Below are 84734 nucleotides of genomic sequence, written 5' to 3'. Positions count from 1 at the left end.
TTTGTTTTCCCTCCTTAGAGGATATAATTCGACATGTGACGATAAAAGCCTGCCCCTTGTAAAAATTTAAAGGCCACCGGTAATTTAACCGGTGGCCGGCATTTAGACCAGGGCTATGGCCCGTAAATCACAGGCCGTTAAACAACGGCCGCAGCCCAGGCAGGTAGGGCCAATAAACCAGGGTTCTTTCTCATCCTCACGCATGAAGGATTTTGTAGGGCAGGCGTTCATGGCCTGGCAGTCGGCCCGGCCATCGCACAGGCCTGCATCAATAAAAGCCCGGCGGGCCAAGTTACAATCGTCCCCCTTCTCCCCGGCAGGCTCATTTAATGTATGGCCGCATCTAGCTGTTCCTTTAACTTTTCTTTGGGCATATAACCAATGACGCGCCCCACTTCCTGGCCATCTTTAAAAATAACCAGGGTGGGTATACTCATAATACCATAACGTGATGCCAGTTCCTGGTTCTCATCAACATTTACTTTGGCAAATTTAACATTACCATTGTAATCTGCCGCCAGTTGATCCAGCACCGGGGCCATCATCCGGCAGGGGCCACACCAGACGGCCCAGAAATCAACCACCACCGGCAGCGGGGCCGACAGCACTTCTGCTTCAAAGGCACCACTATCTACATTAATGGGTTTGCTCATATTTTCAGCCTCCTAATTTAATAATTTTGTACACCGTCTACAACAAGTTGTTTAAAGGGGCCAAAGCCTACCAGGTCTACATCCAGGCCGCGTGAAGCTTTAATCCCTTTCTGCAAGTAAACCTTCAAATCGTTTATCTGCTTGACAATGAAGTTTTTTACGTCGGCCGGAGCGCCTGCATACACGGCAGGACGAATGGTGATACCGGCTCAACCGCCACACATCTCCAGTTTTATAGTGATGGTATCGGATTTTTCTTTGATATATTGTTCTGCTTTCGGGCTGATACGAATTTCCACTTTTCTTCCTCCTCTCTTTTATGATTATACTATGTCTATTTTTCGCTGTCAATATGTTATCTATAAGGGTTTTTCCGGTTTTTGCGTCTGCATAGCCTGATAGCGCAGCCGGGCGCGGCAGATTTCGCAGGTATAGACGGCGTTTTTGTCCCTGGCCAATTTGCGATAATCCTTATGTACTTTGGTGAGCTCCTCTTTGCGACCGCAGAAGGCACATTTTACTTCCATCAGTCTCACCTTCCTTCAGGGCAAATATTCAACATGTAAATAGGGATTTCCTTTTCCATGTATATTTTTTTTCATTTAGGAAAACCTGAAACCAGGGTTAAATAAGGAGGAAATTACCTTGGAGCGCGCTGACTTTTACCGGCTTGCAGGAGTTATCCTGGACCTGGCGGTAGAAGCCCATGCCCTCTTACGCGGGGCTACCCGGCAGGAAGTACCCGGGGTAAGGGAAGATAAAGAACAATATCCCAACGCAACCGTTACCACTATTACCATCATGAATGCTATGGGCGAACAGGCTATGGGCAAACCCCAGGGAACCTACATAACCATTGATGCCCCCGCCCTCCGCTCCGAAAACCCTCCCGTTCATGAAGAAATAGCGGCGCTCCTGGCCCAGAAGCTAAACCTACTTTTAGAAAAATGGCATATAGGGCCGGCAGATCCGGTGCTGGTTGTAGGCCTGGGGAATTGGGAAGCCACGCCGGATTCCCTGGGGCCAAAAGTAATCAACCAGTTTACAGTTACCAGGCATTTATTAAAGTTTGCCCCTCAGAACATGCCCCCGGGAACGCGACCCGTCAGTGCCCTGGCACCGGGTGTGCTCGGGACTACCGGTATTGAAACAGCAGAAATCCTCAGAGGGGTAATAGAAAAAACCCGGCCGCGGGTGTTGATTGCCATAGATGCCCTTGCTGCCGGCGACCTGCAGCGAATCGGCAGCAGTATTCAAATTAGCGATACCGGCATCAATCCCGGCTCCGGGGTCGGTAACCAGCGTACAGGTATCAATCAACAAACGATGGGTATTCCCGTCATTGCTATCGGTATTCCTACTGTAGTCCATGCCGGTGTAATTATTTATGAAGCCCTTTCCCAGATGCAGCAGGCTTTTCCCCAGGTCAACCTGCAGCTTAACCAGGCCGTGGCCCAGAACCTGACCCGCAACGTCCTGGCTCCCTTTGGCGGCACCCTTACCGTCACCCCTAAAGAAATTGACGACCTGGTGCACAACCTGGCCTGGGTTATCGGCAATGCCCTGAACAGATCCCTGCACAGCGCCTTACTCCAGGCAAAGGGAACTGTACCTTTACATTAAAATTATTAAAGATGGCGGGTTAAACCCGCCATCTTGAAACCTTCGCCTGGTTACTGGGTTAAGCCACCCAGCCCACCGGGGTTGTACTGCTGGGCGTTGATGTTAACTTTCTGGCCACCGGCGTTAAAGGCGGGATTGGGCCCGCTGATACGGCCGGTAACGTTCTGGGCGGCACCCAGTTCGACATCAGCACCACCAAGGCCGCCGGCTGCTTGATTGCTCAGGCTCTGCTCATAGGCAGCAATCATCTTTTTGACCATGAGCCCCCCTACAGAACCGTTAACCTTGGAGGGCAGGTCACCCAGGTAACCGTCGAAATTGGAGATCCCCAGCTCGCTGGCCACTTCCTGCTTGAACCTTTCCATCTGGGCGCGGGCCTGGGGGATCAGGAGACGGTTGGTCCTTCCTCCACGCGGCATTCAGTTTCACCTCCTTTTACGTTGTGCAGTTTTAGTATGAGCCGGCGGCCTGTTTTTATGCTTAGTATTATTTGGCTAGCGTAATTTTTTGTTAATATTACCAAAAAACGCCCTTCCGGGCGTTTTTTAAATTCGACCACCATGGGTTTCAAGGATTTCCCGGGCCTCGTTCACCCGGGAAGCTTCTGTTACGACGGTGACCAGAAAACCTTCATTGCCGGCTATCCCGTAATCTTTTAAGCCCAAGCCGCTGACAGAAGGGTCGGCGGCCAGCAGGGCCCGGGTATCGGTTTTCACCAGGGGGTTAATATCGGCCGAATAAAGGCTTAAACCGGTAACGGTACCGGCCTGGCCGGCCAGGGGATTATTATACCGGTCATTATAACGGCTGCCGAACCGCCCTACCCGGTCCAGCCGGGCTTCGGTAATGCCGGCCGCTTTCAGGGCATTGATTGCTTCCCGGGCTTTAGTACTGCTCGAGAAGGAAGCCAGTAAAGAACGCTCATTTTCTTTTAACTTCATATAATCACCTGCGCGCTAGTTTCTTAGGTTAGTGTGGCCGAAAAGCAGTTTAAAAATGCTGCCGCCAGATGACATATTTTTCCTGTTATAATTGCAAACAGGACATCTTTTCCCTGGCGGCCAGGTAAAGATCGCGGTATTCCGGCTGCTGCCACAGCTTTTCCCGGCAAATCATACGGGCGTCCTGGCGGGCCTGTTCCAGGATGCGGCCGTCCCCGGGCAGGCTGGCCAGGCGAAATTCCGGCAGGCCGTGCTGGCGGGTGCCGAAGAATTCTCCCGGGCCCCTCAGGCGCAGGTCGGCTTCGGCAATGGCAAAACCGTCCTGGCTGGAGGCCAGGACGGCCAGCCGTTCCCGGGCTGCCTCACTGCTGTTGGTAATGAGCAAACAATAGGACGCTGCCGCACCGCGCCCCACCCGGCCCCGCAATTGGTGGAGCTGGGCCAGGCCCAGCCTTTCCGCCCCTTCGATTAAAATCACCGTGGCATTGGGAACGTCAACGCCCACCTCAACAACTGTTGTCGCCACCAGAATGGCAATTTTACCCTCCCGGAAAGCCTTCATTACCTCTTCTTTTTCAGCGGCTTTAAGGCGCCCGTGGACCAGTCCTACGGTATATTGCGGGAAAATTTCTTCCTGTAATTTTTTCGCCATGGCCATGGCGGCTTCTGCGGCTATGCTGTCGCTCTCCTCAATTAAAGGACAAATGACGTAGGCCTGGTGACCATTTTCAATTTCCCGGCGGATTAAACGGTATGCTTTTGAACGTTGTTTTTCCGTTAATATATGGGTGCTTACCGGCTGCCTTCCCGGTGGCAATTCGTCCAGGAGGGACACATCCAGGTCCCCGTACACTGCCAGGGCCAGGGTGCGGGGAATTGGCGTGGCCGTCATGACCAGCAGGTCGGGAGCCTGCCCCTTGGCCTGCAGGGCAGCCCGCTGGCCAACGCCAAAGCGGTGCTGCTCGTCGATAACGACCAGGCCCAGAGCCTTGAAGCTGACATTTTCCTGGATCAGGGCATGGGTGCCGACTACCAGGGGCACCGCGCCGGTATCCAGGCCGGCCAGGATGGCTTCCCGCTCCGGCCGGGGAGTGCTGCCCGTCAAAATGGCTACCGGTACTTCTAAAGGTGCAAGGATTTTCTGCAGGGTTTGCCCGTGCTGTTCGGCCAGGACCTCCGTAGGGGCCATCAAAGCGGCCTGCCAGCCGCCGGCTATAGACTTGACCATAGCTGCTGCCGCCACTACGGTTTTACCCGAACCGACATCTCCCTGGAGCAGGCGGGCCATAGGCCGCGGTTCTTCCATATCGGCCAGGATCTCGGCCAGCACCCTTTCCTGGGCCCCGGTAAGGTTAAAGGGCAGGGCAGCAAGAAAACGGTGTACCAGCTCGTTATCGGGGGTATGGGCAATACCCCGGACGGCGGCTTCACGCTGCCAGCGGCTTAAAGTTAAAGCCAGTTCCCAGATTAAGAGTTCTTCATATTTCAGGCGCCGCCGCGCCTGGTGCAGGGCGCCGGGATCGGGTGGGAAGTGGATGTATTTCAAGGCCTGGTAGCGGTTTAAAAGGCGGTAGCGCTGGCATAAAGAGGGAGGTAAAAGCTCAGGTATGCCTCCCTCCATTTCCTCCAGGGTCCGGTAGACGACCAGCCTCAACCAGCGCTGGCTTATACCCGTCGTCAGGGGATAAAAGGGTACAATCCGCCCCGTATGCAGGCCCTTATCACCCTGCCCGATAGCTTCATAATCATTGACCTGCAGTTCAGGAATATAACCCCGGTAGTTTACTTTACCGGTAAGGATGACCTCGCTGCCCGCGCGCAGCTGGCGTTTGATATAGGGTTGGTTAAACCAGAGGGCATATCCCGTTCCCTGCCGGTCCTGGATAAGGGCCCGGAAAAGGCGCAGGTTTGGACGCAGTTCCCTTTCTTCCCAGGCCCTGATTGTTACCTGGACGGTAATAATTTCCCCGGCTGCTGCCGCCGCCAGTTCCTTTAACTGGCGGCGGTCTTCATAACGCCGGGGAAAATGCCAGAGGAGATCGCCCACCGTCAGGATGCCAAGCTTGTTCAGGCAGCTCGCTTTCCGGGGACCTACGTATTTTAATGCTGTTACAGGTCGGTTAAACATCCACAGCTCATTCCTGGCTTTTTATGGCTTTGTTCAGGTCTTCCAGCAAATCTTCCAGATTGACGCCGTGGCTGCGGGCGCCGCCGGCAATGGTTTCATTCATGGCGCCCATACATTCCAGGCAGCCCATGCCGTAGCGGGAAAAAACCTCGCGCACCTGGGGATAAGCCTGCATTACCTCTAAAATGGATAGGTCCCGGGTAATTTGCAGGGGGACGACTTTTTTAGTTCCTTCGCCGGCCATTCCTTTCACCACCTGATGATTATATTCAACAGGAGCCCGGCAACTCCCTGCCAATTAAAAGAAATTTATTGCCTTGCTTTCTAACCCTTTCTCTGGTAAAATATCGCCCGTAGGGTTGTTAAAGCGAGGTGAAACTAATGGCCGTCTGCAGCATCTGTGGCAAAAAGACGACTACCGGCAACCAGGTCAGCCACTCCAATATTAAGACCAAACGCACCTGGTCTCCCAATCTCCAGCGGGTCAAGGTTATTTTAAACGGGACCCCCAAAAAAGTGTACGTATGTACCCGTTGCCTGCGTTCAGGCAAGGTACAGCGGGCCGTATAATAACGTCTTTAATAAGTTTGCAAGCCATTTAAATTAACCCGGGGTGAATAAACCCCGGGTTTAATCTTTTTATGCCGGCCAGGGCATCTCTTTCAAGATCTCGCCGGTTGCCAGGGCCAGGATTTTAACGCCTTTTTCATCGGCGACGGCTACCGTCTTTAACCTGCCCAGGGGGCCACTATGGGGCAGGCTGGGACTGCCCGGGTTCACAAAAAGGCGGCCGTTCCCGGCAGCCAGCTTGGCCACATGGGTGTGCCCGCTGATCCAGAGGTCGGCGCGGTAATATTCGGCCAGGTGTTCAGCGTCGCCCTCCACCAAACGGTGGCCGTGCTGGGCGATGAGACGGCGCCTGCCCATCTGGACTACTACCTGTTCTGTTACTGGTAAATTCAAGACCATGACATCTACATCCGCGTCGCAGTTACCCCGGGCAATCAAGAGGGGTACCGGCACCTGCTGCAAGAGGGTAGCCAGATCTTTGGGAGCGTAGGAAGCAACAATTGGATTGCGGGGACCGTGATAAAGGACATCACCGGCGTGGATGATCATATCTACGCCCTGAAAACAATTGGCCAGGGCCTGTTCCCAGGCGGCGCCGTCGCCGTGGGTGTCGCTGATGATTCCTATACGCATCTTCTATACCTGCCCGGACATTGTTTTAAAGAGATTGGCCATCTCCATGGCCGCCATGGCGGCGTCAAAGCCTTTATTGCCGGCCTTGGTACCGGCCCGTTCGATGGCCTGCTCGATGTTGTCGGCAGTTATCAGGCCGTAGATTACCGGTACGCCGCTGTTCAGCCCGACCTGGGCGATGCCCTTGGTGACCTCGGCGGCTACATATTCAAAATGGGGAGTGGCGCCGCGGATGACGGCTCCCAGGCAAATAACGGCGTCGTAACCGCGGGCCGTCATTTTTTGAGCCGCCAGGGGGATTTCAAAGGCTCCCGGTACCCAGGCCACGTCAATGGCCGCCGGATCGGCGCCGTGGCGGGTCAGGGCATCCAGGGCCCCGTCGAGGAGCTTGGCGGTAATAAACTCATTGAACCGGCTGGCGACAATGCCGAATTTCAATCCCCGGGCCTGGAGCTGGCCCGTTAAGGTGTTGGGCATGGGGAAAAAGGCCTCCTTCTCAAAATATCTAATCTACGATAAACAGTCGGGGTATGTCCCTTCGCCGCTTGAGACACTACGCGCCGACAGGACAACAGCTCGGTTCGGACCGTTGCACGCCGCCTGCGGATTGCCAATGAATAGGCTCCTGGTTCCGCAAACTTTGTGTCTTCTATGAGTTGTAGCTTCTTTTCCTCTAATGCGCGCTCAGGCGTGCCTTAAGCGGCGGTAACGGTTACCTCACCTCGCCTGTCCTGTTACCGGCGCTTACGTTTCGCGTCTCCAAGACATACCCCGCCATTTGCCTGCATACGCTTTGTTATCTCAACTTATTTGCAGCAGGTGCCCCATTTTTTCCTTTTTCGTCTTCAGATACCGATGGTTGACCCGGTTGGGGCACATCTCGATGGGAACCCTTTCGACAACTTGCAGGCCATATCCTTCCAGCCCGGCAATTTTTTTGGGATTATTGGTCAGGAGCCGGATCTGGCGGACGCCCAGGTCGGCCAGGATCTGGGCGCCGATGCCGTAGTCCCGCAGGTCGGCCGGGAAGCCCAGGGCTTCATTGGCTTCCACCGTATCCTTGCCTTCTTCCTGGAGTTTGTAAGCTTTGATTTTATTGAGGAGGCCTATGCCCCGGCCTTCCTGGCGCATATAGAGGACGACACCGCGTCCTTCTGCTTCGATCATGGTCATGGCCTGCTGGAGCTGCTCGCCGCAGTCACAGCGTAAAGAACCGAAGACATCTCCCGTCAGGCATTCAGAGTGAACCCGGACCAACACCGGCTGTCCGGCGGCAATATCTCCCTTTACCAGAGCCAGGTGACCCTTGCCACTCATTATTTCTTCATAGGCAACGGCTTTAAAATGGCCGTAAGCAGTAGGCAGCTCGGCCTCGGCCACCCGGCGGACCAGTTTTTCCGTCCGGCGGCGGTATTTGATTAAATCGGCGACGGTAATAAGCTTTAAACCGTGCTCCTGGCAGAATTCGTAAAGCTGGGGCACCCGGGCCATGGTGCCGTCGGGGTTCATGATCTCGCAGATAACCCCGGCCGGGTAGAGACCGGCCAGCCTGGCGAGGTCCACGGCAGCTTCTGTATGCCCGGCCCGCCGCAGCACCCCATCCTGTTTGGCCCGCAGGGGGAATATATGCCCCGGACGGCGCAGGTCTTCAGGCCGGGTACGGGGGTCGATAAGCTTTTTAACGGTAACGGCCCTTTCAAAGGCGGAGATGCCCGTCGTCACTTCAGCCGCGTCTACGGATACGGTAAAGGCCGTTCCCATGGATTCCGTATTCTGCGTAACCATGGGGTTCAGCTCCAGCTCATCCAGGCGTTGCCCCTCCATGGGGACGCAAATAAGGCCCCGGGCATGGGTGGCCATAAAATTGATGGCCTCTGGAGTAACCTTCTCCGCCGCAATGATCACATCGCCTTCGTTTTCCCGGTCCTCGTCGTCTACCACCACCACCATGCGCCCGTTGCGTATATCGTCAATGGCCTCCTCAATGGTATTGAATTTGACCTTTTCTTCACCCACGGCGAACACCTTCTTTCCCATTTATTAAATAAAGCCATTGGCGGCCAGGAACTCCACGGTCAAACCCTCGCGGCCCTTCTCCTCCCGGGGCCGGGTGAGGAGCCTTTCCAGGTAACGGGCAAGCAGGTCGACTTCAACATTCACCCTGTCTCCCGGTCCCTTGGCTCCCAGGATGGTATGCCGGGCAGTATGGGGAATAAGGCCAACTGTCACCATGCTCCCTTCCGCAGTGATGACCGTCAGGCTCGTACCATCCAGGGCCAGGGAGCCTTTGGGAACAATGTAGCGTTCCAGGCCGGGAGGCACCACGACCTCCAGTTCCCAGGCGATTCCCGCCTGTCGCTTGGTTTTAATCTCCCCCACGCCGTCTACGTGCCCGCTTACCAGGTGGCCGCCCAGCCGCTCCCCCAGCTGCAGGGCCCGTTCCAGGTTGACCCGGTCTCCCGGTTTTAAAGAGCCGAGGGTGGTAACCCGTAAGGTTTCCGCCATCACCTCGGCTACCAGGGCCGCGGGCGTTAAGTCAACGACAGTCAGGCAGGCGCCGTTAACGGCTATGCTGTCGCCCCGGCGGGTACCGGCAAGCACTTCCCGGGCGGCAATGGTTAACCGGGCTCCTAGGGCCACAGCTTCCACCCGGCGGACTACGCCTATCTCTTCAACCAGGCCAGTAAACACTCTTATCCCCTTCTTTTCACCAGGTAACCGCTTAACATAACATCATCCCCGCAGGGCGCCACCTCTATGCGATCCAGCTGCCAGGCTTCCCGGGGGGTCGCCACCCCTCCCCCCCCTACCGGCCCCGGCGCGGTCACGCCGCCGAAGATCCGCGGCGCAATAAAGGCTACCACCTTGTCTACTATTCCGGCGGCCAGGGCGGTTGCATTTACCCCCGCCCCTCCCTCCACCAGGATGCTCGTAACCTGGCGCCGGGCCAGTTCGGCCAGGAGGGGTTCCCAGGGGATGCGCCCGTCTTCTTCCGGCAGGACCAGGACTTCGACGCCCCTGGCGGCCAGACGCTCCCGGGCCGGCACCGGCGCCGCTGCGGTTGTGGCCACCAGGGTAGGAGCCGGGGAGGACAGGTTCAACACCCTGGCCGTTAAAGGTATCCTTAAACGGCTGTCCAGGATGACCCGTACAGGGTCACGGCCCCTGCCCCCCGGCAGGCGGGTTGTGAGCTCGGGGTCGTCGGCCAGGACGGTACCGATGCCCACCAGGACGGCGTCGTGGGTATCGCGGAGCTCATGGGCTTTTAACCTGGCTTCCGGCCCGGTGATCCAGCGGGAGGCACCGGTGCGGGTGGCGATTTTCCCATCCAGGGTCAGGGCCATCTTCAGGGTGACCCAGGGCCGGCCGGTGGTAATATATTTGATGAAGGCCTCATTAAGCCGCCGGGCTTCGTCCTCCAACAGGCCAACCTCCACTTCAATTCCGGCCTGCCGCAGGGCCTGGAAGCCGCCGCCGGCCACTCTGGGGTTGGGATCGGCCATGGCGGCCACCACCCGCCTGATGCCGGCCCCTTTAATGGCTTCCGTGCAGGGCGGTGTGCGGCCGTAATGGCAGCAGGGCTCCAGGGTAACATAAAGGGTGGCCCCCCGGGCCCCTTCGCCCGCCGCCCGCAGGGCATTAACTTCGGCATGGGGCGTGCCGGCCTTCTGGTGATAACCTTCTCCTACCACGCAGCCGTCCCGGACAATCACGGCGCCTACGGCGGGATTGGGGCTTGTACGGCCCAGGCCCAGCCGGGCAAGTTCCAGGGCCCGGCGCATGTACTCGACATCCTCTGGAAGCATTTCCGCTTGCTCCTCCGAAAATAACTCTATTGCAGGTTGGCATTGTCTAGCTCGCTCCGTGGCCCTTGTGGAGCGGCCTACGGCTCAGTTTCGGGCTCGGGCGGGGTTCCCGGCCTATTCGGCGTCCTTGCCTTTAGAATCCGGCCTAGGACATCCTGTCCTCGGCCCCGCCCTCGCTCTTCAGCTTCGCCTGGGCCGCTTCGCCACTCGGTAGAAGCTCGCTCGCTTCAAACAAATGCCAACCAGGAATTTTCATGCCCTCGCTGCTAGCGACGTGCCGCTATGAGGGGCTCCTTCTTAATTCCTTTTGCAGCCATTAAAAAACCCCGGGGGTATACTCCGGGGTTGGATAGGACAAGGGATACAAAACGCCTTCTCCCTTCCAGACTATCACTGTCGGCCCCGGAATTGCACCAGGTCTGCCATACGGCTCGCGGGCTTTTACCGCCGGTAAGGAATTACACCTAACCCCGAAGGACGTTAATGTAATTATAGACCTGTAACCTGCCGGCGTCAAGGAAAAAGTGCCGTCTAGCCTCCTGCCGCGCGTAAAGCGTTAATGGCTGCGGCCCGGTCCGGGCAACCAAAGACGGCCGAACCGGCTACCAGAACGTTGGCCCCGGCCCGGCAGGCCTCCCGGGCCGTATCCGGGCAAATTCCCCCGTCTACCGCCAGCAAAATGTCCCTGTTGTGTTGATGCAGGATTGCTGCCAGGGAGGCTATTTTCGGCAGCATGGCCGGGATAAACTCCTGGCCGCCAAAACCGGGATTTACCGTCATCAACAAAATCATTTCCACGTCTTCAAGGACATGATCCAATACTGTCAATGGCGTGGCCGGGTTTAAGGCTACCGCCGGCCGGCAGCCGGCGGCGCGGATTTGCTGTAAAACCCGGTGAAGGTGGATGCAGGCTTCGGCGTGAACGCTGATATAATCGGCGCCGGCGGCGGCAAAGGGAGCAATAAATTCTTCCGGCCGGGAAAGCATGAGGTGCACGTCAAAAACCAGCCGGCTTTTGGGCCTTAAAGCCGCCACCAGGTCCGGGCCAAAGGTAATGTTGGGGACAAAATGGCCGTCCATAATATCCAGGTGCAGCCAGTCGGCCCCGGCACCGGTTACATCTTCTATTTCCGCCTGCAGGTTACCGAAATCGGCGGCCAGCAGCGAAGGGGCAATTATAGGCAAAGTTCAATAACTCCTTTCCCTGGCAATAACCTCATCCAAAAAATTAAGGTAGTGTTCATAGCGGTGCCCGGCAATGTTCCCGGCCTCCACGGCCGCGGCCACGGTGCAACCGGGTTCACCCCGGTGCAGGCAGGAATTGAACCGGCAACGGCCAATAAAGGGCTCCATCTCAGGAAAATGGGCGGCGACCTCCAGGTGGTCCATAGGCGGCAGGTCCAGGCGGCTGAAACCCGGTGTATCGGCTACCCAGCCCCCGCCGGGAAGGCGGATTAATTCGGCATGGCGGGTGGTATGGCGGCCGCGGCCGCTTTTAGCGCTCACTTCGCCGGTACGCAGGTTAAACTCCGGGTAAATGGCATTTAAAAGGGAAGATTTGCCCACTCCGGAAGGACCGGCAAAGGTGCTGAGCCGGCCGGTAAGAAGCTCCTTCAGCCTTTCTACCCCCTGGCCGGTGCGGGCGCTGGCGATTAAAACCTGGTACCCGATCTCCCGGTAAACAGTAGGTAAGTCCAGGTACTCCTCCCGCCCGACATCTGCTTTATTCCAAACGATTACGGCCCGGATATCCTTGACGCTGCTCAAAAAAAGCAGGCGATCCAGGAGTTCAAGATCCGGAGGCGGTGTGCTTAAAGCAAAAACAATAATGGCCTGTTCAACGTTGGCCACCGCAGGGCGTTCCAGGAGGGTGCGCCGGGGTTTAACCCCTTCAATCACCCCTTCTCCAGTACCCAGGGGGACGATTTCCACCCAGTCACCCGGCAAGAGGTCGGCCTCACGCCGGAAACGGCCCCGCAGGCGGCAGGTCCAGACCCGTCCTTCACTCTCTACATAATAAAAACCGCCGTAACGCCGTAAAAGGATGCCTTCCATGCCCTCCTCCTTACGGTAGATCCCGCTCGTAAATCAGATTACCGTCGCGAAAGACCTGGAGCATACCTTTACCGTAATATGTTATCACGGCCTGGATTTGCTGGCCCGGCTCCTGTTTTTTATTCAATACTTCGCTGCTACCCCTGGCATCATTAACGACTATGCGGATCTCATGCTCTCTATCATCCAGTGCCGGCGGTACCGTGATACCCAGCTGTTTCCTGGCCGGGCCCGGACCCTGGCTGACTACCAGATTGACGGCGCTTCCCTGCAGGACACTGGCCCCCGGGCGCGGGTCCTGGTCAATGACTATCCCCGGGAACTGTTCTTCGCTCCGCTGGTAGGTAAGGGTGCCCTGTTGCAGCTTTGCTGCCGCCAGCTCTTGCTGGGCCTCGGCCAGGGTTTTGCCCAGCAAAGAAGGTGCAGGAATCAACTGGGGCTCCGGGCCTTTGCTGATAATCAACCTGACCTCGGTACCCTCGGGTTGCTTGCTGTTACCGGGAGGATTCTGTTCCACCACCGAACCGGCGGGAATGCTGGGATGGTATGCTTTCAGGGAATCCGCGGCCACCCGGAAGCCTTCATTTTCCAACCGCAGGCGGGCATCGCGTTCCGTCAACCCGATAACCGGAGGAACAGTAACTAAGCGGGTGCCCTGGCTGACGGTCAGGATTACAACCCGGCCCCGGCGTACCTGCTCACCGGGACCGGGATCCTGGGCCATTACCTGTCCCGCCGGCACCTCGGAGTTATATTGCCTGCTGCCGACCTGGCCGCGTAAACCGGCTGTAGCCAGGCGGTCCATGGCCTGGCTTTCACTTAGACCTACTACCGGGGGAACCACCGTCTCGCCGACAAGGAGATAATAACGGAACCCGGCCCACAACCCGGCGGCGGCCAGGCCTAAAAAGAGGAGGATCATCAAAGCCCAAGCCCACACCCGCGGCCGCCGGCGCGGCCGGCCTTGAGCCGCCGGGGGATCACCGGCCTCCACCGCCGGTAAGACCTGGGTGGCAAAGGTATCTTCGGTTAGGGCATTTTTGACTGCCAGCAGTTCGGAACGCAAGGCAGCCGCCGAGGAATAGCGCCTTTCGGGTTCTTTTTCCAGGGCCCGCAGCACAATACGCTCCAGGGCCGGGGGAGCACCGGGGTTTATCTCCCGCAGGGGCCGGGGGGATTCCTGGATATGCTTGATGGCAACGGCTACCGGCGTTTCACCGTGAAAGGGAAGATCGCCGGTTAGCATTTCATAAAGGACGATACCAAAGGAATAAATATCAGCCGCCGCGCCGGTGATACCGCCCCTGGCCTGTTCCGGCGCCAGGTAATGAACCGAACCGACCATGGTACCGCTGTAAGGCATAGTTGCTTCGTTGACGGCCTGGGCAATCCCAAAGTCGGTTACTTTGACCCGGCCGTTGCGGGTAATGAGGATATTATGGGGTTTTATATCCCGGTGGATTACGCCGTTTTCATGGGCGTGTTCCAGGGCGTCGCAGATCTGCAGGGCTATATCAATAGCCTCCTGGGCCGGCAGGAAACCCCGTTCTTTAATAAGTTCTTTTAAGGAGCGGCCTTCAACATACTCCATAATCAGGTAATGGAGGCCGTCTTCCTGTCCCACGTCGTAAATGCTGACCACATTGGGATGGGACAGGCTGGCCACAGCCTGGGCTTCTTTATGGAACCGGGTTAAAAACCCTCCATCGCTGGCAAACTGTTCCCGTAAAATCTTGATAGTTACATAACGGTGCAACAGGCGGTCCTGACCCCGGTAGACCCGGGCCATTCCCCCGCCCCCCAGGGCCTCAATTATCTCGTAACGACCTTCCAATATTTTCCCAATCATTTTATCCATTTTTTCACCGCCTCAAGGCTGCCGCCAGAATTTCCCGGGCCAGGGGGGCAGCTACCGCGCCACCCGCACCGGCGTTTTCTACGACAACGGCTACAGCTATCCGGGGGTCCTGGGCCGGGGCAAAGGCCACCAGCCAGGCATGGGTTTCGCCCCCCGGATTCTGGGCGGAACCTGTTTTGGCCGCCACCTGGATTCCCGCCAGGTTAACGGCCGTCGCCGTTCCACCGTTAACGGTCGCCACCATGGCTTCTTTAATCTCTTCAGCTATTCTAGCACTGGTAACCACCTGGAGGGGCCGCGGCACCGCCTCCCACAGGGACCGTCCGTCTGCTGCCGTTACCTTTTCGATCAGGTAGGGCTGCATTAAGATGCCTTTACCGGCAATAGCCGCCGTAACCGCAGCCATTTCCAGGGGCGTTGCCAGGACGGCGCCCTGGCCGATGGAAGCCTCGGCCAGAGAGCCGTCGTCCAGGCGGTCCGGCAGCCGGGATCCCGCCACCGGCAGGTCGAACTTTAAAGGTTTGTCAAAGCCGTACATGGCAGCTGTTTCTTTAAATTTCTCCGCCCCGGCTTCCAGGGCCAGGGTGGCAAAGGTAACGTTGCAGGAATACATCATAGCTTCCTGGAAATTAAGGTGGCCATGGGGCCGGGGACAGGTTAGCTTCCATCCCTGAACCTCCAGGTAACCCGGGCAGTAGAAATCGCGCTGTAAAATACCGGGGTCTGCTTCCAGGGCCGCAGTGGCCGTTATTAACTTCATAGTCGAACCCGGGGGATAGAGGCCCTGGATGGCCCGGTTCAGAAGGGGACTTGCAGCCCCGGGGCTGTTGATCCGGTTCCATTCCTCTTCCAGGCGGTTGGGGTCAAAGGAAGGGCTGCTGGCCAGCAGCAGGACGGCTCCGGTGCGCGGGTCCAGGGCCACAGCGGCCCCCCGCCGGCCGGCCAGGAGGTTCACTGCCAGGGTTTGCAGGTCTGCATCCAGGGTGAGATGCAGATTATTCCCCCGGGGAACCTGGCCCAACAGGCGCATGCTTTTATTAACCATGCCCTGCCACCCCGTAAGACCGAGGAGATCGCCGTCGCGTCCGGCCTCAAGGCCGCTGCTGCCAAAGCGGCCGGAAACGTAGCCCACCACGTGGGCCGTAGCCGGGCCAAAGGGATACTGGCGCCGGAATTCACCTGGTTCTCCCATCGTCCGGGCCAGGACCCTGCCGGCGCGATCATAAATTGTTCCTCGCGCCACCTGCTGTTCAACTTGACGCAAGCGCGGGTTCAGGGAGGTTAAATATAGTTTCTCCCCGGCTACAACCTGGATGTAAGTCAGGTAAACGGTGAGAATGACGAAAAAAACACCTGTCGCCAGGGCCAGGTTGCGCACTCCGGTCTTCATAATCCGGCCTCCCGGCCGGCGGCGCTTACATTGAGAAGTAAAGCCAGGAGGAGATAACTGATTATAAGGGAACTGCCACCGTAACTGACAAAGGGCAGGGTAACCCCTGTGAGGGGCAGGAGTTTACAGACACCGGCCATAATAATGAGGGCCTGAAAGGTGCAGAGTACGGTCAGCCCGCCGGCCAGCAGCACTCCCTGCTCCTCGGGGGCCCGGAGGGCGGCGCAAAAGCCCCGCAGGGCAAACAACAGGTACAGGAGGATAATCCCCAGGCTGCCCATTAGTCCCATTTCTTCACCCATGGTGGCAAAGATAAAGTCGGTGGCCACGGCCGGGATCACCTGGGAATAACCGAGGCCCAGGCCGGTGCCGATAATACCGCCGCTCCCAAGGGTAATCAGGGCCTGGACAACCTGGTAGCCGGCCCCGTTATAGTCTGCCCAGGGATTTATCCAGACGGCAATGCGCGTCCGGAGATAGGGAAAAATCATGTAGGCGATAACCGCACCCAGGCTGAACAAGGCCCCCCCTGCCATACAAAAGCGTAATTTGCCGGTAGCAAGGTAAAGCATGGCCAGGAAAGTTATGAGGAGAATCATGGCTGAACCCAGATCACGCTGCAGGACCAGTAAAAAAACTGCCAGGGCTACAGCCGCCAGGAGGGGGCCCCAGGATAAACGCCCTGCTCCCTGTAACAGTAGCTCTCTCCTATCGCTTAAATACCCGGCCAGGTACATTACCATGAGGACCTTGACGGCTTCTACCGGTTGCATACGGAATGAACCAAGGGTCAGCCAGCTCTTGGCCCCGCCGATGCGCGTCCCCAGGAGGACGGTAATAATAAGGAAAAAAAGACCCAGGGATAAAAAGAAGTAGGGATATTGCTCCAGGCGCTGGTAATCACGGAAACCGGCGGTTATGACGATAAGGACTAAAAGCCCCATTACCGTCCAGATAATCTGGCGATAAGCAAGGCCGGGATCAAGACGGAACAAAAAGATAAGTCCCAGGGATGTCAGGGTAGCCGCGATGGGGAGGAAATACTCATCGCCGCCGTGGCGGGTAACCCTTAAAACCAGGTGCACTCCCCAGAAGCCCCCCAGCAACAGGGCCAGGGCATAACCCGGATACCACCCCGTTTGCCCGGGAGAAAAAGTCACCATGTAGCCATAGCCGGCAACCAGGATTAAAGACGGCCAGATTAGCAGGGCCATCTCCTGCCCGCGGTTTGTACCGGTAACGCTTCTACTCATAAAGGGCCAACACCACCGTAACATTATCCGGCCCGCCGCGTTCCAGGGCCAGACGCAATAATTCGCGGGCGGCTTCGGCCAGTTCCCGGTGGCGGTTCATGATGTTAGCAAGCTCTTGATCGGGAATGACCTCATAAAGGCCGTCGGTACACAACAGCAAACGGTCTCCCCGCTTCATTTCAATTTCCCGGCTGTCGATAGCGGCCGTTCCATCAGTCCCCAGGGCCCGGGTAAGGATATTGCGCTGGGGATGCACGCGAGCTTCTTCGGTCGTCAACCCCCCGCTGCGGACAAGCTCGCCTACATAAGAATGATCGTTAGTTAATACCTGTAACTGTCCGCCGCGAAGCAGGTAGGCACGGCTGTCGCCGATATGGACCAGGAAGCCCTTCGAGCCCACAATCCAGACCGCCGTCATGGTTGTCCCCATACCGGCCCGCTCCTTGCTGGCAAGGGAGCACCGGTAAACCGTCTGGTTAGCGAATTCTGCTGCAGCCAGGAGGCGGGACAACGGCTCCCCTGCCGTACCGTCAAAAAGCCTCTCCTGCAGGGCCCGTAAAGCCAGGTGACTGGCAACTTCCCCGGCCTGATGCCCGCCCATACCGTCAGCTACGGCGAAAAGCCCCCGATCAACGTCGCTGATAAAACAATCTTCATTACCGGGTCGCACCAGTCCGGTATGGGAAAGGGCTTCGGCTCGCATCTTCCCACCCCACTTTAAAGGTTACACCGCCTAGCCGCACTTCATCACCGGGCCGTAAAACCACCGGTCCGTTCAATAACCGGCCGTTCACGTAAGTTCCATTGGTGCTGTTCATATCCAGCAACTGCCATTCTTCGCCGCGGCGGACTATTACAGCGTGACGGGCCGAAATATGGAAGTCATTAATTACGATATCATTTTGCCGGTCGCGGCCAATAGTAATATTTTCGCCGAGAGTATACCTTTCTCCTTTTTTTATCCCGGGGTTTTTTGTTTCCAGGACAGTTAAAACCGGCCGGCCGGTAGTGCCACGAGAACGTTTATATTCCGGTGCCAGTTCCAGGTACATTAGTTTCAAGGCATGCCACAGGAAAAGGTAGATTAAGATTACGAATATAAATCGCAAGCCTGCCAGTAAGAATTCTACCAAAATAACCACCCGTTCTTGCTAGCTTACCTGTAATTCTAACACAGTCCGGCCAACCTGCATACGGTCCCCGGGCTTCAGGAAGGCCCTTTCTACCTTCTTCCCGTTAACCAGGGTACCGTTGCGGCTACCCAGGTCCACCAGCAGGACCCGGTCATGGACTTCCTCCAGCTGGCAGTGGCGCCGGGATACCTGTTCGTCGGTAAGGATAAAATCACAGGCCGGCTGGCGGCCAAGGATATGTTTCCCGGGCTGCAGGAGAAAGGTACGCCCTGCGTCAGGCCCGTCGATAACTGCCAGCTTCAAGAAAGGCCGGCCGGGCCGGTCAACCCCTTCCGTATCGACGGCCCTGTAAATTAAAGTATCGCCTTCAACACGAGGGGCTTCCTCCTCCCCGGGCAGTCCTTCTTCCATGCGGGCGTGGATGCGCACCTCGCCCGGGGCCAGTTCGTCTTCTACTTCCAGCTCTACCCGGGGTTCACCGACCATAGTTAAGTTTTGCTCAGCTGCCTTCTTCTTTAAATAACCTGCCAGTTCCCCGGCAAGGGCATGCTCAAAGGCCGATAGACTTTCAAAATCCCCGGGATTTAAATAAACAAGGTAAACATTGGGTACATAGACACGGCTGACGCTGACCGTCCGCCGGGCAATCATAGTTTTGACCAGCTTTTTGGCAATTTCCACGGGTTGCAGGGGAATATCGGCACCACGGCGGAAAAGGTTGTCAAAAAGTCGCTGCCAGAAGCGCTCGTTTTTTTCCAGCAAATCCATTAATACACCTCCCAGCCGGTACTGCTGCGGAGCTGGCCGCAGGCAGCGGCGATATCCCGTCCCCGGCTTTCCCTAACGGCCGCTGCCAGGCCGGCTTCTTGCAACCAGGAAGCAAATAGCTCCGCCTTTCTCTGGCTAACGCCTTTGTAGGGACTGCCGGGAACCGGGTTCAAGGGAATAAGGTTGATAAAAGCCAGCACCCCCCGGAGTAACCCGGCCAGGCGCCTGGCGTCATCCCGGCGGTCATTGACCCCGGCTATGAGGGCGTATTCAAAGGTAACCCGCCGTCCTGTTAGCCGGCTATAGTAGCGGCAGGCCGGGATTAACTCTTCCAGGGGATACCGCCTGTTAATGGGCATTAACCGCTCCCGCAATTCATTGGTAGCGGCATGGAGAGATACCGCCAGTTCCAGGGCCGGCCTTTCCCCGGCCAGCCGCCTGATCTGGGGCACCAGGCCACAAGTAGAAATAGTAATACGCCGGTGACTTATACCCCAACCTTCCGGGTGGGCAAAAATACGTACCGCCTTTAAGACGGCCCGGTAATTAAGAAGGGGCTCGCCCATGCCCATAAATACAATATTGCTCAGGCGCGCCCCGGGTTCCTCCTGCTGCACGTCTTGCACCAGGGCCAAGGCCTGGAGGATAATTTCTCCCGGTGTAAGGTTGCGGCGGAAACCGCCCTGACCGGTGGCACAAAAGGCGCAACCCATGGCACAGCCCACCTGGCTGGACAGGCAGGCGGTATGCCGCCGGCGGCCATCTTTATAAGACATGAGTACACATTCTACGAGTTCGCCGTCCGCCAGGCGGAGCAGCAACTTCCTGGTCAAGCCGGTATCCGCTACCAGGCGGTTTTTAACCTCTACCGGCGGCAGTACAGCCTGGCCGGCCAGCCGGCTCCGGAAAACCCTGGGTAGGTCGGTCATTGCCTCCAGGCCGGCAACGCGACGGCGGTGGAGCCATTGAAAAAGCTGCTGGCCGCGGTAGGCTCCTTCACCCAGTTCCACCGCCAACTGCGCCAGTTCCTCGGGGAGCAGGCCCCGCAGGTCAATTCTGGTAGTCATAACCATCCCCTGGCAATATTATGAATGAAGCCATACCATAATATACCACATTATCCCCGGCCGGGGTCAATATAAAGAAAAAAGGGAGGCAGCCTCCCTTAGAACCCGGATATCTCTTTAATAGACTTCTTTTACTTCCTTAAATCTACCGGTACTTCCGGCTGGTGCCATACTAATACACTGGCCGGCCATACACTGCTGTTAGCCACCAGTACGGCCAGGGCCACACCCAGGGAACATACCATGGCTGCCAGTTTCCTCAACATAAAACTTCACCTCCTTTTCTCCAGCTTTTATCCCAGGGGCAGAATGCGTTTTAACAGGCTATCTGCCCAACCCACAGCAGTAAAACCAGCAGGTGTTAGGGCCAAGCTCTGGAATACTAGAGCCAGGAGGCTGGTGGCCAGGACGCTGCCGGGCCACCCCCGGTAACAACCGTATTCGATGATTGCAAACCAGAAAAGTAGCCATAAATAACAGGCTTTTTTTAACAGGGCCCGGCGCGCCGGGTTGATAATTGGTGCTGCCTCAACGTCTGCCGGTGCCCGGCGCCAGGCAATCAACAGGCCGGCCGTAAACACCGGCACTATAGCCCCCGGTAAATATCCCCCCAGGGCCCCTGGGAGCCAGCGTCCCAGAAAGGCCAAAATAACAAGGGTTAACAACGACAGGATTAGACAGCGGTAATAGGCGCTGCAGTGGACGCCGCCAGCCAGCAGGCGGTATGTGGCCATGGTTACAAGGGCGGCCATCATTTCCGGTACAAGATCCAGGTACCAGGCGGTCGCTGCAAAGATAACCAACTGCAGGCCCGCCCCCATGACCACCTCCAGGCCAAAGGCCACCACCTCCACCTCCGGTTTCCGGATGCCATCGGGCAGCCTGGAGACCAGGCAAGCGGCGGTGTTATGAGCTATATCATGAATGCTTAACAAGGTTTGTCTGCTCCATAAAGTTTGCTAATTATACCATATTATTCTACCTTATTCTTCATGTTTTCGCAAATTCCTTCCATCTTGACAATATTATTTCAATACAGGAAATCTTACTGTAAAAACCGTACCATGTTCGCTGCTGTAAACCTTAATCTGGCCGTTATGGGCTGCCACCAGCTTCTGGGCTATATACAACCCCTGGCCGTGGTTTTCTTTATCGTCTTTCTTGGTGGTAAAACCCCTTTCAAAGATTTTTTTCTGCAGTTCCAGGGGGATGGCCGGGCCAGTATTGCCCACCTCAAAGCAGTAATAATTATCGGCATTAAAAATCCGCAGCCAGATGCGTCTCTCCATCCCGGGCAGGGCGGCCATAGCGGCTTCGATGGCGTTGTCCAGGAGGTTGCCGAAGATGCTGGTTAGATCTGCCTGGGGTAGCAAAAAACCCTTTAAATCGCTGTTTATTTCGTATTGAAAGTTTATACCCCGTGCTTCCGCCGTGGCAGCCTTGGTCCGGAAAAGGGCCGCCAGCACCGGCTGGTTGACTTCGATAATTCGGGTGGGTTGGCTCACTTCGTTGCAAAGGGAGGTTATGTACTCCAGGGCGGCGTCGGCCATCTCCAGCTGCAACAGGCCGTAAACCGTTTGCAGGTGGCTGACGAAATCGTGGCGCTGGGCGCGTAAATTCTTCAGGCTCTCCTTTAGATTTTCTATGTATAGTTCCTGGCGCAGGAGCTGCATATCCCTGTTCGCCGTAGTAAATAAAATATATATCATGCCGGCAGAAGTTAGTAATAATAACAGTGAAAATACGATATATATTACCTGGTTTTGATCCGGGGAAAAAATAGGAAAGGTATGCCGCACACGATAGCTTAAATTAAAGATAACTATTAGTAAGGTCTGAAGTAGAACGAGGGCTATAATTGCCCACGTTAAATTTTTATTTTCCATCCTCTTTTTCCTCTTTTACTTCTAGTTCCGGCAGCTTACTACCGGCAATCAGGGAAAAATGCCGCCGCCTGCAATAATAGGCCATCACTCCCAGAATTATTTCATCGGGCAGAGGAAAAAGGACTCTAAGCCATGGATCGCGCAAGGCTACATCTATGCTAATCCCGGTTAAAGAAGAAACAAGGGGGATAGATATACTCTCAATAATTCCCAGGAGCAGGATGCCTAAAATAGAGGCTACCAAGCCCTTAATAAGGTTAACCCGCAGAGTCAATCGCATTAATAACGTAAATACCACTATTACCGTTAAAGTATGGATGCCAAAACTTACAGGTAAACGCCGGAAGAAAAAAGAAAATAAAGCCCCGATTATAGCAACGACAACAATCCCTCTCATCCGGGGATACTCGCCAACCAGGGCCAGGCCTAAGGTAATTATAATTATCTCCTCCGGTATTGATTGGAAGATCAAGGCCGTCCAGGGCATAATATCCATACATTTTCCTCCTTAAAGCATCCAAATTACCCTTCAACAATGGTAGTACGGGCATATAGGTTTTATTCTTCATAAAGGGATAAAATCCTGTTCCAGTTTTTACCTTTTTAAACGCGCCATAAAAAACCCGTCTGTACCGTGACGCTGGGGTAGAAACTGTAACCATCCCTGACGGGCAGCAGTCTCCAGGTCAGGCGGTACGGCCGGGAGCCAAGGTTGCAGGGAGGCGAGGGAAAATTCCCGCGCCCGGTCCAGGAACTGCCGGACGACTTCCTGGTTTTCCTCCGGGGCCAGGGAGCAGGTGCTGTATACTAAAATCCCGCCCGGCTTTAAAGCCCGCCTGGCTCCCAGGAGAATCTCCAGCTGCAGCCGGGCCATCTCCTTAATCCCGGCCAGTTCCTTACGCCAGCGGGCATCAGGCCGCCGGCGTAACACTCCCAGCCCGGAGCAGGGCGCATCTATAAGCAAATAATCGGCACGGCCGGGGTACCGTTCACCCAGCTCACGGGCATCTGCCAGGACCGTTTGCACGCAGGTTACCCCGAGGCGCCGGCAGTTTTCCTTAATTAGTTCCAGGCGGGAAGGATGGACGTCACAGGCGAGGATAGTACCCCGGCCGGCCATAAGCTGGGCCAGGTGCGTGGTCTTGCCGCCGGGGGCGGCGCTGGCATCAATGACAAAAGACCCCGGGGCCGGCTTTAAAGCATGGCTCACCAGCTGGGAGCCTTCATCCTGGACATAGAACAGCCCCTCCCGGAAGGAAGGGCTGGCTTCTACCGCCCCCAGGCCTTCAATTATAAGGCCCTCCGGGGCATAGGCGGCAGGCCTTGTCGATACACCCTCGTCGCCGAGGCGCGCGGCCAGGCTGTCCCTTGTCGTCTTCAGGGTATTGACGCGGATAACCAGGGGAGCCGGTTCATTATCCGCGCGGCAGAGCCCTTCTGTCTCTTCATAGCCAAACTGCGCCAGCCATTTCTCTACCAGCCAGCGGGGGTGATAATAGCGTAAGGAAAGGTAACCAGCAGGGTCCATCTCCGGATCAGGAAACGGCAGATTAACTTTGCGGCGTTCCAGGTTGCGCAGGACACCGTTTACCAGACCTGCCGTACCCCGGTGCCCGTATTTTTTGGCCAGTTCTACCGTTTCATAAATGGCCGCCCGCGCCGGTATCCGTGGAAAAAACATGACCTGGGCGCCGCCCAGGCGTAAAAGGCAGCGGATCCAAGGCGGGAGTTTTGCCAGGGGGTATTTTAAAAAAAGGCTTACGGCCCAGTCAAGGGTATGCCATGCCTTGATGGTGCTGTAGGCCAGCTCCGTAGCCAGGGTACGTTCGCGACCCTCAAGGCCGGAGGCTTTAAGGACTTCATCCAGGGCAAGGCCAGCGAAGGCCCCCTCCTCCGTCACCCGGTAAATTACCTGCAAGGCTGCCTCCCGGGCCGAGGCGGCTGGCCTGAGTTTCAACCCGTTGTTACCTCCTTACGAAAAGTTTCCGGTAAAACCGGCGACGGGACTTCTATACACTGCTGCTGACGCCCCAGCCTTCACTGCATACCTGGGGTTTGCTGATTGGTTTACCATACAGGAAAAACTCAATGGCCTGCTCAACCTGGCTTATATTAACCTGGGTATTGAGGCATGGTCCATGGGGCCTCAAATTCAATATTCCCAGCACAGGCATGGGCTGGGTATCCTGGATACCACTGGTTAAATCGCGCTCGCAGGCAATGGCCACTACCGCCCGGGGCCGGTATTGTTTGACAAAATGCCGGGCCAGGGTGCCCCCGGTGGCCACGGCCAGGCGGACACAGTACTTTTCAGCCACGGCATGAAGGGAATCCACAGGGCAACGACCACAGCGGCGGCAGTTATAAACGTCAATGGTAATTTTATGGGGGCAATCGCTCCACTGCAGGCAATGGGGAGCCAGGAGGAGAATTTTCCCGGGCTCGATACGTAGGCCCTGGAGGCGCACCAGCTGGTTGTTCATTTCAATAAAGGAGGCTTTAATATTATTTTCCTTTACTCCCAGGCGCCTTCCCAGGGCCAAAGCTATAGGAAAAAGGGTATTAACGGCTATCAATCCCAGGCGCCGGAAGAAGGGGAGGCTGCGCTCCTGCCAGAGAATCCATACCAGCCCGACGATCCCCAGGGCAATAATAAGGAAAAGGAGGACCAGGGTAAAAACCCCCAGGACCAGGAGGATGCGATTGAGCATGCCGGTATGGTGAACCAGGAGATACCAGCTGCCTGCCAGCACGGCAGTTATAAATAAAAGGCTCAGGGCCAGCAAACCGATAAAAAGACGCTTTTTTATCCGCATCCCAGCACCTCTCCCATTGTCAGGGGATACCCCCGCAGGTAGGCGTCCGCCGGCATAATCTTTTTCCCCTGGGGCTGGACGGCAGTGATGAGGAGCCTGCCCCTGCCCGCCTGGACGACAAAACCTTCACCCGTTACCGCCACCACCTGGCCCGGCACCCCGGCGGCTGCCGCATCTAAAATCCTGGCGCCATAAACCTTCAGGCGTTCCCCGGCCCGCAGGGTGTAGGCTCCCGGCCAGGGGTTCAAGCCGCGGATGAGGTTATAGATTGTTTCTGCCGGCTGCTCCCAGTTAATCATTTCTTCTTCCGGCCTCAGGGGCGGGGCGTAGGTGGCCAGGGCTTCATCCTGGGGCTGCCGGGGTGCCCGGCTGGCGGCCACCAGGTCAAGGGTATTTTCCAGGAGCCCTGCACCCATGACGGCCAGCCGGTCGTGGATTTCCCCGGTGGTAGCATCAGGGCCAATGGAAAGTTTCTCCTGAAGGATGATATCGCCGGCGTCCAGCCGGGAAACCATCCACATGGTAGTTACCCCGGTTTCTGTTTCGCCGTTCATTACCGCCCGGTGGATGGGAGCCGCTCCCCGGTAGCGGGGTAAAAGGGAAGCGTGCAGGTTGATACAACCCTTCAACGGCAAGTCCAGGATTTCCTGCGGCAAGATACGGCCGAAGGCAACAACCACAATGACTTCGGGCCGCCACTCCTTGAGCAGGGTTAAAAATTCTCCCTCTTTCATGTTTGCCGGCTGGCATACCGGCAACCCCGCCGCTGCCGCCACTTCTTTAACCGGGGGAGGCTGGAGTTTTTTCCCCCTGCCCCGGGGGCGGTCGGGCTGCGTGACCACGCCGGTAATCTCATGTCTGGAACCTAGCAGGGCTTTCAGGGAGGGTACGGCAAAATCCGGCGTACCCATAAAGACTAGGCGCATACTATCGCTCCTCCGGAGTGCTTTCCAGCCAGCGCACGACTTTGTCGATAAACAATACCCCGTCCAGGTGGTCGATCTCATGCTGCAGGGCACGCGCCAGGAGGCCTTCTGCCCTTATCTCCCTCTCTTTACCATGGCGGTCCAGGCCCCTTACGGTTACGGTTGCCGCCCGCGGGACTTCTCCCTGGGCTCCGGGAACGCTCAGGCAACCCTCTGGTCCTACATCCCTTCCGCCGGCTGCTATTATTTCCGGATTTATGAGCTCGATTAGACCCTCACCTACATCAACGACAATAACCCGCTTTAAGACCCCGATCTGGGGAGCAGCCAGGCCCACCCCGGGAGCGTCGTACATGGTATCGGCCAGGTTGTCCAATAGTTTCCAGATGTTGGGGGTAATCCTTTTAACTGCCTGCGACTTTTCCCGTAAAATGGGGTCAGGGTGGATTAATATCTGGTGAATAGCCAACTTTCTTTGCCTCCAGTTACCAGGGATTAATAGGGCCTACATCTACTATCATGCGGACATTATGGCGGTTACGGTATGCTGCCAGGGTTTCAGCCAGGTGATGCTTATAACGCGACCAGCCGGGTACTTTGAGGATCAGCTGCCAGCGGTAATGATCCTTAACCCGGGACGGGTAACCGGGAGCCGGGCCCAGGACCTGGATTTTGCTCCCTTTACTGTTAATTAACCCGGCCACCTCATGGGCAGTTTCAATAACCCCGGCTTCATCAGGACCGGTAAAACCCAGGCGCACCAATTTTATAAAGGGAGGATAGCACAGGCGGTGGCGCATGCCTATCTCCTGCTCGTAAAACTTATTATAATCCTGGATCGCAGCCAGGGTAATGGCCGGGTCGTGGGGGTTATAAGTCTGAATAATGACTTCACCCGCTACGGCCCGGCGGCCTGCCCGGCCGGCTACCTGGGTTAACAGCTGGAAGGTACGTTCCCGGGCGCGAAAGTCCGGCTGGTACAGGGACAAATCGGCGTTAACCACACCCACCAGGGCGACACCGGGAAAATCCATGCCTTTGGTAATGGTCTGGGTCCCGACAAGGATATCGGCCTGGCCGTCAGCAAAGGTATGATAGATCTCTTCCCACCGGCCCTTCCTGGCCGTCGTATCCCCATCGGCTCGTAAGATCCTGGCCCCGGGCCATAAAGCCCGCGCTTCTTCTTCCACCCGCTGGGTGCCGGAACCTAAACGCACCAGGTTGCCGCCGCATACGGGACACCGGGTTCCCCCTTTTTCTATGTAGCCGCAATAATGGCAGCGCAGGGTGCCGTCCCGGTGGTAGGTAAGGGCCACGGCACAATGCCGGCACAAAGGAACGTGGCCGCAGTGGCGGCAAAGGATATAGTGGGCGTAGCCGCGCCGGTTTAAAAACAGAATAACCTGTCTTCCTGCTGCCAGCGCACCCGATATGCCCTGCTCCAGGCGCCGGCTCAAAACACCCTGGTGGCCGGCCCGGAATTCGGCCCGCAAATCAACTATTTCCACCCGGGGGAGGTTTACATTTCCCGGCCGCCGGGGCAGCTCTAACAGCTTTATTTTACCCTGCCGGGCCAGGTAAAATATCTCAGTGCTCGGGGTGGCGCTCCCCAGGACCACCACCGCTCCTTCCAGTTGCCCCCGCTTGATGGCCACCTCGCGGGCGTCATACCGGGGCGCAGCATCCTGCTTGTAGCTGCCGGCGTGTTCTTCATCAACAACGATGAGGCCCAGGCGCGGCATGGGGGTAAAAAGGGCCGAGCGGGTGCCCGTTATAACCCTAGCTTCTCCCCGGCGGGCCTGCTCCCACACGGTTGCCCTTTCGCCGGCAGCCAGTTCCCCGTGAACAACCGCCGCTTCTTCCCCCAGCCTTTCCTTTACCCGGGTCACCATCTGGGGAATCAGGGAGTGTTCCGGAACTAGGAATAAAACCTGGTAGCCCCTGGCAAGAGCCTCTGCGGCACAGTGCAGGTAGACCTCGGTTTTACCGCTGCCGGTAACACCGTGGAGTAAAAAGGTACCCCCCCGTCCCAGGGCGGCGTTGATACACCCCGCGGCTTTTTCTTGAGCCGAATTAAGTTTTATTTGCGAGCCTGTCCCCTTATGAACTGCGGGTGGTAACGGGGTAATTTTAATTAGCCCCTGTTCTTCCAGGCGTTTTAAGGCGGTGTATCCCCCGCTGGCAGCAAGGCCGGCGACCGGCCGGGGGCCGCCGTCCAGGAGGCTCTTCAGGATAGCCGCCTGGCGCGGAGCTTTTTTTACCAGGAATTCTATCCTCGCGGCCGCTCCTTCCCCGGGTATTACCCAGCGGGTTTGTCTCTCATGGGGTGACCCGCGCCAGGACCATTCTTCCCGGATCAGGCCGTGGGATTTTAGCGCGGTTAATACCTTGATAAGCTCCTGCCGGTGACCGAACTGCCGTAACCGGTCTTCCCCGGCTACCCGGCGGCCGGCCAGGTAGGCGGCCACGGCTCCGGCCGGCACGGGCAGGCAGCTGGCCAGCTTTAACGCCTCTTCCGTTTCGCCTCCTGCGGCCGGCAGCCAGCACCACCGGCGCTCTAAGCGCCGGCCTGTTGCCGGCGGCAGGAGGGCAGTAATGGCCACGGCCAGTGGATACAAATAACGCCCTGCCAGGTAGCGGCCAAGTTCAATCATCCCCGGCGGCAGGAAATCCCCCTCCAGCAAAGCGCTGATGTCCTTTAACCCGCTCCGGTCCGTTGTATCCGGAAGGGCGACTACCACTCCTGTGACCAATCGCTTTCCCACCGGGACCAGGACCAGCGAGCCCTCTTTCACCCGGGAAGCAAGCTCCGGCGGGACCGTATAAGTTAGCGTACCAGTGTTACTTCCGGCGTAAACAGGGGCCGAGTTAACGGCTACTTCTACCAGCAAATTCGCCAACTCGACCCCCTCCTGGTTAACTGATCTATTATATTCATTATAACAGGATTGTCACTATTGGTTAAAGGATGATTTAAGCCGGGCTGCTCCCGGTTAATCCCGGCCCAGCCAGATTAAGGGGAAGCCCAGTTTAACGCTGGCATTCTTTATTTCCGGATCACCAGTCACTACAGCAGCTTTTTTCTTTAATGCCACAGCAATGGCATAAGCATCGGCATAAGACAGAGCACAGGATGCCTTTACCCTGGCGGCCATCATCGTTAAATCTTCGTCACCTGCTAAAAACTCTACCGGCCACTTTTTTACCGTTTCCAGTACCTTTTCAGCTTCTATTTTTCCATATTTCCGGTATACCCGGTAATATACTTCACCTAAATTTATCCACGTCATGAATAGCCGCACATTGTTGTCCCCGGCCTTCTTTAGTAGCAGAGCTACTTCTTCAGCTCCGGTTTCATCCTCCAGGTAACAAATGACGGCATATGTGTCAAGAACAAAATATTTATGGTAACTGCCGTTCATGATCTTCCTCTAATTTACGTTCTTCCCGCTTATAGGCGGTATGGGTTTTTATCAATGATTGCTTACCTTTCAACATGCCTCGCGCATCTTTAACGGGATCAACCGGGGCAGGGGTAATAACGATTTGCCCTTCCTTCTCTGTAATTATCGCCCTTCCCGGCGCCTGGAGACCATATTTTTGGCGTAATTGAGCAGGAATAACCACTTGACCCTTAGCGGAAACCTTCACCGTCGGCATTAACCCACACCTCTCTTTTGCCTTACCTCCAACTTTATTGTAAAACTTAATGATGAGAAATACAACCTGCGAACTTAATTGGTCCGTTTTAAACGTTTGTAAGCGAGCTGCTTCGCATTGACGATATGTACTCAACAAAAGGCCGGTACAAAATAGCCGGCCTCAGCACCAAGCAGGACTATTTTCCACCCTAACTTGCCTTGCTGTATATACTGCGACCGGCACCGAAATAGCTATCATATATGTGCTGGTACACCTGATTACACTTCCGCTCGAATATCTCAGGAGTGTAAACGCGCGGCAGTCCCCGGTCAAGATAATCCTGTATTGTGATCAAAACCGCCGCCCTGGTCTGCTGGCGTTTTCGCCAATCGAGGACCAATTTCTCCCTCTTCAGGGTTGCCAGAAGCTCTCGAACTACTTTCTTTACCTGAGCCTTCTCTTTACCGGTGAGTTCCGGTTCGGGTTTGGTGAGGATATCGAACATCGCCAGCTCTTCCTCGGTGAGCTGTTCTGCTATCCCCCGCTTTTCTTCCTCATTGAGTTCCTGTGCAAAGGCCAGCAGCTTTTGATACAGGATATCAATATTATAAGCGCCGCTGTTATATTCATCGATCATCTTCTGGAACCTCTCGGCAAAATCAATCCGGCTCCTGTTCAGGCGTACCAGCAGGTTCAGTTTGGCGCCGATCATTCCTTTTAGCTTCTCGACTTCCGTATGCTTCCGGGATTTATCAAAGTGCCTTCGCAAAGCCTCAAAATCAATCTGGCTCAGGTCTACTCTCGTGCTGTAACCGGCAGGATCTTCGTGGATAATATACCCTTCAGCGGCAATAGACCGGTCAAGCACCTCTTCAATACCGGCCATTACTCCTGAAATATCGGCCGGAGGCGCCAGCGCCCGGATCTTGTCGGCAATACAGGCGAAAAGGTTCTTGTGTTCAGCGAATGCAAACGCCGCCGGGTCCGGCAGGATTGCCCTGTAAAGCTTGCCAACGTCCCCTGCCAGGAACAGGAACTTTTGCTTCGTCTCGTCGTTCACCACCAGGCATTCAACAGCGTCGTCCAGCAGGCGGACGAGTTCGAGATCCCTGGCCCTTAAAAGCCTTCCCACATCTATACCCTTATCAGTACAAAAAGCAGTCGTTTCGGCTATGGCCTTCTTTAACTCTTCCAGTAGCGCCGCCTTATCTTTAACCGGCGTGTCCACTTTCCCGCCTGCTGCGGGGGTGGCATAGATGGCAAGGGCCTTTTGCAGGTCGCGGAATACGCCTATATAGTCGACTATAGTACCGCAAGTCTTATCCTTGAAAACCCGGTTCGCCCGGGCGATGGTCTGCATCAGGGTATGGTTCTTCATAGGTTTGTCTAGATAAATGGTGTTAACGGCCGGCGCGTCAAAACCCGTCAGCCACATGGCACAGACAAAAACGATTCTTAAAGGGTCCCTAGAGTCTTTAAACCTGGTGTCCAGGTCCTCGGTTGCCATGCGCCTGCGGTGCGGCAGGATATTGAGCCCCTTTTGCCGGAATGCTTCGGCTTCATTCTGGCCGGAAGATACAACCACCGCCATGTCGGTTTCCTTCATGTAGTCCAGTTTCTTCCTTATCTCGGCAGCTTCTTCGAGTTCGCATTTGGCAAGCTGTTTCTGCAGTTCATTCATATACTTCTGCCAGTGTTTCCGGACCTTGTCATACATCTTGACGGCAGTAAACCTGTCAATGCTTACCACCATGGCCTTGCCCATCTCGCCGCGGTTCATGAAATGCTTGACGATATCCCCGGCAATGGTTTCCAACCGGTCGTCCCGGGTAATCAGGTGGTACTGCCGGGCAAATTCCCGTTCCAGCTTCTTTTCCGCTTCTTCGCTCAAATCGGCACTGTCGATTATGTCCTGGATGTCATCGTTGAGGTTTTCATTGATAAGCTGGAGTTCCGGGATGCGGTTCTCATAATAAAGGGGAACGGTGGCCCGGTCCTCAACGGACTGGCGGAAGTTATAGATGGATACATAATCGCCGAACACTTCCCTGGTCTTTTCCTCGCCGGCCATCAGCGGGGTCCCGGTAAAGGCGATAAAGGAAGCACTGGGCATGGCAGAGCGCATATTGGCGGCAAGGGTGTCGTACTGGCTGCGGTGGGCTTCGTCCACCAGCACGATGATGTCGTCCCGGTCGGTTATCTTGGGATACTTACCCTCGCCTTCGCTCTGAAACTTCTGGATGAGGGTGAACACCATGCGGTGATCCTCTGCCAGCAGCTCTTTTAAGTGCCGGCAGCTTTCCGCCTGGACCTTTTTCTCGATCACGGCCCCGGCTGAGGCAAAGTTCTTGTAAATCTGGTCGTCCAGTTCCGCCCGGTCGGTGACGATGACAAAGGTCCAGTTGCCGGGCAATCTGCGCAATACCTTCTGGCAGAAGAAGATCATGGAATACGACTTTCCGGAACCCTGGGTATGCCAGAACACTCCCAGGCGGCCTTTATTCTCCTGTATCTTTTTCACCGCTTCAATGGCGTTGTTGACGCCGAGGTACTGGTGATTCTTGGCTATCAATTTAACTAAGGAGCCGCCGGCGTCGCTGAACAGGGTGAAGTTCTCCACGATATCCAGGAGTTTATCCCTGGCACAGGTGCCGCGGATGATGGTTTCCAGGGAGACGATTCCTTCCTCGCCCTCGCTGTTGATCTTCTTCCATTCGGCGAAGTGCTCCCAGGCAGCGCTCATGCTGCCGATGCGGCTCTGGCTGCCGTTGGAGAGGATGATGAAGCCGTTATACCAGAAGACCTGGGGTATGGTCCCTTTGTAGTCACGCAAGTTCCTATTGTAAGCATCTTCCAACCTGCGGTGGGTGGCCTTAAGCTCGATAAAGACGAGAGGGATGCCGTTGACAAAGCCGACAAGGTCGGCGCGGCGCTTGTAGATTTCGCCGGATATCCAGAGCTGGGAGGCGAGGAGGAAATGGTTGTTTACGGGTTCTTTCCAGTTGATGACCCTCACTACCTCGTCCGTCTCCTCGCCCTCACCGTTCTTATATGTAACCCTGACCCCTTCTTTCAGGAGCTTGTAAACTTCCCGGTTGGCCTGGACGGGATTCAGGCTGCTGCGGTCCTTGACGATTTCCTCGATGGCCAGACTGATGGCCTCGCTGTCCGCATCCGGGTTGAGCTTTTCCAGGGCGGCGCGGAGATACCGGGTGAGGACCACCTCGGCAGTGGTCTCCCGGCCGAGGGTCCCCGCTACTCCCAGGGTTTCGTGAAAGCAGTTGACGGTATCCCAGCCCAGCTCCCGGAACAGGACGATGGCCGGCTGTTCAACCAGCGCATTTTCGCTGTAACGGCTCATTTAATCACCCCCTGCGGCAATGTCCAGGTCCTCCACATCCAGCTCGCCGGAGATAAGTTTCGGCAGCAGCAGGTCGCGGGTACGGCGGAGGATGAGGTTTTTCATCTGTATTTTCTTGATTAGCTCAAATATTGGATAGGTAATTTCATGAAATGCAAAAACCAATTCCTTTGAAGGATACACAACCTTTAGTCCTTCAAATTTAGACTTGTTCAGATTGATCATCGTAGCGCCGTTTGCTCCAAATTGATTAATGGTATTTTTCAACCCTTTTAAGGTAAAGTACAAAAACTCTCGATCCGCTAGGTTATTTGGTATAATTGAGTTGATTTGTTGGTTAGTTTGTGATTGGAAGCATGTAATTGAAACAACCCCTGCAGTTCCAATACAACTAACACATAAACTATTAGGTGGAAGTGTTTTAGCTTTTTGTGACGCAGCGCCACGTTCAGATAGCATTTCAGATGTAAGAATACAGAACACATTACCATGCATATCTGGTGTCTTAATAAAAGGCATATAATCACCATAATACTCGGGAATTGCCTTGCTTGGTGTCTTTCCCGTTACTACATTCCCAAAATTGCTAAGCCTTCTAACCTCCCACCCCTCGGGTATCGGCCCGAGCTCCGAATCCACCATCCTGACCTTCTCATGGCCCGGGAACCTGAACTTCACAAACCATTCCCGGTAAATGAGCCGCGCCATTTCCTCCAGGATTTTGATGCGGCGAGTGTTGTTTTCAATCAGGTCGTCGTAGGCGGAGAGGATGGCGGCGATTTTCCGTTGTAGTTGTAAAGGTGGTAGCTTAACCTTATACTTATTGAGATCAGCTATTACAATCTGAGGTTGGGCTGCTCCTGTATTAAGCGAACGAAGAGAAGTACTAAGTAGTCTATAATAAAGATACTTCTTAAGAACATTAGAATCCTTTATAGTAAGCACGATACATAAGTTCGTGATATATGCCTTTGGAGGTGACATTTTGATATCACCACAACCCCCAACACCACGAGCTATGACTACGATTTCAGGATCTTCATATAAGTACTCTTTATGACTACCTACAATTCCATAACCTGAAAAGACAGGATATCCATTCTCAACAAGGTCCTGTTTCTTAGGCATCTTGCCATACTTCATATTGCATATATCTGCTAGCGTGACTGTGCGCCAAGACTGTACGTTCTTATATGCCATTCTCAGCCCTCATTTCATATGTTTAACAACTGCACCATATTCTCCCTTATCTTCTCCTCCAGCTCTGCTGCCTCGGCATTGAGCTGCTCCAGCTCCTCATGCAGCTCCTGCAGCTTTTCGAAGAAGTCGTAGTCTTCTTCGTCCTTCTGGGCCACCCCTACATACCGGCCCGGGTTGAGGCTCCAACCCTGGGCCTCGATTTCGTTTATGGTCGCCACCTTGCACAGGCCGGGGATATCTATATACTTACCTTCGGGAAAATGCTCATTCATCATTCCCTCAGAACCGTTCATGGTTTCTACCGGCTGGCCGCGATACAGGCGCACGATGTTGGCGAGGAATTCAATCTGCTCCGGTGTGAACTCCCGGTGGGCCCGGTCCACCTGGCGGTAGATGTTCCGCGCGTCGATGAACAGCACTTTATCTCCCCGTTCAGTCTGCCGCTTGCCTTTGTCGAAGAACCAGAGGGTGCAGGGCAGGGTAACGGTGTAGAAGAAGTTCGGCCCTACGGCGATCATTACATCCACAACCCTGTCCTGGATGAGCTTCTTTCTTATTTCCAGTTCCGAGCCCCGGGCGTCGCTGGCGGAGTTGGCCATGACGAAGCCGGCCCGCCCCTTATCATTCAGGGCGCTGTAAAACTCCTGGATCCAGATGTAGTTGGCGTTATCGACGGTGGGCAGGCCGAAGGGATACCTGGGATCGTCTTTAATCTTCTCCTTATCCACCCCGTCAACGTTGAACGGCGGATTGGCCATCACAAAGTCAAAGCGGCCGATGCAGTCATGCATATTTTCGTAGTAGGTGTTGGCCTGCCGGATGTCGCCCGAGAGACCGTGAACCGCCAGGTTCATTTTGCAGAGCCGGACCGTCTCGGCCACCTTCTCCTGGCCGTAGATGGATATCTCGCTGTTCGGGTTTTTCTTGTGGTTCTGGACAAACCTGGCAGACTGGACGAACATGCCGCCCGACCCACAGGCCGGGTCCAGGATACGGCCGCTGTACGGCTCGATTACCTCTACAATGAGCTTGACGAGCGAGGTGGGAGTATAAAACTCGCCGCCGCGCTGCCCTTCAGAACGGGCAAACTCGCCGAGGAAGTACTCATATACATTGCCGAATACGTCCCCTTCGACGTCCATGGGAATTTCGGAGAATATCTTGAGCAGTGCTATCAGCGTATCGTTGTCCAGCCGGGTATAGGTTTTGGGCAGGACGTCTTTAAGGTCTTCGTTCTCCGCTTCTATGGCTTTCATGGCCTCGTTGACGGCCTTGCCAATATTCTCACCCTCCGGAAGTTGCAGGAGATAGTTGTAACTGGCATGTTCGGGCAGGTACAAGACACCCCTGGCCTGATAATCGGCCTTGCCGATGGTGCGCCTGGAACCCGCCGCCCGTGCTCTTTCAGCCAGTTCCTTTGCCGCCATACTGAATCTCTGGTCGGCAAACCTCAAAAAGATAAGGCCCAGGACAGGCACAGAGTACTCCGAAGCTTTCAGCTTTGAGTTGGCTCGCAACTGGTCGGCGGCATTCCAGAGCCGCTTCTCTATCTCGTTATTAATCGACGGCATTGATAACACCCCAGGACATCATCGGTTTTTACTAACGCAAATTACATGATTATTTCAGGAATTCGCCAGGAATTGCACGAATCCTTCTATAGGCTCAAATTACTACCTGTAATAGCCAGCCTTTAGTTTTTAACCAAAAAATAACCTCCAGGATACCTGGAGGCCTGTCTATAATTTTTCCTTCTCCATTTATGATCTGTTGGCGTTCTCAGTACGTGGCCTGACGAATAAGCTTATGGTCCAAATGCCAGCAAGACCTACCAATGTGTATATGATCCGGCTAAGAATTGAGGTGGCACCACCAAAAATTGCCGCCACGAGATCAAATTTTAAAACGCCTACCAGGAGCCAGTTAAGAGCACCGATAATAACTAGTGCAAGTGCCACTTTGTCAGTTCCAGAAAACAACTTAAACACCTCCTGGAGATAATACTCTCCAGGGTTGGTGATATTTATACATTACAAGTAAAATTACGATATCCAAATTGCTGGCTTAAGCAGTCTTTCTGCTCGGCTGATGTTTATGGCTGCCGCGATCATCGTTATCATTATACTGCATTTTTCCATTTCTTTCCTCGTCTATTGACTTCCTGCCTGCCACAAAGCAAGCCTTACAAGCTGTTACAGATTTTTTCAAGGTGACAATATCACAGATGGATTATAATAAACATAAAATTGAGGACGTGTATCTCTTATGGTATGATTTTACTAAAGTTGGTATTACCGGGAGGCGATAAAATGCCGGACCAAACTATAAGGATTGATCGCGAGCTGCCAAAAAAACTGTTCATTAAAGATCGGGCATCGGCTCAACGGGTAAAAATGGAGGCCTTGAAGAGACTGGCGGCAACTTTTTACGCAGATGGGAGTTTATCCCTGGGCAAGGCGGCGGAACTGGCCAACGTTTCCAAACAGGAATTCCTCGATTTCTTGGCCGCACATAACATTCCTCTCAACTATGATCTCGACGAGCTAGAGGAAGACTTGGCGACCGTTAAGGAGTTTTTTGCAAAATGAAAGTGGTCTTTAACTCGACACCACTTATTGCTTTAGCCTGGATTAAGCAGTTTTAAAACCCGGGCAGAAGCCAAAATGGAAATTTTTGAGTACATCAAGGTTTTTTACAACCGTCTCAGGTTACATTCAGCCCCTGGGTATGAGACATGGAAAAATTCGAGAAAAACTATGAGAACCGGATAAAAGTGGCTTAAGTTGGTCCTATTAACCGGGGGAAGTCCACGTAATAGGGGTGATCCTTAATGAACTTGCAAAAAGAAGATCTTCACCGCCTGGTTGACATGCTTCCGGAGCAAAACGTAGCAAGAGCCAAAAGGTACCTGGAAATGCTTGTAAATATCGTACAACCGGAAAGCGCAGCCATGTCGCGGCCGTATAACAAACCCTTTTATATCGATCCCACCTGTCCTAAATGTGGCACTCCTCTTGTGCTGGTGGATCTTTTAGATGACCCCTATAAACCCTTGGAAAACGTCTGGCATGACGAATTCATTTGCCCCGTATGTCGCGACTACATTTACCTGGATTGGCCGAAAAGCGAGAGAGCAGCCTTGAATGAGGAGCAAGAGGAAGGCGGCGTTAGCTGGGATGAACTCAAGCGAGAACTCGACCTATAAAGTTCAGCTATTAGCCCAGCCTCGCAGCTATCTTAAACGCGTTGATAAGGCCACCCAAACGCATTGCGACTGCAATTGAGGAAATATCAGCGAACCCTATAAGCAGGCCAAATATCAAGCCGTTACGGGGCTTTAGCCAAAAGTACAGGTACCGCATTGGTGACATGCGGATTATTTACAACGTAAAAATCGAAGAACGACTGATAATTATTGAGGCCATAGGGCCACGTGGAGATATTTATAAAAATAAATCATTGTTTGTATCGTTCCAGCGGGATTATCTCCCGGCAACCCTGCTCCCGGAAGAAGGCTAGGATGCAATTCATATTCTTCGCAAAACGGCGGCGGTAGAACTGGAGCAGCTGTTCCAATGTAGGAAGATGCAGTGGATAAGCTAATAAACCTATTGAGTGGTATCGGCAAAGTAGTTTCGTTGTCAATTTTTGTCAAGTCGTTATAATAAAAAAATACCAAGGTTTTCCTGCCCGGAAACCCTTGGTATCACTAGTTTCCTGGAGCTGATGGAGGGATTCGAACCCTCGACCTGCGCATTACGAGTGTTTAATTATTGGTTTTTAGCCATTTTGACGTACCCAAGATTATGATAATAAATCCAAAAAATCCTTGCAACTGCTGGATTTTTATCTGCTTGATTCTGTTTAAGATTATATTCTCTGGTTAATTTATAGTATTAACGGGCATCGGTTTGGCAACGGAAATAAAATATTTTACCGCCGCGTGCCGGGGGGTTGTGGCCGTCAGCCACGCCCTCAGGCACGCGGCGGGACCCGGCCGACGGCTGACGGCCGGAAGGCCAGGAAGCGCCCACAGCCAAAAAACGGTGCCATGTTCAGCCACAACAAACGGGCTATGGAAGACTGACCTGCGCCCTCTTCCGGAGCGGCCCGCAGGGCCGCGGAGGGAGTGCGCGCATATTTTTTGCCCCGGAGCCGGCGCGGGGCGGAGCCGTGCCGGAGCTGGGGCCGGGCCTTTAGACCCGGCCGGGCGAAGGCCGGCGACAGCTGCGCGCGGGCGGAGGGGCCTGGGCGCCGCAGGCGCCCATTGAAAAGATGAAGAACACCCCCACCCGACGCCAGGGGGTGGGAGGGTTAGGGTTCTTTTGCGGCAGGCCGATTATCAGGCCTGCCAGACCTGTCGCCCGGCACAAGGGGTGGGAGAGCGCGGCTGACCAAAAAAAGCCGGGGCCTAAGCCCCGGCCGCAGCTTCGCGCCGCCGGAAGGGCTGCACCCGCCCGCCCTCCTGCTGGGAGCCGGCCCGCTCCGCCTCCGCCTGCTCCGCAAGCAGCGCCAGGGCCGCCAGGGCGATGTGGCGGCAGGCGTGCCCGCCGACGAAGCAGTCCCGGCAGGAGCACTGGGAGCCGCCCTCGCTAAGCAGGACAGCGAACTCGGCCACCAGCCGCCCCTCCTCCAGGCGCTGGACGTAGCCCTTGACCACGCCCTCGCCGCGCTGCACCACCTGGAAGCGGTAGGTCCCCCGACATGAGGCCCGCTACCGCACGCCCGACCCGGGCTTCATCAACCTGCGCGATAATCTCCTTCAGCATCATACCAGCCTCCCATTAAGCGTAATCACCGGGACCTGCCCGGCTGCCGCGGGCAGACCGCCGGCCCGTCCGAGGGCAAGGGCGGCGAAGCCGGCGCCGGCCGGAGGGTTGGGACGGTGCGGAGGGAGGCCGGTGCGAACCCTTGCCCGAGGCCGCAGGGCCGGCGGTACAATGGGAGGGCCGGGAGGGAATCTAGTTTCGGGAGGAGCGGGCTGGGCGCCGTCAGGCGCCCAGAGCGAAAATTAGAGCCCTACAGGATAGCAATCCGCCAATGGGCGAAATGTAGTCTTATGCGCGCCCTCTCCCGGAGCCCGGACCTTCAATTTTATATTTACATTTTGGGGTGGTCCAACCGTGGCATATTCTAATAACAGTCACGCCAACATAGACCGGGCGCAGGAAAGGGGCGTCGATCTTCGGCCCCGGCTGGCACAGGGCGAAGCCGTGCCGGAGAAGCGTTAGGGCGAAGGCCGGCGGAGCCTTGCGGGGCGGGGGCCTGGGCGCCGCAGGCGCCCGCTGGTAAAAGTAACTTCATCCGCCCATCTACAACGTAAGGTAACAACGTAAGGTAAACATAGAGCCCTACCGCACGCCCTCTGCCGAAGCGGCATGTAAGGCTGCGAAGGGAGCGGACATGCATTTCCTTCACGGGGCCGGTGGAGAAGAATTCTGTATGTAAGAAATAGTTTTATGCAAGTATAAAGCCGGACTACTGTACGAAAAAACTCTGTATAGTTTTATGGCCCTGACGATAGGATCGCCTCTTTGTAAAAAAGTACTTTTATACGGTCCTGGAGGGCAACCCGGTAATACCTTAATCTTTTAGTTACTAACCTGACTAATTCCAGATAACTGGATCAGGCTATCGTATAGTTCTGCCCTCCCCTTATTAAATTCCTGCCAAAGATGACTAATTTCTTCGTTTGCTTTACATTCTTCCCACCTGCGTAAAATCCATTCAGGGCATTCATTGCTGCTAATACTGAGGTAAGGTAAAATCTTATCGTCACTCCATCCAATGAAACGTGCACATATGTACCTGGTTGCTATTCCGTCATTAACGGGGTCAATCTTCTCAGTATAGTTACCCTGCCTCACGAGGTTGGAAATAAGAAGATCGATCCTCATCGCTTGATTAATCAATTCTTTCTGTAGTGTAATCACATGCTCCAATAATATGAAACATTTATTTTTAGTAAAAGCATGAGAAACCCCTTGCACCTGAATTTCCTGAACTAAATTCTTTATATCATCCAAAGTAGGTACTAAAGACTTTGTGTTGCCCCCAAAGATCATCATCTGCTCTAGAGCTTCGCCAGCTCGGTCACAAATCTTAGCAAGCTGCCTACCATATTCTCTGGCCTTCTGCTTGGCGTCTGCCATGTTCTGTAACTTCCAAAGGATAAGCCCTACAATTAAACCGGTAACAATTGCTGAAATAAGACCTGCATAAAGTGAAGACCAAAAGTTAACTAAAAAAATATTGTACTCTTCACTTCCAGGGGTAGGTATTCCCAGCAAAGCAATTCCCCTCACCCTGCATAACGAACAAGCGCCGTTAACTACTTAGTAGCGTGATTTAACAAATTATCATTTACAGCGAAAAGCGCGCCCAAGTAATCAACATTACCAGATTCATCAAAAAACAGAATATGCCTCTCAGCAAACTCTTTACGTGTCCAATTTTCACCATAGTACATTCGTAAAACTTCATAAGGAGTAGCAGATATTATAAAAGAATCGAGTTCCACATCTTTTAACCCGTTCTTTTCACCCCATTCCTGTGAGAGTTCCCGCAGGCGTTCATGTAATCTAATTTTATCGTTGGTCCAGTAGGCCTTTTCGTGGATCATGCCATGTGGTTCAATGAATACGATACGCTGGGAGCTGCCTTCTTTAATCCAAAGAATAAAATCCGGGAAAAAACCTTCGTTCTCGAAGAAGCCTATACCCTTACCACGACTCAAGTTACGGAGAAGAAATATTTCCTTTGTCGCCAGCTTGCCACCCGCCTCCCGCAGAACATATTTACGCAAATCATCTACAAACCGCCGCTCACTTTCCTTTAATCCCGGAGGTACGGTTTTAATCCTGTCGTCACGTTCAATAAGTAACGGCTGGTAAAGATGTCTATCGAAATAAATATTGGGTAATTCTTCGGTATCTTTTTCATAAATACGCTGACCCTCATCAATAAGCTTTTTCACGGCAGCAATAAGCTGCCTTTCTTTCCGGGATATCTTTACGGTATAGTCCTGGAAGTTTGGATGGCATTCGTCAAGAAAATCATAAATCATATTTTGTGTTTCCCAGCGTTCCTGGTAAACTCGATAATACTTTTCTATATATTTTCGGAGGATGGAAAGCACTGCCTCTTGTAATAAAAGTATCTGCTCAAAAGACTTAGGTTTAACCACCGTTTCATTTGCGAGAAGCTTGTAAAGACGAGGCTCATTAAATTCAATCAACTGCCTGGGTGTCTCTGGGCGTAGAATAAGATTTGAGAAACCTTTTTGCTCCTTAAATTTCATTAACTCGAGATAAACAGCCTGCCAATCTACTAAGTTCAAGCTTGCAGAGGGGATCACCTGTTCCTGGCCGGCGCGTATAGATATGGTGGCTATTCCGTCCTCAAGGCTGCGAATAGCCTCTACCTTAAGGGACATATCGACTGTAACCTTAACGGCAGGATCAGGAGCCAGGAGTAGCCAGCATTCTTCTCTAAAACTTTTTCCTTCCGGTAACTTTGGCATCAATAACTCTTTGTTCAGGAAGTTCCGGTTGGGCCGTATAGCTAACGGTAATTCAATATGCCCCTCAGTTTCCACACCCTCCCGCTCAAGGTACTCGCGGAACTGGGCCATATAATTAGCCCGTACGGCAAAAATGTTTAACGTCTCCAGTAACCTGAGGTGTTGGGGATGCTCACCGTCCAATGCTGAGCTGCGCTTAAGGCTGAAATCTCGGCCTCGCAGTCGCACTCCCCGGCCGAAAAGCTGGATAATTTGCGATCCTTCACTACGACCAATGTTAAGGAGACCCATATTAGATACACGCCAGCTATTCCAGCCTTCTATGAACTTTTTTGCACCAATAAGGATATTTATAGTTGTATCCGGCCGGTTAATAGTGGCAAACAGCGACTCTGAGATTACATCTTCTTCCACGGTAATACCACTATTGTCCTTGTTTACGAGTTTTTTAAATTCGCTGGTTTCGCCAATATAAATTAATCCAAAATATTCCCCCGCGCCACTTACCTTTAGGCCTAACTCACCTTCCTGGCCCCGGAGGTCACAGATGTGAAGCCCACCGCTGGCCTGGGCATGGAAGACAGTGGCTAGCATGTCCTGATAAATAGCTTGTGGCTCGGTGTTCACACTACGCAGGTAAGCAAACCGGTCAGCAAATAGATCTTTCCCTTCTTTATTAACCAAACCACTATTACCCTGGATGAGCTCACCGATAGTGTTTACTGCCCAATCCTCTTTATTAATAAGAAATCGGTGCAGAAAGCGCGCTACCGTAAGTACGTCTGACCGCTTTTTTTTGTTTTCCGTATAAACACCATTTACACTACTACAAACAAAAACCCAGAGTGGCTTTTCCAAGTTGTATGGCCGCAGGTCTTCGGACTGCTCCGCAAAGCAGCGTTGCTGTTCATAGAAGCTTAGCAGGTTGCCCAGCAGCAAAATGTCGGTATCATTCCCAGTTACTTCTTCGCCAAGGTTTATAATATGGAAATCCTTACCATAGCCATCACCGTAAAAATAGCGATAGGAGTAGTCGAAAATAATAGCTTTGCCATATTCGGCTGTCAACTCGTCATCACGGGTGGCTGTGAGAGCCTGACCGAAGGTGGCACTGTACTCAAAGGTAAAACCTGTCTGACCCAGTTCATCACGAACTTTGCGCCAAGCCTCGCCACCAGTACCTTTGTGGCCCTCATCTACGAAGATAAGTTTATTTCCCTGGAAACTTTCTACCGGTACTCTTACCCCGCCGCCCTTTTTTTCTTCTACCAACTTGGTTATCTCGATCACTTTAACTATATTGTGACCCTGCTGGGAAAAGCCATTACCTTGATAACTAACGCGTTCATAAGGTATATTGGAAGCATCCATCTCTGCCATATGTTGTTCAGTGAGCCCTTCATTTGGTGTAATTAAAATAATATTATCTAATGGCTTGCGGTTATAGTGCAGAAACTGGTAGTAGTTAAAATGCATAATTAATGTTTTGCCGCTGCCGGTGGCCATCCAAAAGGCAACTTTATTTAAGTCTTCCTCAGTAAAAAGGGGGTCAGGCTGCTCTCCCGGGGCTTTAGCATTATTGCGGGCCACAACAAAGGCGTTTAACTGGCTTAGTAATTCAACTGGATGATTGAAACGCCAGTCCAGAAATATTTCAGTATACAACAAGGCTAGATATTGAAAATATCTTAACGTAACCGGTTTAATCCGGCCTTGATTAATAGTGGCAAGATGCTTACGTATGTTTTCGTCGTACATTTCCAGTTTTTCTACAGGAATACGCAGCTTGTCACCACGGCCTACCAGATGATGATAAATAAAACTCCGACCTTCCGGATCGAAACCTTCTCCGGTATCCTTCAAATCGGTTAACATCTCTTTATTGCTTTTATATCCAAAAAGACTGTTAAGCCAGGCTAGTAGGACCAGGCGTTCTTCTAATTTAACATAGGTGGAACCATTATTTGATGACTGTGTACTACGGTTTCTACGGGGCAAACGTCATACACCTCCAAACATCCGGCTTTTGAATAGAGGATCTAGAGACCGGGCTCCCGGGATAAAGCTGTCGCCGTTGACAAAAATCTCATCTGCACCATCTGTGAGCTTTAGGCCGACCACGAAATCTTTATCCCGTTCATAATCCTCTTTGCTCCATCCTTCTATATCCCTCCAGATGATGGCTACTTGTTTATGGTTAACAAAGCCACGATAGACCAGGTAACGGCGGTTGCCGTCCTGGTATACTTGCCGGCTAGAAACATGTATCCCTATTAAGTAATTAAACGTCTCAGGAAGATCTACAGGTTTTATTTTTGTCTCCTGGCCGTCAATAAGGGTAAGCTTATAGTTAAATGGACTGGCTAGTTTTTCTATATTTAGGAATGTCTCGCTATCCTTGGTCTCCCAATCAAGCATGTATTTCAGCAGGTAGTCGTCAAAATCCCAGACTTGCTGCTCAACCGATGACTTAAAAGAAATATTGTTCAAGCTATCCTCATAGGATTCTAAGCGGATATACTTGATAATCTTCGGGCTTCGGTCAGCTTCCTCGTCGGTTGCCATACGCTCTGGTTTGCCATTTTTCCATTCAGGGGTGAAGATAACCTTCTTAATTCGCGGTAAAAGCACCGTATCGAAATACTCACCCATTTCAACTAAGATGAATTTGCGTTCTCCTTCATCTTCGCGGTTAAGTTGTATTACCGCCTGACCCGTTGTTCCAGAACCCGCGAAGTAATCCAGTATAATATCATTGTCGTTAGCCAGGACCCTAATTATATCTTCAACAGTACTTATTGACTTCGGATAATTGAAGCTTTGATTGACACCCAGAATATCTTTTAGCAAAACTGTGCCCAGAGCGGCACTATATTTAGAATCTTTCCAGACAGATTTTGGTTTTAAACCCGGCTTTTCATCTAGCCTGTCCTTAACTTTTACTACATACCCATTAGGCCCATTAGAAACAAAAACATCTTCTTTCCTTTGCCGAAATGTTTCCAGTGACCACCGCCATACTCTCTTTATACCATTTGAGTCAATTGGTAATAGGAAATGAAATCCTTTCTTTTCATACATGGCTTTTAGCTGATCTAAATATTTATCGTCGAATATCCCTTTACTATCATCATAGATCATTTTATACTCTTGGTCAGAAATTGTGGATAAACTTAAATCACTAGACCGGACTAGTAGTGGATAATACATTTTAGGCCGTGCTTCACGAGTAGAGTTTGACCCGCTTCTTCTAAATTCACGGGTTCGGTAACTACCTTTTTCATCTTCGTGTTTGAATGTCTCTATATCATCTTCATTAAGGGGCAAAAAGTTAGTTTGAGTGTGCTGGAGATCAAGGCCATAGATATACATATACTCGTGAGCAGTAGCAATATATTTATCATCATGTCTTCCGCCAGGATTATGGAGAACTACCACGGTCCCCAGACGATTATTAAAGCCGAATATCTGATCTAACTCCACTCTAAGATAGCCACCCTCATAATCATCTATAGCGACTGCTATACATCCTGAGGGCATCAGGAATACTTTGGATCTCTCGAGCCTATTAGATAATAAACTTAGCCAGGACGAGTGTTCGTAATCGTTTTTATAAAGAATTTTAGTGCTTGCAGTATTATATGGCGGATCAATATAGATACACTTTACTTTTCCCCGGTACTTTTCCATGAGCAAGTTCAAGGCCTGGAAGTTTTCGCTATTAACCAACAATCCGTCGATCTGGTCATCGAGGTCCTCAACGCTAGCCAGCAGCCGATCTACGAAGTCTCTATCGAAATACCTGGTATCCAGCACCAATGTGGGATGTGTTTTGAGAAAAGCAACCCGCTTTTCTACTTGTGTGGCGAGATCCGCTGTAAAAAGGTTCCGCTCCTCCTCATCAATATGAAATAATTCTTTCCACTCAGCCCACTGAGCATCATTGGCAGCAATTTCTTCGTAAAACTCTTCCTTTATATTTTCCACCGTAATGCAATACTGGGTTCCGGTTATGAACTTTTTCTTTTCAAAGAGCTTTTTCTGGAAGTTTTCAATCTGGGCCAGGAAGGAGATAATACGAGTGCCAATGGCCCTAATAACCCGAATGGCCTGGAACCATCCTTCTGCCTGTGTTTCACCTGCAGCTTCCAGATCATCCAGGTTTAATACCTCGTTCTTCAAGTAAAAGTCCAGCTCCCGCATTAAAAAGCCTTTAAGGTCTTTGTGAATAAAGAAATCTGAAGTATTGCGACGGGTGTACTGGCGGAGGTGGTGTTCCAGGTATGATATGCTCCGGCCATCGCTTGCCTTGCGTCGTTCGGCCATCAGGGCAGCCAAAACCTCTGCATTATCCTTAAATTGTGCGGGTATTTTTTCCAAAGCCTCGGCGATAATAGTCTCCTGCTGGTGATTTCTGGTTCCATATTTGGTTTTCTCCTGTTCGGTCAACGGCCGGAACTCGAAAGGGATAATGATCTCCGGGGTCTCCGGGTTAAAGCTAGACTCCGCAATTTTAGGGAAGAAAAACCGTTTATCACCTTTGTTATTGTCTTTCTCCACCTGAGCTTCTTGCAGTTTAAAATGTACGGCTATTCCATAAGGCGTCTGGAAACGGTAATCCTTGAAATACTCAGTTGTCTTTACGTAATATTGATCATTATTCGCCCAGTATAAATAGACTTCTTCCCCGTTATAGGGGATAACATACTTATGCTGTTCGGAATAACGCCGTTTTGAGATAAAATCACCATTATCGTAGTAACGACTGAAGAAGTTATAGAGGTGGTTAAAAATCAAGGTTTCCAGAGCATCCCTCTTTTTCGCGCCAGTAGCTTGAGCCTGGAGCTCCAGATATCGACGGCCCAAGGGCGTGTTATGATAAGTCTCGACCAATCTCCCATCATCATCAAGGGCATCGTTACCAAGGACCTCACGTATTTGTTGAGCCACCTGCTGCAATTCTGAGGCGGCCTTAATCTGTTGAGCCAGAAGCCCCCTCTTAAGTTCTGTGGAGACGGCCTCGATAAGATCCTCTTCAATAAACCTCTCAATGGCCTCTCGCTTATAATTCAGAATGCGGTAAATACCGAAGTCTAAATCTACGCAGTCAAACTGAAATAATGTACGCAACAATCCTTTAAGCTTATTAATAGCTTCTTCCATAAGTGAACCTCCTGCTCTAAAATACTTATGAAATGCTTTCTTATAAACTTTACTTTATAAAGTCGTATATTTTGGTTAACCTATTGCCCCTATCTCTTTATAGAATTATCTATTATTACTTGTGCAAGCAGATTTTGATTACTCTATCCAATGCCTCCTCATCTGTTTCTCCTTGTAGGCGCTTAAGTTGAAGAAATTCTAAGTACCTGCTTATGTTATTCAAAAGATAACTCTTATCCTCAGGTTTTCTTTTAAGATAATCATTAATTTCCTCGCGCACTAACTTTATACCAACGACACGTAATCGCCATTTAAGGAGTGGATGTTTAACTATATTTGTGACTAAGAATAAAAAGATCCCTATAAGGCCACTACAAAGGAATTGACTAGCATTTAATACATTCTGTAGGCCACCTGTTGCATAAGTCGCAGATTGACCCAAAAAACCGATTGAAAGCAAGGTAAATCCTAACCACGCCTCTACTTGTTGTTCGACCATACTATTTAATAGCGATGGATTATAGCCCCAATATGAACCAGCTTCCTGGATTATTTCTTCCGGGCGCTTCCTGATAAAACTCGACGCTAGGTAGTAGGCACCAACTATATCTGAGACCAACCCCAGTAGACCTATTGGGGGTAGTATCCCTAAAGTAACCATATCTTACCTCAGGCTGAAATTCAGTTTAGTTCAGAATATCCCATAAAAATACAGTAAGCGAATTGGTAAAACCCAGATCTAAATGTTAATAGCTTAACTTTTTTATTCAATCAACTTTAATCCTTAACCCTTAGGCGGATATGGGTCATTTCCGTGGCTATCTGCTCCCGAGATTTGTCCATTACGATTATGAATCACCAATTCGCTTCCTTGATTTTTGCTAATCTCTCTTGCTCGTTTTATCGCTTCCTGTTTTGTTTCAAAGTGTCCTGAAGAACGTTCTGCGCCGCCTTTTTTAATATCCCAGCCACCCTTCGGATTTGGTACGACATGATGGGTTTTCCTTGGCATATTTTTTACCTCCTCGGTCTATGCTGTCGTAAGTAGTTCTTTCAGAATTCTTTAAGAATCTCTCATTTATTTTCTTATTACAATGGCCTACACTCCTTACACGGCTGGTAGCCGGCTTTTATGGCTTCTTCTCTACTGTTAAACTCCACGCGATTCTTAGGGCTTATCTCCTTTGCCCACTGGCAGTCTGGGTAATGGAACTTCTTCGAGCTGGAGTTACCGATGTATTTCGCTGCGCTGCCGCTTTTACCGCCAGGGGCCGGGGGCGGAGCGGTTACGGCCGCACCCCACAGGCTCTTGCCCGCCTCCCGGGCCTCTTGCTGGAGTTTGGTAAACAGGTCGGCATACTTGACGTTGGGTGGAACAGTCATCACCTGGGCGTAGCCGTTAAGGAGCAGTTCGGCGTTATACATCTTGGCCCGGACTTCAGCTTCGCTGTCGTTTGCCGGCTTTTCCAGCCACACGTAGGCCAGCAGCCGGCCGTATTTGTCCCGCTCGCCTACATCCAGCTCCAGGTAGACCTGCCTGCTGTCCAGCCGCTTCTGGGTATAGCCCAGGGCCTCCTTGCCGTAAGGCTCCTCTTTAATCCCCAGGTCCGGGTGGGCGATCTCGGGCGTGTTGACGCCGATCAACCTCACCTTTTCTTCCCGGCCGTTAATCTTTACATGCAGGGTGTCACCGTCGACCACTTCCGTAACTGTCACCGGGATTAACTTTATTTGCCCGGAGTCCTGGTTATCGTTTTTTGGCTGCTGACTGGCTTCTTGCTGGTTATTAGCGGCATTTTGGGTGTCGTTAATTTTATTACTATTCGCCGGACCCTGCTGCAGGGTTTGGGAAGCGTTTTGTTTGCCACTACACCCGGCCAATACAAAAGTTAAAAATAAAAGCAGCAAAAGCCAGGACAATAAGGCCGGCACCCGGCTTCTCAACCCTGGCTTTAGCATTAAATTCCCGTGCAAAATCCCTTCCCCCTCATTTGGCCTGGAGTTATCCTCATAAAATACGGTTAATGTGGCCAATCTTTATTTTATTACCCAATGTGCAGGGGGTTGCCTTGCTAGTATTATAGCTTTCGTACCAAAAAAGATCTTTGTTGCAAGTCTTTAAAGAGGTTTATTTAGACAGCCAGCCATGTATCTTTTTTCAGTAAATAATTCTACAGTTTCCTTAAATATCCTGCAAACTGAACTCATTTCTCGTTTAGTAGTTCTGGGAAGAAGCCTTTACATACTGGCCCAACCATATGTTATCTGCTTGTCTCTCCGGCGGATATATTGCTTCTAAAAAATCGCAGGAATTTTACCCCTGCGGTCCCTGGATAAAGACACTATAACCATCACGTCTAAGCTTCTCGGCCAGGGCCTCGGCGTTCTCCTTCTTCGCGAAGGCCCCTACCTGGACCCGCCAGAGATTGGCCGGGCCGCCCCTGACGCCGGCGCGGTCTTCACCCCCTGCTGTACGGGCGGCATCTTCCACCGCCGCACAGCCGGCTTTCACCACCGCAGCCTGGTTGGGGCCGTCCCCGGAATCTCTGTCATCCGGGGTCATTTCCGCCCTTCCATTATTGGCATCCGTGCTCGCAGCAGCATTATCGGCTGCCTCTCTAGCCGCCGTTGCTGCATCTCCGTCCTTAATTCCCGCTGCGGCATCACCGGAACCACCCCGTGCCGCCCCTTCCATATGCTCAACTGTTTCGCTACTGGCACTATTACCGGCTTCACCCGCCGTCGTTCCCCCGTCTCCGGCAGGGGCGGCCGCCTCCGCCCGCAGCCGTTCCATATCCAAAAACCGGCCCGGGCAGTCTGTGGCCGCCCCCGGCACCTCGTTGTGCCCCAGGACCCGCTCCGGCGGGACGCTGTAGCGGCGGCACAGCTCCCGCGCCAGCTCTATGAGGGCCTGCCGCTGTTCGGGGGTGGGTGGGTGGTCCATGAGGTTGCCGATGACGGCCACCCCGGCAGACTTGTGGTTCATCCCCGCGTCCCGGCAGTGGGCGCCGGGTATGGTAAGGCTCCTGCCGGCAACCACTCGGCCGTCCCGCTCGATGATGTAGTTGTAGCCCACGTCGCGCCAGCCTAAAGAAAGGTGGTAGCGCCGCACCTGCTTCGCGTCCTTTTCCTCGGCGCCGGTATGGTGGATGATAATGTACTCGACTTTCATATGCAACAGTCCTCCTTTTTCATTATTATCCCTTTGTTTTCAGGCTGGCCGTAAAACTCCATCCCAACATGGTCGGCTTTTGGAACAGCCCGCGTAATAAAACCGTTTAACCTCCCCTCGTTCCCCGTTACCTACAACCTGCAAGCGCATTTAATCTTTGCCTGAATGGGAGCCGGCAAACCTCCCAAACTCCGCCTCCCAGTAGAATCAAAACCCCGCCAGGCTTTTTCTCCCGGCGGGGCCTTTAACATGTTACTTAACAAAGCCGTTCCCCTCCACGAGCTTCCGGGCCTCCTCGTAGTCCACGCCGCCCTGGCGGGCTACCACCACGGTCAGCACCGTGACCGACTTCTGCAGCTCCTTGATGACCGGCTCCAGCCGCGCCAGGACGTAGAAGGCGATGACCATCGGGAAGCCGTAGTTGGCCGCCAGCTTCAACATTTCTTCAATCGCGATCACCCCCTCGGTTTAAAAAGGAGGGGCGAACCCCTCCCTAAGCGGCGATAATATCCGTGACGTCCCGAGTTACAATGCGGGCTCCGGCAATGGTCACCAGGTCCCCACCACAGGACGTGAAGATGTTTTTATCCAGGATGAGCTGCATGACTGCCCGTACTTCTGCTTCGGTCAGGTTGTCCCGGGGATCGGCCATGCTCAAAGTGACCTGCCTGCCGGCGGCGCTGCCAAAAATGAGCTGCAGGGTTTTAGTCAGCAATTAATTCACCTCCCGTTACTTTGCTTCACCGTTCATGCTGCCTCCAAGGTATTAGACCCCGGCGGCCAGGTCGTTCTCGTTCAACCGGCTGATGGCGATAACTGGATTAACCTGCAGGGTGCCGATGGCCTGGGCCACGTCAAAGACATCCTGGTCGGTGGCCGCTGGCTTCACCCGGCTGTAGGAGCGCAACCGGTAAACGGGCTGGCCGTTGGTATCGGTCCCAGTCTGCACCTGGATGCGGAAGGACGTGGCCAGGGGCGTGCTGATGACTGCCATAAGATCCCTCCTTTTTATGGAGCGGGGCCGGACCGGCTGAAGGACGGCCCCGCCGGAAAATATAAAAGACCGGCCAGGTTAATCAACCTCAGCCAGTCTTTGCTTCCAGCGTAACCTTAAGATGGGGGGGATGTCAATAGCCTATAAGCCAATTTTAGTTTTAGATCATTAGGAAAAAGAACTATCCTACTTCATAATATTTACTACGGGCTGAGTGTTAATTTTGCAATGATTTGAATTAAATTAAGAGGGTAATCCCCTTAATAATATTTATTTTTATACTTCACCTAGCGCAATAATTACCCAAATCCCTATTACAAACATTGCAGCAACTATCTTTCTTATTAAACTTATTTCTCCATGAGTAGTATGACTATTTAAGTACATATCCCACAGTGTTAAATGATTTTTTTTAAGATAGGAATATGAATTAAATAAAAATATAAGATTTAATAGGGGGATACCAAAAGCATATCCATATCCCAAAGCAAAAAGTGAACGTTTTATTGCTTCGGCATACGATAATCGGCTACCATCTTTATGGAAAACATGGATTTTAAGCAACCATTTGCCTGGAGTAGTACCATAAGCAGAAATTAAATAAGCTTCAACAAATACCCATGTTGCAATCGTTACTGCTGTCGGAAGAAATCCTGTATAATCATAAAATTTAAAGATTGCGTGGTAAAAAACACCTATTATACCAAGAATAAAGGCCCATAGCATTAAATCTATGGTTCTTGCCCAAAAACGTGGCCACGGATGTACAATAACCTCTTTCTTTTGAGATGTTATATTTTCAACATTAGGTTCTTCTTTCTTTTTTTGTTTTTCTTTATCGTCTTCGCAGTACCATTTACGAAAATTGTCATATTGAAATCTTAAATCAGGATCACTTAAGACTTCATATGCCTCGTTAATGATTTTCATTTTCTCTTCATCGCCACCAGTATCGGGATGATACATTTTAGCAAGTCGTTTATAGGCAGCCTCAATTACTTCCTGACTAGCATTAGGGCTAACTTGAAGGACCTCATAGTAGTTAATAGCAGGATCCATGCAACCTCCCCCTTAATTTATCAACTTGCCACCGGCTAATATCATTGATTAAGTATAGTAATTCCATATAGGTTCCGTGTTATTAAATTTCTATAATTGGCCACAGAATCCTTTTCGTGGGAATAAAAAAGGGCATTTTTTTGTCCTTAAACGCCGAACTTCCACTCCTTTACCACCTGGCCCTCGCTACCGGCGGTGCCGCTGTCGTCCGTGATATGGAGTTCTTCTTCACTTTTAATATCTCCCGCCTCCGTTTTTGATCCTGGACCTAAAAGCTCCATCACGTTCTATAAGTCATTGTCCTCTACCTGTGTAGCCGGGATTGTCCTTTTACCCGCAGCCGGGCGGTCCTGGCACAGGGGCCCAATGCCCTTATCCAAGCGCATCCCCTGTTCTGCCAGCCGCCGGCAGATGTGCCTGCCGGCCTTACTTTTCTGTTTTTATGGCTGCCGCTTCCAGCATTTTCAGCAGCGCCTCCCGCCGCACCAGGAGGCGCCGCCCGAGCTTAATCACCGGGATGTCCCCCCGGTTGGCCATCTCGTAGGCAGTGCTGCGGCCCACCCGGAGCAGCCTTGCCGCTTCCGTGACCGTCAACACCAGAGGCAGCTCGCCCACGTTCTCCCCTCCTCCCATTTACCCGCTATGTCACCTTTTTGCCGCCGACAGCAGGATGATGTGGCGTTTTGTCTCTTAACGGGGTAAAAAAACAAGCCTTCTGGTAATTTTGAGGCTTCCTCGGGACCGCCGGGTTCCCCGGCGCCCGCCGCGACGCCTGCGGTCCCGTCCTGCCGCGGTACCTGCGCTCCCGGCCCACCTGGGCAGCGTCACACCCCATCCCTGAAAGGCGTTCACTGCCGTGGTACCAGCGTCCCCGCCCACCACCGGGGGTCCTTGGCCTGTCTTCCTCCCGGTCGAGGCCGGCATAACGGCCGGGCAAGGTCCCGGTGGCTCCCAGGAGCCGCTTCTCAAAGCCCTTGTTCCGTTTTGTCCCCTCTGGTATCTATTATAAGTTCCATTACGTCCCCTGTCAAGCATAAAAGTTCCGATACGCCACATTTTTTCTCGTTGCTTCTTGATGCGGGGACGTTTTGTGTTATACTAGAAATAACAGGTATTACCCAGGTATTACCCGGCGGACGCCTGACGGCCCGGCAGCGACCTGCCGGACGCGGCCCGGCGCGCCGGCGTGGCGGTTAAACTGCTGCAGGCACGAAAAAAGACGGGCAGGCGGCGGCTGACGGCGCGGCCGCAGTCAAAACCGTTTTCCGCCTGCCGCATGCGGTTTAGCGGGCCCCGGAACCGCAACCTTGAAGTTGGGTCAAGGTAATTTTCCGCCTGCCGCAGCCGGGGCGCGGCTGCCCCGCGGGCAAGGTTGATGGTTTGGATCTGGTGGGCCGAAAGCCGGGCTGGGGCAAAACATCAGAGGAAAATAGAGAGCAATACCACAAGCGGCAATTCAGGGTCTGCGGCGAATGCCCGCCGGAGCCAATGGAGGACAGGGCGGTGCCTCCCTGCGCCGCCCGGCACCATCCACGGCGGTGGCAGTAACCGCCCGCGCCTGCAGGAGAATAAGGAAGGCGCGGGTGGGAAGGAGGTCAACGGCAGGCTGTTTAGAATTACCGCGGAAGGAGGTGACACATATGAGCTTTGCCGCCCGGCTGAAATTCTACCGGGAGAAAAAGGGCCTTTCCCAGCAGGAGCTGGCCGATGCCGTGGGCGTGTCCCGGTCGGCGGTGACAAAGTATGAAGCCGGAGAGCGGTTCCCCGACGAGGCTGTGCTTCTCAAACTCGCCAACATTTTGGGGTGCAGCCTGGACAGCCTCATGGGGCGTGATTATGACAGTGCTCCCGGCGGCAAATACAAAGAAAGCGATTTTGTGCCGGCGCGGGACCTGGTCCCGGTGCCGGTCCTGGGGGTGATCAGGGCGGGCGAGCCTGTCTTGGCCCAAGAAAACATCATCGACACCAAGTTCCTCCCCGCCGACGAAGTGCTAGGCAGCGATTACTTTTACCTCAAAGTCAGGGGCGACAGCATGGTCGGCGCCCGCATCTACGACGGCGACCTGGTCCTGGTGCGCCAGCAGGACACCTGCGAGGACGGGGAGATCGCCGTCGTCATGGTAAACGGCGAGGAGGCGACCATCAAGCGCTTCTACCGCGCCGACGGTTCTGTCGTCCTGAAGCCGGAGAACCCCGCCTACCGGCCGATTGTGGTCAGGGGCGAGGACGTGCGCGTCATCGGCGTGGTGAAGGAGGTGAGGTTCAAGCTGTAGGGGCGGGGACAACCGCAGCCCCTTCGGTGATAAGCCGACCCTATAAAGCGATTAAAGGCAGGAAAGGAATGCCAAGCTCAGCCACGGGGGTGTTAAAGTGGCAACGGGACATTTAGAAAAACGCTATAAAAATTCGTGGACGATAGTTATCGATAAAGGAATCGATCCCCAAACTAAAAAGCGAGTGCGCTTTTCTAAAAGTATAAAAGGCACTAAAAAAGAAGCAGAAAAGGAAATGATCCGCATCCTGGCCGAGATCGAAAAAGGTATGTACGTCGAGCCCACTAAACTTAAATTCGGCGAGTACCTTGAGCAATGGCTGGAAAACTACGGCAGAACCCGCCTAGCTCCTACTACTTACCGTCGTTACAGCCAGGTGATAAATTTGAGGGTAATCCCTAAATTAGGTGATATCCCCTTAGAAAAACTCCGTCCAATTCACCTGCAGGAATTCTACCGCTGGATGGTTGAAAACGGAAGATTGGATGCCTAGCGAGGTCCCCTGTCGCCCGCCTCAATCACTTACCATAACCGGGTCATCCATAAGGCTCTCGACAGTGCCGTCAAGCAACAGATCATACCATATAACCCGGCTGACGCCGTGGAGCTACCTAAAATTACCCAGGAGATAGACAATGAGGATGTGAGGGAAAATATAAAGGTTTTAGACAATAAATAGGTAAACGCTATGCTGGAAAGGGCTAAAAATACTCCTTATTACGCCCTCCTACACGTTGCAGTTAAAACGGGGCTGCGCCGGGGTGAGCTTCTTGCTTTACGCTGGCCCAACATAGACTTCAAGTCGGGTACCCTTTCGATAAAGCAGTCGCTGGCCTATACGCCGGAGCAAGGCATTTTCTTTAAGAACACTAAAAACAATTCCAGCCGCCGGATAATAGATATTTCAAGAGAAGTAATAGAGGTTCTCAAGCAACATAAAAAGAAACAGGCCGAAGCAAAACTTTTGCTCGGCCAGCACTATAAAAATCAGGGTCTGGTATTTTGCCAGCAAAACAGCAAACCCCTGCACCCTGATACCATCAGCAGCTGGTTTCCCAATTTTTTAGAAGAAATAGGTCTCCCTCGTCTTAATTTTCACTGTCTCCGGCACACCCATGCCAGCCTTCTGCTCAAAGCTGGGGTAGACATTAAAATTATTTCTAAACGCCTGGGCCACAGCAGTATAAGTATAACCTACGACATATATTCTCATCTCATGCCCGGCATGGAAAGAGAAGTAATAGAAAAGTTTGAGGCACTGCTGAAAGATTGACAAAAACAGGATGGGCAACGGTTTGGCAACGGTTTAAGAAAACGGCCTCCGTCTCAAACACCGGAGGCCTTGATTTTCCTGGAGCTGATGGAGGGATTCGAACCCTCGACCTGCGCATTACGAGTGCGTATTATACTCTTTTGTTGTTTTGGTGAATATGAGAAAATGCTTGATATTGCTAGGTTTTTTCTTTTGGCCATTGGCTCCCATTAGGCATTTTTGGAGATAGTTTTTAAGAGACTATCCCCAAATTATCCCCAATGGTTATAGCGATTTACGTATATAATTCATGCAGGTAATAGTACCGGCTATATAGGGGGCCATAATGCACCCCCCTTCGGCCTTAAGACGACTAATTCATTTCCGCCGGCGTGGCTGAACCGGCATTGTGAGGAACCCCAGGGCCTGCGGGTTGAATGCAGGTCTGTGGCTTTTTTTGTTTTATAGCTGCTTAATAGCAGGAAAGTAACACTTTATCTAGAATATATTTTTATTTAAGTTGGTAGGTCGTGGAAATTGTAATGGAAAAACTCAATAGAGACGCTAATAAAGTTCAAATTGTAGGCATTTTGTCCCAAAAAGTTATTAGCATTTTGGGATTAAACTATAGTCCAAAGCAAATCTTGATTGGTCCTTCAAATATTGAACATATGAAGAAAAAGCATCCTGATTGTTTTAATAAATTGAAAAGATACCAGAAATAATTAGCAAGCCAGATTATGTAGGAAAACATCCGTCTAAGGGTAGCATTGAATATATAAAAACTTTTGATGAGCATATCTTAGTCGCTGTTAGAATATCTCAAAGCGGTAATTTGTATGTGAGGAGCTTATATGATATTAGTCCAGAACGACTAAAATCCTATTTAGAAAGCGGGACAACATTCAAGTTGTAGAATATAAGTTCGTCTTGAAAATTTAAGTTGTGATGGTATAATAAAAGGCGGAAAGTACATATAATATTTTATGAAAGGAATTTGAGGACGGAACAGGCAGCCGTCGCCCCCGAAAGGGTTAGGAGATGCAGGAGTGTCACCCTGCCAAATTCCTTTCAACGGAAGGCTAGAACAATCTAGCCTTTTTCGTTTTTTCCACCCAGCTTTTATATTTTGCGAACAATAAAAAGTCCCAATCTGGTCCGCATTGACGCCGAAGCGTCAAGATGCGTGGTGGGATCTGTTGCGATGATTATACCATTATTTAGGCTTGGAATAAAAGAGTTTATATAACGGACCAAGGTTATCTCAGAGCGCCTTGTTCACAGCAGTATACGGATCACCTATGACATTTACTCTCACCTCATGCCCGGGATGCAGAAAGAGACGATAGACAGGCTGGAAAACCTGCTGCGAAAATAACCATTATATGGAATGGCGGCAACTGGGCGGCAACTAACGAAAATGGCCTCCGGGGCGATCCCTGGAGGCCTTGATATTCCTGGAGCTGATGGAGGGATTCGAACCCTCGACCTGCGCATTACGAGTTCTGGATTGCATATTTTACGTTGTATTTTCTAATACCGCTAATTCCGTAAAGTCTTATAAAATAAGGCTCTCCGGCCAGGACAACTTTTTGGTTTTTCCTTCCAATGCCCTCATTTCCGCATAGTTCGTGACCAAATGTGACCAAAATTTGATGATACGTCTCTGGAGTTTATACTATCTTTCCGGCAGTTTATCCTCCTGCAATGTAAATTCCCCTACTTGCAAACCCTTCCCCCACGCCGCCCGAAACGAGCGACGTGACGTGCAACTACGTCAGCATGGTGACCTATCAGAATATCAGTATACTTACATCCTTTCATATCACCCCAGTGGCATGTATTCGTGTCAGCATGTTGATATGTAAACATGGTGGTAAGCCATATTACCAACTTGCAGGTAAGGCATCATTCTTACATGGCAGCAAGGAATTATTCCAGCATGGAGATAAAACTCCATCCCTGCAAGCCAACAAAGAATCATATCAGCATAGTGGTAAAATGCCATCCTTACATACCAGCATGGAAGTATCACAACTAGGAAGCAAGGAACCATCCTTACATAACAGCAAAGAATTATCCCAACAAGGCAGTATGGACCCCTACCCGCGAGGCAGTAAGGAAAAATCCCAGCATATCAGCAAGTAGTTTCTTCTCCAAACACCATCTCCACATATCAGCACGGGCTCTCCTGCTCTGTGGGATAACGGCACGAGTGATGAGCCTGATTCTCTCACACCACCCGACCACCAGAAGCGGCGCGAGAACGATTATGTTAATGGCATGGTCCGGTACCTTTTCAAGGAGTTTCACCCAAAAAAGTTGAGCGAGTAGCCTCCGCCATAGGCTACTCGCTCCGTAGGACAAACCCGTAAAAACGCTGTTGCTTTTATTTTATGCCAATAAAGGGCCTTTTTGCAACCTTTTTAACGCCGCCGGCAGCGCGAGCAGGCCTGTTTTGGCCCGACTAGTTATGCTCACGTCGATCAAAAAAACCGGGCAGCGCGAGTTTAGTTATCAAGATGGTTTTCTAGACTCCCAGCGGCGTGAGCGTAACTGGTTGGGGCTGGCACCGTTTCAATAATGATAGCCCCTACGCCCGAATTCCCGCTGATAGAACTCATAGAGTTCTTCGGTGGAGCTAAATTCAGGAACAGGCCCTACCAAATGAGAACGCACTTTTTTGTTATATTCTTCAAGTGTAAGAGCCTTAAACTCTATGAGCCCAAAGTCCTTGAGCCCTTCCTCAAAGGTATCTTCCACGCGATGCCAGATAAAACCGTCCTTAGTCTCCTTTACAAGCCTCCCAAAGAATTGGTGCCCGCGGTTGGTATCGTGAAAGCCAACCCAGTCATCATGAACTTCCACCCCAATGGCCAACATCAGGGGCGGCCGCAGGCCGAAGTAGTTATATTTAACCCGGTACAAGACTTTATCGCTAATCATTTCAATCAACTCCTATGCTCGCTAGGCGGTTTCTGGTTTTGAACACATCACTATGTCAACAAGAAAACATCTGATTCTCGTCACGCCGCTCGTAAAATTAAGTCCAGCGGCGTGAGTGATGTAGCGGCGCGCAGAAAATCTCGCGCCGCCCAACGTGAGCGGCGTGAACTCATTTCGGTTTAATGCGTCACTTGCCCGGTTTGAGGTCAATGGGGTTGCCCTTCTCATCAACCGGCTGCCCTTCGACTTTTAGGAGTTTGCCATTTTCATCTCGCAACTGCATCTATTCCCACTAGTGCTACCCGTTTCTATCCAGGACGAGGTAAGTTTTGTAAACCTTCTTAGGTCCAACTACTACTCCAGACCCACCGAGGTTGTGACCACTCTTTTGACAGGATAGTCACCATGTTTTTGATATACTGGTTCTTTATGTAAATGTCATTTGTCTGGGTTGTCATCCACCAGTTCTAGCACAGCTTCTACCTCGGCAGTAACCTTGATTTTATCTGGAGGAATAACGTTTTCTGGCCTTTCAGCTTGATAAGGGGAGCTTTCACGTAGAATATAGTACCTGCTATCATCCGAACGGCAATTACCAGAAACGCGAATAACTGGGCCTACCTTTACTCCAAGTCCTGCAGCAATAGCCTTGGCTCTTTCTACCGCGTTTTGGGCTGCATTCGTTAGTGCTTCTTGTTCCAAAGCCGATTTGTCCTCGTATGTAAAATTAAAGTAGTCAATGTTTTTTACTCCGGCTTTAACGGCCGCATCAATAATTCGCGTAACCAGGGACAGGTCGCTGGTCTTAACCAGAAGAGCATTGGAAGCCTGGTAACCTTTGAAAACACGCGAGTTTTTTTCCCACTGATAATGAGGGAATAATGAGTAATTTCTAGTCTCGATGTCTTTGTTCGGTATTCCGAGGGACAGCAATTCTCCCAACAGTTTCTGGGTTACACCAGCCACCAGTTCCTGAGCTTGATTGGCTTCCGGTTGGATAAAGGTGATATTGAGCCCGACTTCAGCAATATTGGGCTTGGCAGAAGCTTCTCCGTAACCGGATACAACTATTTTCCTAAGCATAAGCACACCTCCCCAGCATGCGAAGTACTTTCAGCAGTCGCCCCTGGAAACACCAGGGGTTCTTTCCCATATATATCCAATTGACTATATAATAAGCTTCAACGACAGGTGGGACTAATACCCGTTACTGCTGCCTGCTGCAATAATGTCTTGGAACATACCCCGGCGTATCTCATCGTCCCGTTTGATAATGTAGTGGATGGAATTCAGTTTTTCAAAGAGTTCGCAGGCGGCTTGCTCTTTAGCTACCACATTGGAGTGCGCGGTTTGTTCTGCCTGTTTTACCTCAACCACTGCCCAACCATTATTTTTGAGTTTAAGTATAAAGTCTGGGTAATAACGTCTCCAGCGTCCTTCCAGCTCATCGTAATACTCTACGTAAAGCTCAAAAGCGTCCACCTGTGGTGGGCGCAAAAAGCCAACCTCCCGGACATGGCGCAAGATGTTTCGGGTCTCGGGGAATACCTTTTTAAAAAAGTCACCTTCGTAAAATCGCTCGTTCTCTTCCTGCCGCAAGCGTTTCCCAGCAAATTCAGCACTGGAGTAGCCCCGGCACTGCTCAAAAGTCTGCCACAGTTGGTCTAGAAAAGAAATTGCGCTCATCATACCACCTCAACCTTCGCTTGCCGGGTAAGCAGCATAAAATCGTGCTTAGTGACACGTCCCGTGCCTTGCACAAACCAGGCCCAGCGTTTTGAAGGATCACGCCCTTGGAAAGCATCCAGTTTCGCCCTTAGCTCGGCGCTTAAAACAACGGGATTTTCGGTATAGATGCTGACGGAATCCACCTCGAAGACGTAAGAATACTTCTCGGGATGCTTTACCAGCGGGTGATGTTTTTGCATGGGGGGTGATTTTACCCTGGCGTGGGCTACCACGCCCGTTGCGGTGGCATAAAAACAAATCCAGTCGCCCGGCTTAACTTTCCGCCCCAGGGATTTTTCGCTAACGGCGTAAATTCCTGCGCCAAGGAGTTCTTTGATACGTTCTTCCGCGGTTTGAGTGTCATCGGACGCTACTGGAGTGAGGTAATACTTAACGTCAACACCTTCGGGCTCCCATGAAGGTTCATTAGGAGTTTCTTCCTGCGGCTGTTGTATGCCTTCGCCGGCAGTGCGGATTTCTTTCGCTACCAAGCCGGCCATCAGTTCAATTAGGGAATCCACTACTGGTCCCGTTGGCCGGAGAACAGTTAAAACAGCCTCGTGTTCCATTTCGTAATCGGCTAAGAGTTCAGCCAGGGTAAGCAGTTTATCAACGGTAATAACCCGTAACTGGTGGGTGCGTTTCTCAGCAATGATGGAGTTTTCCAGTTGCTTCAGTTCAGCATCACTGCGCCCTACTACATAAAGTCCCAAAGCATGGTCCCAGTTGGGTATCTTTTGTTCGGATATAAGCCTATCTATGTAACCGAGGAGAGTAGCCGTTTTTATGGCATAAACATCGGTTGTTTTCACTTCTACGACGATATAAAGGCCGGAAGGGGACTTCCACACGCCGTCAAACCCAATTTCCCCCTGGACGCCCTTATATCTGCCAAAGGTTACGTCAAAACCCAAAAGGCGGCCCAAGTGGTTCACCAGGTCTTGTAAGGCCCGGTTGTACTGCTCCCCGGAACAGCGCAGGCACTCTTCCACGTAATCGCGTACAGCGCCAACGCTGGTCAGATTTTGAGACAAGAAACGGCGAAACCGTTCCCTCGGCGTTTTCTCACCTGGAGTATCATCAAGGTCGCCAACCAGTTCCAACACCTGTTCCAGTGGCATCATATTGCTCCCACCTCCAAGACCTCAAAATACTCCTCCGACAGCACATCCACAATCTTAACGGCAATTTTCTGCCCGAGTACGAAGGGGACCTGTATCCATATTTTGCACCTATGAAAAACCGCAACCCTGGTCCTAGATGATTTAGGCTGCAGGTTGGGGTGTTTGTGCCATATATCCCTCCTCTTTTACCACATACACAATCTTTCGCGGCAAATCGGTACCGACCTTGTACGGCAGCGCCCTCTTGTGCATGCGGCGTATCTTCCTCTGCCGCAGGTCCTCCCTGAGGTGGCGATACTCCATGTTCTTCGTCAGCATCGCCCAAATGATGGTGAGTAGCTTCCTTGCCGCTGCTACAATGGCGACCTTATGGCCTTTGCGCTTTTTCAGCCTGAGGTAGAAGTCCCGCAGAGCGCCAAGCTGCCCCACCGCCTTCTGGGCAACCTGGATGAGGATCCAGCGCAGCATGCTCCGGCCCGCCTTGGTGATGTGCCCGGCGTACCTGGTCTTGCCCGACTGGTGCACCGAAGGAACCAGGCCGGCAAAGCTTGCCAGCTTCTTCGCCGAGGCAAAGCGCTTGATATCGCCAATCTCGGCCAGGATGGTCAGGGCGGCCAGGACGTCTATCCCCGGTATGCCCAGAAGGATCTCCACCCCAGACAGGGTGATGGCCCTTAGGTTCAGCTCCCTCTCAATGGCCGCGATTTCCGCCTCCAGGGCCTCAAAGAGCTTGAGGTTCGAGGTCAGAACTATCTTCTCCACCTCGGGCAGTTCCTCTAGCTCCCGGAGGAACTGCCTGCCCTTTACTCCGAACAGGTCGCTTACCGGCACCGTTATAGCGTGCCTGGCCAGAACCGCGTGAATCCTGTTTTTAACGCCCACGACCTGCTTCTTTAAGGCCGCCCGGTGGTGAAGAAGGGTCCTTAGCTCTCGCTCTTCCTTGGAGGCCACCCAGCAGGCACAGACAAAGTCCGCGGCTAAAAGCCTGACCAAAATCTCAGCGTCCACCTTGTCCGTCTTGATCCTGGCCTCGGCAATGGCTCTCGTCCTTATGGGGTTGACGACGACCACTCGTGCCAGGCTCTCTGTTAAGATATCATAGATCATGGAGGCGTTGCCGGTGGCTTCAAGGGCCACCTTGCAGTTGCCGTCAAGTTCCTTGGCGAACCGCTTCCACTCCTCCTTTTCGTTGGGGAAGCGAAAACGCCTGATGGTGTTGTCGGGCAACAGCTCTGCTCCCTCACAGTAAAACTTGTGGACGTCAAGGCCAAAGTACCGCAATCTTGGCGCACCTCCGTTTTAAGGGGCAGGCAAAGGTAAGCGCGACACTCACCTATCCGGGCTCGTTGGCCCACTTGGGCGGGTCGAGGGGCGGCCAAACACTAACCCGGGCTTTTTTTGCCCATGTAAAATAACGACCGCCCTTGCCTGCGCCCCACCTTTGCTTTGACACCCCGACCCTTAATTGATTAATTCGCCAGGGTTGCGGTTTTATCATGCCAACACTATACCGGACACTACTCCGGAATGATGGCAATAAAGTTCGAGAACCAGTTCCTTAATACGTTTTTAATGGCTTTTAATAACAGTATGTCTGTACCTTTTATTGCCACCAGAGGTTTTTTCTAATAATGCCGTTTCCTCATCCTCTCGAGTTCCTCTCTTATAACGGCCGGCGGCATATCGAAGAACTCAAAGGCTTCGTACAGCGGTTTAGTTACCTCCTTGACCGCTTCAGGTAACTGGTCAGCAATGTCGCCTGCCGAAATTAGAAGCTCGGATGTTACAGTGTTTTGGTAGCATCTCCGGTCGTAGGACAGATATCGCTCTGGGCGAACCCAGCTCGACAACACTCTATTAGCAAGCCCCTCCCAGGTAAAACGAATGAGAACGGACGCGGACTGGCCGGCGAGCCTGGTCGCTAGTCGATGCGCATGGAGGAGACATTCTCCTACGCGCCATATTGGAAGCACGAGGTCGACGATTGTTCCGGGTTGGATACCTCTATGCTGAGCATCATAACTATCCTCCTGATAACCCCGGATAAGAAAAAGCTTTCCTTCACGGGATGCTCTCCAAAAGTCAGAATGGGCACCGTCTGAAAGCCTCTCTGGCTCGGCTATAAGACATTCGACAACGTCACCATAGGGATAAGGCTTGATCGGGTCTCGTGTTGGCACCCACCACGGTGGCCAGCCGGACTCATGACCTTTCACCTCTCTTAGCAACTCCACCAAGCCAGAAAGCGACGAAGGCGGCTCGACATTGCCGATGATGGCGTAAGCTACGCTCCACGTGCCGTGCTCATACCGCCCCCACCCGTCTTTGCCCAGTCGTTGAGTCACTGCCGCCTTCCAGCGCATTCGCGATTGCGAAATCCATTCATCGAGGGTTTTCCTCGCTGCCTCCAAGCCAACTTCAGGAGATGAGGGCTCCCCAAGAAGAATTGCCCGAATACTGTTCAGCAGTTCTTCCCGGTGAGCAAGGAGACAGCGCCGTAGGAGATCATCCCATTCCTGCGCGGTTCGGGGAGGCTCACTGGAAGGACCCGGCCTGCGAATGTAATAGGTGTTTTCTCGAACGTGACGGTCGCCGGGCCCACTTCGTTTCGCTCGGATGGGGACACGGTGGCCACCAGGAACGAGAATAATGGGAAAAGGCTCTCCTGTATCGGGATGGGGCACATGGTAGACTTCACAGTGAAAAGGAGGGTCTGCATACGACCTTATGATACCGGTCACGCTGTCGTGAGAATACATTTGCACGTCTTTCGGGCGAGGCTGTTGTGGAATATAACCAGCGTCTCCCTGCGTGAATCCTAGAAGGATATAGCCGCCGCCGGAATTGGCAAGGGCCAACATTGCCTTGGCCAGGTTAGCCTTATGCTCTTCGTTAGAAAGGTCTAACCAGTCCTTCACTTCGATGTGCAGATCTTCGCGTGGATGGACGAGAAGAGCCTGGAGCTCCCTTAGTAGCTCTTGCGTGTCAAATTCGAGCCGCCTCATTACCTAAACATCCCCCCGTCACAAGAATACGAGTCGGCTGTAGTACCTCTCCTAATCATGAACGAAAAGAATTATGGTTATCTTTAGAACCTGCGCTCGAAAGGGGCAAAAAAAGAAAAACTGTACGAATCCAATTGTGGTCTGGTACAAATTTGTTAATAACTACCCACGACCTAATATTAAATTCAACTTATCTAGTAAGGTAATTTTCTAGCACTTGACTTTGTTTAGGAGTAATTCAAAAGAACTCTTCATTTGCTCGATGGAAGCCTGAATCTCCTCAAATACCCGTCTGGTACGTTCACTAGGTTCTAAGTCTCCGACAGACACTCGTTGTTGCTCACTCTGCCATATCATTTCCTCTGAAAGCCAGCTATCTAAAGCTTGGATAATCTTTATCTCTTCTTCAGACAACATCTCTTTATGCTCTTGCAACCAGCGTTTTTCTTTACCCAAAGATGCTTCAGCGATCGCCGTAAGTACGGCAATTCTGCACATACGCAACCCTATGTCTTCCACAACCTTGGCAAACCATATCCAAGGGCCACCAACTCTTTCAGCTTCCTCTCTCGAAAACACCGACCAAGGACTCTGTTCACCCCGAAACTTTTCAATAGCCAGCAAGACGCCTTCCAGGTTGGCCAGGGGGCGGGCTCCACGTGGAAGCATCGCCCGGTGTTCCCAAAGTTTTAGGATTGTTTCGCAACATTTTTCCTGGACCTTACTACGCATGTCCGGGTCATCCGTCTCCTCGGCCTTCCTGATCAACTCGGCGATGTAGTGAGCCATCCACCGTCCGAGGGTATCAACGCTGGGTTCCATACCCAGTTCCGCAACCAGTCGTTTACCTAAGGCGATAACGCTCTCGGAGTGTTTCAATGGTTCCATCGGGGTGGATAAGATAGATTTTCGCTTTTCCCGGGACATATTTCCCCAATCCTTTCTTATCGACCCAACGGTCAATCATACATTCTACAATGAGGCAGCGCCGCCGGTTCCTTAAGTATTCCAACAGAGTTTCCATCCGGACCCAAAGGCGATAGCCCTCCGAATAGAACCCCTTGTATTCCCGTTCAGTTACTTGTAAATCATTCCAGCATTCCAGAATGGTCACTTTCTCTTCTTCATTTCCTTTGCGCCAATAGTGTTTACGTTCGGGGGAGGAAGTGAGGTTGCCCCATTCTACAAAATCTTGGCCGGGAACCACGAGCGAACTGGAGAGGTTGTTGCGAAGCGGATCCTTCTGGTCAATGCCCCCCCAATCAGATCGTAATTCTCTTAGCCATCCTTTAAGTTCAAATCCTTCTTCGGCGATCTCCAGTTCATCTTCCTCCAGTGGAATTCGGTAATCATGCGGGTTGACGGCAGTCTGCAAGGCACGTAAAAGGGCATGAGCCGTTTCGGGTGTCACCAAAGCACTAGAAATGTGCATAGTCTCCGATGCGCCCCGGTTAGCCCTCCGGTACCGCCCATTCAACACGAGAAATCCGGGACGCGAGGAATCGGGAAGTCCTACAAGAGGATCAAATGCGTTCTCCGGTATCTCTCGTTCCCAATCTTCACTTTCAGGCCGTTCGAGGTGCCAATAAATATCCTCAAGCGGCACTGGATCTCGGATGTCCGCCAACCAGAAATCCGACCACGTAAGAATCCACCTCGCCAGCCAGTTCCCATAGGGGTCGCACTCCCACTCATCATGGACAACCGGGCGGTTTCCAAGTAAATAGTCCGCTACGCAGAACATGGCATGCCATTCGGCGTAGGACTGGCGTGTCTCAACAACAGGCTCACTGCCATGTCGATTAGACCACAGGTTGTAATTATATCTGTTTTTGATCCAATCACTGTCATAGCGCAGTTCCTCATTAGACACCCCCCACTCGTCGCAAATCCATTTTTCGGCGATCTGAGCGATAACGGTTGCTCCCTCCCCAAAAACACTACCTAAGGGTTCATACCAATAGGGAAGCGTATCCATTTCATCGAATTTAAACCGTAGGTTTCTGGAGCCTTTTTGCCGCCCTCTCGGGTATTGGGTTTTGGTACGCTCGACTTGGGCGTATGGGCTTTTATTAACTGCTTCCAGTTGGGATCTCTCATCATAAACATTCAGTTCCGGGTAACACTCATGAAGTGCAAGAGCCGCTGATTGAGCAAAGTGACGGATTAGAGCATGGGGTATCTCGGGTTTCAAGGCCTCCTGAGCAATCCGCTCATAATGGGGCTTCACGACTTCTGGAGCCTCTTTGGCAAGGCGATCCAGTAGAATAAAAACCCAGAGCCTCGCAGAAAGCCAGAAGAAATATTTTTGTTGGTCCCGGAACGTTGGACAGTCCTTGTCACTCACATGTGACACGAGAGCATCCACCACTTCACTTCGTCCAAGCCGCACCATGCGGCGGACAGCGTGAGCTGCGCGCCATCGTAAGCGCTTATCTGGATGGCCGAAGAGCCCCCACAAGAACCGGGCAAGTATTTCCGTAGCCTCTTTGGGAGGGCAAAGTTCCTCGCGCCATGGGCCGTCCGCCCAATCAGCCCGGATACGGGCAGAAAGGCGTTTCAGCACCCATTGAAGTACAGCCTCGGCCTCGGCAGGGGTAAGCGACGGCAGCAACTCCTGCACTACTTCATACGTAGCCTGCGCCGGTACATCGATCCACTGTGGGAGAACCCTGATGACTAAATCGAGAATATCCTTATCATGGACTCCAAATACTTCCCTGAAGCGCTTAAACATGTACGACGTGAACCTATCATAAAAGAACATCTCACCGAAACGTCGCTCCAAGAAGACCGAGGGGTTCTCCCCCCGCCATTGCCGTACACTAGGATGAGAGTTCCACCCTGCCAAGCGACTATCCAGTGCGTCCAATAAAATGCCAATGGGAAGTTTTTTGGGGTCAACCCTGATAAGGGCATCCAGCTGGCTAACGTAGTCTCTCGGGCCACAGCGAATCTGGATTTGTTTTAGAAGTTCTTTTACAGCTAAGTTACCGTATGTGTCATATTCCTTAACTTCGTCGATGGCTGATTCAATCTCATCAGGTGTTAGGAACGTTCGGCCGCCGAACACACTTACCCAATCCGGTGTCTTCTGGAGTTCCTCTTCTCTCCACTTGATGCCTTGAACCTCTGTTTTTTCCTCGTTCCGACCAAGGAAATGTACAAGTTCCCTCAGGGAGACAGCTCCCTGGGAATGGTCAAGCCTGTGTTTTACGGCCCAGGCGAGCACCGCAGAAGCTCTGGCCTTACGCTCCTCAATCGGAGCGTAAAGCTGAATGTCCTCCGCAATCATCGAGAGAAGCTTTATCGTCCGTTCTGATTCTCCTGAAACTAATCCTTGGTCCAGAATGGCCGTCGTGAGGTTTTCATACCTACGATCAAAGGGCGCAGCCAACACGCTCAGCGCCCACGCTGTTTCCGGTGAAATGAAGCCCCTCTGAACTCCCCTTAGAAGCACGGCGAGGATTTCATCCTCAATTTGTATAACTCCACGATCGTCCCACCGGCTCAGCACCGCGAAAGCAGAAGCCGTATCCAGGCAAGACAATCCTCTGAGAATGTCGTCCCATGGGAAATGGTCCCATCCGTACATGCGGCGGTGGCAGTCTTCTGCAAATCGCGCGAAATGGTATGCAAGCTCGGGAGCGGAAAACTGCGGATCGCTTGCAGCTTTTTCAGCTAACGAAGCCAAGCAGACGATTTGAGCATATGCTTCTTCGTCCACCTCAGAGGCAGCTTCCACCGCTAGTTGAAAGTAATACCCGGCAACGGCTGGGTCGACGGTGTCAGCGATACGAGCACATCGAACCAGAAAGTCTATCTGCTCGCTTGCCGTCCCGGGGACTCGCTCTAGTTCCTGACGGACCTCATCGAGGAGGTGAAGTACCTCGACATGAAGGTCTCTTTTGGACACTGCCTTCTCGGCTAGGGAAAGTTTGAGGAGAATAGCTCCTCCCACTCCTCTTCCTAGGATTACATTTTCTATTTCTCGGAACCATCTGGCGGGTTCTTCGGAAATCATTAGCGCCGCATCGGCAAGTGCCACGGCTATCATTCTATAGATGGTCATAGCGTCATGCCGCCACCTGACTTCGTAATCCCGTTCAATTTGCGCCAGGCAGTCCTTGAACCACTTCTCGAACGACTCTTTCGAAACGGTTCCCAATAGCGCGTCAGCTCTAAGTTCGTACGCCGGTAACAAGGAGCCAAAGACTTGCTTGAATTCCCTGCGCCTTCCTTCAAGCTTTTCACGTTCCGAGTAAGGAAGATCTTCTCTTTTCTGCTTGAGCTCCTCAGGGAGGAAAAGATCCACAGCCACCTCTTTACTCATAAGCTTGGCGTGTAAGATCCGTGAGCGGATGAGTACATCAACGCTCCTGCCCTGGTCTCCATGAAAATAGGGGACATAATCCATCAAGGAGGGTAAGAACAGGACTAGCAGTTCCGCTACAAGCGGCTGTAATGATTTATCTTGTGCAGCCACTTCACAAAGTGCAACACCATCCGGCAGGATTTCGTGAGCCGGTCGTCGTCCGCTCCGTCCGAATCGACACCAGACCTTGACCGCTCTCGCTACAAGCTCGATGGGTGGAGTTATATTGACTTCCCGATAGGCCCGAAGTATCGCGAGGATAATATCAGCCGGCACAGTCAGCTTCGAGAGATGATGTTCTAGATTGTGCTTCCCGTCTTCCCCTCGTAGTACTGATGAAGCAAGAAGGTAAACGCAATCATAGATGACACGTGGAGGTCTCCACCTACATATCCAATCCTTGGCCGCTTTCACCCCTTGAAGACGCAGAATTGCCTCCGCGCCGGCCGCGATGTCCTTGCTTTCAATAGGATACAAGTGCCGCTGGTCCTCCGGAACGCCTGCGAGCCACCTCAGCCAGCCATGAGCTTCTTTTAGGTTCCCACTGGCTTTTGCCTTCGTTGATTCAAACCGCGAAAGAACTTTTGCACATTGAAGAAGACCGGGAACTGGCCACTTTTGTCTACCAATATCTAGATGGAGCCGTTGAACCGTCTGCGGGTCGCCGAATCTTTCTACCAAATCGGGATTCTCCATAATTAGCTTTCGGACAGCCGCATCCGTCTTTACCGTCTCTGCAGCAATAAGCAGTAGCTTGAAGATGTCCGCCCGCTCTTTCTGGTTTGCTGCTATCTTGAGCGCAGAGCGAATCCGGTTTAACTTAATCTCTTGTTGCTCCACAGGATCCGTAACGGTACTGTCAAGTTCTTCTTCGATCACAAGGTCTCGCAGTTCTTGGAAACGCCCGGTGCAGGCCAAAAAAGTATCGAGGTGATAGGCGGCATAACGGTCCCGGTGGCGGTTCTGGTAGAGAAGATCAGCAATGCGACCTGCAATATCTTCCACATTGGAAAATCTTTGCCGCAGGTAATCTTCAAAATCCTGGTCACGGAACGAAACAGTATCGTTTTCCAACACCACACCAAATCTAATGTCCGCACAGAAGCTTTCCAAAGTTCCTGATGGAATACCTGCCAGTGCCGCGGCATAAACCAGTGGTACTGGTCTCGGCAGAACAATCAAAGCTTCGCAAATCCTATCAATGACTTCCGGAATTCCACACCGCTTCTTAGCTTCTTCAAACCATCCTTCGAAAACACCTTCAAGAGTTTTCCCGCCGGGGCGCAAGGAAGCCAAAACAGCATCTAGACCTCTCTGCCTAAAGCTGAGTGCGTACCCCTGGACTCTGGGAATACCATTGGTCAGCCGGTGGAATTCCTCTGCCTGTTCATCCGTTGCGCCTGGGAAATAGCGCCGCAGATGCACAGCACTTTCCGAAAGTTCGAAACCACCGAGTTCAAACGATTCATGCTTCGGTAGATTGAGTATTTCCTTGTTTTCCGTCCGACAAGTAACAACCAATCGTGACCCGCTGGGCAACGGTTGTTTCAGCAAGTCGTGAATGAAGCTCTTTTCGTTTTTCTCCCTGGCGGCGTAGACACTGTTGTCCGCCGCATCTATCACGATTACCACCAGTGCATCCGGGTTGAGTTTTTGTATTAATGAAACAGCTGTATCTACTCGCTTTAGCAACTCACGCAATAAATCTGCTGGCGAAAGGTTAAATTCTAACAGAAGCGGCCCTCCGGTTCGAGCAGCAAGCTCATTGGCGATCTGCAGGATAGCCCGTTTGGGCGTGTGGCGGGTATCTGCGGGGTTAAGATATGTTCCGCCTCCATAGCAGTCAAAAACGATTACCACCGAATGCTGAGGGAGTTCCTTCTCAAGCTTTTGAACAAGGATGGTCTTCCCTTTCCCGCCTGAAGAATGTAAGCAGATTGGTTTTCCAGCAGAACCAACCACGGTGCGAGCAAGTTCCGAGGCTTCCTTCCTCTCAAGAACATGTGGAGGCAGCTCAAACTTGGTCTGTGCTGGATAAACCCTCTCAAAAGTTGGACAGCCAAAAACAGGAAGAATGTCGTACTTTGTCAGGGGCTTCTGTTTCCAAGCCTCAGGCATCATACGGTCCCAGATTAAGTCTTTCAACGCTTTATACTGGGCCGAAACTTCGTTCAGGCCGTAGCGACCTAGTTCCTTCACCAGCTCGATCATCTGTCCGAACCGGGATTGCTCACCGCAGTCAGAGAAGTCAAGAACCCTCAAGAAATCGGTAAACTCATAAGACCCGAGTCCGGATGCCCGGAACAGCCGCTCAATTTCCACCCGCTCTTCTTCTGCCAGATGTTCAAGCACAGTCTTTGCCCTGAATCTTGAGGGACGCTGATTGAGCAAACTCTGAGCCGCGAAGAGAGCGCACTCGAGTTTCTTGCTGACAGGTTGGTTACTGACCAATTTCAACTTAAGTTTCCTGAGGACGGCCTCACGGCCATAAACGCTGTAATAACGTTCAAATGCCTCAGCGAGCCGGTGAATGACCGAACCTCGCCCGGTGCTGTTTTTACCCGCACAGAGACGTGCAGCCGTCCATTCTTTTCTGGGATTTCGCGTGCTGTACTTGAGCTGCGAGAGGACGACAATATCCGCCGTATTAAAACACTCTCCACCAAAGTACTCTGCAAGGTCAACTGCCAGAAGCCTGTCACCTTCGGGATCGAGTAAATCCGCCTCTTCTTTATCGGGTCCTTCTATACCCAGTGCCTTCAATCTTGTATTAGGCTCAAGAAGACTAAGTGCTTTCCGCGCCGCCCACAACAAATGGAAATCATCGCCAGCGCTGGACTCCCTTGCTCCTGATATTTTTTTAAAATCCTTCATGGTCTTTCTCCTCAAGAAGAAGTTCATTCAATAATCGCTTTAAGTAGAGCATCAGTGGCATCAGCATAAAATTCGATATTGATCTTCGTAGCCATTTCGTCAGGAAGATCAAATAGCTGCCTTCGAGAGGATATAGGCATTAACAGCGTCGTAGCTCCTTTCTCGAGAGCCAGTTCGGCCACAGCAACCGGATTTGGTATCATCTCGATTGAACCGCCAAGGTTTAAGGCCCCGACTATGATCAATCCGCCCTTTACACTGCGCTCGATTAGAGCGCCGCAAAGGGCAATCAGCACCGGTAAACCGAGTCCCTGGCCTGAACGTTCCACGTCCATAGCGCGCAATTGGATGGAAAACTCATGCGCGCGCGGATCGCGGTCACCAACCAGTTCTTTGGCCCTAACATACAAATTCTGTTCTCCGTAACGTACGCTCTCCCGAAATGCCGGCGGAACGGGTGCGTTAAGAATTTTTACCCCGCTGCCAGGACCAACGGTAACCTCTATTCGATATAAAGCTGGTGAAGCGTCCTGACCGCCGGGGCTGATGGCCCATACCTGCCCTGGAGGCAAAGGATCACTGTCAATAGTTTCATCACTATGGAGTTCCGGCGTGGAAACAAACTGTTCCACCCCATCTACTCCCATGGAGAAGCTGAAATGAGTATTTCGAAATTCAGTCTTAAGGCAGCGCTTTTGCTGTTCCTTCACCCTGCGACGCGATTCCAGGGCAATACGGACGATCTTTTCCAGCTCTTCATCAGGTATCGGCATCTCGGGATCAGGGAAAAGTAGCTTGATCAGGCCGCTAACGGTTTTATTAACGGCTTCAATATCGCGACCGCTGAGGGCACCCCCCCAGTTGACCCGACCCTGCAACACGGAAACCCGGCTACCATCACGGAGTTTGTGCCAGCATTCGGAGAGAAAGTCGCTGACCAAGCCAAAATGATCCGTAAGATGAATATTCGGGTTGAGCTTGGGAAACTCCCACCCTGGAACATAGGCGTGAATACGGTCCATAAAAGCAGTATCATCCCGCATCTCCGGCGGGAGTGGACTAAATAAATGGCCGATGCGTTGCTGCTGCTGAACATCCACATCAAAATTCCCCAGCATTACAATAGACCCGGAAGCACGAATACTTTCCTTACCGCGGGAGAATTCGCCGGAGGCCATGTACCCTTTCATAATGTTGACGCCGTCTTTCTGATCGAAGGATATACCGGATACTTCATCAAAGCACACGACATCATAGTGGCAGACAAGTCCACGTTGTCCAGTGGCATTATTCACAAACATTTTAGCCACTGTAGCTTTACCGCCTGAAATTAAATGGGAGTAAGGAGAGATTTGTTGAAACAAATGGCTTTTGCCGGTCCCCCGGGGACCTATTTCAACAAGATTGTAGTTTCGCTCTACAAAAGGCACCATCCGCAACAAGGCGATATTCTGAGCCCGTTCTGAAAGTGTATCCGGTTCCAATCCTACGGAGCGTATCAGAAGGCGTTTCCATTCGTCGGTGGTAAACTGGCTTCTCCCTCGCTGCAGCGCTGCCAGGGCGTCTACCTTTGAAAGTTGAATGGCTCGTAAGCTTTCAATGGCGAAAGGACGACCATTCTTCTCCTGGGCAATGGCAGCATCATAGACGAGGGTGACTTCTGCATAAAACCCATCAGTCAGCATGCGCTCATTTTCATGAACCAGGTTATCGGCAATCCGGACATCTTTTAGCCCCAGGCTCGGCAGTTCGGCGACGAAGCAATCGTTTTTGGTGTCCAATCGAGCCTTGATGAGGTCAATTATTTTGACCGAACCAATCTCTCTTGCCCGTGCTTTAAAAAGTTCTTCTTCACCGGTCCTAACCGTGCGATCCCTTAATTGCCTCTCAACAATCTCCAGGCCTTCCTCGATCTCTTTTTCATCGACAGTTGCACAATACCGACCGAGCAGGAATTCTACCACGTATGTAGGCACAGGATACAGCCGGCTATATTTTCGCACCAGGTCCTTTCGTACTATAAACCCATCGAATATAAAAGCTGCTAGTTTATCGAGAGCGTCAAGCTCCATATTTAGTCCTCACCTCCAACGGTGGTTGCCTGCTTTGCAAGCACGCGTCCTGATGGGTCGAACAGGACAAGACTGACTACAGTACCCTCGAGGGAATCGTCCGCGACAAGGAGTCCAACACGTCCAGTGGAATCAATCTGCTTGGGCGTAGTAATACTGGAATTCGGATCATTGGGTTTTGTCCGAAGGTCGGCTATGACTTCGGCACTGCTGGCATCAACTGCAACGCGACAACGCATCCCAAACCATTGAATTTCCCTTATACTAGCCGTTACCGGGGCTAGTTCGATCGAATAAAAGGCCAAATCAGGAATAAGGCATTCCTGAAGGCTTACGCCTCCGTGAGCATATTCGTTGCCGTTTATGAAACAATATACCCCCGGAGCAAAAGCGATGTGCTGGTATGCATTCCAGTACCATCCGGCAGTCGGTACATCAACACGGGTTCCTGGCCTGATGGCGGCGCATCTTGTCCAGCGGCTTTCGGTGAGGTATTTGGGTAGTTTCATGGCCGGCAGCCCACCCGGAACTAAAAGCCACCCGTGGTCCGTGACAATGCGCACCTGCTTCCAGCCGGCCTCCAGTAAATCTTGGATTCGGTCTAGAATCAGCTCAAGCTGTTCATCGATGCGGGCAGCGAGCCTGCTTTGCAATGTATGACCCAATCTGTCAAATTCGCCAAATTCCGTCCACCCACGTGCTCCAGGCTCATCCGGGTTGCCCGTCTCAAAGGAATTAAACACCTGATAGCCTGCTTCCGTTAAGAGCTTGCGGAACCGGTCGGTAGTTAGGGGAAGATTGACCTCACTGACCTCCGGAATAAATTCTTCGCCAAGTAGATCGCCGGAAAGCTTTCCTGCTATTGGGGAGACTGCTGGTTTCGCCGTTGCAGTTACCGTGGGCAGTCCGGCCCAGCGCCAATTTATATTTACCTGGAGCTGTCTTTCTTCGGCCATGGCAACCAAACGCTGGGCAATATCAAATCGAAGTCCGTCCACAAAAAGCAAACACTGCCCAGGATTGGCGGCAATTAAAGTTTGGTTTTTGCTGGCAACGTTCGGCAAAGGGAAGGTGGCAATTAAATCTTGAAAATGCCGGGCTGCATCCTCTAGCCAGGGCAGATAAATACTGCGAATAGCAACTTGTATTGCCCTCGCATCCTCCGATGATTTTACGCTACTAATTGCCCTCAATACGGCATCATCGGCCAGATATTCCCCCTCCGTATACAGATCAGCCATTGCTTTTGGCGAGTGGCCTCCAAGGCCTTGAGCTGTTTTTCGGGCCAGGGTTACGAGGTGTTTTAAGGCCACGGCCAGCGGGCTCTGTCCCAGCCGGGCCCAGATCCACTCCCTCCGTGCACCGTGTTCCTTCTCGAGTTCTTCGATTCTTTGTCTGGCATCAGCGGGAGATAATCTTTCCAATTCCAAAAGACTCTGCCTCAGCGAATCCTCTTCCGCCTCGTTTTCGTCCGGCCAGGGCTCCCTGTCAAATATCAACCTTGCCGGTTTGGCGCGCCTTAGAAGATCGGGAATGCCGGGGTAAAGTGCTGGTGATTCTGCGTATCTTTCCCATAAGGTCTGCCAGGCTTCTGTATCCCGCAATCCCAGTTTCTCGGCAGCGACAAGTTCGCCCTCCCCTTCCGGGTCGAAACCATATTCGGCCTTACAACGGGAACAAAATGCCGCCCACTTGTCGTTACCCCATTTCTCGCGCGTATGAACCGGGTCATTCAGCCATAACAGCAAGTCCCGGGAGGTATCTGCAACCATCAACTTATCAAAATCCTCAGCCTCCAGGCGTTTACCTCGCAACCGTGATACAGGGGTGGTGGCCAATTGCGGTAGTGCCCGAAGCATCGCCTGTCGGGTGTGCTTATCCTTAGCTACATCAAGGCCCAGACCTTCTTCCGACACAAGAAATGCCTCAACTGTCCAGTCTTTACCGTTACGCTGTGTCCAAACCGTCCCGCGATACTGCAGTTCCACCAGCGGTTTGAGGCTGTCCGGACACTCCTCGCCGGCTCGGAGTACCTGCCGGCTCACGTTTGGCATGTAAATGACTGGGATGGCTTTATCCGGTAGTTCAACTTCAGGTAGCATTCGTTCAATGACACACCGCAGCCAAATTGCCGGTCCGGTTTTTTCTTCCGGATTATAATCTCCCAGGGTCAAAAGTTCCGGCATAAGTGAACGCAACTGGGATACCAAAGGCTGCCATTGGCCGTCAGCATCGGTCCAGAGAATCGCTGCTGGCGGGACAACGGTACCGGGATCATACCGGCCGGCTCGAAGCAACGACTCACGCACGGCTTCTAGAAGTGTATTTGCCGACATTTCACTCGTCCTAATCGACATAGTTATCTACTCCTGTTCACCGTCTCACGTGCTTTTCTTTTCTCTTCATTGGTTAAATGCACATCATTGACCCGGTCGCCGGTAAACTTACCATTCTTCCAGAACCAGGGAAACTGTTCTTGAGGACGCGTTGGTTCTTTGCCGCGGTCCTTACCCCAATTAATATTTGGTTTCCACCGGAGGATGCCGGCACCTTTCCGGCCGCCAGGAATATCAGAAGCCATAAACGGCCGGATGTTGATCCGCACTCCGTCGTTGATATCCGGTTCCCAGCCGATGGGCTGCTTTTCGATAGGCTTCCAGCGAACGAAAATGTCGAAAGGAGGTTCACCTTCGAGGATGGCAATGAGGCGTTTTTGCAATTCTAATGCCGCTGCCAGCCGGTCCTCAGCACCACCTTCGCCCCGCTTCACCCCATCTTTCTGCCGGGTAATCCACTCACCGAGATAACTATAAGTAAGGCTTTCTAAAACCTGCCTGCCTTTGCCATTACCCTCGGCAAGCTTGTGGTAGTTGACCAGGGCATGGAAACCGTCGCGCCGGCGCCCGTCCCAGATATGCCAGATGAAGGGCCGGTGATGGAAGAGCCGGCAGTGTTGCTCAAAGAAATCGTTACGAAGCCATTCGTCAAGCTCCTTCGCTTCAGAACCCGTTGCTGCGATAAGTTCCTGCTCTTTAATTGGCGACCAGTCATCCCCATATGCGGCGGCGAGTAACGCCCGCAGGCGTTCGGCAGCCGGGTCTTCTCCGCGAACGGAAGGGATGCACACTATGCCGTCACTATCGGCATAATCTTCCAGCTCCCTGCAACGGTGTACCAACTTGCGTGCTTCCGCAGACAACCGCATCGAATCATCCAGTTCCGCCGGCCAGCGGTAGCCCAGAAGGCGGGCCATTGCCACTTGAAGGGGGCTGGTAGAAACTGCCGGATGGCCGTGGAAGATCCACTGTGTCGGGTCCTCCGAATAAGGTTCGGGAAGACCATTGGGATACTTTTCGGCGGCTACTTTCTGCCAGTATTCCAGGTCGAAGGGGACTTTAACCAATGTCGCGTTTGTTACGTTCAGTTTGTGGTCAATCTTGCGTACAGCTTCGTTATATTCCGGCGAAGAACAGAAGCACCAGATGGCGGGGAGATGGGCGGGATCCTTTGGAATAATTGGTGCGCTATTTGTATCCCACGCCTCACCCGTGTATAGGGTTACTGGAAGCTGCCGCATTTGTGATACATGAACTCCTTGTTTTCCCCACACATGGGTACCTCTAACAAACGATCCTGGGTGATTGACCAGAGCACCTTCGCCATTTTCCCAAAGTAAAATATGTTCTCGTCCGCCATAGAGCTTCGTTTGTTCTACAGTACTCAGTTGAAAGATCCATTCATCCCCAATCTTTGACAACTCCCAAAAAGTCCTACCAAATCTTGGATAGTCACCGCTCCCTAGTCCCCAGTAACTGTCAGCGTACTTTTCTAGTAATTCCGTTTCTCTTTCTACGCCCCATGCGACTCGTGAATCCGGATTCTTCAACTGCTCCGCCTGTACCACGGCTTTGAACCCGGCATTTCGAAGTAGTTCAGCTTTTTCCCGCACCGCTCGGGGGGCGGTGGCGTCGAGGCCGGCGAAGGCGTGACCCTCACGTGGAGTAGAAGCGGAAATGACTAGTAAAGCAACATTGACCACCTCACCTGATATAGCTTCGAATGCACCCGGACCAAGTTTAGCAACGATATCCCATTTTCTCGTTTTCAGCATCCGGGTTCGAAACTTCTTGTAGGTGGTCAAGAATAGCCAGTTTTGCGGCATGACCAGGGCCGTTGTCCCGGCAGGTGAATTGAGGTGAAGCAGGCGGTCCAAAAACACAGTGGCAATATCGTTCTTAGCCTCGTCGTAAAACTGCGCGCAAAACTCCTTAAGCTTGTTGACCTGTTTACCCCGGGCCAGGTACGGTACATTGGTTATTATCAAGTGATAGCGCCCGCCAAGAATCTGGACCGCATCAGCGATACCGCAGGCGGCAACGCCTAACTCGTGTTGCTCGTAGTCGTCTCGCTCCGCGGACAATACTTTTTCCAGCAAAGGGCGAAGTTCATCAAACCCGGCTTCAACTAGGTTGCTTTTAACAACGTAGCCGGGATCGATAAGGCTTCCTAAAATGGGCGCATCCCGGAAAAGGTCATAAAGCCGGGCCATACCGTTACGGAGGCGCTCGTCATCTCCCACTAGGGCAAGCCAGTTTTCCTTTTTCGTATTTGGGGCAATGCCGGAACAGGCTATTCGCAACTGGGGCAAGGGACGGTATCCGCCGGCGCCGGGATAGGTCCACGCCGCCAGCGCCAGGGCAAAGGCGGCGATCTGTGTACAGCGCTCATCGATCTCAAGGCCGTGGAGATTGTCTCTAAGGACGGCGTCACATGCCTCCCGGGCCGAAAGGCCTTCCTCGGCCATACGAAGCGGGACTAAATGATAAAGAGCCGCCACAAGGAAATGGCCCGAACCGCAGCATGGGTCCAGGATTTTGAGCTCGGCTGCCCGTTTCGGCCAGCCCTCGAACGTGCCAGCGGCAGGACGCCACGGCCCCTCCCCATTGCCGGTTCGGACGAAACGAAGGTAATCCCAGGTTACACCGGGTAATGAAACCGCCTTACGAAGCTCTTCCTCACTTTCTGCCTGCCCGGCCAGCTGCGGATTCTCCGCCAGTACCCTGCCCGCGTACCAGGCGCCAATGGTATTGTGAATAATGAAGTTGACCATATAAGGCTCTGTAAAGAGCTGGGTGACAGCCGGCAGTTCATCGGCGCCAATTTTATTGCCCGACTCATTCACCTGTTTCTTCCGCTTGCTCTGCCAGAATTGGTAGACCCATCCGAGGGCGTCGCTGGCTTTAAAGATATCTGGCTCCAGGTCGTCGAGCAACTGCTCCAGCTTCAATTGATATTCGTACGGAAAAGTAACTTGCAGCACCGGGTCATCCAGGCGAAAGATCTGCGGCAGCATCTGCTGGGCAAAACGGCTGGCCAGGGTCCAAAGATCGGTACCTTCCTCCTTGGCCAGCTCCTCACACTCTTCCAGACTAACGGTCACCCCCATCTCCGGCTCGATGAGGAGGTCATTTTCCGCCAGGAAACGGGCAAAGAGCATCCGATGCCAGTGCTCGTAAGCACACTCCTGAATCAGATGCGTGATTTCCAGTTTTCCGCTTTTGTCCTGCTTATCCCCTAGTTGCCGTGCCCGGGCACGAAGGTGGTTGCGAAGCCGACGCTGTTCTGGACTCATATGGCTGTAAGGCTCGTGATGGTGCACGGCCAGGGCCTCCAGGGCAGCCTTGGCTCCGGCTTCGGCAACATCCCGGGCTTCGACGACTGTACGTTCAAGTTTATTTCGCTGTTCTACTGATAGTACCGGCATCCATTTCCTCCTCCTACGAGATCACGATGGGGCCGTTCTTAATCCTTTCTAGAAGTTCTCTCTCAATTTTAGCCACCCAGGCTTTAACATCATTTTCTGTCCTCAGAATGCTGCTGGTCAGTTTTACCTTTTGCGTTTTTGGCTCAAGCAGCTTTGCAGCTGCCATGGCAGCATTGCTAAACTGCTGAGGAAGGGCATCTGTCCTGGTTTTCCAGCTAGACAGAGGGGTTTCCTGGAGGCTTCGAAGCAAGGACTCGTCATCTTCTATGGAAAGCCGGGGAAGGCTGGCAATACCTTCAGCCTCAAGAATCTTTTGCTTTTGTTCTGGAGGTAGTTTCTGCCAGTTCTCATTTACCTCAAGGGCCGCTCTCTCCCGGTTATATACCGTCTCAAAGTTGGCGTAAGCCTGCCTAACAGCGGTACGGAGCACTTTGACGACTGCTCTGTGAATATCCGGAACCGGATCGGGCTCTTCTAACAATCGACGTTCATCGCGCACAGCATTGGCCTGTTTTTGCAGTTCTTCCGCTTCAGGAAGGCCACGGGCGTGTCTCAACAGGATCTGAAGTCTATCCCACGCAGGTTTGCGCTTTGCCGCCAGCTCCGCCAATGCTGACCAGTCCTGCAGTTGCTGGGACAAGGTGTCAAACTGTTCCAGTATCGCTGCAAGTTGTTCGTTACCAGCGAGCCCCCGCATTGTTTCCAAATGGGTCTTAGGTGGACGCTCAGGCATTGGTGGATCGCCGCCGGCACGATCGGCCAGGTCCATAAGCTTGGCAAGAAATTGCCCGGCTACAGAAGATTCCTCCCCCGCCTTGCAGCTAAGACCTGCTGTTTGAAAAAGCTTGCGTAGCTTCATGCGGCTGCGGACATCTATGGTTACCGTTTCTACTCGGAAGTCGGTAGCCGAAATCTTAGCTTGATCCAATTGACCACGGTCAAGCTGGACTCCTTTATATATAGCGCGAAGATGTCCAGTGGTAAAAAGCGTAATCAAAGCAGCGTCAATAGCATCACGCGGCCAGCCATAAGGTGCTTTTTCAAAGGTTTCGCGAATTTCCTTACCTGTCTTGCCGGATCCGATTTCAGAAAGAATAGCTGAACAGACAGGGTGTTTTTCGGGTGCATCATTCCAGCCTACAGCCTGGAAGGCGGCTTCGTCACCGTTCTTTGCCCGATTGATAACAGTCGGCCACCGATCATCATCGGCATCCCGGAAGTTCGGAAAGAAGCGGTCCAAGGACGCTTCGGCGGCTGCCTGTACTTTTTCTTTTATGGACAGTTCAAAACGTTCCTGTCCCCCGCCTTGAAACACCCTAGCCGCATTAATTACATCCTGGATAATGCTATCCCGGGTAGCCTCTGCCGTTTTCATACGAGTGGACATAGCATCGCGAGCTTCCCGTCCCTCTGGAGTTGTAGGAGTACCCTTAAATTCGATGGTCGCTTTAGCCGCCTCATAATCAATAATCGCTTTTTTTAGGTCTTCGGCACTTGTTTTCGGAATATAGACGAAAATAGTCGGGCTGTCATTACCGGCCGCCCGGGCATCGGCCACAACAGTACTTTCGTTTTCTCCCCAGCCGTCACGGACCCAAACCGGGATTTCGTGTCCTTTGGTTTCGGGTGGCTCGCTGCCAAAATGAATCATTAGCTTACGTGGTTCATTGCATTTTCCCTGGCGCAGTTTAATATTGCTGAGGACATCCATACAAGCTGCGTTTAACAGAGCCGAACGTTTACTGGACAAAGCCGTAAGATCATTATTTAGCCGTGTTTGCCTGTTACGGAATTCACGGTCCCATTCGCTGCTTTCCCGGGTCTGAAGACTGTATTCCTCGTCCAGCTTGATAAGCTTTCCTTCCTCAACCAGTTTCTCAAGAATCCGTGGAATCTCTCTGCGCAGGGCAGGGCCATCACTGGCCAGGTCGCTTACCAGAAGATCTGCTAACATATCCGCGGTAGCACGGACACCAATATCAGCAACGGCTTCACGAGGGAGTTTGCGAATGAGGAATATAAGTGCGCAAATACGCTTGGCTAACAAACCTTCCGGAGTTCCATCGTCCAGATTACGAATGGTTTCGTCAATTTCCCGTAAAAGAACCCCAGTGCGAAGCAAGTCCGGCTGGAGTTGGTCAAATATGAAATCAGCCGGCACGACCGTACCCAGAGGTTTTTCGGCAATCTCCCGGACAGCATCGTGAACAATACGGAGTTGAGTACGAAGTTGGCTACTGGTTCCTGGAACGTCAACGGCACGAAGGACATGCTCCCAAAATCTGCGGCGGACGGGTAAAAGGGGATAGTCTTCGACGATAATGCTCCGGTCTTCACTTCGGGGAGCAATTCGAGTACCGACAAGATGTCGGTCAATTTCACCAGCGTAAGCATTTAATATTTCTTCGATGGCCTTACGCTTATCTGCTTTTTTGGCCAGCACTACCCGGCGAGTTACAGTTTCAACATCCGTATCAGAGAGTTCCACAGGTATTGTAAAACGATCCTTCAATCGCTGAAGAAGCGGAAGATTACCGCTCAGCGCAGTCTGACCAGCCCCTATAAGCAGTATTCGGCTATCAAGCTGCTTGCAAAGAGCTTCGGCTACTTCTTGCACATCATAAGAACGAGCCGTACTGTCACCTATAAAGAGCTGGACTTCGTCGAGTACGATCGCCGTGCAGGGAAGTTGACCGTTTACAGAAAGGACATCACGAATGATCTGGATGAATTCGGATGTCGAAATATCGTCTACATCAGGAAACTGGGCACGAATAGTGGCTCGCACCTGCTTGAGATCGGAGGCAAAATCAGGGTCAGCCTCCAACAGTGCTTTGGCTATTACCGGACTGGCATATAAATGACGAAGTTCTTGCCGAAAGTCCTTGCCTGAATCTTCCACAACCTTTTTAACCTGACTGTAGATGCCATTTTTTTGAAGCCAAAGGCAAAATTGGGCTTGGGGAAGAGACTCGGGCAGGCCTTTCGAGCGAAAGATAATACTGAGAACAGCTAGACGAAGACTTTTCCCTCCACCGGACGGCAGCGTCCCCCCCGCAGCATGAAGCCCACCACATCTTTTCCCTAACGTATCCAATTCTTTAAGCAAATCTTTTACTTCCACCGGTAACCTGGCCAGCTCACGGGCAGTCGCTCCATCAGACTCAAATTTGGTGTTAACCCATAAGTGGCGGAGCATCTTCAGAAGATGTGATTTACCGCTACCAAAAAAACCGCTTACCCAAACGGCTGGCTGGCTTGTCGAATCCGCATTGCTCAGGTAAGACTCAAGAATGCGTATAAGTCCGTCTTTATACTGCCCCTCGCAAACAAAATGCTCCAGTTCATAGCGAAGGGTTTCAATCTCTTTAGAAGTGGCCGCTTCAGTAACTGTAGCTACGCCGTCATTAAGCAATTTTGAAACAATAGGGTCACGTTGAAAAATCTCCCGGTTCTTCATCAATCGCTCACCCCATTATGTAAAGTGATGGGAATGGCCAGGTAATTCCAACCATCTCGTGCATCGAGAAGACGATAATTGTTATTTTCAAATTCGCCCGGAAAAAAGACTACCAATCGCCCACGAATATCTCTTACTACTTCTTTCAGAACCGCCGATACTTTAGTGAATCCGTACAGGCTGGCAACGCCATAAACAGCAACCACAGTGTCAGAGTCAACATCTTCACCAGTAAGTACTTTACGGAGTTCATTGGCTGCAAAATGTGGGAATTCACTCTCAAGGGGTATCGCCAGATTTTCGGGCTCTTCGAAATAAACTTCCTTGTATTCTAACCTGCTCATCCAGCGGGCGAAGGTTTGGGTAAAGTCAAAGGATTTCCATTTATGTCCAGATTCAATGGTCGCCATCTCGAACAATTCTAACCTAGCACGGAGTTTACGCTCATCGGCTTTAGGATAGACAACAAAAATTATCCTTTGCTCACCAGCCAGATTACGCTGCCATGGCGCAGCAATATGGTTACGATAGCGGTTTGCCAGCTCCTCAATTCTACTCACGGATCAACCTCCTTTCATCCTCAGTTAACATACGGTCAACTGAAACTTCGATCATACCGCCGGAATAGCTTATATCCAAGAAACCAAGGCGCTTCGCATCCATTGCCAAGGAAATAAGTTCCTCTGGGGGTGTATCAAGTACCTTTGTCCATAATGTTTTGAATAAACCATGACCTCGAACTCCAAGTAGGTAACCCAAAAGAAGAGCATATGCGGTGACGACAGGTGTAGGCTCAACTTTTTGGCGAATCTTATGAACACGGCCTTTTAAGTGTCCTGACTGGGTCCAGGAGGAGGAAGCGTTACGCACAACCTTATCAAGCGTGCTGTCATTTAGGCGGTTCCTAGTACTTTCGCGAAGGACATCTATCATCTGTTGCCGGGCCAGTTCTTCCCCTGGTTGCATCCGGAGAATGGGGAGGGATGTAACTCGTAGAAGGGGATCCCGGGCCATAGCAGTAAGTAAGGCAAGAAGTGGGCGACCTTTCTCATCTGCGTACCAGCAATAACGCAAAATCCTAAATATAGGCAGCGATGGATCGAGACCGTATAATTCCCTCATACGTTGACCGGAAAGTCTTCGGGTCGCAGCTGTCCGCTTGCCCAGGCAATTGTAGTCAACAATTGCCGTTACATAGTCATCACGCGTCGCATCTTCTGCACATTCATGAAGTAATAACGATAACTCTTCCAGCATAATGGTTCTGCTCGTGTGGGTTCCTTTATCACCAAAACGGAAGCCTATCTCCTCCCAAAGGGAGTAAGGTAATGAGTCTGCATCCTGTTTTATGTCGGCTAAAATTGGGTCATTCTTCATGTATTTTTGCACCGTCCTTTTTTGCCGGCAAGTTTGCCGGCAAAATTATTATACCTGATTTTGGTGGTATTGGCAAGTAAAAAAATGGAGTTTGGCGTCAAGAAAAAATCACGCCGCCTGAACCCAGGCGGTGTCAAACGATGTTAATCAATTAAATCCATTATTCTTTCAACAGCGACGCTCCAGCGTTCGCCAGTCCCCTTTTTCTCGACAACCACGTGCGTCTCGGGAAAAAGAGAGCATACTCCTACGACCTCAATAATTCCGCCGTCTCTATCGAGATAAGTTTTACCTACCAAATTTCTGTTATTGGGCAAGGGCTTTCCGGTTTTAATATCAATTTCCACCCAATTTACGAACTTGCGGTCAGTCATCAGCGTTCCTCCACAAGGTAAAATTCAGGACAAATTCTTTTACTTTCTGAGTATCATTTTTCGTCCCAAGAACTCGCGCCGCTCGTTGCGTGAGGCTAGTCACACGAGCGGCGCGAGTGCCGACGCCGCCTAGGGTAACTTATTAGTATTCCGATATTCAACGATATTTTCGTTTTGCCAGCGCCAGTTTTATGTTTTGATAGAATAAGTTGTCATAGCTTAGATTTACTCGATATTGCTTATAAAATAACGGTGAGGTAATTGATTTGCAAAGCGGCGTCTTAGAAGATATTTTCTATCAGGTGTTCTGGGAAATCCCGTTCATGGATAAGCACGCGCTTTCATGCGGTGTGACACAGCCCGATCCCTTGGCTCTCAAAGGCTGTTCGGCGCTTGTGTGACACAACAACTGTCTTTTGCAAAATTAGTGTGACACGTCTTTATCCTTTGCGCCGTAAGGGAACTCCGGCCTTTCTGTGACACACGGTTTT

Annotated in this window: 77 protein-coding genes, 1 pseudogene and 1 riboswitch; of the genes and pseudogenes, 11 read left to right on the top strand and 67 right to left on the bottom strand. The window is 52.1% G+C overall.

What is annotated here, in order from left to right; genetic code table 11:
• Window positions 1-102 precede the first annotated feature (102 nt).
• From NWF31_RS05365 to NWF31_RS05355, 4 genes are read right to left on the bottom strand one after another with little or no spacing between them, the layout of a single operon-like run.
• Window positions 103-291 (bottom strand): ferredoxin family protein, encoded by a 189-nt coding sequence (locus NWF31_RS05365; protein ID WP_258359479.1) that lies wholly within the window; start codon window positions 289-291, stop codon window positions 103-105.
• A 35-nt stretch (window positions 292-326) separates the two neighbouring features.
• On the bottom strand, window positions 327-653 hold the full coding sequence (gene trxA, locus NWF31_RS05360) for a thioredoxin (RefSeq protein WP_258359478.1): 327 nt from the start codon (window positions 651-653) through the stop codon (window positions 327-329).
• 17 nt (window positions 654-670) lie between these two features.
• Window positions 671-952, bottom strand: coding sequence for a CC/Se motif family (seleno)protein (locus NWF31_RS14565; protein ID WP_340674351.1), 282 nt, complete (start codon window positions 950-952; stop codon window positions 671-673).
• A 60-nt stretch (window positions 953-1012) separates the two neighbouring features.
• Window positions 1013-1180: a DUF2197 domain-containing protein gene (locus NWF31_RS05355; protein WP_258359477.1), complete on the bottom strand. Its 168-nt coding sequence runs from the start codon at window positions 1178-1180 to the stop codon at window positions 1013-1015.
• A gap of 118 nt (window positions 1181-1298) precedes the next feature.
• Between NWF31_RS05355 and gpr the strand changes: the two genes are divergently transcribed.
• The gene (gene gpr, locus NWF31_RS05350; RefSeq protein ID WP_258359476.1) at window positions 1299-2276 is read left to right on the top strand and encodes a GPR endopeptidase; all 978 of its coding nucleotides are present in this window, start codon (window positions 1299-1301) and stop codon (window positions 2274-2276) included.
• Window positions 2277-2326: 50 nt separating this feature from the next.
• Here the strand turns inward: gpr and NWF31_RS05345 are convergent, their stop codons facing one another.
• The 4 genes from NWF31_RS05345 to NWF31_RS05330 form a co-directional block, all read right to left on the bottom strand.
• Entirely contained in the window at window positions 2327-2695 is a 369-nt protein-coding gene (locus tag NWF31_RS05345; RefSeq protein WP_258359475.1) for an alpha/beta-type small acid-soluble spore protein, read from the bottom strand.
• A 126-nt stretch (window positions 2696-2821) separates the two neighbouring features.
• Window positions 2822-3217 (bottom strand): hypothetical protein, encoded by a 396-nt coding sequence (locus NWF31_RS05340; protein ID WP_258359474.1) that lies wholly within the window; start codon window positions 3215-3217, stop codon window positions 2822-2824.
• A gap of 85 nt (window positions 3218-3302) precedes the next feature.
• Complete coding sequence (gene recG, locus NWF31_RS05335) at window positions 3303-5345, bottom strand: ATP-dependent DNA helicase RecG (RefSeq protein WP_258359473.1); 2043 nt, start codon at window positions 5343-5345, stop codon at window positions 3303-3305.
• 7 nt (window positions 5346-5352) lie between these two features.
• Window positions 5353-5589 (bottom strand): DUF1858 domain-containing protein, encoded by a 237-nt coding sequence (locus tag NWF31_RS05330; protein ID WP_258359472.1) that lies wholly within the window; start codon window positions 5587-5589, stop codon window positions 5353-5355.
• Window positions 5590-5726: 137 nt separating this feature from the next.
• Here NWF31_RS05330 and rpmB point away from each other — a divergent pair, with 137 nt between their 5' ends.
• Window positions 5727-5915: a 50S ribosomal protein L28 gene (gene rpmB, locus NWF31_RS05325; RefSeq protein WP_258359471.1), complete on the top strand. Its 189-nt coding sequence runs from the start codon at window positions 5727-5729 to the stop codon at window positions 5913-5915.
• Between the two features lie 69 nt (window positions 5916-5984).
• On the opposite strand, the gene yfcE is transcribed toward rpmB, so the two are convergent.
• The 29 genes from yfcE to NWF31_RS05180 form a co-directional block, all read right to left on the bottom strand.
• On the bottom strand, window positions 5985-6548 hold the full coding sequence (gene yfcE, locus NWF31_RS05320; protein ID WP_258359470.1) for a phosphodiesterase: 564 nt from the start codon (window positions 6546-6548) through the stop codon (window positions 5985-5987).
• A gap of 3 nt (window positions 6549-6551) precedes the next feature.
• Complete coding sequence (gene ribH / locus NWF31_RS05315; protein WP_258359469.1) at window positions 6552-7025, bottom strand: 6,7-dimethyl-8-ribityllumazine synthase; 474 nt, start codon at window positions 7023-7025, stop codon at window positions 6552-6554.
• 324 nt (window positions 7026-7349) lie between these two features.
• A complete protein-coding gene (locus NWF31_RS05310) occupies window positions 7350-8564 on the bottom strand; it encodes a bifunctional 3,4-dihydroxy-2-butanone-4-phosphate synthase/GTP cyclohydrolase II (protein ID WP_258359468.1) in 1215 nt (404 codons plus the stop codon).
• 24 nt (window positions 8565-8588) lie between these two features.
• On the bottom strand, window positions 8589-9239 hold the full coding sequence (locus NWF31_RS05305) for a riboflavin synthase (RefSeq protein ID WP_258359467.1): 651 nt from the start codon (window positions 9237-9239) through the stop codon (window positions 8589-8591).
• Window positions 9240-9241: 2 nt separating this feature from the next.
• The gene (gene ribD, locus NWF31_RS05300; protein ID WP_258359466.1) at window positions 9242-10354 is read right to left on the bottom strand and encodes a bifunctional diaminohydroxyphosphoribosylaminopyrimidine deaminase/5-amino-6-(5-phosphoribosylamino)uracil reductase RibD; all 1113 of its coding nucleotides are present in this window, start codon (window positions 10352-10354) and stop codon (window positions 9242-9244) included.
• A gap of 366 nt (window positions 10355-10720) precedes the next feature.
• A riboswitch (FMN riboswitch) is annotated at window positions 10721-10837 on the bottom strand.
• 48 nt (window positions 10838-10885) lie between these two features.
• Window positions 10886-11539: a ribulose-phosphate 3-epimerase gene (gene rpe / locus NWF31_RS05295; protein WP_258359465.1), complete on the bottom strand. Its 654-nt coding sequence runs from the start codon at window positions 11537-11539 to the stop codon at window positions 10886-10888.
• 3 nt (window positions 11540-11542) lie between these two features.
• Complete coding sequence (rsgA, locus tag NWF31_RS05290; RefSeq protein ID WP_258359464.1) at window positions 11543-12409, bottom strand: ribosome small subunit-dependent GTPase A; 867 nt, start codon at window positions 12407-12409, stop codon at window positions 11543-11545.
• Between the two features lie 10 nt (window positions 12410-12419).
• Window positions 12420-14267, bottom strand: coding sequence for a protein kinase domain-containing protein (locus NWF31_RS05285; protein ID WP_258359463.1), 1848 nt, complete (start codon window positions 14265-14267; stop codon window positions 12420-12422).
• A 4-nt stretch (window positions 14268-14271) separates the two neighbouring features.
• Window positions 14272-15657, bottom strand: coding sequence for a peptidoglycan D,D-transpeptidase FtsI family protein (locus NWF31_RS05280; protein WP_258359462.1), 1386 nt, complete (start codon window positions 15655-15657; stop codon window positions 14272-14274).
• Entirely contained in the window at window positions 15654-16910 is a 1257-nt protein-coding gene (locus tag NWF31_RS05275; protein ID WP_258359461.1) for an FtsW/RodA/SpoVE family cell cycle protein, read from the bottom strand. The genes NWF31_RS05280 and NWF31_RS05275 overlap by 4 nt, the downstream gene beginning before the upstream one ends.
• The gene (locus NWF31_RS05270; RefSeq protein WP_258359460.1) at window positions 16903-17613 is read right to left on the bottom strand and encodes a Stp1/IreP family PP2C-type Ser/Thr phosphatase; all 711 of its coding nucleotides are present in this window, start codon (window positions 17611-17613) and stop codon (window positions 16903-16905) included. Before NWF31_RS05270 ends, NWF31_RS05275 begins: the two co-directional genes overlap by 8 nt.
• Window positions 17567-18043: an FHA domain-containing protein gene (locus NWF31_RS05265; RefSeq protein WP_258359459.1), complete on the bottom strand. Its 477-nt coding sequence runs from the start codon at window positions 18041-18043 to the stop codon at window positions 17567-17569. The genes NWF31_RS05270 and NWF31_RS05265 overlap by 47 nt, the downstream gene beginning before the upstream one ends.
• An 18-nt stretch (window positions 18044-18061) precedes the next feature.
• Complete coding sequence (locus NWF31_RS05260; protein ID WP_258359458.1) at window positions 18062-18811, bottom strand: FHA domain-containing protein; 750 nt, start codon at window positions 18809-18811, stop codon at window positions 18062-18064.
• Window positions 18811-19878: a dual-specificity RNA methyltransferase RlmN gene (rlmN, locus tag NWF31_RS05255; RefSeq protein WP_258359457.1), complete on the bottom strand. Its 1068-nt coding sequence runs from the start codon at window positions 19876-19878 to the stop codon at window positions 18811-18813. Before rlmN ends, NWF31_RS05260 begins: the two co-directional genes overlap by 1 nt.
• A 131-nt stretch (window positions 19879-20009) precedes the next feature.
• Complete coding sequence (locus tag NWF31_RS05250; RefSeq protein ID WP_258359456.1) at window positions 20010-20144, bottom strand: AgrD family cyclic lactone autoinducer peptide; 135 nt, start codon at window positions 20142-20144, stop codon at window positions 20010-20012.
• A gap of 27 nt (window positions 20145-20171) precedes the next feature.
• Entirely contained in the window at window positions 20172-20813 is a 642-nt protein-coding gene (locus NWF31_RS05245) for an accessory gene regulator ArgB-like protein (protein WP_258359455.1), read from the bottom strand.
• 90 nt (window positions 20814-20903) lie between these two features.
• A complete protein-coding gene (locus tag NWF31_RS05240) occupies window positions 20904-21764 on the bottom strand; it encodes a sensor histidine kinase (protein WP_258359454.1) in 861 nt (286 codons plus the stop codon).
• Complete coding sequence (locus NWF31_RS05235) at window positions 21754-22260, bottom strand: hypothetical protein (RefSeq protein WP_258359453.1); 507 nt, start codon at window positions 22258-22260, stop codon at window positions 21754-21756. Before NWF31_RS05235 ends, NWF31_RS05240 begins: the two co-directional genes overlap by 11 nt.
• A gap of 99 nt (window positions 22261-22359) precedes the next feature.
• Entirely contained in the window at window positions 22360-23721 is a 1362-nt protein-coding gene (gene rsmB, locus NWF31_RS05230; protein WP_258359452.1) for a 16S rRNA (cytosine(967)-C(5))-methyltransferase RsmB, read from the bottom strand.
• 52 nt (window positions 23722-23773) lie between these two features.
• Window positions 23774-24580 (bottom strand): DUF116 domain-containing protein, encoded by an 807-nt coding sequence (locus NWF31_RS05225; RefSeq protein WP_258359451.1) that lies wholly within the window; start codon window positions 24578-24580, stop codon window positions 23774-23776.
• Entirely contained in the window at window positions 24571-25506 is a 936-nt protein-coding gene (fmt, locus tag NWF31_RS05220; protein ID WP_258359450.1) for a methionyl-tRNA formyltransferase, read from the bottom strand. Before fmt ends, NWF31_RS05225 begins: the two co-directional genes overlap by 10 nt.
• 1 nt (window position 25507) lies before the next feature.
• Window positions 25508-25975: a peptide deformylase gene (def, locus tag NWF31_RS05215; protein ID WP_258359449.1), complete on the bottom strand. Its 468-nt coding sequence runs from the start codon at window positions 25973-25975 to the stop codon at window positions 25508-25510.
• Between the two features lie 16 nt (window positions 25976-25991).
• Complete coding sequence (priA, locus tag NWF31_RS05210) at window positions 25992-28406, bottom strand: replication restart helicase PriA (RefSeq protein ID WP_258359448.1); 2415 nt, start codon at window positions 28404-28406, stop codon at window positions 25992-25994.
• Between the two features lie 93 nt (window positions 28407-28499).
• Complete coding sequence (locus NWF31_RS05205; RefSeq protein WP_258359447.1) at window positions 28500-28928, bottom strand: type II toxin-antitoxin system VapC family toxin; 429 nt, start codon at window positions 28926-28928, stop codon at window positions 28500-28502.
• Window positions 28909-29166, bottom strand: coding sequence for an AbrB/MazE/SpoVT family DNA-binding domain-containing protein (locus NWF31_RS05200; protein WP_258359446.1), 258 nt, complete (start codon window positions 29164-29166; stop codon window positions 28909-28911). The genes NWF31_RS05205 and NWF31_RS05200 overlap by 20 nt, the downstream gene beginning before the upstream one ends.
• 190 nt (window positions 29167-29356) lie before the next feature.
• Window positions 29357-32509, bottom strand: coding sequence for a type I restriction endonuclease subunit R (locus tag NWF31_RS05195; RefSeq protein WP_258359445.1), 3153 nt, complete (start codon window positions 32507-32509; stop codon window positions 29357-29359).
• Window positions 32510-33652, bottom strand: a complete 1143-nt coding sequence (locus tag NWF31_RS05190) for a restriction endonuclease subunit S (protein ID WP_422880242.1) — start codon at window positions 33650-33652, stop codon at window positions 32510-32512.
• 71 nt (window positions 33653-33723) lie between these two features.
• Window positions 33724-35280, bottom strand: a complete 1557-nt coding sequence (locus NWF31_RS05185; protein ID WP_258359443.1) for a class I SAM-dependent DNA methyltransferase — start codon at window positions 35278-35280, stop codon at window positions 33724-33726.
• Window positions 35281-35469: 189 nt separating this feature from the next.
• Window positions 35470-35688 (bottom strand): DUF378 domain-containing protein, encoded by a 219-nt coding sequence (locus NWF31_RS05180; RefSeq protein ID WP_277998827.1) that lies wholly within the window; start codon window positions 35686-35688, stop codon window positions 35470-35472.
• A 330-nt stretch (window positions 35689-36018) separates the two neighbouring features.
• On the opposite strand from NWF31_RS05180, the gene NWF31_RS05175 reads away from it, so the two are divergent.
• From NWF31_RS05175 to NWF31_RS05160, 4 genes and pseudogenes are all read left to right on the top strand, one after another.
• Window positions 36019-36297 (top strand): UPF0175 family protein, encoded by a 279-nt coding sequence (locus NWF31_RS05175; protein ID WP_258359442.1) that lies wholly within the window; start codon window positions 36019-36021, stop codon window positions 36295-36297.
• Window positions 36298-36348: 51 nt separating this feature from the next.
• Window positions 36349-36491: pseudogene (locus NWF31_RS05170) on the top strand (IS3 family transposase); the annotation flags it as partial.
• 48 nt (window positions 36492-36539) lie between these two features.
• Complete coding sequence (locus tag NWF31_RS05165; RefSeq protein WP_258359441.1) at window positions 36540-36914, top strand: hypothetical protein; 375 nt, start codon at window positions 36540-36542, stop codon at window positions 36912-36914.
• Between the two features lie 41 nt (window positions 36915-36955).
• Window positions 36956-37228 (top strand): type II toxin-antitoxin system RelE family toxin, encoded by a 273-nt coding sequence (locus tag NWF31_RS05160; protein ID WP_258359440.1) that lies wholly within the window; start codon window positions 36956-36958, stop codon window positions 37226-37228.
• Window positions 37229-38120: 892 nt separating this feature from the next.
• Here the strand turns inward: NWF31_RS05160 and NWF31_RS05155 are convergent.
• The 15 genes from NWF31_RS05155 to NWF31_RS05080 form a co-directional block, all read right to left on the bottom strand.
• Window positions 38121-38390 (bottom strand): SWIM zinc finger family protein, encoded by a 270-nt coding sequence (locus NWF31_RS05155; RefSeq protein WP_258359439.1) that lies wholly within the window; start codon window positions 38388-38390, stop codon window positions 38121-38123.
• A 910-nt stretch (window positions 38391-39300) separates the two neighbouring features.
• On the bottom strand, window positions 39301-39999 hold the full coding sequence (locus NWF31_RS05150; RefSeq protein ID WP_258359438.1) for a hypothetical protein: 699 nt from the start codon (window positions 39997-39999) through the stop codon (window positions 39301-39303).
• A 41-nt stretch (window positions 40000-40040) separates the two neighbouring features.
• Window positions 40041-43229 (bottom strand): DEAD/DEAH box helicase family protein, encoded by a 3189-nt coding sequence (locus NWF31_RS05145; RefSeq protein WP_258359437.1) that lies wholly within the window; start codon window positions 43227-43229, stop codon window positions 40041-40043.
• Window positions 43230-43232: 3 nt separating this feature from the next.
• A complete protein-coding gene (locus NWF31_RS05140; protein WP_258359436.1) occupies window positions 43233-46394 on the bottom strand; it encodes a site-specific DNA-methyltransferase in 3162 nt (1053 codons plus the stop codon).
• Window positions 46395-46509: 115 nt separating this feature from the next.
• Window positions 46510-47055, bottom strand: a complete 546-nt coding sequence (locus NWF31_RS05135; protein WP_258359435.1) for a hypothetical protein — start codon at window positions 47053-47055, stop codon at window positions 46510-46512.
• A 123-nt stretch (window positions 47056-47178) separates the two neighbouring features.
• Entirely contained in the window at window positions 47179-47406 is a 228-nt protein-coding gene (locus tag NWF31_RS05130; RefSeq protein WP_258359434.1) for a DUF2188 domain-containing protein, read from the bottom strand.
• A 77-nt stretch (window positions 47407-47483) separates the two neighbouring features.
• Window positions 47484-48368 (bottom strand): thermonuclease family protein, encoded by an 885-nt coding sequence (locus tag NWF31_RS05125; RefSeq protein WP_258359433.1) that lies wholly within the window; start codon window positions 48366-48368, stop codon window positions 47484-47486.
• A gap of 340 nt (window positions 48369-48708) precedes the next feature.
• On the bottom strand, window positions 48709-49566 hold the full coding sequence (locus NWF31_RS05120; RefSeq protein ID WP_258359432.1) for an N-acetylmuramoyl-L-alanine amidase: 858 nt from the start codon (window positions 49564-49566) through the stop codon (window positions 48709-48711).
• A 252-nt stretch (window positions 49567-49818) separates the two neighbouring features.
• Window positions 49819-50016 (bottom strand): YvrJ family protein, encoded by a 198-nt coding sequence (locus NWF31_RS05115; RefSeq protein ID WP_422880248.1) that lies wholly within the window; start codon window positions 50014-50016, stop codon window positions 49819-49821.
• Window positions 50017-50059: 43 nt separating this feature from the next.
• Complete coding sequence (locus NWF31_RS05110) at window positions 50060-50278, bottom strand: DUF2922 domain-containing protein (RefSeq protein WP_422880247.1); 219 nt, start codon at window positions 50276-50278, stop codon at window positions 50060-50062.
• A gap of 54 nt (window positions 50279-50332) precedes the next feature.
• On the bottom strand, window positions 50333-50560 hold the full coding sequence (locus NWF31_RS05105) for a DUF1659 domain-containing protein (protein WP_258359429.1): 228 nt from the start codon (window positions 50558-50560) through the stop codon (window positions 50333-50335).
• A 276-nt stretch (window positions 50561-50836) separates the two neighbouring features.
• Window positions 50837-51619, bottom strand: coding sequence for a DnaJ domain-containing protein (locus tag NWF31_RS14560; protein WP_277998826.1), 783 nt, complete (start codon window positions 51617-51619; stop codon window positions 50837-50839).
• Window positions 51620-52045: 426 nt separating this feature from the next.
• On the bottom strand, window positions 52046-52234 hold the full coding sequence (locus NWF31_RS05090) for a helix-turn-helix domain-containing protein (protein ID WP_258359428.1): 189 nt from the start codon (window positions 52232-52234) through the stop codon (window positions 52046-52048).
• Between the two features lie 25 nt (window positions 52235-52259).
• Window positions 52260-52556 (bottom strand): hypothetical protein, encoded by a 297-nt coding sequence (locus tag NWF31_RS05085; RefSeq protein ID WP_258359427.1) that lies wholly within the window; start codon window positions 52554-52556, stop codon window positions 52260-52262.
• A gap of 188 nt (window positions 52557-52744) precedes the next feature.
• Window positions 52745-52924: a hypothetical protein gene (locus NWF31_RS05080; RefSeq protein WP_258359426.1), complete on the bottom strand. Its 180-nt coding sequence runs from the start codon at window positions 52922-52924 to the stop codon at window positions 52745-52747.
• A gap of 167 nt (window positions 52925-53091) precedes the next feature.
• Here NWF31_RS05080 and lexA point away from each other — a divergent pair, with 167 nt between their 5' ends.
• The 5 genes from lexA to NWF31_RS14900 all read left to right on the top strand — a co-directional run bounded on the left by lexA (window position 53092) and on the right by NWF31_RS14900 (window position 56060).
• A complete protein-coding gene (lexA, locus tag NWF31_RS05075) occupies window positions 53092-53892 on the top strand; it encodes a transcriptional repressor LexA (RefSeq protein ID WP_258359425.1) in 801 nt (266 codons plus the stop codon).
• A 97-nt stretch (window positions 53893-53989) separates the two neighbouring features.
• Complete coding sequence (locus NWF31_RS14755; RefSeq protein ID WP_258359424.1) at window positions 53990-54385, top strand: N-terminal phage integrase SAM-like domain-containing protein; 396 nt, start codon at window positions 53990-53992, stop codon at window positions 54383-54385.
• A gap of 195 nt (window positions 54386-54580) precedes the next feature.
• Complete coding sequence (locus NWF31_RS05065; RefSeq protein WP_258359423.1) at window positions 54581-55165, top strand: site-specific integrase; 585 nt, start codon at window positions 54581-54583, stop codon at window positions 55163-55165.
• 521 nt (window positions 55166-55686) lie between these two features.
• Window positions 55687-55869, top strand: coding sequence for a PBECR3 domain-containing polyvalent protein (locus NWF31_RS14905; protein WP_422880246.1), 183 nt, complete (start codon window positions 55687-55689; stop codon window positions 55867-55869).
• Window positions 55848-56060, top strand: a complete 213-nt coding sequence (locus NWF31_RS14900; RefSeq protein WP_422880245.1) for a PBECR3 domain-containing polyvalent protein — start codon at window positions 55848-55850, stop codon at window positions 56058-56060. The genes NWF31_RS14905 and NWF31_RS14900 overlap by 22 nt, the downstream gene beginning before the upstream one ends.
• A gap of 1661 nt (window positions 56061-57721) precedes the next feature.
• Here the strand turns inward: NWF31_RS14900 and NWF31_RS05060 are convergent.
• The 15 genes from NWF31_RS05060 to NWF31_RS04990 form a co-directional block, all read right to left on the bottom strand.
• Complete coding sequence (locus NWF31_RS05060) at window positions 57722-58090, bottom strand: hypothetical protein (protein WP_258359422.1); 369 nt, start codon at window positions 58088-58090, stop codon at window positions 57722-57724.
• 438 nt (window positions 58091-58528) lie between these two features.
• Window positions 58529-59173: an SIMPL domain-containing protein gene (locus tag NWF31_RS05055; protein ID WP_107753707.1), complete on the bottom strand. Its 645-nt coding sequence runs from the start codon at window positions 59171-59173 to the stop codon at window positions 58529-58531.
• A gap of 114 nt (window positions 59174-59287) precedes the next feature.
• Window positions 59288-59779 (bottom strand): TnsA endonuclease N-terminal domain-containing protein, encoded by a 492-nt coding sequence (locus NWF31_RS05050; protein WP_258359421.1) that lies wholly within the window; start codon window positions 59777-59779, stop codon window positions 59288-59290.
• Window positions 59776-60942, bottom strand: coding sequence for an EVE domain-containing protein (locus NWF31_RS05045; protein WP_258359420.1), 1167 nt, complete (start codon window positions 60940-60942; stop codon window positions 59776-59778). Before NWF31_RS05045 ends, NWF31_RS05050 begins: the two co-directional genes overlap by 4 nt.
• Window positions 60943-61083: 141 nt before the next feature.
• A complete protein-coding gene (locus NWF31_RS05040; RefSeq protein ID WP_258359419.1) occupies window positions 61084-62223 on the bottom strand; it encodes an IS110 family RNA-guided transposase in 1140 nt (379 codons plus the stop codon).
• A gap of 344 nt (window positions 62224-62567) precedes the next feature.
• Complete coding sequence (locus NWF31_RS05035) at window positions 62568-63947, bottom strand: AlbA family DNA-binding domain-containing protein (protein WP_258359418.1); 1380 nt, start codon at window positions 63945-63947, stop codon at window positions 62568-62570.
• Window positions 63948-64157: 210 nt separating this feature from the next.
• Window positions 64158-64769, bottom strand: coding sequence for a hypothetical protein (locus NWF31_RS05030; protein ID WP_258359417.1), 612 nt, complete (start codon window positions 64767-64769; stop codon window positions 64158-64160).
• A gap of 22 nt (window positions 64770-64791) precedes the next feature.
• Window positions 64792-71196, bottom strand: a complete 6405-nt coding sequence (locus NWF31_RS05025; protein WP_258359416.1) for a P-loop NTPase family protein — start codon at window positions 71194-71196, stop codon at window positions 64792-64794.
• Window positions 71197-71219: 23 nt separating this feature from the next.
• Window positions 71220-73268 carry a BREX system Lon protease-like protein BrxL gene (gene brxL / locus NWF31_RS05020; RefSeq protein ID WP_258359415.1) on the bottom strand — a complete coding sequence of 683 codons (2049 nt, stop codon included), beginning with the start codon at window positions 73266-73268 and terminating at the stop codon, window positions 71220-71222.
• A gap of 2 nt (window positions 73269-73270) precedes the next feature.
• A complete protein-coding gene (gene pglZ, locus NWF31_RS05015) occupies window positions 73271-75625 on the bottom strand; it encodes a BREX-1 system phosphatase PglZ type B (RefSeq protein ID WP_258359414.1) in 2355 nt (784 codons plus the stop codon).
• 2 nt (window positions 75626-75627) lie between these two features.
• Window positions 75628-79032 carry a BREX-1 system adenine-specific DNA-methyltransferase PglX gene (locus NWF31_RS05010; protein ID WP_258359413.1) on the bottom strand — a complete coding sequence of 1135 codons (3405 nt, stop codon included), beginning with the start codon at window positions 79030-79032 and terminating at the stop codon, window positions 75628-75630.
• Between the two features lie 13 nt (window positions 79033-79045).
• Window positions 79046-82492 (bottom strand): BREX system P-loop protein BrxC, encoded by a 3447-nt coding sequence (gene brxC / locus NWF31_RS05005; protein ID WP_258359412.1) that lies wholly within the window; start codon window positions 82490-82492, stop codon window positions 79046-79048.
• The gene (locus NWF31_RS05000) at window positions 82492-83052 is read right to left on the bottom strand and encodes a BREX protein BrxB domain-containing protein (protein WP_258359411.1); all 561 of its coding nucleotides are present in this window, start codon (window positions 83050-83052) and stop codon (window positions 82492-82494) included. The genes brxC and NWF31_RS05000 overlap by 1 nt, the downstream gene beginning before the upstream one ends.
• Window positions 83045-83869: a hypothetical protein gene (locus NWF31_RS04995; RefSeq protein ID WP_258359410.1), complete on the bottom strand. Its 825-nt coding sequence runs from the start codon at window positions 83867-83869 to the stop codon at window positions 83045-83047. The genes NWF31_RS05000 and NWF31_RS04995 overlap by 8 nt, the downstream gene beginning before the upstream one ends.
• A gap of 143 nt (window positions 83870-84012) precedes the next feature.
• Window positions 84013-84243, bottom strand: a complete 231-nt coding sequence (locus NWF31_RS04990; RefSeq protein ID WP_258359409.1) for a hypothetical protein — start codon at window positions 84241-84243, stop codon at window positions 84013-84015.
• Window positions 84244-84734 lie beyond the last annotated feature (491 nt).

The sequence above is a fragment of the Neomoorella sulfitireducens genome (assembly GCF_024733845.1).
Taxonomy (GTDB): domain Bacteria; phylum Bacillota; class DSM-521; order Neomoorellales; family Neomoorellaceae; genus Neomoorella; species Neomoorella sulfitireducens.
Note: the sequence above shows the minus strand (reverse complement) of the source record. Positions and strands in the feature narration are given on the sequence as shown.

Bases quoted from the DNA above. Each gene is read 5' to 3' on its own strand.
- yfcE (WP_258359470.1), bottom strand. From the start codon at position 6,548: ATGCGTATAGGAATCATCAGCGACACCCACGGCGACGGCGCCGCCTGG.
- NWF31_RS05330 (WP_258359472.1), bottom strand. From the start codon at position 5,589: ATGGCCGGCGAAGGAACTAAAAAAGTCGTCCCCCTGCAAATTACCCGG.
- NWF31_RS05270 (WP_258359460.1), bottom strand. From the start codon at position 17,613: ATGCGAGCCGAAGCCCTTTCCCATACCGGACTGGTGCGACCCGGTAAT.
- pglZ (WP_258359414.1), bottom strand. From the start codon at position 75,625: ATGTCGATTAGGACGAGTGAAATGTCGGCAAATACACTTCTAGAAGCC.
- NWF31_RS05175 (WP_258359442.1), top strand. From the start codon at position 36,019: ATGCCGGACCAAACTATAAGGATTGATCGCGAGCTGCCAAAAAAACTG.
- NWF31_RS05250 (WP_258359456.1), bottom strand. From the start codon at position 20,144: ATGTTGAGGAAACTGGCAGCCATGGTATGTTCCCTGGGTGTGGCCCTG.
- NWF31_RS05065 (WP_258359423.1), top strand. From the start codon at position 54,581: ATGCTGGAAAGGGCTAAAAATACTCCTTATTACGCCCTCCTACACGTT.
- NWF31_RS05045 (WP_258359420.1), bottom strand. From the start codon at position 60,942: ATGATGCCACTGGAACAGGTGTTGGAACTGGTTGGCGACCTTGATGAT.
- NWF31_RS14560 (WP_277998826.1), bottom strand. From the start codon at position 51,619: ATGGATCCTGCTATTAACTACTATGAGGTCCTTCAAGTTAGCCCTAAT.
- rsgA (WP_258359464.1), bottom strand. From the start codon at position 12,409: ATGGAAGGCATCCTTTTACGGCGTTACGGCGGTTTTTATTATGTAGAG.
- fmt (WP_258359450.1), bottom strand. From the start codon at position 25,506: ATGCGCCTAGTCTTTATGGGTACGCCGGATTTTGCCGTACCCTCCCTG.
- NWF31_RS05055 (WP_107753707.1), bottom strand. From the start codon at position 59,173: ATGCTTAGGAAAATAGTTGTATCCGGTTACGGAGAAGCTTCTGCCAAG.
- NWF31_RS14905 (WP_422880246.1), top strand. From the start codon at position 55,687: ATGGAAAAACTCAATAGAGACGCTAATAAAGTTCAAATTGTAGGCATT.
- recG (WP_258359473.1), bottom strand. From the start codon at position 5,345: ATGTTTAACCGACCTGTAACAGCATTAAAATACGTAGGTCCCCGGAAA.
- trxA (WP_258359478.1), bottom strand. From the start codon at position 653: ATGAGCAAACCCATTAATGTAGATAGTGGTGCCTTTGAAGCAGAAGTG.
- NWF31_RS05135 (WP_258359435.1), bottom strand. From the start codon at position 47,055: ATGGTTACTTTAGGGATACTACCCCCAATAGGTCTACTGGGGTTGGTC.
- NWF31_RS05200 (WP_258359446.1), bottom strand. From the start codon at position 29,166: ATGCCGACGGTGAAGGTTTCCGCTAAGGGTCAAGTGGTTATTCCTGCT.
- NWF31_RS05235 (WP_258359453.1), bottom strand. From the start codon at position 22,260: ATGGATATTATGCCCTGGACGGCCTTGATCTTCCAATCAATACCGGAG.
- NWF31_RS05185 (WP_258359443.1), bottom strand. From the start codon at position 35,280: ATGCCGTCGATTAATAACGAGATAGAGAAGCGGCTCTGGAATGCCGCC.
- NWF31_RS05205 (WP_258359447.1), bottom strand. From the start codon at position 28,928: ATGAACGGCAGTTACCATAAATATTTTGTTCTTGACACATATGCCGTC.
- NWF31_RS05225 (WP_258359451.1), bottom strand. From the start codon at position 24,580: ATGCGGATAAAAAAGCGTCTTTTTATCGGTTTGCTGGCCCTGAGCCTT.
- NWF31_RS05345 (WP_258359475.1), bottom strand. From the start codon at position 2,695: ATGCCGCGTGGAGGAAGGACCAACCGTCTCCTGATCCCCCAGGCCCGC.
- NWF31_RS05130 (WP_258359434.1), bottom strand. From the start codon at position 47,406: ATGCCAAGGAAAACCCATCATGTCGTACCAAATCCGAAGGGTGGCTGG.
- NWF31_RS05340 (WP_258359474.1), bottom strand. From the start codon at position 3,217: ATGAAGTTAAAAGAAAATGAGCGTTCTTTACTGGCTTCCTTCTCGAGC.
- NWF31_RS05280 (WP_258359462.1), bottom strand. From the start codon at position 15,657: ATGAAGACCGGAGTGCGCAACCTGGCCCTGGCGACAGGTGTTTTTTTC.
- NWF31_RS05140 (WP_258359436.1), bottom strand. From the start codon at position 46,394: ATGGAAGAAGCTATTAATAAGCTTAAAGGATTGTTGCGTACATTATTT.
- NWF31_RS05035 (WP_258359418.1), bottom strand. From the start codon at position 63,947: ATGAGGCGGCTCGAATTTGACACGCAAGAGCTACTAAGGGAGCTCCAG.
- ribH (WP_258359469.1), bottom strand. From the start codon at position 7,025: ATGCCCAACACCTTAACGGGCCAGCTCCAGGCCCGGGGATTGAAATTC.
- NWF31_RS05165 (WP_258359441.1), top strand. From the start codon at position 36,540: ATGAACTTGCAAAAAGAAGATCTTCACCGCCTGGTTGACATGCTTCCG.
- NWF31_RS05260 (WP_258359458.1), bottom strand. From the start codon at position 18,811: ATGGATTTGCTGGAAAAAAACGAGCGCTTCTGGCAGCGACTTTTTGAC.
- NWF31_RS05010 (WP_258359413.1), bottom strand. From the start codon at position 79,032: ATGCCGGTACTATCAGTAGAACAGCGAAATAAACTTGAACGTACAGTC.
- ribD (WP_258359466.1), bottom strand. From the start codon at position 10,354: ATGCTTCCAGAGGATGTCGAGTACATGCGCCGGGCCCTGGAACTTGCC.
- NWF31_RS05355 (WP_258359477.1), bottom strand. From the start codon at position 1,180: ATGGAAGTAAAATGTGCCTTCTGCGGTCGCAAAGAGGAGCTCACCAAA.
- NWF31_RS05050 (WP_258359421.1), bottom strand. From the start codon at position 59,779: ATGATGAGCGCAATTTCTTTTCTAGACCAACTGTGGCAGACTTTTGAG.
- NWF31_RS05275 (WP_258359461.1), bottom strand. From the start codon at position 16,910: ATGAGTAGAAGCGTTACCGGTACAAACCGCGGGCAGGAGATGGCCCTG.
- NWF31_RS04995 (WP_258359410.1), bottom strand. From the start codon at position 83,869: ATGAAGAATGACCCAATTTTAGCCGACATAAAACAGGATGCAGACTCA.
- rpmB (WP_258359471.1), top strand. From the start codon at position 5,727: ATGGCCGTCTGCAGCATCTGTGGCAAAAAGACGACTACCGGCAACCAG.
- NWF31_RS05120 (WP_258359432.1), bottom strand. From the start codon at position 49,566: ATGAAAGTCGAGTACATTATCATCCACCATACCGGCGCCGAGGAAAAG.
- NWF31_RS05025 (WP_258359416.1), bottom strand. From the start codon at position 71,196: ATGAAGGATTTTAAAAAAATATCAGGAGCAAGGGAGTCCAGCGCTGGC.
- NWF31_RS05060 (WP_258359422.1), bottom strand. From the start codon at position 58,090: ATGATTAGCGATAAAGTCTTGTACCGGGTTAAATATAACTACTTCGGC.
- NWF31_RS05030 (WP_258359417.1), bottom strand. From the start codon at position 64,769: ATGGAACCCAGCGTTGATACCCTCGGACGGTGGATGGCTCACTACATC.
- NWF31_RS04990 (WP_258359409.1), bottom strand. From the start codon at position 84,243: ATGACTGACCGCAAGTTCGTAAATTGGGTGGAAATTGATATTAAAACC.
- lexA (WP_258359425.1), top strand. From the start codon at position 53,092: ATGCCCGCCGGAGCCAATGGAGGACAGGGCGGTGCCTCCCTGCGCCGC.
- NWF31_RS05105 (WP_258359429.1), bottom strand. From the start codon at position 50,560: ATGGCAGTCATCAGCACGCCCCTGGCCACGTCCTTCCGCATCCAGGTG.
- brxC (WP_258359412.1), bottom strand. From the start codon at position 82,492: ATGAAGAACCGGGAGATTTTTCAACGTGACCCTATTGTTTCAAAATTG.
- brxL (WP_258359415.1), bottom strand. From the start codon at position 73,268: ATGGAGCTTGACGCTCTCGATAAACTAGCAGCTTTTATATTCGATGGG.
- NWF31_RS05190 (WP_422880242.1), bottom strand. From the start codon at position 33,652: ATGAAGTATGGCAAGATGCCTAAGAAACAGGACCTTGTTGAGAATGGA.
- NWF31_RS05240 (WP_258359454.1), bottom strand. From the start codon at position 21,764: ATGGAAAATAAAAATTTAACGTGGGCAATTATAGCCCTCGTTCTACTT.
- NWF31_RS05285 (WP_258359463.1), bottom strand. From the start codon at position 14,267: ATGGATAAAATGATTGGGAAAATATTGGAAGGTCGTTACGAGATAATT.
- rlmN (WP_258359457.1), bottom strand. From the start codon at position 19,878: ATGACTACCAGAATTGACCTGCGGGGCCTGCTCCCCGAGGAACTGGCG.
- NWF31_RS05195 (WP_258359445.1), bottom strand. From the start codon at position 32,509: ATGAGCCGTTACAGCGAAAATGCGCTGGTTGAACAGCCGGCCATCGTC.